This is a genomic window from Novosphingobium aerophilum (genome assembly GCF_014230305.1).
Classification (GTDB): domain Bacteria; phylum Pseudomonadota; class Alphaproteobacteria; order Sphingomonadales; family Sphingomonadaceae; genus Novosphingobium; species Novosphingobium aerophilum.
The window spans coordinates 55,564-157,008 of record NZ_JACLAU010000007.1; the positions used below are offsets into that span (position 1 = coordinate 55,564).

101 protein-coding genes (1 of these 101 only partly in view) are annotated in these 101,445 nt (G+C 67.3%); 44 read left to right on the top strand and 57 right to left on the bottom strand.

Annotation, left to right across the window (positions count from 1 at the left end):
* Together ubiG and H7F49_RS07060 are read left to right on the top strand one after the other, a co-directional pair.
* A protein-coding gene (gene ubiG, locus H7F49_RS07055; RefSeq protein WP_185682870.1) for a bifunctional 2-polyprenyl-6-hydroxyphenol methylase/3-demethylubiquinol 3-O-methyltransferase UbiG crosses the window boundary here: on the top strand, positions 1 to 444 show its 3' portion. It extends 318 nt beyond the left edge of the window; only the last 444 of its 762 coding nucleotides appear in the window; its start codon lies beyond the left edge, outside the window; the stop codon is at positions 442 to 444.
* Between the two features lie 46 nt (positions 445 to 490).
* Complete coding sequence (locus H7F49_RS07060) at positions 491 to 1,123, top strand: LysE family translocator (RefSeq protein WP_185682871.1); 633 nt, start codon at positions 491 to 493, stop codon at positions 1,121 to 1,123.
* On the opposite strand, the gene H7F49_RS07065 is transcribed toward H7F49_RS07060, so the two are convergent.
* From H7F49_RS07065 to H7F49_RS19500, 3 genes are read right to left on the bottom strand one after another with little or no spacing between them, the layout of a single operon-like run.
* A complete protein-coding gene (locus H7F49_RS07065) occupies positions 1,097 to 1,621 on the bottom strand; it encodes an AAA family ATPase (protein WP_185682968.1) in 525 nt (174 codons plus the stop codon). The two genes, H7F49_RS07060 and H7F49_RS07065, sit on opposite strands and share 27 nt — an antisense overlap.
* A 2-nt stretch (positions 1,622 to 1,623) precedes the next feature.
* Positions 1,624 to 2,190, bottom strand: coding sequence for a nicotinamide riboside transporter PnuC (gene pnuC, locus H7F49_RS07070; protein WP_185682872.1), 567 nt, complete (start codon positions 2,188 to 2,190; stop codon positions 1,624 to 1,626).
* 10 nt (positions 2,191 to 2,200) lie between these two features.
* On the bottom strand, positions 2,201 to 2,548 hold the full coding sequence (locus H7F49_RS19500) for an arsenate reductase (protein ID WP_185682873.1): 348 nt from the start codon (positions 2,546 to 2,548) through the stop codon (positions 2,201 to 2,203).
* A 257-nt stretch (positions 2,549 to 2,805) separates the two neighbouring features.
* Between H7F49_RS19500 and aroC the strand changes: the two genes are divergently transcribed.
* The 3 genes from aroC (at position 2,806) to ahpF (ending at position 6,501) form a co-directional block, all read left to right on the top strand.
* Positions 2,806 to 3,888, top strand: a complete 1,083-nt coding sequence (aroC, locus tag H7F49_RS07080) for a chorismate synthase (protein WP_185682874.1) — start codon at positions 2,806 to 2,808, stop codon at positions 3,886 to 3,888.
* Between the two features lie 350 nt (positions 3,889 to 4,238).
* Positions 4,239 to 4,802, top strand: coding sequence for an alkyl hydroperoxide reductase subunit C (gene ahpC, locus H7F49_RS07085; protein ID WP_185682875.1), 564 nt, complete (start codon positions 4,239 to 4,241; stop codon positions 4,800 to 4,802).
* A gap of 112 nt (positions 4,803 to 4,914) precedes the next feature.
* Positions 4,915 to 6,501 (top strand): alkyl hydroperoxide reductase subunit F, encoded by a 1,587-nt coding sequence (gene ahpF, locus H7F49_RS07090; RefSeq protein WP_185682876.1) that lies wholly within the window; start codon positions 4,915 to 4,917, stop codon positions 6,499 to 6,501.
* Positions 6,502 to 6,728: 227 nt separating this feature from the next.
* Here the strand turns inward: ahpF and H7F49_RS07095 are convergent, their stop codons facing one another.
* The 3 genes from H7F49_RS07095 to H7F49_RS07105 are packed head-to-tail and all read right to left on the bottom strand — an operon-like array spanning position 6,729 to position 9,239.
* Complete coding sequence (locus H7F49_RS07095) at positions 6,729 to 7,310, bottom strand: Smr/MutS family protein (RefSeq protein WP_185682877.1); 582 nt, start codon at positions 7,308 to 7,310, stop codon at positions 6,729 to 6,731.
* Positions 7,307 to 8,575 carry a murein transglycosylase A gene (gene mltA / locus H7F49_RS07100; RefSeq protein ID WP_185682878.1) on the bottom strand — a complete coding sequence of 423 codons (1,269 nt, stop codon included), beginning with the start codon at positions 8,573 to 8,575 and terminating at the stop codon, positions 7,307 to 7,309. The genes H7F49_RS07095 and mltA overlap by 4 nt, the downstream gene beginning before the upstream one ends.
* 7 nt (positions 8,576 to 8,582) lie before the next feature.
* Positions 8,583 to 9,239, bottom strand: coding sequence for a Tim44/TimA family putative adaptor protein (locus H7F49_RS07105; protein ID WP_214647710.1), 657 nt, complete (start codon positions 9,237 to 9,239; stop codon positions 8,583 to 8,585).
* A gap of 336 nt (positions 9,240 to 9,575) precedes the next feature.
* Here H7F49_RS07105 and secB point away from each other — a divergent pair, with 336 nt between their 5' ends.
* The 5 genes from secB to H7F49_RS07130 all read left to right on the top strand — a co-directional run bounded on the left by secB (position 9,576) and on the right by H7F49_RS07130 (position 14,802).
* Positions 9,576 to 10,094, top strand: a complete 519-nt coding sequence (secB, locus tag H7F49_RS07110) for a protein-export chaperone SecB (RefSeq protein ID WP_185682880.1) — start codon at positions 9,576 to 9,578, stop codon at positions 10,092 to 10,094.
* 151 nt (positions 10,095 to 10,245) lie between these two features.
* Positions 10,246 to 11,820, top strand: a complete 1,575-nt coding sequence (gene murJ / locus H7F49_RS07115; protein WP_185682881.1) for a murein biosynthesis integral membrane protein MurJ — start codon at positions 10,246 to 10,248, stop codon at positions 11,818 to 11,820.
* Positions 11,821 to 11,828: 8 nt separating this feature from the next.
* Entirely contained in the window at positions 11,829 to 12,848 is a 1,020-nt protein-coding gene (gene trpS, locus H7F49_RS07120) for a tryptophan--tRNA ligase (protein ID WP_185682882.1), read from the top strand.
* 75 nt (positions 12,849 to 12,923) lie between these two features.
* On the top strand, positions 12,924 to 13,715 hold the full coding sequence (locus H7F49_RS07125; RefSeq protein ID WP_185682883.1) for a hypothetical protein: 792 nt from the start codon (positions 12,924 to 12,926) through the stop codon (positions 13,713 to 13,715).
* Between the two features lie 382 nt (positions 13,716 to 14,097).
* Positions 14,098 to 14,802 carry a DUF4136 domain-containing protein gene (locus tag H7F49_RS07130; protein ID WP_185682884.1) on the top strand — a complete coding sequence of 235 codons (705 nt, stop codon included), beginning with the start codon at positions 14,098 to 14,100 and terminating at the stop codon, positions 14,800 to 14,802.
* Positions 14,803 to 14,890: 88 nt separating this feature from the next.
* On the opposite strand, the gene dut is transcribed toward H7F49_RS07130, so the two are convergent.
* The 6 genes from dut to H7F49_RS07160 form a co-directional block, all read right to left on the bottom strand.
* Positions 14,891 to 15,376: a dUTP diphosphatase gene (gene dut, locus H7F49_RS07135; protein WP_235981982.1), complete on the bottom strand. Its 486-nt coding sequence runs from the start codon at positions 15,374 to 15,376 to the stop codon at positions 14,891 to 14,893.
* Positions 15,363 to 16,901 carry a bifunctional phosphopantothenoylcysteine decarboxylase/phosphopantothenate synthase gene (locus H7F49_RS07140; protein WP_185682886.1) on the bottom strand — a complete coding sequence of 513 codons (1,539 nt, stop codon included), beginning with the start codon at positions 16,899 to 16,901 and terminating at the stop codon, positions 15,363 to 15,365. The genes dut and H7F49_RS07140 overlap by 14 nt, the downstream gene beginning before the upstream one ends.
* Positions 16,902 to 16,908: 7 nt before the next feature.
* Positions 16,909 to 18,057 carry a hypothetical protein gene (locus H7F49_RS07145; protein ID WP_185682887.1) on the bottom strand — a complete coding sequence of 383 codons (1,149 nt, stop codon included), beginning with the start codon at positions 18,055 to 18,057 and terminating at the stop codon, positions 16,909 to 16,911.
* Positions 18,050 to 19,120, bottom strand: a complete 1,071-nt coding sequence (locus tag H7F49_RS07150; RefSeq protein ID WP_185682888.1) for a glycosyltransferase family protein — start codon at positions 19,118 to 19,120, stop codon at positions 18,050 to 18,052. Before H7F49_RS07150 ends, H7F49_RS07145 begins: the two co-directional genes overlap by 8 nt.
* Positions 19,121 to 19,173: 53 nt before the next feature.
* A complete protein-coding gene (gene ubiB, locus H7F49_RS07155) occupies positions 19,174 to 20,742 on the bottom strand; it encodes a 2-polyprenylphenol 6-hydroxylase (RefSeq protein WP_185682889.1) in 1,569 nt (522 codons plus the stop codon).
* Positions 20,743 to 20,875: 133 nt separating this feature from the next.
* Positions 20,876 to 21,634, bottom strand: a complete 759-nt coding sequence (locus H7F49_RS07160; protein WP_185682890.1) for a class I SAM-dependent methyltransferase — start codon at positions 21,632 to 21,634, stop codon at positions 20,876 to 20,878.
* Positions 21,635 to 21,688: 54 nt separating this feature from the next.
* Here H7F49_RS07160 and mutM point away from each other — a divergent pair, with 54 nt between their 5' ends.
* The 3 genes from mutM to dnaA all read left to right on the top strand — a co-directional run bounded on the left by mutM (position 21,689) and on the right by dnaA (position 24,978).
* Entirely contained in the window at positions 21,689 to 22,504 is an 816-nt protein-coding gene (mutM, locus tag H7F49_RS07165) for a bifunctional DNA-formamidopyrimidine glycosylase/DNA-(apurinic or apyrimidinic site) lyase (protein WP_185682891.1), read from the top strand.
* Between the two features lie 166 nt (positions 22,505 to 22,670).
* Positions 22,671 to 22,931, top strand: coding sequence for a 30S ribosomal protein S20 (rpsT, locus tag H7F49_RS07170; RefSeq protein WP_185682892.1), 261 nt, complete (start codon positions 22,671 to 22,673; stop codon positions 22,929 to 22,931).
* Between the two features lie 601 nt (positions 22,932 to 23,532).
* The gene (gene dnaA / locus H7F49_RS07175) at positions 23,533 to 24,978 is read left to right on the top strand and encodes a chromosomal replication initiator protein DnaA (protein WP_185682969.1); all 1,446 of its coding nucleotides are present in this window, start codon (positions 23,533 to 23,535) and stop codon (positions 24,976 to 24,978) included.
* Between the two features lie 70 nt (positions 24,979 to 25,048).
* On the opposite strand, the gene H7F49_RS07180 is transcribed toward dnaA, so the two are convergent.
* Both H7F49_RS07180 and H7F49_RS07185 read right to left on the bottom strand, forming a co-directional pair.
* Positions 25,049 to 26,572, bottom strand: coding sequence for a methyl-accepting chemotaxis protein (locus H7F49_RS07180; protein ID WP_185682893.1), 1,524 nt, complete (start codon positions 26,570 to 26,572; stop codon positions 25,049 to 25,051).
* Complete coding sequence (locus H7F49_RS07185) at positions 26,560 to 26,958, bottom strand: hypothetical protein (RefSeq protein WP_185682894.1); 399 nt, start codon at positions 26,956 to 26,958, stop codon at positions 26,560 to 26,562. The genes H7F49_RS07180 and H7F49_RS07185 overlap by 13 nt, the downstream gene beginning before the upstream one ends.
* Before the next feature lie 246 nt (positions 26,959 to 27,204).
* Here H7F49_RS07185 and H7F49_RS07190 point away from each other — a divergent pair, with 246 nt between their 5' ends.
* Complete coding sequence (locus H7F49_RS07190) at positions 27,205 to 27,981, top strand: HesA/MoeB/ThiF family protein (RefSeq protein ID WP_185682895.1); 777 nt, start codon at positions 27,205 to 27,207, stop codon at positions 27,979 to 27,981.
* Entirely contained in the window at positions 27,978 to 29,594 is a 1,617-nt protein-coding gene (locus tag H7F49_RS07195) for a GMC family oxidoreductase (RefSeq protein WP_185682896.1), read from the top strand. The genes H7F49_RS07190 and H7F49_RS07195 overlap by 4 nt, the downstream gene beginning before the upstream one ends.
* Here the strand turns inward: H7F49_RS07195 and H7F49_RS07200 are convergent.
* On the bottom strand, positions 29,591 to 30,295 hold the full coding sequence (locus H7F49_RS07200) for an NAD-dependent deacylase (protein WP_185682897.1): 705 nt from the start codon (positions 30,293 to 30,295) through the stop codon (positions 29,591 to 29,593). The two genes, H7F49_RS07195 and H7F49_RS07200, sit on opposite strands and share 4 nt — an antisense overlap.
* Positions 30,296 to 30,423: 128 nt before the next feature.
* Here H7F49_RS07200 and dapB point away from each other — a divergent pair, with 128 nt between their 5' ends.
* From dapB to H7F49_RS07220, 4 genes are all read left to right on the top strand, one after another.
* A complete protein-coding gene (gene dapB / locus H7F49_RS07205; protein ID WP_185682898.1) occupies positions 30,424 to 31,152 on the top strand; it encodes a 4-hydroxy-tetrahydrodipicolinate reductase in 729 nt (242 codons plus the stop codon).
* 62 nt (positions 31,153 to 31,214) lie between these two features.
* A complete protein-coding gene (locus H7F49_RS07210) occupies positions 31,215 to 32,432 on the top strand; it encodes a M48 family metallopeptidase (protein ID WP_185682899.1) in 1,218 nt (405 codons plus the stop codon).
* On the top strand, positions 32,429 to 33,187 hold the full coding sequence (gene nth / locus H7F49_RS07215; protein ID WP_185682900.1) for an endonuclease III: 759 nt from the start codon (positions 32,429 to 32,431) through the stop codon (positions 33,185 to 33,187). The genes H7F49_RS07210 and nth overlap by 4 nt, the downstream gene beginning before the upstream one ends.
* A gap of 23 nt (positions 33,188 to 33,210) precedes the next feature.
* Positions 33,211 to 33,630: a hypothetical protein gene (locus H7F49_RS07220; RefSeq protein WP_185682901.1), complete on the top strand. Its 420-nt coding sequence runs from the start codon at positions 33,211 to 33,213 to the stop codon at positions 33,628 to 33,630.
* Positions 33,631 to 33,867: 237 nt separating this feature from the next.
* On the opposite strand, the gene H7F49_RS07225 is transcribed toward H7F49_RS07220, so the two are convergent.
* From H7F49_RS07225 to H7F49_RS07270, 10 genes are all read right to left on the bottom strand, one after another.
* A complete protein-coding gene (locus H7F49_RS07225) occupies positions 33,868 to 35,178 on the bottom strand; it encodes a dicarboxylate/amino acid:cation symporter (protein WP_185682902.1) in 1,311 nt (436 codons plus the stop codon).
* A 186-nt stretch (positions 35,179 to 35,364) separates the two neighbouring features.
* Positions 35,365 to 36,537, bottom strand: a complete 1,173-nt coding sequence (dapE, locus tag H7F49_RS07230; protein ID WP_185682903.1) for a succinyl-diaminopimelate desuccinylase — start codon at positions 36,535 to 36,537, stop codon at positions 35,365 to 35,367.
* Positions 36,534 to 37,478 carry a S1/P1 nuclease gene (locus H7F49_RS07235; RefSeq protein WP_185682904.1) on the bottom strand — a complete coding sequence of 315 codons (945 nt, stop codon included), beginning with the start codon at positions 37,476 to 37,478 and terminating at the stop codon, positions 36,534 to 36,536. The genes dapE and H7F49_RS07235 overlap by 4 nt, the downstream gene beginning before the upstream one ends.
* 2 nt (positions 37,479 to 37,480) lie before the next feature.
* Positions 37,481 to 38,140, bottom strand: a complete 660-nt coding sequence (locus H7F49_RS07240; RefSeq protein ID WP_185682905.1) for a glutathione S-transferase family protein — start codon at positions 38,138 to 38,140, stop codon at positions 37,481 to 37,483.
* Between the two features lie 613 nt (positions 38,141 to 38,753).
* On the bottom strand, positions 38,754 to 39,404 hold the full coding sequence (yihA, locus tag H7F49_RS07245) for a ribosome biogenesis GTP-binding protein YihA/YsxC (RefSeq protein ID WP_185682906.1): 651 nt from the start codon (positions 39,402 to 39,404) through the stop codon (positions 38,754 to 38,756).
* Positions 39,401 to 41,191, bottom strand: a complete 1,791-nt coding sequence (gene yidC, locus H7F49_RS07250; protein WP_185682907.1) for a membrane protein insertase YidC — start codon at positions 41,189 to 41,191, stop codon at positions 39,401 to 39,403. Before yidC ends, yihA begins: the two co-directional genes overlap by 4 nt.
* Before the next feature lie 35 nt (positions 41,192 to 41,226).
* Positions 41,227 to 41,427, bottom strand: coding sequence for a membrane protein insertion efficiency factor YidD (gene yidD, locus H7F49_RS07255; protein WP_214647713.1), 201 nt, complete (start codon positions 41,425 to 41,427; stop codon positions 41,227 to 41,229).
* A gap of 5 nt (positions 41,428 to 41,432) precedes the next feature.
* Positions 41,433 to 41,831: a ribonuclease P protein component gene (gene rnpA / locus H7F49_RS07260; RefSeq protein ID WP_328806585.1), complete on the bottom strand. Its 399-nt coding sequence runs from the start codon at positions 41,829 to 41,831 to the stop codon at positions 41,433 to 41,435.
* 16 nt (positions 41,832 to 41,847) lie between these two features.
* Positions 41,848 to 41,982 carry a 50S ribosomal protein L34 gene (gene rpmH, locus H7F49_RS07265; RefSeq protein WP_039388288.1) on the bottom strand — a complete coding sequence of 45 codons (135 nt, stop codon included), beginning with the start codon at positions 41,980 to 41,982 and terminating at the stop codon, positions 41,848 to 41,850.
* A 142-nt stretch (positions 41,983 to 42,124) separates the two neighbouring features.
* Positions 42,125 to 42,955 (bottom strand): alpha/beta hydrolase, encoded by an 831-nt coding sequence (locus H7F49_RS07270; RefSeq protein WP_185682909.1) that lies wholly within the window; start codon positions 42,953 to 42,955, stop codon positions 42,125 to 42,127.
* Between the two features lie 266 nt (positions 42,956 to 43,221).
* Here H7F49_RS07270 and H7F49_RS07275 point away from each other — a divergent pair, with 266 nt between their 5' ends.
* Positions 43,222 to 44,730 (top strand): YifB family Mg chelatase-like AAA ATPase, encoded by a 1,509-nt coding sequence (locus H7F49_RS07275; protein WP_185682910.1) that lies wholly within the window; start codon positions 43,222 to 43,224, stop codon positions 44,728 to 44,730.
* A gap of 36 nt (positions 44,731 to 44,766) precedes the next feature.
* Here the strand turns inward: H7F49_RS07275 and H7F49_RS07280 are convergent, their stop codons facing one another.
* From H7F49_RS07280 to H7F49_RS07290, 3 genes are read right to left on the bottom strand one after another with little or no spacing between them, the layout of a single operon-like run.
* Positions 44,767 to 45,174, bottom strand: coding sequence for a barstar family protein (locus H7F49_RS07280; RefSeq protein ID WP_214647701.1), 408 nt, complete (start codon positions 45,172 to 45,174; stop codon positions 44,767 to 44,769).
* 7 nt (positions 45,175 to 45,181) lie between these two features.
* Positions 45,182 to 45,841, bottom strand: coding sequence for a peptidylprolyl isomerase (locus tag H7F49_RS07285; protein WP_185682911.1), 660 nt, complete (start codon positions 45,839 to 45,841; stop codon positions 45,182 to 45,184).
* Between the two features lie 46 nt (positions 45,842 to 45,887).
* Positions 45,888 to 46,376: a winged helix-turn-helix transcriptional regulator gene (locus tag H7F49_RS07290; protein ID WP_185682912.1), complete on the bottom strand. Its 489-nt coding sequence runs from the start codon at positions 46,374 to 46,376 to the stop codon at positions 45,888 to 45,890.
* Positions 46,377 to 46,507: 131 nt separating this feature from the next.
* Here H7F49_RS07290 and H7F49_RS07295 point away from each other — a divergent pair, with 131 nt between their 5' ends.
* Positions 46,508 to 46,816, top strand: a complete 309-nt coding sequence (locus tag H7F49_RS07295; protein ID WP_185682913.1) for a CC_3452 family protein — start codon at positions 46,508 to 46,510, stop codon at positions 46,814 to 46,816.
* Between the two features lie 394 nt (positions 46,817 to 47,210).
* On the opposite strand, the gene H7F49_RS07300 is transcribed toward H7F49_RS07295, so the two are convergent.
* The 3 genes from H7F49_RS07300 to galE all read right to left on the bottom strand — a co-directional run bounded on the left by H7F49_RS07300 (position 47,211) and on the right by galE (position 49,206).
* On the bottom strand, positions 47,211 to 47,828 hold the full coding sequence (locus H7F49_RS07300) for an HAD-IA family hydrolase (protein ID WP_185682914.1): 618 nt from the start codon (positions 47,826 to 47,828) through the stop codon (positions 47,211 to 47,213).
* Positions 47,829 to 47,970: 142 nt separating this feature from the next.
* Positions 47,971 to 48,096, bottom strand: a complete 126-nt coding sequence (gene ykgO / locus H7F49_RS07305; protein WP_003046794.1) for a type B 50S ribosomal protein L36 — start codon at positions 48,094 to 48,096, stop codon at positions 47,971 to 47,973.
* 90 nt (positions 48,097 to 48,186) lie between these two features.
* On the bottom strand, positions 48,187 to 49,206 hold the full coding sequence (gene galE, locus H7F49_RS07310; RefSeq protein WP_185682915.1) for a UDP-glucose 4-epimerase GalE: 1,020 nt from the start codon (positions 49,204 to 49,206) through the stop codon (positions 48,187 to 48,189).
* A 245-nt stretch (positions 49,207 to 49,451) separates the two neighbouring features.
* Between galE and H7F49_RS07315 the strand changes: the two genes are divergently transcribed.
* The 4 genes from H7F49_RS07315 (at position 49,452) to H7F49_RS07330 (ending at position 53,322) form a co-directional block, all read left to right on the top strand.
* Positions 49,452 to 50,165: a hypothetical protein gene (locus tag H7F49_RS07315; RefSeq protein WP_235981983.1), complete on the top strand. Its 714-nt coding sequence runs from the start codon at positions 49,452 to 49,454 to the stop codon at positions 50,163 to 50,165.
* 344 nt (positions 50,166 to 50,509) lie between these two features.
* Positions 50,510 to 51,364 carry a M48 family metalloprotease gene (locus tag H7F49_RS07320; protein ID WP_185682916.1) on the top strand — a complete coding sequence of 285 codons (855 nt, stop codon included), beginning with the start codon at positions 50,510 to 50,512 and terminating at the stop codon, positions 51,362 to 51,364.
* A gap of 169 nt (positions 51,365 to 51,533) precedes the next feature.
* Positions 51,534 to 52,157, top strand: coding sequence for a DUF4136 domain-containing protein (locus H7F49_RS07325; protein ID WP_185682917.1), 624 nt, complete (start codon positions 51,534 to 51,536; stop codon positions 52,155 to 52,157).
* A gap of 16 nt (positions 52,158 to 52,173) precedes the next feature.
* Complete coding sequence (locus tag H7F49_RS07330) at positions 52,174 to 53,322, top strand: M14 family metallopeptidase (RefSeq protein WP_185682918.1); 1,149 nt, start codon at positions 52,174 to 52,176, stop codon at positions 53,320 to 53,322.
* A 66-nt stretch (positions 53,323 to 53,388) separates the two neighbouring features.
* On the opposite strand, the gene H7F49_RS07335 is transcribed toward H7F49_RS07330, so the two are convergent.
* The 5 genes from H7F49_RS07335 to H7F49_RS07355 form a co-directional block, all read right to left on the bottom strand.
* Positions 53,389 to 55,554 carry a S9 family peptidase gene (locus H7F49_RS07335; RefSeq protein ID WP_235981984.1) on the bottom strand — a complete coding sequence of 722 codons (2,166 nt, stop codon included), beginning with the start codon at positions 55,552 to 55,554 and terminating at the stop codon, positions 53,389 to 53,391.
* 104 nt (positions 55,555 to 55,658) lie between these two features.
* Complete coding sequence (locus H7F49_RS07340; protein WP_185682919.1) at positions 55,659 to 55,889, bottom strand: hypothetical protein; 231 nt, start codon at positions 55,887 to 55,889, stop codon at positions 55,659 to 55,661.
* A 40-nt stretch (positions 55,890 to 55,929) separates the two neighbouring features.
* Entirely contained in the window at positions 55,930 to 56,370 is a 441-nt protein-coding gene (locus H7F49_RS07345; RefSeq protein ID WP_185682920.1) for a cytidine deaminase, read from the bottom strand.
* Between the two features lie 7 nt (positions 56,371 to 56,377).
* Complete coding sequence (locus H7F49_RS07350) at positions 56,378 to 57,091, bottom strand: glycoside hydrolase family 25 protein (RefSeq protein ID WP_185682921.1); 714 nt, start codon at positions 57,089 to 57,091, stop codon at positions 56,378 to 56,380.
* A 62-nt stretch (positions 57,092 to 57,153) separates the two neighbouring features.
* A complete protein-coding gene (locus H7F49_RS07355; protein WP_185682974.1) occupies positions 57,154 to 57,636 on the bottom strand; it encodes a UPF0262 family protein in 483 nt (160 codons plus the stop codon).
* A gap of 127 nt (positions 57,637 to 57,763) precedes the next feature.
* On the opposite strand from H7F49_RS07355, the gene H7F49_RS07360 reads away from it, so the two are divergent.
* Entirely contained in the window at positions 57,764 to 59,308 is a 1,545-nt protein-coding gene (locus H7F49_RS07360; protein WP_185682922.1) for a replicative DNA helicase, read from the top strand.
* Between the two features lie 31 nt (positions 59,309 to 59,339).
* Here H7F49_RS07360 and H7F49_RS07365 read toward each other — a convergent pair whose 3' ends face one another.
* Together H7F49_RS07365 and H7F49_RS07370 are read right to left on the bottom strand one after the other, a co-directional pair.
* Positions 59,340 to 59,726, bottom strand: a complete 387-nt coding sequence (locus H7F49_RS07365; protein WP_185682923.1) for a type II toxin-antitoxin system VapC family toxin — start codon at positions 59,724 to 59,726, stop codon at positions 59,340 to 59,342.
* A complete protein-coding gene (locus H7F49_RS07370; RefSeq protein WP_185682924.1) occupies positions 59,723 to 59,956 on the bottom strand; it encodes a type II toxin-antitoxin system Phd/YefM family antitoxin in 234 nt (77 codons plus the stop codon). The genes H7F49_RS07365 and H7F49_RS07370 overlap by 4 nt, the downstream gene beginning before the upstream one ends.
* A gap of 138 nt (positions 59,957 to 60,094) precedes the next feature.
* Between H7F49_RS07370 and rpoZ the strand changes: the two genes are divergently transcribed.
* Entirely contained in the window at positions 60,095 to 60,439 is a 345-nt protein-coding gene (gene rpoZ, locus H7F49_RS07375; RefSeq protein ID WP_185682925.1) for a DNA-directed RNA polymerase subunit omega, read from the top strand.
* A 109-nt stretch (positions 60,440 to 60,548) separates the two neighbouring features.
* Positions 60,549 to 61,709 (top strand): DUF3667 domain-containing protein, encoded by a 1,161-nt coding sequence (locus H7F49_RS07380; protein WP_185682926.1) that lies wholly within the window; start codon positions 60,549 to 60,551, stop codon positions 61,707 to 61,709.
* A gap of 71 nt (positions 61,710 to 61,780) precedes the next feature.
* On the opposite strand, the gene H7F49_RS07385 is transcribed toward H7F49_RS07380, so the two are convergent.
* The 3 genes from H7F49_RS07385 to H7F49_RS07395 form a co-directional block, all read right to left on the bottom strand.
* Positions 61,781 to 62,173, bottom strand: a complete 393-nt coding sequence (locus H7F49_RS07385; RefSeq protein WP_185682927.1) for a hypothetical protein — start codon at positions 62,171 to 62,173, stop codon at positions 61,781 to 61,783.
* 5 nt (positions 62,174 to 62,178) lie between these two features.
* Positions 62,179 to 64,110: an ATP-dependent zinc metalloprotease FtsH gene (gene ftsH / locus H7F49_RS07390; RefSeq protein WP_185682928.1), complete on the bottom strand. Its 1,932-nt coding sequence runs from the start codon at positions 64,108 to 64,110 to the stop codon at positions 62,179 to 62,181.
* A 138-nt stretch (positions 64,111 to 64,248) separates the two neighbouring features.
* Positions 64,249 to 65,412: a glycosyltransferase family 4 protein gene (locus H7F49_RS07395; RefSeq protein ID WP_214647703.1), complete on the bottom strand. Its 1,164-nt coding sequence runs from the start codon at positions 65,410 to 65,412 to the stop codon at positions 64,249 to 64,251.
* Between the two features lie 208 nt (positions 65,413 to 65,620).
* On the opposite strand from H7F49_RS07395, the gene H7F49_RS07400 reads away from it, so the two are divergent.
* Positions 65,621 to 66,331, top strand: coding sequence for a fatty acid desaturase family protein (locus H7F49_RS07400; RefSeq protein WP_235981985.1), 711 nt, complete (start codon positions 65,621 to 65,623; stop codon positions 66,329 to 66,331).
* On the opposite strand, the gene H7F49_RS07405 is transcribed toward H7F49_RS07400, so the two are convergent.
* The 8 genes from H7F49_RS07405 to H7F49_RS07440 all read right to left on the bottom strand — a co-directional run bounded on the left by H7F49_RS07405 (position 66,295) and on the right by H7F49_RS07440 (position 75,251).
* The gene (locus H7F49_RS07405; RefSeq protein ID WP_185682929.1) at positions 66,295 to 67,584 is read right to left on the bottom strand and encodes a capsule biosynthesis protein; all 1,290 of its coding nucleotides are present in this window, start codon (positions 67,582 to 67,584) and stop codon (positions 66,295 to 66,297) included. The genes H7F49_RS07400 and H7F49_RS07405 overlap by 37 nt on opposite strands.
* Complete coding sequence (locus H7F49_RS07410) at positions 67,581 to 69,260, bottom strand: capsular polysaccharide export protein, LipB/KpsS family (RefSeq protein ID WP_235981986.1); 1,680 nt, start codon at positions 69,258 to 69,260, stop codon at positions 67,581 to 67,583. The genes H7F49_RS07405 and H7F49_RS07410 overlap by 4 nt, the downstream gene beginning before the upstream one ends.
* A gap of 7 nt (positions 69,261 to 69,267) precedes the next feature.
* Entirely contained in the window at positions 69,268 to 70,125 is an 858-nt protein-coding gene (kdsA, locus tag H7F49_RS07415) for a 3-deoxy-8-phosphooctulonate synthase (RefSeq protein WP_185682930.1), read from the bottom strand.
* Between the two features lie 43 nt (positions 70,126 to 70,168).
* Complete coding sequence (locus tag H7F49_RS07420; protein ID WP_235981987.1) at positions 70,169 to 71,077, bottom strand: GDP-mannose 4,6-dehydratase; 909 nt, start codon at positions 71,075 to 71,077, stop codon at positions 70,169 to 70,171.
* Between the two features lie 22 nt (positions 71,078 to 71,099).
* On the bottom strand, positions 71,100 to 72,137 hold the full coding sequence (gmd, locus tag H7F49_RS07425) for a GDP-mannose 4,6-dehydratase (protein ID WP_185682932.1): 1,038 nt from the start codon (positions 72,135 to 72,137) through the stop codon (positions 71,100 to 71,102).
* A 264-nt stretch (positions 72,138 to 72,401) separates the two neighbouring features.
* Positions 72,402 to 73,217, bottom strand: a complete 816-nt coding sequence (locus H7F49_RS07430) for an inositol monophosphatase family protein (RefSeq protein WP_328806588.1) — start codon at positions 73,215 to 73,217, stop codon at positions 72,402 to 72,404.
* Positions 73,218 to 73,221: 4 nt separating this feature from the next.
* Positions 73,222 to 74,277, bottom strand: a complete 1,056-nt coding sequence (locus tag H7F49_RS07435; protein ID WP_235981988.1) for a polysaccharide biosynthesis/export family protein — start codon at positions 74,275 to 74,277, stop codon at positions 73,222 to 73,224.
* Between the two features lie 254 nt (positions 74,278 to 74,531).
* A complete protein-coding gene (locus tag H7F49_RS07440) occupies positions 74,532 to 75,251 on the bottom strand; it encodes a glycosyltransferase (RefSeq protein ID WP_185682935.1) in 720 nt (239 codons plus the stop codon).
* 493 nt (positions 75,252 to 75,744) lie between these two features.
* Here H7F49_RS07440 and H7F49_RS07445 point away from each other — a divergent pair, with 493 nt between their 5' ends.
* The 11 genes from H7F49_RS07445 (at position 75,745) to H7F49_RS19505 (ending at position 90,157) form a co-directional block, all read left to right on the top strand.
* A complete protein-coding gene (locus H7F49_RS07445) occupies positions 75,745 to 76,653 on the top strand; it encodes a hypothetical protein (protein WP_185682936.1) in 909 nt (302 codons plus the stop codon).
* Positions 76,654 to 76,667: 14 nt separating this feature from the next.
* Positions 76,668 to 77,234, top strand: coding sequence for a class I SAM-dependent methyltransferase (locus H7F49_RS07450; protein ID WP_185682937.1), 567 nt, complete (start codon positions 76,668 to 76,670; stop codon positions 77,232 to 77,234).
* A gap of 594 nt (positions 77,235 to 77,828) precedes the next feature.
* A complete protein-coding gene (locus tag H7F49_RS07455; RefSeq protein ID WP_185682938.1) occupies positions 77,829 to 80,429 on the top strand; it encodes a hypothetical protein in 2,601 nt (866 codons plus the stop codon).
* The gene (locus tag H7F49_RS07460; RefSeq protein WP_185682939.1) at positions 80,426 to 81,919 is read left to right on the top strand and encodes a hypothetical protein; all 1,494 of its coding nucleotides are present in this window, start codon (positions 80,426 to 80,428) and stop codon (positions 81,917 to 81,919) included. Before H7F49_RS07455 ends, H7F49_RS07460 begins: the two co-directional genes overlap by 4 nt.
* On the top strand, positions 81,916 to 84,138 hold the full coding sequence (locus H7F49_RS07465; RefSeq protein WP_185682940.1) for a glycosyltransferase family protein: 2,223 nt from the start codon (positions 81,916 to 81,918) through the stop codon (positions 84,136 to 84,138). The genes H7F49_RS07460 and H7F49_RS07465 overlap by 4 nt, the downstream gene beginning before the upstream one ends.
* A complete protein-coding gene (gene kdsA, locus H7F49_RS07470) occupies positions 84,131 to 84,970 on the top strand; it encodes a 3-deoxy-8-phosphooctulonate synthase (protein ID WP_185682941.1) in 840 nt (279 codons plus the stop codon). Before H7F49_RS07465 ends, kdsA (H7F49_RS07470) begins: the two co-directional genes overlap by 8 nt.
* A 14-nt stretch (positions 84,971 to 84,984) precedes the next feature.
* Entirely contained in the window at positions 84,985 to 85,776 is a 792-nt protein-coding gene (locus H7F49_RS07475) for a hypothetical protein (RefSeq protein WP_185682942.1), read from the top strand.
* On the top strand, positions 85,773 to 86,843 hold the full coding sequence (locus H7F49_RS07480; RefSeq protein ID WP_185682943.1) for a GSCFA domain-containing protein: 1,071 nt from the start codon (positions 85,773 to 85,775) through the stop codon (positions 86,841 to 86,843). The genes H7F49_RS07475 and H7F49_RS07480 overlap by 4 nt, the downstream gene beginning before the upstream one ends.
* Before the next feature lie 48 nt (positions 86,844 to 86,891).
* Positions 86,892 to 87,938, top strand: coding sequence for a class I SAM-dependent methyltransferase (locus H7F49_RS07485; protein WP_185682944.1), 1,047 nt, complete (start codon positions 86,892 to 86,894; stop codon positions 87,936 to 87,938).
* 20 nt (positions 87,939 to 87,958) lie between these two features.
* Positions 87,959 to 89,089: an NAD-dependent epimerase/dehydratase family protein gene (locus H7F49_RS07490; RefSeq protein ID WP_185682945.1), complete on the top strand. Its 1,131-nt coding sequence runs from the start codon at positions 87,959 to 87,961 to the stop codon at positions 89,087 to 89,089.
* Positions 89,090 to 90,157, top strand: coding sequence for an FkbM family methyltransferase (locus tag H7F49_RS19505; protein ID WP_185682946.1), 1,068 nt, complete (start codon positions 89,090 to 89,092; stop codon positions 90,155 to 90,157). It begins immediately after the preceding gene.
* Between the two features lie 379 nt (positions 90,158 to 90,536).
* Here H7F49_RS19505 and H7F49_RS07500 read toward each other — a convergent pair whose 3' ends face one another.
* The 8 genes from H7F49_RS07500 to H7F49_RS07535 all read right to left on the bottom strand — a co-directional run bounded on the left by H7F49_RS07500 (position 90,537) and on the right by H7F49_RS07535 (position 97,752).
* A complete protein-coding gene (locus H7F49_RS07500) occupies positions 90,537 to 91,205 on the bottom strand; it encodes an ABC transporter ATP-binding protein (protein ID WP_185682947.1) in 669 nt (222 codons plus the stop codon).
* Positions 91,202 to 92,014, bottom strand: a complete 813-nt coding sequence (locus H7F49_RS07505) for an ABC transporter permease (RefSeq protein ID WP_185682948.1) — start codon at positions 92,012 to 92,014, stop codon at positions 91,202 to 91,204. Before H7F49_RS07505 ends, H7F49_RS07500 begins: the two co-directional genes overlap by 4 nt.
* Positions 92,004 to 93,113: a hypothetical protein gene (locus H7F49_RS07510; protein ID WP_185682949.1), complete on the bottom strand. Its 1,110-nt coding sequence runs from the start codon at positions 93,111 to 93,113 to the stop codon at positions 92,004 to 92,006. The genes H7F49_RS07505 and H7F49_RS07510 overlap by 11 nt, the downstream gene beginning before the upstream one ends.
* A 159-nt stretch (positions 93,114 to 93,272) precedes the next feature.
* The gene (locus H7F49_RS07515; RefSeq protein ID WP_235981989.1) at positions 93,273 to 94,025 is read right to left on the bottom strand and encodes a DUF5672 family protein; all 753 of its coding nucleotides are present in this window, start codon (positions 94,023 to 94,025) and stop codon (positions 93,273 to 93,275) included.
* 18 nt (positions 94,026 to 94,043) lie between these two features.
* Entirely contained in the window at positions 94,044 to 95,420 is a 1,377-nt protein-coding gene (locus H7F49_RS07520) for a glycosyltransferase family 2 protein (RefSeq protein WP_328806590.1), read from the bottom strand.
* Between the two features lie 253 nt (positions 95,421 to 95,673).
* On the bottom strand, positions 95,674 to 96,480 hold the full coding sequence (kdsB, locus tag H7F49_RS07525; RefSeq protein ID WP_185682951.1) for a 3-deoxy-manno-octulosonate cytidylyltransferase: 807 nt from the start codon (positions 96,478 to 96,480) through the stop codon (positions 95,674 to 95,676).
* A gap of 18 nt (positions 96,481 to 96,498) precedes the next feature.
* The gene (locus H7F49_RS07530; RefSeq protein ID WP_235981990.1) at positions 96,499 to 97,428 is read right to left on the bottom strand and encodes a KpsF/GutQ family sugar-phosphate isomerase; all 930 of its coding nucleotides are present in this window, start codon (positions 97,426 to 97,428) and stop codon (positions 96,499 to 96,501) included.
* A gap of 117 nt (positions 97,429 to 97,545) precedes the next feature.
* Complete coding sequence (locus H7F49_RS07535) at positions 97,546 to 97,752, bottom strand: hypothetical protein (protein WP_185682953.1); 207 nt, start codon at positions 97,750 to 97,752, stop codon at positions 97,546 to 97,548.
* Between H7F49_RS07535 and rfbC the strand changes: the two genes are divergently transcribed.
* From rfbC to rfbA, 4 genes are read left to right on the top strand one after another with little or no spacing between them, the layout of a single operon-like run.
* Positions 97,751 to 98,317, top strand: coding sequence for a dTDP-4-dehydrorhamnose 3,5-epimerase (rfbC, locus tag H7F49_RS07540; protein ID WP_185682954.1), 567 nt, complete (start codon positions 97,751 to 97,753; stop codon positions 98,315 to 98,317). The two genes, H7F49_RS07535 and rfbC, sit on opposite strands and share 2 nt — an antisense overlap.
* Before the next feature lie 15 nt (positions 98,318 to 98,332).
* Positions 98,333 to 99,391 (top strand): dTDP-glucose 4,6-dehydratase, encoded by a 1,059-nt coding sequence (rfbB, locus tag H7F49_RS07545; RefSeq protein WP_185682955.1) that lies wholly within the window; start codon positions 98,333 to 98,335, stop codon positions 99,389 to 99,391.
* Between the two features lie 8 nt (positions 99,392 to 99,399).
* Entirely contained in the window at positions 99,400 to 100,293 is an 894-nt protein-coding gene (gene rfbD, locus H7F49_RS07550; protein ID WP_185682956.1) for a dTDP-4-dehydrorhamnose reductase, read from the top strand.
* Between the two features lie 17 nt (positions 100,294 to 100,310).
* On the top strand, positions 100,311 to 101,183 hold the full coding sequence (gene rfbA, locus H7F49_RS07555) for a glucose-1-phosphate thymidylyltransferase RfbA (protein WP_185682957.1): 873 nt from the start codon (positions 100,311 to 100,313) through the stop codon (positions 101,181 to 101,183).
* Positions 101,184 to 101,445 lie beyond the last annotated feature (262 nt).

The window sequence follows — 101,445 nt, forward strand, 5'->3', positions numbered from 1 at the left end:
AACGTGGCCGCAGCACGGGCCCATGCCGAAGCAGCCGGACTGGCGATCAGCTACCACGCGGGCGACATCGCCACGCTCGAGCTCGGCCGGTTTGACCTCGTCACCGCGATGGAGGTGATCGAACATGTGGCCGACAAGCAGGCCTTCGTGAATGCCCTGGCCCACCGGCTCGGCCCCGGCGGGCTGATGGTGCTGTCCACCCCGAACCGCACGCTCGCCGCGCGCCTGCTGCTGATCGAGGCCGCCGAGCGGCTCGGACGGATCCCGCGTGGCACCCATCACTGGGACGATTTCATCACCCCGGACGACCTGCGCGATCTGCTGGGCGCCGCCGGACTGACCATGGGAGAGCCGCGCGGGATCGCCTGGTCGCCGCTACAGGGCCTGCACCTGTCCGACGACCTGTCGCTGAACTACATCGTCACCGCCACGGCGACGCTCTAGGCCCGCGCCCGCGCCTTACCCCCGCGCCTTCCTCGAGGTCCCCGTCATGTCGTTCCAGCTCTGGCTGCTGTACTGCGCCACCGTGTTCGTGGTCAGCGCCACCCCGGGGCCGAACATGCTGCATATCCTGCAGCGCAGCGTGACCCTGGGGCTGGGCCGGTCGCTCCCGGCCATGCTGGGCTGCATGACCGGGCTGCTGCTGTTGATGGCGGCCAGCGTGATGGGGCTGACCGCGCTGCTGCTGGCCCTGCCCGGCGCCTTCGACCTGCTGCGCTATGTCGGGACCGCCTATCTGGTCTGGCTGGGAATCAAGGCCTGGCGCGCCCCGATCGAGGCGGCGGGGGATGAGGACCTGTCCGCCCCGTTCGCCGCCCTGTCGCCGCTGGCCGTGTTCCGTGGCGGGTTCCTGATCGCGATCTCCAACCCCAAGGCCCTGCTGTTCGTGGCGGCCTTCCTGCCGCAGTTCATCGACCCGGCCCGCCCCAGGGGCCCGCAGTTCGCCATCCTGGTCGCCAGCTTCGCCGTGATCGAGACGCTCTGGTACTTCACCTATGCCCTGGGCGGTCGCGGCCTGTCGCGCTGGCTGCAGCGGCCGGCCGCCCAGCGCGCCTTCAACCGGGTGACCGGGACGGTCTTCGTCGGCTTCGGGGCCCTACTCCTGCGCTCGCACCGGGCCTGAGACCGCGGCGATCGCGGCCAGCACCTGGCTCTCGCGCGCGGCCCAGTCCCCGTCGATCCGCTGCCAGCGCACCCCGGCCCGGACCAGCACCGCCTCGGCGGCGGCGGCGAAGCGGGCGCGGGCAGCCGGCGTGCCGAACAGGCGCGTGCCGTCGCCGACCCAGGGCGTGTCCGCCGCGAACAGCAGGTAGAGATCCGCCCGGGGATAGCCCATCAGCTCGGCCGGAACCTCGCCGAACAGCATCTCGGCCCAGACCGCGGTCATCAGCGGATCGGTGTCGAGCAGCAGCACGGCCGGCGCGGCCGCGAGCGCGGCGCGCATCGCGGCATCCTGCCCGCGGGCGATCGCCAGCAGATCGGCCATCTTGAATGCGGTCCCGTGCGCCTCGGCATAGGCGCGGCCGAATTCGGGAACCCAGGGCCAGCCCCGCTCCCGCGCGAGTTTCTCGGCCAGAACCGACTTGCCGGTGCTCTCGGCCCCGTGGAAGCAGACCGTCATCGTCACCGGGTGGGCCTCCCGGCTGCCTGGACCCATTCGCGCAGCCCCATCACCGACAGCGCCAGGAACAGGACATAGAGCCCGGCGGTGGGGTGCAAACCCTTGGTCAGATAGACCGCGATCGAGGCCAGATCGATCAGGATCCACAGGATCCAGTTCTCCACCCGGCGCAGCCCGAGCAGGATTTGCGCCGCGATGCTCGCCCCGGTGATCGCGGAATCGGCGTAGGGCAGCGCGGCATCGGTGAAGCGGTGCATGACCCAGCCCAGGTTCAGGCTGAGCGCCGCCGTCGCCACGATCCACACCATGCGGCTCAGCGGCGAGAGCCAGCGCACCGGCACCCGGCTCTCCTCCCCGCCGGCCCGGACCCAAAGCCACCAGCCCCAGCCTTGCGCGGCAAAGAAGAACACCTGCAGGCCAGCCTCGCCATAGAGCCGCGCCTCCCAGAACACGACGAGATAGAGCGCGACCATCGCCATGCCGAAGGCGAAGTTCCATACCGACCGCCGCACCAGCAGCGCGATGTTGGCCACGCCCAGCGCGGCGGCAAGCCATTCGATCGGGTTCACCTGTGCAGCCTCAGGCCAAGGCGGCGGCCCATTCGGGCTCCTTGAACCCCACCAGCAGGCCGCCGGGATGCTCCACGATGGGCCGCTTGATCACCGAGGGGTTGGCCGCGAGCACCTCCGGCGCGCCTTCGCCCTCGAGCGCGGCCTGATCCTCGGGCGAGAGCTTGCGGAAGGTCGTGCCGGCCTTGTTGACCACCTTGCCCACCCCGGCCTGCGCGATCCACCCTGCAATGCGCGCGGGATCGGCGCCCTGCTTCTTGTAGTCATGGAAGGCGTAGGCGATCCCTCGCGTGTCCAGCCAGGTGCGGGCTTTTTTGACTGTGTCGCAGTTGGGGATGCCGTAGAGGGTGATGGTCACGCGCTGGGTCCGATCTTGAGATTTGCCATGATCTAGCGAGGATCGCCGATCGAGCAAGCAATCCGAACGCCCCTCCCACAACCCGTCGCCCCTGCGGAGGCAGGGGCCCATCCCTGCCTGGCCGTCCATGATGTGTCTGCCTGTTCGGGCAAAGCTGGGTTGGGCCCCTGCCTCCGCAGGGGCGACGACGGCCAGTGTGCCATGAAGTCCCCCCCGCCGGTGGACTTTTCCCCCAAACCGCGCAAAAGCGCTGGCCCATGTCGTTCAACACCTTCGGCCGCCTGTTCCGTTTCACCACCTGGGGCGAAAGCCACGGGCCGGCGCTGGGCGCCGTGGTCGACGGGTGTCCGCCGGGGCTGGCGCTGGACGAGGCGGCGATCCAGCCGTTCCTCGACAAGCGGCGCCCGGGGCAGAGCAAGTTCACCACCCAGCGTCAGGAACCGGACCAGGTCCGCATCCTGTCGGGCGTGTTCGCCGGCCCCGATGGCATCCAGCGCACCACCGGCACCCCGATCAGCCTCATGATCGAGAACACCGACCAGCGCTCCAAGGACTACAGCGAGGTCGCCAAGGCCTATCGTCCCGGCCATGCCGACTATGCCTATGACGCCAAGTACGGCTTCCGCGACTATCGCGGCGGCGGGCGATCCTCCGCGCGCGAAACGGCGGCGCGGGTGGCGGCGGGCGCGGTGGCGCGGCTGGCGATCCCCGAAGTGACGATCCGCGCCTGGGTGAGCGAGATCGGCGGCGACGCGATCGATCCGGCGAACTTCGACGCGGCCGAGATCGACAACAACCCGTTCTTCTGCCCCGACGCGGCGGCCGCCGAACGCTGGGCCCGGATCGTGGACGAGGCCCGGCTGGCCGGCAGTTCGGTGGGCGCGGTGGTGACCTGCGAGGCCACCGGCGTCCCCGCCGGCTGGGGTGCGCCGCTCTATGGCAAGCTCGACGCCGATCTGGCCGCGGCGATGATGGGGATCAACGCGGTCAAGGGCGTGGAGATCGGCGACGGCTTCGCCGCGGCGCGCCTGTCGGGCGAACAGAACGCCGATCCGATGCGCCCGGGCGAGACCGCGCCCGAGTTCCTGGCGAACCACGCTGGGGGGATCGCCGGGGGCATCTCCACCGGCCAGCCGGTAACCGTGCGGGTGGCGTTCAAGCCGACCAGCTCGATCCTCACCCCGCAGCAGACCATCACCCGCGACGGCGAGGCGACCGAGATGTTCACCAAGGGCCGCCACGATCCCTGCGTCGGCATCCGCGGCGTGCCGGTGGTCGAAGCGATGATGGCGCTGGTCCTGGCCGACCACAAGCTGCTCCACCGGGGGCAGTGCGGGTAGAGCCCGGCTGGGCAGGAGCCACTCACCAATCGTCATGCTGAACGTGTTTCAGCATCCATCCTGCCCTGGGGTGCAGGTCGCGAGATGATGGGCCAAGGCTGCTTGGTCCTGTCCCCCAATAGCTCCGTGCCCACCCAGACATGGATGCTGAAACACGTTCAGCATGACGAGGTTTGCGAGGGCGCGGGTTTCGCCCCGCAGCCACGTCGCATTTGATCGACAAAACCGATCATTCCACCGGTAATCGGCCGGGCAAATCGAATTAATCGGGAATCCGCATTTCCCGACTCGGCCCGGCGCGCCTATCTCCGGCTGCGTTGAAGCTTCATTCTCAACCGGAGACAAAACCCATGGGTATCATTGGCAGCCAGATCCAGCCGTTCACGGCGACCTCGTTCAAGGACGGGCAGTTCGTCGAGATCAGCGAGAAGGACGTGCTCGGCAAGTGGGCCGTGTTCTTCTTCTACCCGGCCGACTTCACCTTCGTCTGCCCGACCGAGCTGGAAGACCTGGCCGACAAGTATGCCGAGCTGCAGGCGATGGGCGTGGAAGTGTTCGGCGTTTCGACCGACACGCACTTCAGCCACAAGGCCTGGCACGACACCTCGCCGGCGATCGGCAAGATCAAGTACCACCTGGTCGGTGACCAGAACCACACCCTGACCCACATGTTCAACAACATGCGCGAAGGCGTGGGCCTGGCCGACCGCGGCACCTTCGTCACCGACCCCAGCGGCACGCTGCAACTGGTCGAAGTCACCCCCGAGGGCGTCGGCCGCAATGCCGCCGAACTCGTCCGCAAGATCAAGGCCGCCAAGTACTGGCAGGAGCACCCCGGCCAGGTCTGCCCGGCCAAGTGGGAAGAAGGCGGCGAGACGCTGGCTCCCTCGATCGATCTCGTCGGCAAGATCTGATCCGCTGACCCCTAGCGGATCGGGCCGACGGGTCTGAACGGAAGCCCGGGGCGCCGCCCCCCATCGCGCCCCGGGCCTCCACCCTCCCCGTTTCACACCAAGGACCAAGACCATGCTCGATGCCGCCACCACCCAGCAGCTCACCCAGTATCTCGGCATGCTGCGCCGTCCGATCGCGCTGGTCGCGACGCTGGGCGATGACGCCAAGTCGGCCGAGACCCGCAACCTCCTGACCCAGATCGCCGGCCTGAGCGACAAGGTCTCCGTCACCTTCGACGGGGCCGACGCCCGCGTGCCGAGCTTCACCATCGCCAGCGTCGAGCAGCCCGAAGCCCAGGTGCGCTTCGCCGGCGTTCCGCTGGGCCACGAATTCACCTCGCTGGTGCTCGCCCTGCTGTGGGCCGGCGGGCATCCCCCGAAGGTCTCGGACGAAACGCTCGCCCAGATCCGCGCCCTGCCCGGCCGCCACAGCTTCGAGATGTACTTCTCGCTGTCGTGCCACAACTGCCCGGACGTGGTGCAGGCGCTGACCCTGATCGCGCTGATGAACCCCAATGTGTCGGCCACCCTGATCGAGGGCGGCGCCTTCCAGGGCGAGGTCGAGGCGCGCGGCGTGATGGCCGTGCCCGCCACCTTCCTGGACGGGGCGATGTGGGGTTCGGGCAAGATGACGCTCGAGGAAATCCTCGCCAAGCTCGACACCGGCGCGGCCGACCGCGCGGCCGCCGAGATCGCGGCCAGGGCCCCTTACGAGGTGCTGATCGTCGGCGGCGGCCCGGCCGGAGCCGCGGCGGCGATCTACACCGCGCGCAAGGGCATCCGCACCGGCGTGGCGGCCGAACGCTTCGGCGGCCAGGTGATGGACACCATGGGGATTGAGAACTTCATCTCCGTCTCGCAGACCGACGGGCCCAAGCTCGCCGCCGCGCTGGAAAGCCATGTCCGCGACTATGAGGTGGACATCATGAACCTGCAGCGCGCCGAACGGCTGATCCCGGCGGCGCAGCCCGGCGGCCTGCACGAGATCGTGCTGGCCAATGGCGCCAGCCTGAAGGCCCGCTCGGTGATCCTTTCCACCGGGGCGCGCTGGCGCAACATGAACGTGCCAGGCGAGACCGAATACGCCAACAAGGGCGTGGCCTATTGCCCGCACTGCGATGGCCCGCTGTTCAAGGGCAAGCGCGTGGCGGTGATCGGCGGCGGCAATTCGGGCGTCGAGGCGGCGATCGACCTGGCGGGCATCGTCGCCCATGTCACCCTGATCGAGTTCGACAGCCAGCTCCGCGCCGATGCGGTGCTGCAGGCCAAGCTGCACTCGCTGCCCAACGTCAAGGTCATCACCTCGGCGCTGACCACCGAGGTGCTGGGCGATGGCAGCAAGGTGACCGGGCTGGTCTACCAGGACCGCACCACCGAGACTGCGCACACCGTCGAGCTGGAAGGCATCTTCGTCCAGATCGGGCTGGTGCCGAACACCGAATGGCTGAAGGGCACGGTCGCCCTCACCCCGCGCGGCGAGATCGAGATCGACGCACGCGGCGAAACCTCGATCCCCGGCGTGTTCGCGGCGGGCGACGCCACCACGGTGCCCTACAAGCAGATCATCATCGCCACCGGCGCCGGGGCGACGGCTGCGCTGTCGGCCTTCGACTACCTGATCCGCCTGCCGGCCGAGGAACCGGTGGCCGAGGCGGCGTGACCGAAACGGGGGCTTGCAACGATATCCTCCCGGGCCCGCCCAGCGGGACGGGGAGGAGCGCCACAGCTCAACAAGCCGAGACCCTGACCTGATTTTCGTCGCCCCTGCGGAGGCAGGGGCCCAACCCGGCCTCACCCAACCAAACTCCGCTATCCGGGACAGACTGGGATGGGCCCCTGCCTCCGCAGGGGCGACGGGTCAGAACTGGTGCATTTTAGGGCCTGGATTCACCGCAGCCGCTTCAGAACGATGTAGAGCGCCCCCGCCCCGCCATGGCGCGGGTGGGCCTGGCGCACGGCGGCGATGCGGTGGGCATAGGGGCCCGCCGCCAGCCAATCGAGCACCTTGGCCCGGATGGCCCCCCGGCGCTCACCCCGTCCCGCGTGATCGTCCGAGGGGCGCGGCCGCCCGGTCACCAGCAAGAGCACGCGCGCGCCCTGGGCCATCGCCTGGGCCAGGCCGTGTTCCATCCGGCTGTGCGCCGCGTCGAGCGAGTGGCCGTGCAGGTCCAGCGTGAAGTCGGGCGCGATCGCCGCCTTGGCCAGCTTGCGCTCCCAACTGGCGTCGAGCCCGTGACGGTCGAGCGGCCGGGTCGGCGGAGCGGGCGTGGGACGCGGTTCGGGCAGCGGCGGGATGCGTCCCCGCACCCGCGGCGGCGGCACCGGAGCGGGCGCTGCGGCGGTGGCGGGCATGGCCGGAGGGCTCAGTGACGGCGGGGTCGGGGCGCTGCGCAGCGGCTTGACCGTAGCGGCGACACGGGCCCAGAGTTCGGCCTCTTCCGGGGTCAGCCCGCGCGGCGGGCGTCTCATTTGCGGCGCGGCGCGGGCACTGCGGGCGCCGTTCCAGCCAACCGGGCGAGTGTCCCCTTCGGCAGGAAAATCAGCGCATTGCCGCGCGCCGCCATGCCCCCGGCGATCACCCTTGCCGTGGGACCGGCCCCCCAGAACGAATCGAACCGGTTGGCGCCCTTGATCGCGCCGCCGGTGTCCTGCGCCACCCACAGCCCGTTGATCTCCGGACGATCCCCCTCGCTGAGCAGGACCGGCGCGCCGAGCGGGACCATCAGCGGATCGGCGGCGAGGCTGGTCTGGGCCCGGATCGGCACGTTCAGCGCGCCCACCGGACCGTCGCCGGTCACCTCGCGGAAGAACACATAGCTGCGGTTGAGCCGCATCAGCGCCTTGCCGTCTTCGGGGTGCTCGCGGATGTAGGCCATGATCCCCTGCATCGAACCGGGATACTGCCCCGGACCGGTGCCGATCAGCCCGCGATCGCGCAGGACTGCGCCGATCCCGGTATAGGGGTGTCCGTTCTGGCCGGCGAAGCCGATGCGGATCACCGTGCCGTCCGGCCCGATCAGCCGGCCGGAGCCCTGCACCTGCAGGAAGAACAGCTCGGCCGGATCGGCCGCCCAGCCGATCTCCAGCCCCTGCCCGGCCAGGGCCCCATCCTCGATCTGGCCGCGGTCGTAATAGGGAACGAACCGCCCGGTGGGATCGAAGCGGCCCAGCGGGGGCTGGCCGACGCGCTGTTCGAAGGGGGTTTCGAACGGCCAGGCGCGGACCAGGTCGGGCGGCAGGCGATAGACGGGTACGGCGAACCCCGGCTGGGCGGTGCGGGTCCCGGCGATCTCGGGCTCGTAGTAACCGGTGACGTAGCTGCGCCCGTCGCTGACCCGGGCCGCTTCGAACCACGTCACGAAGAAGCCCGCCGCATCAGCAGCCGGCCAGGTGGCAGCGGCGCTGCATGCCGGGCGCCAGTCGTCGGGCCGGGTCAGGCCGCTCTGGTCGGTGCGCACCAGCAGCGCGCGGCAGCTTTCCTGGAAGGTCCGCAGTGCGGCGGCCGGACGGAGGCCGGCCAGCGGCAGGGTGGCCAGGTCCGGCCCGGGCGCCACGCCCAGGGCCACCGCATTCGGCGGTGGGGGTGGGGTCACGGCGGGCGGGGCAACGGCTGGCCCACCCGGTCGGGCGGGAGGCAGCGGGCGCGGACCGGAGGCCGGGGGGATGACCGTGCAGGCCGCGAGCAGCAGCGGCGCCAAAAGCCCCGCGCAGCGCTTCACCCGGCCCTGCGGCATGCGGTGATCAGGCCTCGTCGGTCTCGTCGAGCAGCCAGTCGGGCCCGGCGGCGTTGACGTCGCGGCTGAAGGTCCACAGATCGCGCGCCTCGATGGCGTCATCCAGCGATCCGGCAATGACCGCGCCCGCGGCATCCCGGGTCACTGCCGCGATATCGGCGGTGAAGCGAACGGTCACCCGCGCCATGGTTCCATCAAGCACGGCATCGACCACCGTGGCGTCCTCGATCCGGACCAGCCGGTTGTCGAGCGTTTCGCCCGCCGCCTCACGCGCGGCGATGGCGGCGGTGAAACCTTCGTAGACATCGCGGTCGCACAGTTGCGCCAGTTGTTCGCGATCACCGCGCCAGAACGCCTCCAGCGTCATGCGGTAGGCCCCGCGGGCGCCCTGAAGGAAGGTCAGCGCGTCAAACCGGCGATCGGCCGCGGCGATATCGCGCAGGCCGCGTTCCGCCACCGGCAGCACGCCGGGCGTCTCGCGCGGGCGGGGCTGGACCGCAGGCTGGCCGTTCCGCTCGGGCAGGCGCGGCGCGGCGGCGCGCGGCGCGATCGGCGCACCGGCGTCACCATTGGCGTCGAAGCGGCCCTGGATCGTCTCTTCCTCGTGCTCGGCGCGCCGGCCCAGGACAGCGTAGAGGCGCAGGCCCAGGAAGGCTGCGATCATGGCGAGGATCACGACTTCGGTCACGTCACACAACTTTCGTTCGGCCGCGTCACCCGGCGCAGCGCATCAGGGGATAGTGCCCGAGATAGGTACGCTTGACAAATGAACAACGCATGAGGATCGCCCGGAGGTAAATTTCCCGGGACGGAATGACCAGATGGCCACGCGGCCATGGCCGATCGGTCCGGCCATCCGGCCCCACCGCCCGACTCCGCCGCCGGTCGTCATCACCGGTCCTCGTCGCCGGGCGGGGCCGCTGCGCGGGGAGATTGCCGCCCGCGACGCAGGATGCTAGGCGCCCCGGCGATATCACTCCTGATCGAGAGACCTGATCCCATGGCCGACGAAGGCAACATCATTTCCGACCTCAACCTTGATGGCCCCGCCCCCAATGGCGAGGACACCGGACCGGCCGCGGGCATCATCTCGCAGTACGTCAAGGACCTGTCGGTCGAGAATCCGAATGCGCCGCATTCCTACCAGTGGCAGGACGCGCCCCAGCTCGACGTGCAGTTCAACATCCAGTCGACCCCGCTCGACGGCGAGGTTCACGAGGTCGAGCTGAAGATCAACATGACCGCCAAGTCGCAGGCCGGCACTGCTTACATCATCGAGCTGAGCTATTGCGGCCTGATCGGCATGCGCGGCCTGCCGCCCGAGCAGATGCACGCCTTCACCTATGCCGAAGCGCCGCGCATCCTGTTCCCCTTCGCCCGCCGCATCGTCGCCGATGCCGTGCGCGATGCCGGCTACCCGCCGATCATGCTCGAGCCGATCGACTTCAACGGGCTTTATCTGCAGCAGCTCGCCCAGGCCGCGCAGACCGCCGAGGCCGAGCCGGCTGGCAACGCCTGAGTCGCCTCGGGGTGCGTAGTCTGCGCGTCCTCCTCCCCTCTCCTTCAGGGGAGGGGCCGGGGGTGGGGCTCTCCCCCAGACGCCGTGCCAGAAGGCACGCCCCCACCCCAACCCCTCCCCTGAAGGGGAGGGGCTTGGTCAGCCACAAGCCATGAACCTGCTCAAGGCCACCGGCACGATCGGCGGGCTGACCCTGCTCAGCCGGGTGCTGGGACTGGTCCGTGACAGCCTGTTCGCCCGCTATGTCGGCGCCGGCTTCGCGTCCGACGCCTTCCTGGTGGCCTTCCGCCTGCCCAACATGTTCCGCGCGCTGTTCGCGGAAGGGGCCTTCGCCTCGGCCTTCATCCCGCTGTTCAACCAGAAGGTGGCCGATCCGGAAGGTCGGGGCCTGCCCGACGGGCTGACCTTCGCCGAACAGGCCCTGGCCGTGCTGCTGCCGGTGCTGCTGGCGATGACCGTGCTGCTCGAGGTGTTCGCCTGGCCGGTGACCCTGATCCTCTCGGGCCGGTTCAACGGGGTGAGCGAGGCGCAATTCGCCTTCGCGGTGGAGCTGTCGCGCTACACCATCCCCTACCTGATGCTGATCAGCATCGTGTCGCTGTTCGGCGGCATCCTCAATTCGCTGCACAAGTTCTGGGTCAACGCCGCCGCGCCGATCCTGCTCAACCTGACGCTGATCGTCGCGCTGCTGGCCTTCCACTCCAGCGATCCGCTCGAGACCGCGCGCATCCAGGCGATCGCCGTGTCGGTTTCCGGCCTGCTGCAACTGATTTGGCTGGCCTGGTCCTGCCGCCGCAACGGGGTGAGCCTGACCCTGCGCCGTCCGCGTTTCACGCCCGAGGTCAAGCGCCTGATGGCCCTGATCTGGCCCGCCGCCGCCGGTGCAGGCGCGGTGCAGATCAACCTGCTGATCTCGACCGCGCTGGCCGCCTCGCTGCTGGCCCATGGTTCGGTGACCTATATCTACATGGCCGACCGGCTGAACCAGCTTCCGCTGGGCCTGATCGGCATCGGGCTGGGCACGGTGCTGCTGCCCACGATCTCGCGCCAGCTTGGCGGGGGCGAGGAGGCCGCCGCGCTGGACACGCAGAACCGGGGGATGGAGCTGGCGCTGTTCCTCACCCTGCCCGCCACGGTCGCGCTGGTGGTCTGCGGCGAGCCGATCGCCGCCGCGCTGTTCGGCTATGGCAAGTTCACCCCGCAGGACGCGCACTTCACCGCCCAGGCCCTCGCGGCCTTCTCGGTGGGCCTGCCCAGTTATGTGCTGGTCAAGGTGCTGACCCCGGGCTTCTACGCCCGCCAGGACACGAAGACCCCGGTCCGCTATGCCACGATCTCGATGCTGGTGAACCTCGTTGGCAACCTGGCGCTGATCCTGCCCCTGCAGCATATGGGACCGCCGCTGGCGACCGCGCTCGCCTCGACCGTGAACGTCGCCCTGCTGTATCGCATGCTGGTGAAACGCGGGCACTTCGCCGCCGATGCCCGCCTGCGCCGCCGGGCGCCCCGCCTCGCCCTCGCCGCCCTGGCCATGGGCGTCGTGCTCTGGGCGACCCAGGGGCTGCTGACGCCCTATATCCACAGCACCTGGCTGGTCCGCTTCGGGGCCCTGGCGGTGCTGGTCTCGGCCGGGATGCTGGTCTATGGCCTCGCCACGGTGGTCTCGGGAGCCTTCTCCCGCGACGACCTTTCGCTTCTCCTGCGGCGCCGCCGTCCTTCCACCTGAGAGTTCCCATGCGCATCGTCTCCGGCATCCAGCCCACCGGCAACCTTCATCTCGGCAATTACCTGGGGGCGATCCGGAACTGGGTGCGGATGCAGGACGAGTTCACCGCGCAGGGGCATGAGTGCCTGTACTTCCTGGCCGATCTCCACGCGATCTCGATGCCGCACACCCCGGCGGATCTCGCCGCCAACACGCGCGAGATGGTCGCCGCGCTGGTCGCCTGCGGGATCGATCCGGACAAGTCGATCCTGTTCAACCAGGCCCAGGTGCCCCAGCATGCCGAACTGCAGTGGCTGCTCAACGGCACCGCGCGGATGGGCTGGCTCAACCGCATGACGCAGTGGAAAGACAAGGCCGGCAAGAACCGCGAGGGCGCCAGCGTGGCCCTGTTCACCTATCCGGTGCTGCAGGCCGCCGACGTCCTGCTCTACCAGGCCACCCACGTGCCGGTGGGCGAGGACCAGAAGCAGCACCTGGAGCTGGCCCGCGACATCGCCCAGAAGTTCAACAACGATTTCGCCACGGAGGCGGCACCGGTCTTCACCCTGCCCGATCCGATCATCCCGCCCGAAGCGGCGCGGATCATGAGCCTGCGCGATGGGTCGGGGAAGATGAGCAAGTCCGATCCCTCGGACATGAGCCGCATCAACCTGACCGACGATGCCGACACGATCATGACCAAGATCAAGAAGGCCAAGACCGATCCCGAGCCGCTGCCGAGCGAAAAGGCCGGACTGGAAGGCCGGCCCGAGGCGGCCAACCTGGTGGGCATCTATGCCGCCATGGCCGGCACCTCGATCGAGGCGGTGCTGGGCGAGTTCGGCGGATCGGGCTTCGGCCGGTTCAAGCCGGCGCTGGGCGAGCTGCTGGTCGACCGGCTCGCCCCGATCAACGCCCGCTTCGTGGACCTGCGCCAGGACCGCGCCGCGCTCGACACGATCCTGGCCAAGGGCGCGTCCCGGGCGCGGGCCCTGGCCGTGCCGACGCTGGAGCGGGCCTATGCGGCGCTGGGCCTGGTCCGCGGCTGACATCGGGGAGCTCGGCCGCAAACCCATTCACTCCCAGACCCCGTTCGGGCCGAGCGGGACGAAGGTTGGGTCAACGTGCTGCTGACCGGTTTGCTGTCACCATCGCCCGCCGACCGCTTCGGCCCCACCCCGCGCGAGCGGGCGATCTCGGCCGCGCTCTCGCTGCTGGTCTGCCTGCTGCTCGGCTGGGCGCTGGTGCGGATGGGCGCATTCTCCGCCAGCGAGCCGGGCAACGGATCGCGGCTGGTCGCGATCGACGTCAGCGACGCGCAGCAGGAAACCCCTCGCCAGCGACAGAAGTCCGCCCCGCACCAGGTGACAGCCCCCTCCGCGACCTCGCCGGTGATCGCCCCGCCCGTTCCCCAGCCCACCGAATCGCCGCTGCCCGCGCTGAACCTGATCCCGCTGACCCGCGACCAGATGGCCGCTGCCGACATCGGCCGCATGGCCCGGCGCGGCCCGGCGGCGGGACCGCCGGCCCCGATGGGTGGCAGCGACGAGGCGGCAGGCGGTGGTGACGGTCCTGGCGGGGCGCGGCTCTATCCCGCCGAATGGGTGCGCGAGCCGACCCGCGCCGAAATGGTCACCTACATCCCGCGCGGGGCCAACACACCGGGTAGCTGGGCGATGATCGCCTGCCGCACGATCGACCATTTCCACGTCGAGGACTGCCGCGAGATGGCCGAGTACCCACCCGGGTCGGGCCTGGCCCGCGGCGTGCGGCAGGCCGCCTGGCAGTTCCTGGTGCGCCCCCCGCGCTCCAGCGGCAAGCCGCTGATCGGCACCTGGGTGCGAATCCGCTTCGAGTTCACCCGGGCGCCCGAGCGGGACAGGGATGCGGACGCCGATCCAGGCAACGGGGAATAGGCGGGGCGCGAGCGCGATCCTCCGCCGACGAATGGCCATGTGGAGTGGGAAGTTGCCATAGCACCCCCATCGTCGTCCCGGGCTCGACCCGGGACCGCTGGCCCGCTTCGACGCCCACTTCGGCGATAGGCCGGTTCGATCCGGGCACCGGTCCCGGGTCGAGCCCGGGACGACGGGAATCAGGCGAAACCGCCCCTCCGCGCCGGCCCCCGACCCCGCGCCGGTCCCCGCCCCGAGTGGCCGTTCGGGCGCAATGCATTCAACCGCTGTTCAGCGCGCGCGCGTTAGGGCAAACAGCGCAGGCGCTTCGTGGTTCCGGGTGGGGCTGCCCCGGTGGCGCATGCCAGTACTGAGTATCCAGGCCAGTTCGGAGTACCAAGGGATGTCTCGCAAGTTCATCGAGTTTACCGCGCTTCGCCGCAGCCTTCGGCTTGCCGCGATCCCGCTGGTGGTTGCCAGCCTCACCGCCTGCACCCCCAGCCTCACCGCCAATGTCAATCGCTTCCAAGCCCAACTGCCCGCCCCCGCCGGTCAGACCTTCGCCGTGGTCGCCGACGATCCTGCGCTGGCCGGGGGTCTGGAGTTTGCCCAGTACGCCCGCCTGGTCGAGGCGCAATTGACCCGCCTGGGCTACACGCCCGCCAGTCCGGAAACCGCAACCTTGCTGGTCCGCTTCGACTATGGGGTCGACAAGGGCCGCGAGCGGATCCGGACCACCGGAGTCGGCTTCCGTGATCCCTTCTGGGGTGGATGGGGCGGCTGGGGCGGCTGGGGTGGCTGGGGTGGCTGGGGTGGCTGGGGCCATCCGCGCTTCGGCCCCTGGGGCGGCTGGGGCTTCGGCTGGAACGACCCGTGGCTGGGCGGCGGCGTGGACAGCTACACCATCTACACCAGCGGCATCGAGATGAAGATCGAACGCCGCGCCGACAATGCGCGCCTGTTCGAAGGCCGCGCCGAAGCGGTGTCGACCTCCAATCGCCTGGGTTATCTGGTGCCCAACCTGGTCCAGGCAATGTTCACCAACTTCCCCGGCCAGTCGGGGGAAACCGTTCGCATCACGGTCGCTCCGGAAAAGAAGCGGTCGTGACGGATGCTCTCGTCCTCTCCCCATGACGGGGAGAGGATCGGGAGAGCGCTGCCCCGCCTCGGGGCCGCAGACCGGACTTCGGCGCGTCTCAGTTGCCCAGCGCGACGACGCCGCCGGTCGATCCGAACCCGCCTTCGCCGCGCGCGGTGGCATCCAGCTCGTCGACTTCCACCCAGGCGCCGCGCGTGACCGGGGCCAGCACCAGTTGGGCCACCCGGTCACCCCGACGGATCGCGAAGTCTTCGGCGCCGTGGTTGATGAGGATCACCTTGAGCTCGCCGCGATAGTCCGAATCGATCGTGCCCGGGGTGTTCGGCACGGTGATGCCGTGTTTCAGCGCCAAGCCCGAGCGGGGCCGGACCTGGATCTCGAACCCGGGCGGAATCGCCAGCGCCAGCCCGGTGGCCACCGCGTGCCGGGCGCCCGGCGCGATGGTGACATCCTCGGCGGAGACCACGTCCATGCCCGCCGCGCCAGCCGTGGCATAGGCGGGGAGTGCCAGCCCCTCGCCATGCGGCAGGCGCTTGAGCAGAACCGGAACGGCTGCGGCGGATGGGTGATCAGCGGAGGGCAAGTGCGATCCTTTCGACGATGGCATCGGCCACCTGGTCCTTGGGCAGGGTCGGCAGATGCTCGACCCCATCGGCCGTGACGATGTGCACGGTGTTCTCCGCCCCGCCCATCACGCTGCCGCCATCCGCACCGAACGAGACGTCGTTGGCGACGATCCAGTCGGCGCCCTTGCGACGGCGCTTGTCGGTGGCATAGCGCAGGACATCGTCGGTTTCGGCGGCGAACCCGATCAGCAGCCCCGGCCGCAGCGCCGGATCGGCGCCGATCCCGGCCAGGATATCGGGGTTCTCGGTGAGGACCAGGACCGGCGGTGCCGAACCGCGTTTCTTGAGCTTGGTCTCGACGAAATCCTTGGGCCGCCAGTCCGCCACCGCAGCGACCATCACCGCCACATCGGCCGGCAGGGCGGCGCGCACGGCATCGTTCATCTCGCGCGCCGATTCGACGTCGATCCGCTCGACCCCGGGCGGGGTGGGCAGATGGACCGGGCCGCTGACCAGCGTCACCCGCGCGCCCTGCCGCGCCGCCGCCGCCGCGATGGCGAAGCCCTGCATGCCCGACGAGCGGTTGGCGATATAGCGGACCGGATCGATCGGCTCGTGCGTGGGCCCGGCGGTGACGAGCACGTGGCGCCCGGCCAGAGGTCCGTCGAGCGGGGGATCGAAGGCGCCGAGAGCGGGCTCCTCCGGCAGGCCCCCGAGGGGATCGCCCAGGCCCAGCGCCGCAGGATCGGTCGGCGGGGCACCGCGCGCGCCGCCCTTGCGCACCAGCAGGCCGTCCCCGGCGGCGGCGGCGATCGCCGCAGGGTCCGCGCGCTTGACCAGTCCGGCCGAGAGCCCGCCAAGCCCGCCCTGGTCGGCATCGGTCCCGGCCTCGGTCCCGGCTTCGGCCTCGGCGTCCTCGGTCAGGGCGGCGTTACCATACATGGGGGTCGACGGCGCGGGGGGCAGCCAGCCCGCCCCATCCTGCATCGGCAGGGCATCGGGACCGGTGAACCAACTGGCCATCAGGGCCCAGATCACCTCGGGCTCGGGCAGGCGCCCGGGGCCGTACTCCCCACAGGCCATGGCCCCGCTGTCGGGATCCATCACGAAGACCCCGGCCTCGCGCAGGATCGCGGCGTTGCGCTGGGTCGCCTCGTGCTGCCACATCCGCACGTTCATCGCCGGAACCGCCATCACCGGCTTGTCGGTGGCCAGGAGCAGCGTGGTCGCCAGGTCGTCGGCGATGCCGTGCGCCATCTTGGCCAGCATGTTCGCGGTGGCCGGGCAGACCACCACCAGATCGGCCTGGCGGGAGAGCTGGATGTGTCCCATCTCGACCTCGTTCTTGAGGTCCCACAGGGTGGTGTGGACGGGATTCTCGGAGAGCGCGGCCAGCGCCATCGGGGTGACGAACTTCGCCCCGCCATCGGTCAGGACGCAGGTGACCGAGCCGCCACCGCGACGAATCAGGCGCACCAGCTCGCACGACTTGTAGGCGGCGATGCCACCGCCGACGATCAGGAGGATGCGTGGACCGGCCATGGCCGCCTCACTGCCCTGCAACGTTTCCCGAGACAATCGGATTTGTGGAGGAATCAAGCGGGAACGCCGCGCGCCACAGTCCGCCCAGGCCCGTCGGGACAAAGGCCAGGCCCATCGGCAGGGCCGCGCCGACCATCATCCCCCAGTAGAAGTTGTCGCCCCGCCCCGCGATCATGAACAGCACCGCATAGCCCGCGAACAGCAGGCTGCCGAACAGCCCGGCGGCGCTGCGCCAGGCGGACCAGCCGAACAGGGCCAGGACCACGATCGGCCCCGCCACGGCATGGGGCAGCCAGCGCAGGTTGCCTGACAGCACGATCATCGACAGCCAACCGCTCAGCCCGCGCACCGTGATCCACGAGGCCGATGGCGGATCGGTCGGCCGCAGCAGGCCCGCAACGGTATGCAGGTGCCAGGCCAGCGCGGCGCAGAACAGCGCGGCGAGCAACGCCCAGGCCGCAGCCTCGCGCCAGCGCCGGTGCCAGGCGGCGAAGGCGGCCATCAGCAGGACAAAGGGCAAGGCATGCTCGCGGATCGCCAGCGCCGCCGCCGCCGCGCACCAGGCGGCGAACCAGCGGCCGGTCCGGCCTGGTTGCTGCCCCGGCCTGTGCAGCGCGAAGGACAGGGCCAGCAATTGCCCGGCCCACAGCTCGTGCAGCACGAAGAAGTAGCGGATCGTGCCGATCGAGGCGCCGAAGAACAGGGCGGCCATGGCCAAGGTGCGCAGGGGCAGGCCGTCGGGCTCCTCGGCCAGACGCCGCCACCAGGCCAGCAGCACCGCACCCAGCAGCGCGACCGACAGCGGGATCAGGGCCCCATGGGGCAGAATCGCCTCGGCATGGGCCAGGGTCGGCAGGCGCACCGCGAAGCCGGGTCGCAGCGGATAGTTGTGGCGACGATGCTCCTCGGCGATGACCGCGTAATAGCTTTCGCCGTGACGAAGCCGGGCGATGACGTGATCGTACAGCACCAGATCGGCATCGCGCTCGCGCGGGGCGGCGGCGCTGGTACCGCCGGCCGGCGCGACATCGCCCTCGCCCGCGCGGATCGGCACCAGCGCGGCCGCGACCAGCAATGCCAGCAGGGCGGCCAGCAGCGCCCGGGCGGCGCCCGCCGGCCAGCCCGCATAGCGTCCGGTCAGGCTGGGGTCAGGCACGAATCGCCAACCGCCCGGGCACGCCCAGCCCGGCCGCCCGCCACAGCGAGGGCAGCGAGATCGGCAGGAAGGCCGCGCCCATCAGCAGCATCGGGCTGACCAGCAGGCCCCAGTAGAAGTTGTTGTCACGCCCGGCGATCATGAACATCACGGCGTACCCGGCGCTCAGCAGGAACCCGAGCGTACCGAGCGGCGTGCGCCAGCCGGCCCAGCCCAGCAGGGCGGCGACCAGGATCGGACCCGACAGCCACACCGGCAGCAGGTAGAGCAGCGTCGAATTGTTGATCTTGTAGAGCCAGCCCGAAACGCCCTTCAGCACCAGCCATGACGGCGAGACCGGATCGCCGGGCTGAACCTGCGCGGCGGCGAAATGGAGGTGGAGCGCCAACGCCCCGGCAAAGAGGACCACCAGCAGCAGCCAGGCTCCGGCCTCGGCCATACGGCGCCGCCACAGCGCGATGGTGCCCATCAGCAGGACATAGGGCAGGACCAGCTCGCGCACGGCGAGGCCGGCGGCGGCGGCGAGCCAGGACCAGCCCCAGCGGCCCTCGCGCGGGCGGTGCAGCGCGACCGACAGCACGATCAGCTTGGCCGCCCAGATCTCGTGCAGCACGTCGAACCGGACATTGAGCCCGCTGGCCAGGCCGACCAGCGCCAGGCTGACCGCCATCGGCATGCGCTCGGCTCCGCCCGCCTCGCCGTTCACCCGCCGCCAGAGCGCGATCAGCATCGCGGCCAGCAGCACCATGCCCAGCCCGATCATCGCCTGGTCCCCCAGGGTCGCGGCCAGCACCGCCATGGTGGGCAGGCGCACGGTGAAGCCCGGGATCACCGGATAGTTGTTGCTGCGCTGCTCGCTGACGGCGGCGTGGTAATAGTTCTCGCCCGCCCGGACCCGCGCGATGATCCGGCGATAGAGCCGCAGGTCGTTGTCATCCTCCTGCCGCACCACGGTGTGGCCGGCCGCGTCGCGCACCGTGACCTTGGGCACAGGCGGGGGCGGCGGGGCATAGCCCGGGGCCACGGCGGCCAGGGCAGCAAGCAGCAGGAACAGGGCGAGCACCGCGCGGGCAGCAGACTGGGGCCAGCGGGCAAACCGATCGTGTCGCGGCGCGCCTAGCCCACCCAACCCTGTGCGATCATCCACCACGTCAGCAGTCCCCCGCATCCTCCGGCAAGGAGGTATCCGGGCCAGCTAGCGCCTTTGTGGTTACCAGCCCGTTGACGACGCGCCCAGACCAGCTCGATCTCGGGCAGCGGCGGCGGCTCGGGGGCGCCGCCCTTGGCCGGGTAGCGATCTTCGATGCGGCGCACCAGGTCGGGCAGGCCCAGCAGGGTGCGAACGCCCTCACGCAGCTTGTCGGCGATCGCGGCCTCGGGGCCCAGCTCGTCGCGGATCCACCCGCGCACGAAGGGCGCCGCCACGTCCCACATGTTGATCTCGGGATCGAGCGCGGTGGCCAGCCCTTCGACCATGACCATGGTCTTCTGCAGCAGCAGCAGGTGGGGCTGGGTCTGCATGTCGAAATCGCGGGTGATCGCGAAGAGCCCGTCCAGCATCTGCCCGACCGACAGCTCGCTGACCGGCTTCCCGCGCATCGGCTCGCCCACGGCGCGCAGGGCGGTGGCGAATTCGTCGACCGAATGGAAGCTGGGGACGTACTGCGCCTCGAAATGGATCTCGGCCACCCGACGGTAATTGCCCGTGGTCAGGCCATAGAGGATCTCGGCCAGCCAGACCCGCGCCTGCCGGTCGATCCGGCCCATGATGCCGAAGTCGATCGCCACGATCGTCCCGTCCGGGCGCACGAACAGGTTGCCCTGGTGCATGTCGGCATGGAAGAATCCGGCATCGATCGCCTGGTTGAGGAAAGCCAGGACCAGCCGCCGCGCCATGGCCTTCAGATCATGCCCGCTGGCGCGCAGCGCGGCGATGTCGCTCATCTTGATGCCGTCGACCCACTCGATGGTCATCACCCGACCATTGGTCCGGTCCCAGTCGATCGCGGGCACGTGATAGCCGGCGAAGCTGTGCATCGCCTCGGCCAGTTCCGAGGCGCTCGCCGCTTCGCGCCGCAGGTCCAGCTCGCGCGCGGTCCAGCGCTTGAGGTTGGCGATCACCAGTCGCGGCCGCAGCCGCGTGGCCTCGCCGCCAAACGCCTCGAGGTGGGCCGCGGCCCATTCGTAGGTCTGGATGTCGCGGCCGAATTTCTCGCGGATGCCGGGTCGCAGCACCTTGACCGCCACGGTCCGGCCATCGGTGGTCACCGCCTTGTGGACCTGCGCGATCGAGGCCGCCCCGACCGGGTCAGGCTCGATCGAGGCGAACAGCGTTTCGAGCGGGGCCTGGAAGCTCGCCTCGATCTCGGCGCGGATCGCCGCGAAGGACACCGGAGGCAGGCTGTCCTGCAAGGTCAGGAGATTGCGCACGGCCTCCTCGCCGACCAGGTCGGGCCGGGTGGCGAGGGTCTGGCCCAGCTTGATCGCCGCCGGACCGATCGCCTGGAAGGCCCGGGCATAGTCGGGTTCGCGGGGCTGGAGCGTGCCGAAGCGGGCGAGCCTGCACAGCCGGCGCACCGGCGCGGGCGTGCTGGCGCCCTCCTCGATGATCCGCAGCGCGCCGTGCCGGGCCAGCGTGCGCCCCCAACGAAGCAAACGCAGGATATGGGTGGTGGCAGTGGTCATGCGCGAACAGGGCACGCACTATCGTCGTCCCGGGCCTGACCCGGGACCGCTGGCCTCATCGATGCGACGCCGGTCCGATCCGGCCAGCGGTCCCGGGACGAGCCCGGGACGACGCCCGTCAGGCTGCCAGCCCTCACACCTTCCACCCCGAATGGATCGCCACGGCGCCGCCCAGGATCGGTTCGACCTTGGTCCGCACGAAGCCGGCATCGCGGATCATGCGCTCGAACTCGGACATGCGGGGAAAGCGGCGGATCGATTCGATCAGGTAGCGGTAGGAATCGGCATCCCCGGCGATCGCCTGGCCGATGCGGGGCACCAGCTGGTGCGAATAGACGTCGTAGATTTCCTTGAACCCGGGCCATTCGGTGGTCGAGAATTCCAGGCAGAAGAACCGACCGCCATGCTTGAGCACGCGGTGCGCCTCGGCCAGGGCCAGGTCGATGCGGGTGACGTTGCGGATGCCGAAGGCGATCGTATAGGCATCGAAGAAGCGATCCCCGAAGGTCAGCGCCTCGGCGTTCTGGCGCGACCAGACCAGCCCGTCGATCCCGCGCTGCATCGCGCGGTCGATCCCCACGTCGAGCATGTCCTGGTTGATGTCCGACACTGTCACGCTCGCGCCATGGGCGGCCAGACGGAACGCGATGTCGCCGGTGCCGCCCGCCATGTCGAGGATCTGCTCGCCCGCGCGCGGCTTGACCCGGCGCACGAACCGATCCTTCCACAGCCGGTGCATGCCGACGCTCATCGCGTCGTTCATGATGTCGTACTTGCGCGCAACGCTGGAAAAGACCTCGCCGACCCGGCGGGTTTTTTCCTCGGGCGTGACCTCCTCGTAGCCGAAGGAGACCGGGTCGCTACCTGCCGCTGGCTGTGCCTGTTCGCTCATTCCCGTGCCCTTAGGACGGTTTGCGTTGAGCGGAAAGGCTGATAGCGCTCCGACATGCCCGAATTGCCCGAAGTCGAGACGACGGTCCGGGGCCTCGCCCGGTTTCTGGACGGCGAGATCCTGGCCCGCGTCACCCTGAACCGCGCGGACCTGCGCCGCCCCTTCCCCCCCGGCCTGGTCCAGGCCCTGACCGGCGCCCGGGTCACCGGGCTCGGCCGCCGGGCCAAGTACGGGCTGATCCAGACCGACCGGGACCGGACCATGGTGTTCCACCTGGGCATGTCGGGCCGCTGGCGGATCGAACCCGAGGCTCTGGGCAAGCACGATCATCTGGTGATCGAGACCGGATCGGGCCACCGCCTGTCGCTGTGCGATCCACGCCGGTTCGGCTCGGTCGATCTGGTCGACACGGCCGGGCTCGCAGCCTGGCCGCCCTTTGCCGCAATGGGGCCTGAGCCGCTCTCGCCAGGGCTGACCGCGGGGCATCTGGCGACAGCCCTGGCGGGGCGCAGCGCGGCGATCAAGCTGATGCTGCTCGACCAGCGGATCGTGGCCGGACTGGGCAACATCTATGTCTGCGAGGCGCTCTATCGCGCCCGGATCCATCCGGAGAAGCCGGCGGGCCAGGTCTCCCGCGCGGCACTGACCAGGCTGGTCCCGGCGATCCGCGCGGTGCTGGACGAGGCGATCGCCGCCGGCGGCAGCACGCTGCGCGACTATGCCCAGCCCGATGGCCAGCTGGGCTACTTCGCCAAGGCCTTCGACGTCTATGACCGCGAGGCTCAGGACTGCCGGAGCTGCGGACGGCCCATCGGCCGGATCGTCCAGGGCGGCCGCAGCACCTGGTTCTGCCAGCGCTGCCAGCGCTAGGGCCGCAATCCTGCGCCAATGCGGAGGCCAGGCCCCTGCAAACAGCCGTTGACGATTCGGCGGGGCAAGGCTAAGGGCCGCGCTTCCTGCGGGACGGCTTCGGCCGGGTCCCCCGCTTTTGCACGCAATTCAGGACAAGGCCGCCAAGGCCGAACGAAGGACAGACATGGCCAATACGCCGCAAGCCCGCAAGCGCATCCGCCGGAACGAACGGCGCGCCGAAATCAACGGTGCCCGTCTGAGCCGCATCCGCACCTTCGTGAAGAAGGTCGAATCGGCGATCGCCGGGGGCGACAAGTCGGCAGCGGCAGAGGCCCTGAAGGCCGCTCAGCCGGAACTGGCTCGCGGCGTGGCCCGCGGCGTGCTTCACAAGAACACCGCTTCGCGCAAGCTGTCGCGCCTGACCAAGGCTGTCGCCGGCCTCTGATCGAGCCGGATGATTCGGCTTCGCCCTGGGACGAGTACCTAGGCGCCGAGCACGAAAACGGAACAGGGCCGGGGGCTTTGCCTCCGGCCTTTTTCGTTGCCCGGCGCCGGGGCTGGTGCTGGCCGCCCAAGTCCCGGATCGGGAATCGCATCGAAACCAACGGCTTAGCACGATTCGGTTGAATTCATTTCGGAAAATGCATGTTTTTCAGTTGTTTGAACGACAACCGCCGGAATGCGTAGGGTCCGTCGAAGTCAATAACCATTATTTCATTTTTTTTGCAGCGAGGCGCTTGCCCTCCTCCGAAACCCGACCATAAATCGGACCTGCGCCGGGTTCGCCCGTCGTATCACGGACCAGATTCGCACCCGCTGCCCGGAGGCCCTCGCTTTCCGGCACAGGGTTTGTCTGCGCCGCGATTTCGGGGACCCGCCTGCCAGGGGCGAGGCGATGTTTGGGGACGGGTTGATGTCGGCAAGAGGGGGGACTGATCGGGTGAACGGCAAGTCTGTGACGCGAGCGGAAGCATTGTCCCCATGCCGGGCAGCGCGAGTGCTGGAGGGCCGGCATGTCGCATAAGGGCAAGGTCAACGAAGTACGCATGATGGAAGATCAGGAAGCCCTCGACCTCGCCGCAGACTGGGCGGACATCAGCCAGGGTCTGCGCAAGGACCTGGGCCAGCAGTTGCACAGCCAGTGGATCAAGCCGATCCAGTTGGGCAGCTTCTGCAAGGACACCGGGACGCTCGACCTGTTCCTGCCGACCGAGTTCTCGGCGAACTGGGTGGCTGACCGCTTTGCCGACCGCCTGAGCCTGGCGTGGAAGATCGCCCGGTCGGAAGTGCGCCATGTCCGCATCTCGGTTCACCCGACCCGCCGTCAGGCCCCTGACCTGCGCCTGGCCGGTGCCAGCCGCCGTCCGGCCAATGACGGCGCGCCGAACGCGCCCATCCCGCAGCCGCCGGCCCTCACCCTGGGCGGGACCGAGCTGGGGGGCGGCGAATTCAGCGTGCTGGGCCAGCCCTCGATCGGGCTCGATCCTTCGCTGACCTTCGCCAGCTTCGTCACCGGATCGGCCAACGTGCTGGCGTGCAATGCCGCCCAGCGCATCGCCGCGGCCGAAAAGCCGCAGTTCTCGCCGCTCTACCTCAAGGCGGCGACCGGCCAGGGCAAGACCCACCTGCTCCACGCGATCGGCCATGCCTTCCTGCAGAACCATCCGCGTGGACGGATCTTCTACTGCTCGGCCGAACGCTTCATGGTCGAATTCGTCCAGGCGCTGCGCCAGAACCAGATGATCGAGTTCAAGGCGCGGCTGCGCGGCTTCGATCTGCTGATGGTGGACGACATCCAGTTCATCATCGGCAAGGCCAGCGCGCAGGAAGAGCTGCTTTACACAATCGATGCGCTACTGGGCGAAGGCAAGCGGCTGGTCTTCGCCGCCGACCGCGCGCCCCAGGCGCTGGACGGCGTGGAGCAGCGGCTGCTGTCGCGCCTGTCGATGGGCCTGGTCGCGGATATCCAGCCCGCCGACATCGAGCTGCGCCGCAAGATCCTGGAACACCGCCTGGCCCGCTTCGCGCCGACCGCGGTGCCCGATGACGTGATCGAGTTCCTGGCCCGCACCATCAACCGCAACGTGCGCGAACTGGTGGGCGGCCTGAACAAGCTGATCGCCTATGCCCAGCTCACCGGGCAGAGCGTCAGCCTGCAACTGGCCGAGGAACAGTTGACCGACATCCTCTCGGCCAACCGCCGCCGGATCACCATCGACGAGATCCAGCGCACGGTGTGCCAGTTCTACCGGGTCGACCGGACCGAAATGGCCTCCAAGCGCCGGGCCCGCGCCGTGGTGCGGCCGCGCCAGGTGGCGATGTATCTGGCCAAGGTGCTGACTCCGCGGTCCTACCCGGAGATCGGCCGCAAGTTCGGCGGCCGCGACCATTCCACCGTGATCCATGCGGTGCGGCTGATCGAGGACCTGCGCACCCGAGATGCCGACATGGACGGCGACGTGCGCACGCTGCTCCGCCAGCTCGAGGACTAAGGACGCCCCTGCGTCCGGCACAACCGGTTCCGGCGCGCGGCGCCGGAACCGGTCGGGATGCCACGCCGGTTCAGGCTGCGACAGCCAGGCGGGCTGTTGCCCGGCCGTGCTCGCGCTTGAACCGCGCCATTTCCGCCATCAGACTGTCGGCCTCGGCCACCAGCGAGCGAAGCGCGGCATTGCTCTGTTCGACCATGGCCGCGTTCTGCTGGGTGGTGCGATCGATCCCGCGGAAGGCATCGCTGATCCCGCCGAGATCGCCGGCATTGTGCTTCACCCGCTCGGTGATTTCGCTGACGATCGAGGCAATGCGGGTCACCTCGTCCAGCATGCTCTCCAGCACCTTGCCGGTTTCCGTGACCAGCTCGACACCCTGCGACACGTGAGTGTTCGAAGCCTCGATCAGGCGCTTGATGTCCTGGGCCGCGTCGGCGCTGCGCTGGGCCAGCGCGCGCACCTCGGTGGCGACCACGGCAAAGCCCTTGCCGCTCTCCCCCGCCCGCGCCGCCTCGACCCCGGCATTGAGGGCCAGGAGGTTGGTCTGGAAGGCGATCCCGTCAATCATGCTGACGATCTGGCCGATCTCCCCGGCCGACTGTTCGATCAGGCCCATGGTCGCGACCGCCCGGGTGACCACGGCATGGCCCTCGACCGCGCGTTCCTGCGACTGCGCCAGGCTTTCCCGCGCCTCGTCGGCCCGCTCGGCCGTGTTGCGCGCCGAATCCACCAGCGCGGCAATGGTCTGGGTCGTCCGGTCGACCGAGGCGGCCTGGGCTTCGGTGCGGGTCGCCAGATCATCGGCCGCGATACGGATCTCGTTCGCCCCGTTGTGAATCTGGCTCGACGCCTGGGCCGCGCGCCCGACCATGCCGTTGAGATCATCCAGCGCGGCATTGAAATCCAGACGCAGCGCATCGAAGCCGCCCGGGAAGGGACGATCGATGCGGCGGCGCAGGTCTCCGGCGGCCAGGGCCTTCAGCCCCTGCGCGATGGCATCGACCACCACCTGCTGCTCCGCCTCGCGCTCGGTGCGCTGCGCCAGCGCATCGCGCTCGAGCTGTGCCTTGGCCTCTTGCGCGGCAACCTGGGCCAGCATCATGCGCTCCAGCGTGTTGGTCAGCACGATCAGCACGCCGGTCTCGACGATCACGATCACCGCATGCAGCACCACCCGGCCCAGCGCGCCATCGCCGAACACCAGCGATGGCGCGACGAAGTTCAGCACCAGATGGTGGACGGCCGTGATCCCCGCGCCGGCCAGGATCGGGCGCCAGTCCGCCATGATGGCGAGGACCGCGATCAGGGCAAAGAACGTCATGTGCAGATCGATGAACCAGGCCGCCTGTTCCCACTGGAACAGGAGCAGCGCGCCATAGAGCGGCAAGGTCAGCCCCAGCATCGTCCGCGTGGTCACGTCGTCGCGGCCTTGTCCGGCCGCAAGGGTGGGATAGATCGCCAGCCCCGCTGCCAGCACCAGCGGCAAGACCCCGCTGTCGGCGAAGAGGCAGCCGGCACCGATGATCAGGGTCGCCAGCCAGCACACGCCAGCCACGACCCGCACACCGGCACGACGCAGTTGAGTCAGTTCATCCATGAGGACCTCTTGTCGGGAGAGGGATTGGGACCTGCGCCCGGGCGGTTGGCGCCGTCACGCCCGCAGACGGCCAAGGGCACCGCGATCGGCACCACGCCGTGGCGCAGGAGCGCCAGCAGCGGCACCGGACCGGCCGGCCGCACCAGCAGGCTGCCCGACAGCGGGCCCCGGCCGAGCAGCGCCAGGCCGTTCCAGCCGATGTCCCGGGGCAGGACCGTGGCTGGCCGGGGCGCGAGGGACACCAGCAACACCCCCTGGCCATTGCGGGGCAGGACCAGGCAGACCAGCAGCGTGGCCAGCAGCACCCCGGCATGCAGAACCCCGCCCAGGCGGGCGGGCCGCGCAGGCTGCAGGATCGCGTGAACCGGATTGGCGCGCAGGGTCATGCGCGGATGATTAACCCGCCCGCGCTGTATTTTCGTTAGCGCGCATTAGGTAATTCCGCGTCGTACAGGGCTGTATCACAACACTTTTCCTGCCCCTTGTGACAGGTCGGAGAGCCCCCGCGCCACTCTGGCAGGGTCCGCCCGGGCCCTGGGCGCGCGCTCCCGGCCAATCGTCCCGGCGCTCCCCGGGGCAGCGGGGCACGGAGACTCTTTTCTCCCGGTCAGCGCTCGCCTAGACCACCGCGCATGGCCCTTACCCCCGACCGCCTGGAGCGCTTTGCCCGCCATATCGTCCTGCCGGAGATCGGCGGCGCCGGGCAGGTTGCGCTGGCGGCGGCCCATGTGGTGGTGGTGGGCTGCGGAGGGATCGGTTCTCCAGCCTTGCAGTACCTCGCCGCCGCCGGGATCGGCCGACTGACCCTGATCGATGACGACGCGGTCGAGGCGAGCAACCTGCAACGCCAGACCATCTTCCGTGAAACGGACCTTGGCCGTGGCAAGGCCGATGCCGCGGCCGACTGGGTGCGCCATTTCGACCTGGCGATCGCGGTCCATGCCCGCAGCCTGCGGGTTGACCGGAGCAATGCGGCCGATCTGGTGGCGGGGGCCACGGTGGTGCTCGACGGGTGCGACAACTTCGCCACCCGCCTGGCCGTGTCGGATGCCTGCGTGGCCGCGGGCGTGCCGCTGACCAGCGCCGCGCTCGGCCGCTTCCAGGGCCAGGTCGGCAACTTCGCCGGACATCTGCCGGGGCAGGCCTGCTATCGCTGCTGGGTCGGCGATGCCTTCGATGCCGAGGATTGCGACACCTGCGCCGCCGATGGCGTGCTGGGCGCAATGGCCGGGATCGTCGGCAGCCTGGGAGCGATGCAGGCGATCCGGGTGGCCCTGACCGGTCAGGCCGCACTGGGCGATCCGCAATGGGGCCAGTTGCAGCTCTACGAAGGTCTGGTCCCCAGCCTCCGCACGATCCGCGTCCCCAAGGACCGGGACTGCGCAGCCTGCGGAACACCCGCCGGATGAGCCCGAACCGCGCCGCCGAACCACCCGCGCTCGGCGAGTTCGACTTCATCGTGGTGGGGGCAGGATCGGCCGGCTGCGTGCTGGCCAACCGCCTCTCCGCCGATCCGCGCCACCGCGTGCTGCTGCTCGAGGCCGGCGGTCCCGACAGCTATCTGTGGATCAAGGTCCCGGTCGGATACCTGTATTGCATCGGCAACCCGCGGACCGACTGGTGCTGGCAGACCCAGGCCGAACCGGCGCTACAGGGCCGCAGCCTGCGCTATCCGCGCGGACGGGTCCTGGGCGGCAGTTCGTCGATCAACGGCATGATCTACATGCGCGGCCAGGCGGCGGACTATGACGGCTGGGCTCAGGCCGGAGCCCGGGGCTGGAGCTGGGACGAGGTCCTGCCCTATTTCCTGCGCGCCGAGGACCACCACGCCGGGCCGGGCGAATGGCACGGGGCGGGCGGCGAGATCCGGGTCGAGCGGCAACGCCTGCGGTGGGACATCCTCGACGCATTCCAGCGCGCCGCCGAACAGTACGGTGTGGCGCCGACGCCCGACTTCAACCGCGGCGACAATTCCGGTTCGGGCCTGTTCGAGGTGACCCAGCGCCGGGGCTGGCGCTGGAGCGCCGCCGATGCCTTCCTCAAGCCGGTGCGGCGGCGGCCGAACCTCCGGATCGAAACCGGGGTGACGGTCGACCGCGTGCTGATCGCGCAGGACCGCGCGGTCGGCATCGTGCTGCGCCGCGGTGGGGAGCAATGGACCGCCACCGCGCGCGGCGAGGTGCTCCTGGCCGCCGGGGCGATCGGCTCTCCCGCGATCCTCGAGCGCAGCGGGCTTGGCGCGGCCGATCACCTTGCCGCACTGGGCATCAACCCCGTGCGCGATCTGCCCGCGGTTGGCGCCAACCTGCAGGATCACCTGCAACTGCGCTGTGCCTACCGGATCGAGGGCGCCAGCACGCTCAACCGGCGCGCCGCCTCATGGCTGGGCAAGGGCCTGATCGGGGCGGAGTACCTGCTGCGACGCACCGGCCCCATGGCCATGGCCCCCAGCCAGCTCGGCCTGTTCGTCAAGAGTGATCCGGCGCTGGCCAGGCCGGACCTGCAGTATCACGTCCAGCCGCTCTCGCTCGAGGCCTTCGGCGGCGCGCTCGATCCCTTCCCCGCCTTCACCGCCAGCGTCTGCCAACTCCGCCCGGACAGTCGCGGGACAACGCGCATCACCAGCGCCGATCCCGCCACGCCCCCGGCGATCCGGCCCAACTACCTGTCGACCGAGACCGACCTGGCCCGCGCCGCCGCGGCGATCCGGGTGACCCGCGCCATCGTGGGCCAGGCGGCCCTCGCCCCTTACCGTCCGCAGGAGATCCGCCCGGGTGCGGACCATGCCAGCGAGGCCGAGCTGCGGGCGGCAGCCGGACAGGTCGGCACGACGATCTTCCATCCGGTCGGCACGGCGGCGATCGGCCGCGTGGTCGATTCCCGGCTGCGGGTCGACGGGATCGCCGGCTTGCGGGTGATCGATGCCTCGGTCATGCCCACCATCACTTCGGGCAACACCGCCGCGCCGACCATGATGATCGCCGAAAAGGGCGCCGAGATGGTGCTGGCCGACGCCCGTTAACTGTCCCCCAGCACCTCATCGACCCAGGCCGGGACCAGTTCGGTGGCCGGGCCGAGCCGGGTCTGGTCGAACCAGGCAGAGCCCTGGCTGCGTTCCAGGTTGAGCTCGAGCGTGGGAATCCCCAGGTCCCGCGCGCCGCGCACGAAGCCTGCCGCCGGATAGACCGCACCCGATGTCCCGATCGAGACGAACAGGTCGGCCTCGCGCAGGGCGGCGTAGATTTCGTCCATGCGGTACGGCATCTCGCCGAACCAGACCACGTCGGGCCGCAACGCACTGGTCCCGCAGGCCGGGCACGGCGGGCGGTCGATCAACGGGGCGGTCCAGGGCGAACGGGCGTCGCAGGCGGTGCACCAGGCCTTCAGGTGCTCGCCATGCATGTGCAGCACCCGCTGCGCCCCGGCCCGCTCGTGCAGGTCGTCGACGTTCTGGGTGACGATCAGCAGCTCGCCCGGCCAGACCGCATCCAGCCGCGCCAGGGCGTGGTGCGCGGCATTGGGAGCCTTGGTCTGGATCGCCGCGCGGCGCATGTCATAGAAGCGCAGCACCAGCTCGGGATCGCGCGCGAAGCCCTCGGGCGTGGCCACGTCCTCCACCCGGTGCTGCTCCCACAGGCCGCCCGCGCTGCGGAAGGTGTCGATCCCGCTCTCGGCGCTCACCCCTGCGCCGGTCAGGATCACGATGTTCTTGATGATAGGCAAGACTTGCTCCAACCGGCGTCACCCTGACCTTGTTTCAGGGTCCAATGTGCCCCAAGGACGAAGCCGAGTGTGGGGCACGATGGATGCTGAAACAAGTTCAGCATGACGGCTCTGGCGGGAGTTTGGCAGTGGCACGGATCGGGATCATCGGTAGCGCGGGGCGGATGGGCAAGGCGCTGATCGAGGCGATTGCCGCGGCCGGCGAGGATCTGGCCGGCGGGATCGACAAGGGCGGCGATCCGCTCGCCCTGGCCCGGAGCAGCGACGTCCTGATCGATTTCTCCAGTCCGCACGCGCTCGAAGCCAACCTGGATGCCGCCGTGGCCGCCGGCGTGCCGATCCTGGTCGGCACCACGGGGCTGGAAGAGCGCCACCATTTCCTCTGCGATGACGCCGCCGAGCGGATTGCCGTGCTGCAGACCGGGAACACCTCGCTGGGGGTCAACATGCTGGCCCACCTGGTGCGCGAGGCGGCCAGCCGGCTGGGCGAGGACTGGGACATCGAGATTGTCGAGACGCACCACCGGATGAAGGTGGATGCTCCGTCCGGCACGGCCCTGCTGCTGGGCGAGGCCGCGGCCGAGGGCCGGATGATTGCCCTGGCCGACCATTCCGAGCGGGGTCGCGATGGGATCACCGGCGCGCGCGAACGGGGCACGATCGGCTTTGCCAGCCTGCGCGGCGGCAGCGTGGCCGGGGACCACACCGTCCACTTCCTGGCCGACAACGAACGGATCGCCCTGTCGCACCTCGCCGAGAACCGGGCGATCTTCGCCCGCGGCGCGGTGCGCGCGGCGCAGTGGCTGATCGGACGCGGGGCGGGACGCTATCGCATGCCCGAAGTGCTGGGCCTCTGAACCCCGATTGCCTTGCCGGACCTTCGCTGTATTGTGCCGTCAATACAGTTCGGGAGAACAGCATGACGATCGATCCGGCGGCCGAAACGGCGCGACTGGTGGATGCCCTGGGGCCCGAGCGCCTCGCCATGGCGGCCAGCTACACCCGCGGCAACGAGGCGCTGCTGGTGATCGGCCTGCCGGTCACTCTGGTCCTGCTGTGGCTGATCGTGCGCAGCCGCTTGCTCGACCGGATTGCGGCGCGACTGGCCGGCCGCGGCTGGGCCCTGCGGACCCTGGCCGTCTGTTTCGCGTTCCTGATCGCCGACACGGTGATCAGCCTGCCGTGGACGATCTGGACCGACTGGGCGCGCGAGCGGTCCTACGGGATGACCCGCCAGCCGCTGGGTGACTATCTGGGCCAGATGGCCCTGTCCTCGCTGATCAGCGGAATCCTGGGCGCGCTGTTCCTGCTGGGCGTCTATGCCCTGGTGCGGCGCACCGGGCGGCGCTGGTGGGTGTGGGGCGGGCTGTTCGCCACGACGGCCACGGCGGTGATGCTGCTGGCCGGCCCGGCGGTGATCGAGCCGCTGTTCAACCGTTACCAGCCGGTCCCGCCCGGACCAGTGCGAGTGGCGCTGGAGCAGATCGCCGATGATGTCGGCATCCCGCATGATCGCATCTTCATGTACGATGGCTCGCGCCAGTCCGACCGCTTCACCGCCAATGTCTCTGGCATCGGCCCGACCGCGCGCATCGCCATTTCCGACGTGGCGCTGAAGCAGGCCTCGCTGGCCGAGGTCCGCGCCGTGACCGGGCACGAGGCGGGGCATTACCAGTTGGGCCATGTCTGGCGGCAGTTGGGTGTCATCGCCGCCCTGGCCATCCTGGCCCTGTTCGTGATCGACCGCCTGTTCGCCCGCACCGCGGCGGTGATGGGCAGCCGGGCGACGCTCGACGATCCGGTCGGCCTGCCGGTCATGGCCGCGCTCGGCGCGATCATCGGCCTGCTGTTCACCCCGGTGATCAACGCGATGATCCGCAGCGGAGAGACCGCGGCCGACGCCTATTCGCTGCAGCACGTCAACGAGCCCGATGCCCTGGCCACCGCGCTGGTGAAGACCGCCGAGTATCGCTACCCCCGGCCGCATCCGGTGGAAGAGATGCTATTCTACACCCATCCGTCGGTCGAGAAGCGGGTGCGCCGGGCGATGGAATGGAAGGCCGGCCACCCAACCACTCCGCCCGTCGCGGCTTCCGGTTCGGCTCCACCGGCCTCTCCTCCCCCGCACCGGCCATGACCCGCGACCAGATCTTCGAATTCTTCCGCCGCCTGGCCGAGGGCAATCCGTCGCCCGAGACCGAGCTGGAGTACGGCAACGTCTACCAGTTGCTGGTGGCGGTGGTCCTCTCCGCCCAGGCGACCGACGTCGGGGTCAACAAGGCGACCCGGGCGCTGTTCCGCGACGTCAAGACCCCGCAACAGATGCTCGATCTGGGAGAGGAGGGGCTGAAGGCGCACATCAAGACGATCGGCCTGTTCAACGCCAAGGCGAAGAACACGATCCTCCTGTCCGAAATCCTCGTGCGCGACCACGGCGGCGAGGTCCCGGCGGACCGCGATGCCCTGACCGCCCTGCCCGGGGTGGGCCGCAAGACCGCCAACGTGGTGATGAACTGCGCCTTCGGGGCCGAGACCTTCGCGGTCGACACGCACATCTTCCGCGTGGGCAACCGCACCGGTCTGGCCAAGGGCAAGACCCCCCTCGCCGTCGAGAAGCAGCTCGAGAAGAAGGTGCCGCAGCCGTTCCGCCTCGGCGCGCATCACTGGCTGATCCTGCATGGCCGCTATGTCTGCAAGGCGCGGCGCCCGGAATGCTGGCGCTGCCCGGTGGCCGACCTGTGCGGGTTCAAGGCCAAGGTGCTCGATCCCACGGCCAAGAGCCCGCCCAAAGCCAAGACCAAGGCCAAGCCCAAGGCCCGCAAACCGGAACGCACCTCGGGCCAGCCCGTTGCCGCTCCGCAAGAGGCCTCTGCCCAGACCCACACCAGCTGATTCGCCAACCCCGGGAGATCACGATGCCGCTTCGTCCGCCCGCTTCCGTCCTCCTCTCACTCGGCCTCCCGCTGGCCCTGGCCGGCTGCAGCGGCACCCAGCCCGGCACGACACCCTACCGTGCCGACCGCGTCCCCCCGGCCAGGGTCACCGGCCCCGCCGAGTCCTGCATTCCGCTGATGCAGTTCCGCGAGACGCAGGTGCGCGACAGCCGCACGATCGATTTCCTGGCCCCCGGCGGCCGTCGCGGGTGGCGCAGCACCCTGCCCAATTCCTGCCCCGGCCTGACGCTGGAGCGGGCCTTCAGCTTCAACACCTCGATCAGCCAGCTTTGCCAGCAGGACATCATCACCGTCCTGCAGCGCCTGGGCCCCGGCCTGATGCCGGGCGCGGCCTGCGGTCTGGGGCCCTTCACCCCGATCGAGCTGGAGCGCCGGCGCTAGGCTTGTTGTCCGTTTGGCGAAATCGATGTCCCCAGCGCCGACCCCCCTCCCCCAGCCCCTCCCCATTGGGGAGGGGAGCGAGACTGACCGAACCGGAAGGTTCGGCTAGTCGCAGCGGGAGGGGTTCAGACCTTGGTGGATCGCGCCAGCAACCCGGCAGCCTGAACCGTCAGCGAAAACGCGTCAGGTGCAAGGAGCCCGACCACCCCATGCTCCGTTCCTGTCGGAGGGGGCGGATTATTGCCCCGCGTCCAGATTGAGGCCCTTGCGGCCGTGCTCGGGCGTGTCGTGCGGGGGGACGGGCGGTTCGGCATCGGGCTCGCGCTCGGGCTGGAACATGCCTTCCCACTTGGTCACGACCGAGGTCGCGACCGCATTGCCCACCACGTTCGTGGCCGAACGCCCCATGTCCATGAAGTGATCGACCCCCAGCACCAGCGCGATCCCCTCGACCGGCAGGCCGAACTGGTTGAGCGCAGCGGCGATCACCACCAGGCTGGCGCGCGGCACCCCGGCGATGCCCTTGGACGTGACCATCAGCGTCAGCAGCATGACGATCTGGCTCGAGACCGGCAGGTGGATGCCATAGGCCTGGGCGATGAACATCGCGGCGAAGCTGGTGTACATCATCGAACCGTCGAGGTTGAAGCTGTAGCCCAGCGGCAGGACGAAGCCCGAGACGCGCCGCGGCACCCCGAACCGGTCCATCTGCTCGAACAGCTTGGGCAGCGCGGCTTCCGAGGTCGCGGTCGAATAGGCCAGCAGCAGCGGTTCGCGGATGTAGCGCATCAGCGTGAAGATGCGCCCGCCCAGGAACACCGATCCGGCCAGCAGGATCACGGCCCAGAGCACCAGCATCGAGACGTAGAACGATCCGACCAGCTTGCCGTAAGTGATCACGATCGCCAGCCCCCGCACCGCCACGACCGACGCGATGGCGCCGAACACGGCGAAGGGCGCGAACTTCATCACATAGCCGGTCACGGTCAGCATGGCCTGAGCCAGGGCCTCGGCCCCGCGCACCAGCGGCGCGCCGCGCTCGCCGATGGCCGAGAGGGCGATCCCGACGAAGACCGAGAAGACCAGCACCTGGAGGATATCGTTCTTGGCCATCGCGTCGATCGGACTGGCCGGGAAGACCGACAGGACGAAGTGGCGGAAGGTGAAATCGCCGGTGGCCAGCTCACCCAGTTCACCGGTCGGGGTCAGCGCTAGCCCGACCCCGGGCTGGAGCAGGTTGACCATGACCAGCCCGAGCGCGATCGAGATGAAGCTGAAGGTCACGAACCAGGCCAGCGCGCGCCCGCCGATCCGGCCGAGCGCGGTGCTGTCGCCCATCGAGGCGATCCCGGTGACGATCGTCGCCATCACCAGCGGCGCGACGATCATCTTGATCAGGCGCAGGAACACGTCGGGCAGCAGCTTCAGCAGGTCGGCGATCTCGGCCAGGGCCGGGTCCTTGGCGGCATAGCTCTGGTTGAGCACGGCCCCGAGCGCGAGGCCCAGGATCATGCCGATCACGATGAAGAGGGTCAGCCGCCGCGCCATGGTGTTCCTTCCAACGCCGGGGTGCGGGCGGACCCCGCCTCCCCCGATCCTTATACAAAGCCCGTTCGTGTCGAGCGCAGTCGAGACACCCAGCGCGGCGTGTCTCGACTGCGCTCGACACGAACGGGACCGGTCTGTTCGTTCAGCGGGGCAGGCTAACCGCTCCGCGCTGACTAGGCAAATACGTCAGGCTGCGGCCTCCCCGCCCGATCCGTCTGCGGCAAGGGCCGCCAGGGCCACCCGCGCATAGATCCGCGCCAGGGTGTCCAGATCCTCGATCGCCACGGCCTCGTCGCGCTTGTGCATGGTCGCGTTGCACAGGCCGAATTCGATCACCGGGCAGACCGCCTTGAGGAAGCGCGCGTCCGATGTGCCGCCGGTGGTGGACAGTTCCGGGGTGATCCCGGTCTCCGCCTCGACCGCGGCGACCAGCAGGGCCGAAAAGGCGCCGGGCTCGGTCAGGAAGGCCTCGCCCGAAACGACCGGCCGGGTCGTGCCGCCATGGCGGCGGGCGATCTCGTCGACCAGCGCGGACAGGCTGGCCCCGGTGTGGCGATCGTTGAAGCGGATCGACAGGCGCGCGCTGGCCTTGGACGGGATGACGTTGGTGGCGGGATTGCCCACCACGATCTCGGTGATTTCCAGGTTCGATGGCTGGAACCAGTCGGTCCCCTCGTCCAGGACCAGCGCGTCCAGCTCGGCCAGCAGCGCGACCAGGCGGGGCACCGGGTTGTCGGCCAGGTGCGGATAGGCGACGTGGCCCTCCTTGCCGGCCACCTCGATCCACACGTTGACCGAGCCGCGCCGGCCGATCTTGGCCATGTCGCCCAGCCGCTGGACCGAGGTCGGCTCGCCCACCAGGCACAGGTCGGGCTGATCGCCCACCGCGCGCAGATGATCGATCAGCGCCAGGGTGCCGTGGACCGCCGGGCCTTCCTCGTCCCCGGTGATCAGGAAGCTGAGCGTCCCGGCCTCGGCCGGGACCTGTGCCGCGGCTGCGACCATCGCCGCGATCGATCCCTTCATGTCGACCGCGCCGCGCCCGTACAGCAGGTTGCCGCGCCGCTCGGGCAGGAACGGGCCGCTCGACCAGCCCTCGCCGGGGGGTACCACGTCGAGGTGCCCGGCAAAGGCGAAGTGGCGCGATCCTGGCGGGCCGCGCCGGACGGCATAGAGGTTTTCGACCGGGCCATCGGGGGCCGCGCCGCTGAGCGCGCGGTGCACCGTGAAGCCCAGCGGCTTGAGCTGGGCCTCCAGGCAATCGAACACCAGCCCCGTGGCCGGGGTGACACTGGGGCAGGCGATCAGCGCTTCGGCCAGATCAAGCGCGGTGGGCAGGGTGGTGGCGGTGCGGGTCATGGTTGCCGCCCGGCATATGGGCTGGACCGGCCCGGCACAACCCGGCCCGGCACATCCCGGCCCGGCACATCCCGGCCCGGCACATCCCGGCTTGTCGGCCCCAGCGCCTCGTCGAGCAGCCCGGCCAGGCGCAGGCCGCCCTGGACGATCCGGCGGCGGGCATCGGGCAGGCTCTGTTCGATCGCCCTGTCGGTCCAGACCACGCGGGCCGGAGCCGGGCCACCCGCGCAGGGATCGTCGCGGCCGAAGGCGCGGCCATAGATCGTGCGGGCCAACTGCCACGATTCGCGGCCCCAGTCGGCCACCGTGCCGCCGGCCAGAGCGGCGCGCTCGGCGGCCGGGTAGCGGCGGACCAGCGGGGCCTCGACCGAGGAGATCGCGCGTTCGGTTTCGAGCCCGTCCCAGATCGCGTGGAGGTTGGTCCCGCCGGCGATGCCATAGGCCGCCTTGACCCCGTTGCCCCCGGCGTCCTCGTTGTCGCCCGAATGGAGCGGCATATGGATGTCGCCGACGAAGTGGGCGAGGAACGCCAGGGCCTCGAGCCGCTGGGCATCGGGCAGCGATCGGTCTGCCAGGATGCGCCGGTTGCGCTCGATCTGGGCCGAGACGCAATTGCCGTTGGCGCAGTTCGCCTTGGGGTCGAACGGCTTGCAGATCGGCATGGTCTGGAAGTGCCAGGGGAAGGTGTAGGCCCAGCGCCAGGTCTCCTTGCGCAGGCAATCCGGCCAATAGGCCGCCTCTTCCAGCGAGCGGACCGGGCAGTCCGGCGTGCCAAGCTGGCGCTGCGCGCGCAGCAGGCGGGCAATCTCGGCGCGGGTGGCGGGACGGACATTGGCCAGGGCGACCGAGCCGATGGTGTGGTGGCCATACTCCCACCAGGCTGCTGCCGGACCGGACCAGAGCATGATCAGGGCGAGCACGGCTGCGACCAGGCTGCGCATCGTCAATCCTTCCGTTCGAACGCGGGGATGATCCAGGGCTCGGCAGCAGCGGCCTCGACCCATTGCTGCAGCCAGGGATGTTCCCAGACCGCATCCATGTAGGCGCGGGCGAAGCCGGGCACGGTGAAGCCATAGGTGAGGAAGCGGCTGACCACCGGGGCATAAAAGATATCGGCCGCGCTGAAGCTGCCGAACAGGAAGGGACCACCGCCGCCGAACCGCGCCCGCGCCTCGGCCCAGAGCGACAGGATGCGCATCACATCGGCCTGGACCGCGGCATCGGGCTGGAAGCCGGTCCGGTGCAGGCGCAGGTTCATCGGGCATTGCCCGCGCAGCGCCATGAAGCCTGCATGCATCTCTGCCACCATGGCATGGGCCAGCGCGCGGGCCGCCGGCGGCTTGGGCCAGAACCGGTCGGTCCCGACCTTGTCGGCCAGGTAGTTCAGGATCGCCAGGCTGTCCCAGACCACGGCCTCGCCATCCCACAGCAGCGGCACGCGCCCGTGCGACGGGGCCAGGACCCCAAGCGTCTTGGACTCGTCCCACCCCTCGCCATACAGCGGCACCACCTCTTCGGTGAAGGCCAGCCCCGATTGCTTGCAGGCCAGCCAGCCGCGCAGCGACCAACTGGAGTAGACCCGGTTCCCGATGATCAGCTTCATGCCGCAGCGCGATAGATGTTCAGGCTCAAGGTGTCGAGGCTGAACAGGTTGACACGGTTGACAGGGTCCATGGAGCAAGGCCGGAGACCCCTGCCGCGCCAGCGCGGCGAGCGTGCGGGCAAGGACGGCAGCGGCCTGTTCGCGGGTCATCATGGGCGGAAGGATAAGGCGCGGCCGGGGGTGTAGGACAGCGGATCGGCCGGGCGCCGCGCGTGGCCTTCGACAGGCTCAGCCTGAGCGGGGTGGGTGTGGGTTTGGGTGCTTGTTGGAATGGCCGGAGCAGCACAGAAGGCCACCGCACGGCCCACCCCTGCTCCGCTTGCCGAAAACCCAAGACCCGCTCAGGCTGAGCCTGTCGAAGGCCACGCGCGGCATCCGTCCCACTCTCCCGCGACCTCGGCTGATCAGGACGTGTTGCGGGACCAGGCCCAACCGACGGGCGTGGGCTTCGACAGGCTCAGCCTGAGCGGGGTTGGGTGTGGGTGTGGGTGCTCGTTGGATTGGCCTGGGCTGCACAGAATGCCATCGCACGGCCCACCCCCGTTCCGCTAACCGAACATCCAGGACCCGCTCAACCTGAGCCTGTCGAAGGCCCAGCGCCGCCCCTTGCCCCTCAGACCGCCGCGTCCTCCAGCACCGCAGCGCGCAGGGCCTCGATGCCGAGTTTCACTTCGGACGAGGTGACCAGGACCTCGGGATGGGCGGCGATGTGCTTGCGGGCTTCGGCGCGGGTGCGGTCGATCACGGCGTCGAGTTCGCTGGCCTTGAGCTTGTCGGCCTTGGTCAGGACCACGCGGTAGCCCACGGCGGCCTCGTCGAGCATTTTCATCATCTCCGCATCGACCGGCTTCACCCCGTGGCGCGCGTCGACCAGCAGGAGGGTGCGCTTCAGCACCACCCGGCCGCGCAGGAAATCGCGGACCAGCCGGCGCCATTTCTCGACCACGGCGGGCGGCGCCTTGGCGAAGCCGTAGCCGGGCATGTCGACCAGGCGGAACAGCGTGGGTTCCCCCACCTCGAAGAAGTTCAGCTCCTGCGTGCGCCCCGGCGTGACCGAGGTGCGCGCGATTGCGCGGCGCCCGGTGAGCGCGTTGAGCAGCGAGGACTTGCCGACGTTCGACCGGCCACAGAAGGCGATCTCGGGCACGGTCGGCTCGGGCAGGAACTTCAGCGCCGGGGCCGAGAGCTGGAACTCGACACGGCCGGAGAAGAGCCTGGCCGCGCGCTCCGCCAGCTCCGCGCGGAGCGCCTCCGCTTCGCTCACTTCCGCTTCGCCGCCGCGGCGACGTCGGCGCGCTCCTTGGCGACCATCGCCTTCATCTGCGGGTGGCGCGAATAGAGGTACTTCTGCTGGGCGATGGTCAGCACGTTGCTGGTGATCCAGTAGATCAGCAGGCCCGCGGCGAAGGGCGCCATGACGAACATCATCATCCACGGCATGATCGCGAAGACCTGCTGCTGGACCGGATCGGGGGCCGAGGGCTGCAGCTTGAACTGGGCCCACATGGTGATCCCCAGCAGGATCGCGAGCAGCCCGATGCCGAGGAAGGCCGGCGGGGTGAACGGCAGCAGCCCGAACAGGTTGAGCACATGCAGCGGATCGGGCGCCGAAAGATCGTGGATCCACAGCGCAAAGGGCTGGTGGCGCATCTCGACCGCCAGGGTCAGCACCTTGTAGAGCGCGAAGAACACCGGGATCTGCAGGAAGATGGGCAGGCACCCGGCCAGCGGGTTCACCCCTTCCTCCTTGTAGAGCTTCATGGTTTCTTCCTGAAGCTTCGGCTTGTCGTCCTTGTAGCGTTCCTGCAGCGCCTTCAGCTTGGGCTGGATCGCGCGCATCGAGGCCATCGAGGCAAACTGGCGCTGGGCGATGGGGAACATGATCCCGCGCACGATCAGCGTCAGCAGGATGATCGCCACGCCGAAGTTGGTGGCCATCTTGAACAGGGCCTTGAGCAGCCAGAAGATCGGCTTTTCGAACCAGAAGAACCAGCCCCAGTCGATCGCCTTGCCGAAGTTGGTCACGCCCGCGCTCTCATAGCGGTCGAGCACGTCGCTTTCCTTGGCCCCGGCGAAGAGCTGGGTGGTGTGCGACAGTTGCTTGCCCGGGCCGACCACGGCATCGGCGTACAGCAGGTCGGCGCGGTAGACGCCGTTGCCCAGGGCGCGGAAGTCCGACCGCTGGGCCCCGGCATCGGGGATCAGCGCGCTCATCCAGTAGATGTCGGTGAAGCCCAGCCAGTTGGGCTTGCCGTCGTTGGCGACGGTGCCGGTCTTGAGCACGTCGGCATAGTTAGGGCCGAAGCTGACCGAACCGTCGAAGGCGCCGAAGGGGCCGGAATGGAGCGTCCAGGTGTCGACGCTGGCGGTCTTGTCGGTGCGGTTGATCAGCGCGAAGGGCTGGACCCGCAGCGCCGCGGGGGCGGTGTTGGCCACCACCTGCCTGGCGGTGATCATGTAGTCCGCATCGATGCTGTAAGTGATCGTGAAGGTCTGGCCCTGCCCGTTGGCCCAGGTCAGGGTGACCGGGGTCGTGGGGGTCAGCTTGGCCCCGGCGGGCGCGGTCCACACGGTCTGCGCGGTGGGCAATGCCGCACCGCTGCCGACCCAGCCGAACTGGGCGAAGTGCTGCGCCGGCGTGCCGGCGGGCGAGAACACGCGGGCGGGCTCGCTGCCCTTGTCCGCCGTGGCGGTGTGGCGGTTGGTGACGAGGTCATCGACCAGCGCGCCGGTCAGGTTGATCGAGCCCGACAGGCCCGGCGCGGCGATCGGCACGCGGCCAGCAGGGTTGAGCGCGGTCTTCAGGTCACGCGCCTCCAGGGCGACGTCGGCCGGGTTGCTCAGCCCGCCCTCGCGGGTCGGCTTGTCGGTCCGGGCGGGATCGGCCGCCGGAGCGCCGCCGCTGACGGCCGCTCCGCCCACAGCCGCCGCACTGGCCACCGGCCGGGGCTTGTTCATGTCGGGATAGAAGTGGCGCATGCCGGCTTCCCAGCCGAAGATGAGCACGATCGTCAGCAGGACGGCCAGGATAAGGTTGCGCTGGTTTTCCACGGAAGTTCCCGAATTCTCTGTCGTCTGGCGGGTCTTCAGGGCACCGGATCGTAGCCGTGCCCACCCCACGGGTGGCAGCGCAATAGACGCTTCAGCGCCAGCCAGCCACCCTTAATCGCACCGTGCTTTTCGAGCGCCTCGATCGCGTATTGCGAGCAGGACGGGGCATAGCGGCAGGTCGGCGGGAGCACGCGCGAGGGGCCGAGCTGCCAGCCGCGGGCGACCAGGATGAGCATGCGCTTCACCGCGGTTTGGGTCCGCGCCCGGTCGTCTTGCGCGGCGGATCGCCCTTGCCCGCCGCGGCGCGGCTCAGGGCGGCGCGAAGTTCATCGCGCAACAGGCTGAAATCGCGCTCGATCCCGCCTTCGCGGCCGATCAGGACGTGATCGGTGCCGGCCAGCCCGACGATGGGCAGCAGCTCACGCAACAAGGCGCGGAAGCGGCGCTTCATGCGGTTGCGCACCACCGCATTGCCGATCTTCTTGGTGACGGTGATGCCGAAACGCATTTGCCCGCCCCCATTGGGACGGGCAAGCAGGACAAATCCGGGACGTGCCACGCGGAGGCCGCGGTTGGCCGCCAGGAAATCGGCGCGCCGGGTCAGGACCGCGAGCGCGGGGCCCGCTCCCGAATCGGTCACGCCGTGATCCGGACGATCAGGCCGACAGCTTCTTGCGGCCACGGGCGCGGCGCGCGCGCAGGACCTTGCGGCCACCGACAGTCGCCGTGCGGGCGCGGAAGCCGTGACGGCGGGCGCGGACGAGCCGGCTGGGCTGGAAAGTGCGCTTCATTGGTCAAACCTCAATCAATCATACGGACGGGCCGCCCGCGAGAGCGGCCGGAAACAGAGGCGGCCCGATAAGCGAGGCGGCCAGGCGAGTCAAGGCGAAGTGGGGGGATTCGAACGGATCCGGACCCTGCGACAAGCAGGCCTCAGCCCGGCTGCACCCAGGCCGCCATCTGTTCGGCCGTGAGCCACAGCGCCGAGGCGTTGGGGACCGAATTGGTCATGTCGTAGAAGGCGCGGGCCTGCTGCGGGGTCATGCCCATTTCGCGGTAATAGAGGATGTAGGCGCGGTTCTGCGGAGCGTTGCGTGGAAAGTCCTGCGGCTCCCGCCCGGCATCGTCGGCCCAGGCGTGGACCGCGAACTCGGCGCCGGGATCGGCCCGGCGGCGCACCCCGGCGAGGTACAGCTCGACCCCGCCCGACCGCACCGAACCGCCGGGCGGAACATAGGTTTCCAGCCCGCGCGCCCGGATCATCCGGCCCAGCCGCAGGTTGGCCCGGTCCTCCTCGGTGCCGGGGCACTCGATCAGTTCGAGCGTGCGGATCCCGGGGAACCGCGCAAGCATGGCCTGGAAGGCGGCCGGGCTGCGTTCGTCGGTCGCGTCGACCAGGGCGGCGCGCTGCCCGTCGAGCACACGGAACGGCCCGAACCGGGCGATCCCCTGGGGAATCGGCAGCGGTGGCAGGACCTCGCGTCCGGCGGCGACGGGCAAAGGGTGGGCGGCAACGAATCGGCCCGACCCGGCCGCCGCATCGTCACCACCCACCCGCGCCACTTCGCGGCGCTGTCCGGCCCCATCCGCCATGACGGCATCCGACCTGCCGAGATCCACTCTGACGGCATCCGCCGCAGCCGGCGGCAGGCCAAGCTCCTCCCGGGCCACCGGCGCGGCGACCAGCATCGGCTGCGCCGCCAGGGGTCCGGTCAGCAGGGACAGGGCCAGAACGGCGAAGGCATGGCGAAGGAGACGGAACATGGTCCGGCAGTCCTGCCGCAGCGTCACTTGCCGCTTGCCTGCGGAACGGGGTTAAGATCGCAGTGACGACGTTTTGCGTAGGACCCCGCGAACCGGCCCCTTCCCGGGCGGAACGGGCCGCGACCGCCGCCGGCCACCCGGCAACCGGGTCAGTCAACTAACTGAATAGAGTACATTTTCAGCGATTGGAGTAGATCGGGCGCTCTCGACACCGGGCTCCGCCTTGGGCAGAACAAGATCGGGTGCGCGCGGGAAAGCTGGTCTCCTTGGTCACCCGGGTTGAAACCGTCGCCTATCTGGGGCTCGAGGCCCGCACCGTCGAAGTGCAGTGCCAGATCGCCCCGGGTCTGCCGGGGTTCCATCTGGTCGGCCTGCCCGACAAGGCCGTGAACGAAAGCCGCCAGCGGGTCCAGGCGACCCTCGCCTCGCTCGGCCTGGCCCTGCCGCCCAAGCGGATCACGATCAACCTGTCGCCCGCCGATCTGCCCAAGGAAGGTTCGCATTACGATCTGCCGATCGCCCTGGCCTTGCTGGCCGCAATGGGGGTCACCGATGCCGAACAGCTGGGCGAACATGTCGCTGTGGGGGAACTGGCGCTGGATGGCCGGATCGTCGCCTCGCCGGGCGTCCTGCTCGCCGCGATGCATGCGGTCGGGATGGGGCGCGGACTGATCTGCCCCGGGTCGCAGGGCGCCGAGGCGAGCTGGGCGGGCGAGCTGAGCGTGATCGCCGCGCCCGATCTGATCGCCCTGCTCAATCACCTGCGCGGCATCCAGCAATTGCCCCCGCCGGTGCGGGGCACGATCGACATGGTGCCGCCGGGACCGGACCTGTCCGCGGTCAAGGGGCAGGAGACCGCCAAGCGCGCGCTCGAGATCGCCGCGGCCGGCGGGCACAACCTGCTGCTGTGCGGGCCTCCGGGCGCGGGCAAGTCGCTGCTGGCGGCCTGTCTGCCGGGCATCCTGCCCCGGCTCGAACCGGCCGAGGCGCTGGAGGTGTCGATGGTCGCCTCGGTGGCGGGAACGCTGGAGGGTGGTCGGATCAGCCGCGCCCGGCCGTTCCGCAGCCCCCACCATTCGGCCTCGATGGCGGCGCTGACCGGGGGCGGGCTCAAGGTGCGCCCCGGCGAGGTCAGCCTGGCGCACCTGGGCGTGCTGTTCCTGGATGAGCTGCCCGAGTTCCAGCGCGGCGTGCTCGATTCGCTGCGCCAGCCGCTCGAGGCGGGGGTGGTCACCGTTGCCCGGGCCAACGCCCATGTCACCTTCCCCGCCCGCTTCCAGCTCATCGCGGCGATGAACCCCTGCCGCTGCGGCCACCTGGGCGATCCGGCGCTGGGCTGCAGCCGCGCCCCGCGCTGCGCGGCCGATTATCAGGCCAAGCTGTCCGGCCCCCTGCTCGACCGGATCGACCTGCATGTCGAGGTCGAGGCGGTCAGTGCGGCCGACCTCGCCCTGCCCCCGCCGGCCGAGGGCAGCGCCGAGGTCGCCGCGCGGGTCGCCCGGGCGCGGGCCGTACAGACCGCCCGGCAGGCGGCCAGCGGAGCGCGGACCAATGCCGAACTGGACGGCAAGGCGCTGGAGGCCCACGCCAGTCCGGACGAGCCCGGCAGCCGGCTGCTGCGCCAGGCGGCGGAGACGCTGCGCCTCTCGGCGCGCGGCTATACCCGGGTGCTGCGGGTGGCGCGGACCATCGCCGACCTCGCGGGGCAGGAGACGATCGGCCGGGTCCACGTGGCCGAGGCGCTCAGCTATCGGCGGCGGGCCGTGGTGGCCTAGTCCATTGCAGGGTCCGCCGCTCGCCGACGCACGATGTTAGGCGAGGATCAGGTGCACATTGTCCCGGGCCTCGGTTCCCCCCGGACCGTGATCCCGGATAATGTCGACCAGCCAGTCAAACACGGTAAGGCCCTCGCCGCGCTCCGCCCGTTCGAGATCGGCCGTCAGGGCGGCGACGAAGCTAGGGTCGCAGCGTTTGAGCTGCCCTTGCAGCTGCCGGACTGTTTCCGGATAGCCGAGCGCTTCGCGCGACCGTCCGGAAGCCGTCCATTGCAGGACGAAACCCTCATCGGGGGTCCCGAAACCACCTCGAAGGAGATCGTTGAACGCATTCAGGTTGCGCCCCCACGGGATGTCCGGAACCAGACAGACGCTCACTGCGTCATAAAATGCTTCGAGCGAGGTGATGGCCTCGCCGTCGAGCACATAGGTCCGCAAGGCCAAGCGAGGCTTATCCCGCCCGCCGCACGGTCAGGACCTTGACCGGCGGGTCGAGCAACTGGCCCTTCATCACCCCTTCGCCCTTGGTCTCGGACCGGGGCGCGTCCCAGATCTTGCGCGCCACGTCCATGCCGCTGACCACCCGGCCGAAGACGGCATAGCCGGCCTGAAGCTCGGGATTGTCGGACTTGGGATCGGCGTCGAGCCCGGTCAGGTCGGACAGCATGATGGAGAAGTCTGCGGTGGCCGTGCCGGGCGCGAGCCGCGCCATCGAGAGCGCGCCGGCCTTGTGCGACAGCCCGGTCTGGGTGGTCGGCTCGTGCGCGACCGGCTTGAACAGCTTGCGCGGATCGCCCTGCAGCCCGGCCTGGACCAGTCCGTTCGGCTGTTCGCCCCAGGCCAGCCGCATGGCGCGGTAGAAGGTCATCCCGTCGAACCGGCGGGCATCGACGTAACGCACGAAGTTTTCGACCGTCAGCGGGGCATGGGCATGATCGAGCTCAAGCTCGATCGGACCGAGTTCGGTCACCATGGTCACCCGCACCAGATCGCCCAGCGGAGCGGCGGGAACCGGTGGCGGCGGCGCGCGGCGGGGGACCGGCTTGCGCGCGGCACCGGTCAGGGCGAGCAGGATCAGCGGGACGGCGGCAAGGACGAATCGGCGTTTCATCGCGCAATCATGCCGCACAAGGCCGGGGTCTGTCAGGCCCTGGGGATCAGGCGGGCTCTTCGGCCGGGCGGGTCGCCTCGTCGCGCGCCAAATCGGCCCAGTCGGCCCAGGCCAGATCCTCGTAAGCGAGCACCCGGCCATCCTGGGCACGAATGGTCACCGGGGCGATCGGGCGCCGGTCGCGCTTGTCGATCAGCACCGGATTGGACGGCACGCCCAGCCCGTGCTTTTCCCCCCATTCGCGCAGGGCGATCATCGCGGGGAGCAGTTCGATCCCCTTTTCCGTCAGCCGGTAGATCACCTTGCGGCGATCATCCTCCTGCGGCTGGCGCAGCAGGATGCCGTGTTCGACCAGCTTGGTCAGGCGGTTGGCCAGGATGTTGCGGGCGATCCCGATCCCGACGAACTGTTCGAAATGGGTGAGGCCGTTGAAGGCGGCGCGGAGCAGCAGGAACGACCAGCGCTCACCCATGACCTCGAGCGCCATAGGCAGCCCGCAGTTCTCGGCATCAAGGGGTTCGTGGAGCGATTCCATAATTGTAAGCTTACGCTTTTTACTTAGGGTGTCGAGCGTACAGAGGGACATGCCTACTAGTTGCAAAGCGAGACGGATTAATCTAGTCCCGATTCGCAACTGACATGAATGTCAGCAAAGGAGATTCCCTCATGGCCCGCATGCTCCCTGTCGCAACCCTTGCCGCTCTTGTCCTGTCGCTGCCGACCCTGGCCCTGCCCGCCCAGGCGGCCCCGAGCGGCTGGTCGGCGACACTGCGCGAACCCCTGGCCCAGCCGCGGCATGAGATCGTCAACGGCGTGGTCTGGACCTGCATCGGCACGCAGTGCACCGCGCCGGCCCAGGATTCGCGCCCGGCAATCGTCTGCCGCAAGGTGGTGCAGAAGTTCGGCCCCCTCACCCGCTTCACCTCGCCCGCCGGTGAACTGGAGGCGGAGGCGCTGGCCAAGTGCAACGGGTGAGCAACGCCTGACCGGACGCCCGCCGCTCCCGCATCTCCAGCGTCAAGCCCGCGCGGGCATGAAGGAACGGCTGGCCGGTCCGCTAACAAGAGGCGATGGGATTGCTTGCCAACAGATGCGCCGAACCCCCACCCCCATCCCCTTCCCAACGGGGAGGGGAGCGAGGCTGGCCCATCCCCTCCCCAACGGGGAGGGGAGCGAGACTGGCCCTGCCGCAGGCGGGGCTAGTCGCAGCGGGGAGGGGGCTCGACCGTCGCGTTGGCAAACGTCCCCATCACCCGGAAAAAGACGATAGGGTTGCTTGCCAACACCAGCGCCGAATCCCCTCCCCGGCTCGTCCTGAACCTGTCGAAGGACGGGGAGGGATGCGGGACTCGCCCGGACAAGACGCCTCCTAAAGCAGCCCGCGCTCCGTCAGGTCCCGCTCCAGCCCGGCCGGATCGGTGAACAGGTGGCCATGCCAGCCCGCCGCGCGCACGGCGGCGATGTTGGCGGCGCTGTCATCGATGAACAGCATGGCCGGTCCGGCCCGGCCGAAGCGTCGCTCGGCGAGCGCGTAGATCGCCGGATCGGGCTTGGCGATCCGTTCCACGCCCGACACCACGATGTCGCGGAACCGCTCCAGCACCGGCAGGGTCGGGCGGAAGCGCGGCCACAGGTCCGCACCGAAATTGGTGATCGCATAAAGCGGCACGCCGCGCGCGTGGAGCGCTTCGACCAGGGCGATGGTGCCCTCGATCGGGCCGGGGATGGTCTCGTTGAACCGGGTGGCATAGGCGTCGATCAGGGCCGCCTGCGCCGGGAACTCCGCCTTGCGCTCGGCCACCATCTCGGCCAGCGGACGCCCGGCGTCGTGCTGGTAGTGCCAGGCTTCGGTCACCACGGTGGAGCAGAACCATTCCAGCTCGGCCGGATCGGCGATCAGCTTGCGGAACAGCACGCGCATGTCCCAGTGGACCAGCACGCGGCCGACATCGAACACCACCGCCTCGATCGCTGCGCTTGCGCTCATGCCCTGTTTCCCCGGTGCCCTGTCAGGCGGAGCACGGTGCCCAACCTCAAACGGCGCCCAAAAACGGTCGCGGCCCGCGCTCCGGAGCGGAGGCGGGCCGTGCGACGTGCAGCCGGCCCTCAGGCCCGGCCGGCCAGGACGATCAGCCCTGGCGCGCCTTGAAGCGGCGGTTGGTCTTGTTGATCACATAGGTCCGGCCACGACGGCGGATCACGCGGTTGTCCCGGTGGCGGTCCTTGAGCGACTTCAGGCTGTTGCGAATCTTCATGATAGACCTCGTGCGGGAAAGCCCCGCGGAAAACTGGAAGGCGCCCGTTAGTGGGCGGCGGGTGCCGAGTCAACCGCGAAGGCGGCCCAGTCAGCCCTCGCCGCGGATTTCCGACAGACGCCGCTCCCATGCCAGGGCGTGCCGGACGATGGTATCGAGATCGGCATAGCGCGGCTGCCACGGCAGGGTCGCCTTGATCCGCCGATTGTCCGAGACCAGCGCCGCCGGATCGCCCGCACGGCGCCCCTCGATTGTCCGGTTGATCTTGAGGTTGGTCACCCGATCCACGGCATCGAGCACTTCGAGCACCGAGAACCCGCGGCCATAGCCGCAGTTCATCGTCAGCGAGATCGCCGGATCGGCGATCAGCGCCTCAAGGGCCAGGACGTGGGCCTCGGCGAGGTCGGCCACGTGAATGTAATCGCGCACGCCGGTCCCGTCGGGCGTGTCGTAATCGGTGCCGAACACCCCGACATGGCCGCGCTTGCCCAGCGCCGCCTCGACCGCGACCTTGATCAGGTGAGTGGCCCCGGCGGTCGACTGGCCCGAGCGCGCCTGCGGATCGGCCCCGGCCACATTGAAATAGCGCAGCGCGCAGTAGTTGAGCGGATGGGCCCGGGCGGTGTCGGCCAGCATGAACTCGGTCATCAGCTTGGACATGCCATAGGGATTGATCGGCCGCTTCGGGCTGTCCTCGGTCACGGGTGAGACCTCGGGCTCGCCGTAGGTCGCGGCGGTCGAGCTGAAGATGAAGTGCGGCACCCCGGCCGCGACCGCCGCGGCGATCAGCGCGCGGGTCTTGGCGGTGTTGTTGTGGTAATACTTCAGCGGGTTTTCCACCGACTCCGGCACGACGATCGAGCCGGCGAAATGCATGATCGCGCGGGTGCCCTGCTCGGCGAAGATGCGGGCGAGCAGCGCGCCATCCTCGATATCGCCTTCGTAAAGCGGCACGCCTTCGGGGACGGCGAAGCGGAAGCCGGTGGTCAGGTTGTCGATCACGGCGACCGGCCAGCCCGCGTCCTTGAGCGCCAGCACGGCATGGCTGCCGATGTATCCGGCGCCCCCGGTGACAAGGACAGGGACGCGCGGGGAGGAAGCAGCAGCCATCGGTCGAATCGCTCCGGTCGGTCAAGGGTCGTTCGCCGCGGGGTTAGCACGGCGAATCTGGCAAGGGGGTTAACCCTGCCCCGACGTTTGGCAGAGCGTTCCGTTCATCCCCGGGCAAGCTCCGGGCCCATAGGCCGTGCCCCAGGGGCGACGAAAGGAAATCCGTGTCCATCCAGCAACCAGGCAGCCGGTCCGGCCGCCCAACCTTACGGCCCCTCTCCTCGCGCTTCGGCCGGCATGCGGCGATGTCCGCCTGCGCTCTCGGGCTGGCCCTCGCGATGCCGACCCTGGCTGAAGCCCGCCCCGGCTGGGGCGGGCCCGGATGGGGGGGATCAGGCTGGAACGGGCCGGGCTGGAACGGGCCAGGTTGGGGTGGCGGCATGATGCGCGGTGGCGGGCCGGATCGCAGCCGCAACGGCCCGCCCGAGGACAAGGTCACGGTATCGACCTTCGTCACCGACGAGCAACCCGCCGCCGCCACCCTGCGCACCGGGACGATCTCGGTCACCGGCGCGCCGACCGGATCGGGCGTCGATAGCGGCGAACTGGCGGTCTATGCCGCCGCCGTGGTTGATCAGCTCACCCAGGTGGGCTACCGCACCGACGTGCCCGACAGCACCTCCGGACAGGTCACCGAACTGCACATCAGCCACGAGACGCTGCAGCCGGAAGAGGTGAAGAGGCCGGTCAGCGGCGCCATGGCCGTGGGAGTGTCCAACCTTGGCACGTCCACCGCGCTGGCGCTTAACATCGACCTTTCCAAGCCCAGATCGGCGCTGATTTCGACCACTCTGGAGGCCCGCATCCGCGACAAGGCTTCGGGCAAGGTGCTATGGGAAGGGTGCGCCGACATGGCCACGCGCGCCGGGGACGATCGCTGGTCGTCCGGGGCGATCGCGAACCGGTTGGCCGCCGCCCTGTTCGACCGCTTCCCCACCGGGAACGGCCCGCCGACCTGAAGGAGCCTGCCGTCCCATGCCCGACTGCCTTCCTGGACCACAGGCGCAGTCGGATCGGACCGGCCGTCTCGGCTTCGTCCCCCGGGCAACCTACGCCATTGGGGTAGATTGCCACTCATTGAGAGTGGTTAATTCGACTTTCAGCGCGTTGTGACACTCCTCCGGCCTTGGCATCTCAAGGGCATCGCTGCGGTCGCGGCGGGAGGACCCGACTGATGTCCAGCAAGGCCAGACAATGGTTTCACAGCATCGCGCATGGCTGTGCCCTCGTTGTCCTGCTGGGCGCCAGCGGAGTCGGGGCATCGGATCTGTCTCCCACCGATCGTCCCGCTCCCGCATCCCCGATGGCGACGGCGGCCGGTCTCACTCCTCTCCTCGGACCGGCCGCCACCCCACCACCGCCCCGTCCCACCGGGGCGCTGCGGGTCACCGCGATCGCCCGGCGCCTGCTGCTGGCCAATGCCGATGGCTGCGCCGAGCAGCGCCACGACTTCGGGCTGGAGACCGCGGCACCGTCCGGGCGATCCTGGGGCGCGCCGGTGACCGTGGTCTGGCCCGACGGTCCGGCCCGGGCCGCCGGATTGCAGCCGGGCGACCTGATCCGCACCATCAACGGCGTGCCCTGGTCGGCCGACGCGCGGGAGCGCGAGCGGTTCATGGCGACCCTGGCCGACGCCGGGCGGACGCCGCGCATGGCTCTGGTGGTCGAGCGTGATGGCCAGCCCCGGACCCTGACCCTGGCGGGGCAGCCCCGCTGTCACGCCGAGGTGCGCTTGTCCGACCAGCCGTTCATCAACGCCACGGCCGAGGGATCGCAGATCGTCATCGGTGGCGGGCTGGAACGGCTGCTGGCGGACGATGCCGAACTGGCCTTCGCCGTGGCGCACGAGGCCGCTCACCTGATCCTGGGCCACACCGCGCCGGAGCAGGCCCGGGCGATCGTCACCCGTGCCGATCGCGTGGCGCTGGAACAGGAAGCCGATGCCCTGGCCATCGTGATGATGGCACAGGCGGGCTATCGCCCCGATGCGGCGGCCGGCGCCTGGCTGAAGGTCGCCGATGCCAGCCGGACGCCGCTGCTGCGGCTGATGGACATTAGCGGCCCCTACCCCGCCACGCAGGAACGCGCCGCGTTCCTCGCCGCCGCCGCCAGCCGCCTCATCCCGCCCGCCCGGCTTCCGGTCAGCCACGCCCGCTAGGGCCTGCCGCACCCTGGCGGCCCGATCAGGTGCCGAAGACCGGCCGCGCCCGAACATCGCGCTTTGCTCGCTCCCAGGCAGAGGACACATAGGGAGGCTGGCCATGCCGGCTTGCAATTCGCCCGCGCCGCCCACAGGTTGGTCCGACGCGGGGGCAAGAGGATCGACCATGGCGCAACGGACATTCCCACCCCTTCGCGCGGCGCTGGCGCTGCCGCTCCTGCTGGCGCCCGGCCTGTCCGGTTGCGTCGCGCCAACGGGTCCGGTCGAGGTCACGCGCTTCCATCTGCCGGACACCGCCATGCTGGCGCGCGGGACCGTGGCCGTGGTCGCGGCGCCGGGGCTCGATCCCTCCTCGCTCGAGCTGCGCGCCTTTTCCGCCGCGGTGGCGCGCGAGCTGCAGCGCCAGGGCTATCAGGAAGTGGCCGCCGCTGCCGGCGCGCAACTGGCCGAAGTGCGGATCGAGCGGCACACCAGCCAGCCCGAGCGGCGCCGTGGGCCGGTCAGCGTCGGGGTGGGCGGCAGCACCGGGTCCTATGGCTCGGGTCTGGGCGTGGGGATCGGCTTCGACCTGTCGGGCCGCCCCCCGGCGATGACCGAAACGCGGCTGGGCGTGGTCCTGCGCGACAAGGCCAGCGGCCGCGTGGTCTGGGAAGGCCGTGCCAGCTTCACCGTCCGCGCCGATTCGCCGCTCGCCACGACCGAACTGGGCGCCGCGCAGTTGGCCGCTGCGCTGTTCAAGGATTTCCCGGGCAAGTCGGGCGAGACGGTACTGGTCAAGCCGACGCCCTGACCGCATGAAGCGGCGCATGAACGACATCACGATCCATGCTCAGTTCGATTCGGGCAATATCGAGGTCCTGGCGATCACCGGGACCGAGGCCCGGCTGACCATCCGCCGCGACCACCAGTCCGAATTCTTCCAGTGGTTCCACTTCCGCGTCAGCGGCGCGGCCGGGCGCGAGGTGACGCTGCGGCTGACCGGCCTCAATGCCAGCGCCTATCCCGGCGGCTGGCCCGGCTATCGCGCCGCCGTATCCGAGGATCGCGAACACTGGGGCCGCGCCGCGACGGACTGGGACAAGCAGGCCGACGGCGGCACCCTGACGATCCGCCACCAGCCCGCGGGCGACCTGGCCTGGTTCGCCTATTTCGCGCCCTATTCGCTGGAGCGCCACGACGATCTGATCGCCGCCACCGCCCAGGCCGAGGGCGTGACCTATCGCTGCCTGGGCACCACGCTCGACGGCCGCGCGATCGACTGCCTGGAACTCGGCGAAGGCGACACCCAGGTCTGGCTCTATGCCCGCCAGCACCCGGGTGAATCGATGGCCGAATGGTGGATGGAGGGCGCGCTCGACCGCCTGACCGACCCCGCCGATCCCTGGGCAAGGCTGCTGCGCCAGCGGTGCCGCTTCCACATCGTGCCGAACATGAACCCGGATGGTTCATTCCGTGGGCATCTGCGAACCAATGCGGTCGGCGTGAACCTCAACCGCGAATGGCACGCCCCTTCCCCGGACCGTTCACCCGAAGTCCTGGCCGTGCTGCGCGCGATGGACGAAAGCGGGGTCCATTTCGCCATGGATGTCCACGGTGACGAGGCGATTCCCGCGGCCTTCATCGCCGGCTTCCACGGCATCCCCGCCTGGACCGAGGGCCAGGGCGCCGGCTATGACCGCTATCGCGCGATCCTGGAGCGCCGCTCACCCGACTTCCAGACCCGCCTCGGCTATCCCACCGCCCGCCCCGGCAGCGCCAATCTGACGATGAGCACCAACCAGCTCGCCCAGCGCTTCGGCCCCAGCCACGGCTGCGTCGCCTTCACGCTGGAAATGCCGTTCAAGGACAACGACGACCTGCCCGACCCCGCCCAGGGCTGGAGCCCGGAACGCTCGATCCAACTGGGCCGCGACTGCATCGCGGCGCTGGGGGAATGGCTGACGGGGCGGGAGTGACGGGGCGGGAGTGACGGGCTGGGGCCCCAACCCCCTTCGACACCCCGCCGGACGAACGGACCGCGATCACGGCTTCACCGGACCACCCTTCGGTTGCGGGCCGTCCTTCAGGTAATGCGCCAGCCAGGCGTGGACCTCGCGGTAGAACTGGCGGCTGTCCTCGGGCTTGGTGATCCAGTGCCACGCGTCGGGGAACACCAGCAGGCGGCTGGGCACCTTCATCCGTTGCAGCGCGGTCCACATGATCAGCGTGTTGCCCAGCGGCACGCGGTAATCGCGTTCGCCGATGGTCATCAGCATCGGCGTGGACCACTTGGCCGCATGGAGCACCGGGCTCTGATCGCGCCAGACCGGGCTATCGCCCCAGGGCACGCCGCCGCTGCTCAGTTCGCGGCCATAGTTGAAGTCGCTTTCGCCCCACTGGGTCAGGAGGTCGGCCTCACCCGCGTGGCTGACCAGGCACTTGTAGCGCTTGGTCGCCCCCTCCATCCAGTTGGCCAGGTGCCCGCCATAGCTGGCGCCGCCGGCGCAGGCGTTGCTGGCATCGATGTACGGGAAACGGCGCACCGCCTCGTCGACGGCCTGGTTGATCTCGTTGGCCGGGGTTCGCAGCGGATCGCCCTTGATCGCGCGGGCAAAGGCTTCGCCATAGCCGGTCGACCCGGTGTAGTCGGACATCAGCACGACATAGCCTGCCGCCGCCAGCAGGTGATAGTTCCAGCGCAGCCCGATCTGGTCGGGGTTGGACGAGGCCGGACCGCCGTGCATCATCACGAACAGCGGATACTTCTTGGCGGGATCGAACGCGGGCGGCTTGACGATCAGGTTGTGGATCGGCCGCCCGCCCGCGCTGGTGAAGACAAAGCGTTCGGGCGGCCCCCAGTCGATCGTCGCGGCCTGCGCCACGTTGACCTGGGTGAGCAGCCGGTGCGACCGCTTCACCGGGTCGATCCGCACCACCTCAACCGGATTGACCGCACTGCCGTAGAGACCGACGAGCACCGTTCCGTTGGCCTTGGCCGCCAGGTCCAGGGCGGTATATCCCCCCACGTCCGGGGCGATCACCTTCTGCGGCAGGCCGCCCGCCAGGGGAACGCGATAGAGGTTCTCGCCAGCGCCCTCGGGCACCAGCATGAAGATCGACTTGCTGTCGGGCGTCACGGCGAACTGCGCCGGTTCCCGATCGAACCCGGGGGTGACGTCCTCGGCGGCGGTGCCACCGTTCCAGACCAGCCGCTTCAGCCGTGGCAGGGAATAGACTTCCTCGACCCGGTCGGTCTTGTTGAACAGGAGGTGGCGGCCATCGGGAGTGAAGGCCAGATCGGAAAAGCCGCCCGCGCCGGCCGGCAATTCGCGCGCCTCGCCCCCTGCGACCGGCAGGGCCCACAACCGGTAGCCGACATTGGCAAAGGCCGCGTTCCACCGTTCGGTGGTGGCGACGAAGACCACGTCCTTGCCATCGGGGCTCCAGCGGGGCGACAGCGACACGCCGCCATCGCCATTGGCCACGCCGAAGAAGCCATCCTCCTTCGCCAGCGCGGTGCCGCTCAGGATATCGCGCGCGGGCTGGCCATCGTCGAGCGACTGGAGCCACAGGCTGGGGCGCCGGTCATCGTACCATTCATTCCAGTAGCGCACCGGCGAATGGTCATAGGTCCGCATGTTGAACTTGCGGTCCTTGCGCTCGGCCCTGGCCTTGCGCTGGCTGTCGATATCGCTCGCCCCGGGCCAGACGCTGGCTTCGAACAGGATGGCGCGACCATCGGGGCGCCACTGCGGCTTGCGCGCCGCGAAGGGGACGGTGGTGACGCGCTGGGCCTCGCCGCCGGCCACATCCAGCACATAGATCTGGGCGTCCTCGTCGCCTTCGCGCTTGGCCGAAAACGCCAGCCGATGGCTGTCGGGCGCCCAGGCCACGTCGTCCTCGCCGCCTCTGGTGTTGGTGATCCGGCGCGGCGGGGCCGAGCCATCGGCCGGAACCAGCCACAGATCGGAGACCGCCTTGTCGGCCTCATAGGCCGGCTCGTTCATGGCATAGACCACCCAGCGCCCGTCCGGGCTGATCGAGGGCGCGCCGACGCGCTTCATCATCCACAGCGTCTCGTGAGTCAGCACCTGGCGCCCCTGCGCCATGAGCGGCGCGGGCGTCACGGCCGGGACCAGGCCCATGGCCCCAATGACCGCCACCCCGATTGCCAGACCCCGCGCCACCGCCCGCGTTTTCGCCATCATGTCCTGCCGATGCTCCCCTTCCGGCGCGCGCCGGGGCGCCGATCCCGCTGCGTGGGCTATCACCTCGCGCCGCGATCGCCAACGGGGTGCGGGCTGGGCCCCGGTCAGCCCGCGACCACGATCGAGTGCTGCAACCGCACCTCGTCGAGCAGCGTCTCGATCGCGGCGTGCTGGGCATCCGTTCCGGCGGGTCGGACGTCCCAGTTGCAATGGGCATGCGTCCTCGGGTCCCGCACGATGATCCGGCCGAGCGCACGCCGCCAGGTCTGCGACGTGCCGCCCTGGTCGCGGACAAGCCGGGCGATGATCAACTGCTCAAGGTCCGCGGCGGTCATGCCTTTGCTTAGCCGCTGGCGGGGATGAGGCAAGACGGGCTTAGCCCAGGTTCGCCGGACCGAAGGCGTGGGGCAGCAGCTCGGACAGGCGCAGTTCCAGCACGCTTTCGGCCCCGACGCACCAGATCACCGGATCGGTGCCGCCCAGCTGGGCCAGTTCGTTCAGCACCTGGCGGCAGCGGCCGCAGGGCGTGACGGGCGCGGCACCGGGGCGGGCCGCGCCGTGTTCGTCGGGGGCACCGCCGATCACCGCCACGGCCACCAGCCCGCCGCGCACCCCGGCATTCATCACCTGGGCGACCGCGCTGGTCTCCGCGCAGAGCGCCAGACCGTAGCTGGCATTCTCGACATTGGCGCCGACCGCCACCGAACCATCGGCGAAGGCCAGCGCCGCGCCGACGTGGAAACCCGAATAGGGGGCATAGGCCCGGGTCGACGCCTCACGGGCGGCGGCGATCAGGGCGGACTGGTCGATGGCCATCAGGTCCTCACTTCGGCATCACCACCCAGCGCAGCGGCTCTTCCCCCGCGTCGGTGACAAGATGGGTGTTGGCGGTCCACATCGCCCAGGGGCGGGCGGTATATTCAGGCTCGAACCGTTCACCCGTCACCCACAGGCTGCGGTCGATCGCCATCGCGACGTGATAGCGGGCCTCGAACCGGCGCGACAGCTTGAGGATCACCGCCTTGCCAGTGTGAGTCTCGATCTGGTTGAGGAAGGTCATCAGCTCGCTTTCCACCTTGGCGTCGCTGACCTTGACCGGGCAATCGTCGGCCAGCCGGTCAAGGTCGACCGCGGGGGGAAGCATCTTGGCGTCGCGCGGGATCACGGTGACGAAGTTCGCCGCCTGGCGCTCGGCCGGCTGGCAGGGGTCGTAGAGATGGACCGCCCCCACCTTGAGCCCGGCGGCGCGCGCGTCCTCCAGGTTCTTCACGAAGGCGGGATCGCGCGCGAAGGCGCTGGCGCTGGCATCGACATAGGCGAAATCGGCCCCCACGGCCTTGACCGCGGCCCAGTCGATCGCGCCCTCGGTCGTCCCGACCTCGATCCCCTGGACCGGATAGAGAACGCGCTCCGGGGTCCAGTGGCGCAGGTGCCACCATCCCCAGACCCCGCCGATCAGCGCGACCAGCAGCAGCAGCGCCGCCAGGCGCAAGCGCCAGCGGCCCGTGGCGGCGGCGTACCCTCTCCTCCTCGCCATGGTGCGGTGTCGATCCTGTGTCGTGTCCGGACGGGAATGGCGCCGCTCAGGCCGCCTGCCCCTCAGCCCCTGATATGCAGCACGCTGATCAGGGTAAAGAGGCGGCGTGCCGTGGCAAAGTCAGTTTCGATCTTACCTTCGAGCCGCTCCAGCAGCAGTTCGGCCGCCTCGTTGTGGATGCCGCGGCGGGCCATGTCGATCGTCTCGATCTCGGCCGCGGTCGCCTTGCGCACCGCCTGGTAATAGGAATCGCAGATCGCGAAGTAATCGCGGATGGACCGGCGGAAGCGGCCCATGCCCAGGATCAGGGTTTCCAGGAGCTGGCCGGAATCGTCCGCCACCTCCATCTGCAGGCGGCCGTCATGCACCGCCAACCGCACCCGATAAGGCCCCTCGTGCCCGGCGGCGAAGGCGCGGGCCGGCTTGAAGGTGTTGTCCTCGATCAGGTCGAACATGGCGACCCGCCGCTCCTGCTCGATATCGGCATTGCGGCTGAGGATCGTGGCCTCGTCGAGTTCAATGTGCGAGATGCGTGCGTCCGCCATGGGGGCAGCAGCCATTGCAAATGCTGCGCCGCACCGCAAGGCGGTTTGAAATCCACATGCTGTGGAATAATTCCCCCGCACCGCCACCTTGCGAGGCCGCGCGGGACGGCGCATCAGTCTGCGCTTCATGGCCGAGAATCTGCTTATCACCCCGCTTGACGCGCCCCATCCCGCCGGGGACCAGCCCGCATCGGCCCCAGCCGGCCGCACCCTGCCCGCCAATATCGAAGCCGAGGCCGCCTTCCTTGGCGCGGTGCTGATCGACAACCGGGTGATCGAGGAGCTCAACACCCCGCTCAAGCCGGCGCACTTCTTCGAGCCGGTCCACGCCCGCATCTACGAGCGGATCGTGCAACTGCTCGATCGCAAGGCGGTGGTCACCCCGGTCACGCTGAAGCCCTATTTCGAGGCGGACGAATCGCTGCGCGCGCTGGGCGGGGTGACCTACCTCGCCCGCCTCACCGCCGATGGCCAGGGCCTGCTCGCCCCGCGCGAGCTGGCCGAGCAGATCTATGACCTGGCCCTGCTGCGCGAGCTGGTCAGCGTGGGGCGCAACCTGGTGGAAGCCGCGCTCGACACGTCGGAAAGCGTCGAGCCGCTGCAGCAGATCGAGCTGGCCGAGGCCGCGCTCTACAAGGTGGCCGAGGGCGCCTCGACCGGCAGCGAGGCCAAGGAATTCGCCACGGCGACCAAGACCGCGCTGGGCATGATCGAGCAGGCGCTGCTGTCGGGCGGGCATGTCTCGGGCAAGACCACGGGCCTCACCTCGATCAACGAGAAGGTCGGCGGCCTGCACGATTCGGACCTGATCATCCTCGCCGGGCGCCCGGGCATGGGCAAGACCTCGCTGGCCACCAACATCGCCTTCAATGCCGCCGACCGCCTGCGCCGCGACCGGCTGGACGGCATTCCGGACGAGAAGTCGGTCGGCGCGGCGACCGCCTTCTTCAGCCTGGAAATGAGCGCCGACCAGTTGGCCACCCGCATCCTGGCCGAACAATCGGGCATCAGTTCCGAAGCGCTGCGCATGGGCAAGATCAGCCGCGACGATTTCCAGGCCCTGTCCTTCGCCAGCCAGCGCCTGGCCGAGCTGCCGCTCTACATCGACGACACCCCGGCCCTCACGATCGCCGCCCTGCGCGCCCGCGCGCGCCGGCTCAAGCGGCGCCACGGGCTGGGGCTGATCGTGGTCGACTACCTGCAGCTGCTGCAGGGCACCGGCCGCGCCAACGACAACCGCGTGAACGAGATTTCGGAAATTTCGCGCGGGCTGAAGACCCTGGCCAAGGAGCTTTCGGTTCCCGTGATCGCGCTGTCGCAGCTCAGCCGCGCGGTCGAACAGCGCGAGGACAAGCGCCCGCAGCTGTCGGACCTGCGCGAATCGGGCTCGATCGAGCAGGACGCCGACATGGTCTGGTTCGTCTATCGCGAGGACTATTACGTCGCCGCCAAGGAGCCCAAGCGCCCGGTCGAGGGCGACGACGGCAAGATCCACGATGCCCACGCGGCCTGGGCTGCCGAGATGGAGCGGGTCTATGGCCTGGCCGAACTGATCGTTGCCAAGCAGCGCCATGGCGCCACCGGCAAGGTCCGCATGCGCTTCGAACCGCGCATCACGCGGTTCAGCGACCTCGCCGAGGATGCGCTGGGCGGACACAGCTACGACGATTGAGGGCGGCGCTTTCGCCAGAGGTCGGTGCCGTTCACCACAGACGATTGACGGCAAAGTCATCGAACAAGGCCTCGTTCGAAACCAGCACCAGATTTTCCGCCTGGGCCTGTGCAATCAGCAGCCGGTCGAAAGGATCCTTGTGCGGGATCGCCATGGCCCCCGCCAGTCGGGCGTGGCGCGGCGTAATTGCCAGCTCGTCAAAGCCCTGGCTCGCCAGAACGCTCTCGAAATCACGCGCCAGCAAGGCCGCGCCCGGCAGCTTGCCGATACGGAACTTGGTCGCCACCTCCATTGCTGAGGCCGCGCTGACCAGCACCAGGTTGGCTTCATCGGCGATGGCTTCACGGGCCCTTTGGCTGAGCGCCATATCGCCAGCCAACCACCAGATCAGCGCGTGAGTGTCGAGCAAAAGCCTCAATCGAGACTCCAGCCCGCCAGCTCCTCATCGGGCAAGGGTTCGCCGAACCGCTCGTCGGCAGAGATCTGGCCACGCAGGGCACCAAAGCTCCGCTTGCCTGAAGGCTCCACGGGAACCAGCTTGACCACGGGAACCTTGCCCCGCGCGATCACGACCTCGACGCCGGCCAGGGCATCAGCGATCAGCTTGGACAGGTTCGTCTTGGCATCGTGAACTGAGAACTGCGCCACAACCATCTCCTTAGCTAAGACTTTAGCTAACTTTATCGTCGTCCGCAACAGCCATGACCGCCCGATTTCCTTGACTTTCCGCCCACCCCGGCCTAGGCGCCGGGGTTTCCAGCAGTGTCTGCCTTATCGGAGTGCCCCATGGCGCGCGTTACCGTTGAAGATTGCGTCGACAAGGTCCCCAACCGCTTCGACCTCGTCCTGCTTGCCGCGCAGCGCGCGCGCGAGATTTCGGGCGGCGCCGAGCTGACGATCGAGCGCGATCGCGACAAGAACCCCGTGGTTGCCCTGCGCGAGATCGCGGAAGAGACCGTGCGTCCGACCGTGCTGAAGGAAAGCGTGATCTCTTCGCTGCAGCGCGTCCTGCCCGAAGACGACGATGAGGTCGATGAGATCGGCTCGCTCAGCCAGCAGGCCGAAGCCCTGCGCATCACGGCCGCCGCGCCGGTGCGCAACACCTCGCTGGGTGGCGACTACGACGGCTGAGCCACTCCGGCCCCTGGCCAATTGCAGAAAAGGCCCCGGTGCTCGCTGCACCGGGGCCTTTTGCTTTCCGGCCGCTCCCCCTAGAATACACCGGCAAGCGGGGGACATCATGACCGAGTGGCAACAAGCGGTGGGAGATCTGGCGCAGACATCGCTGACAGCGGCGGCGATCGAACGCGAACGGGGAGCGAGCGGCGGCCAGCCCGGCCATGACGGCCATACCCACGAGGGCGCCTGCCTCAATTGCGGCACCACGCTGATCGGCACCCATTGCCACCAGTGCGGGCAGCACGCCCATGTCCACCGCACCCTCGGCGCGTTCTTCCACGATCTGCTGCACGGGGTGTTCCATTTCGAGGGCAAGATCTGGCGCACGCTGCCGCTGCTGGTGTTCCGCCCCGGGCAATTGACCCGCCGCTATATCGACGGGCAGCGGGCCCGCTTCATTTCGCCGCTGGCGCTGTTCCTGTTCTGCGTCTTCGTGATGTTCACCAGCTTCCACATGGTCGGGGGCGAGATGGCGGTGGATCCGCGCCAGCTGGTCCAGAACAGCTCGCCCGCCGACCGCGCGAAGGCCCTGCGCGAGGCGGAGACGAAGCTGGCCCAGCTTGAGGCCCGCCGCGCCGTGCTCGTGGCCCAGGGCAAGCCGACCGACCCGGTCGACGGCGAACTGAACGGGGCGCGGCTGGCCGTGGAGATCATCCGGGGCATACCAGACGACAAGCCGAAGGCCGCCGGACAGACCGGCGTCACCGCGACCCGATCCCCGACGAAAACGGCCCCTGCGGACGAAGGCCCGACCGGCCTGGTCTTCGGCGACAACGGCAAGGGCTTGCACAGCGATGTGCCCCAGATCCAGCACGCGATCGAGGCATTCAAGACCAACCCGACGCTGGTGCTCTACAAGATGCAGAGCAACGCCTACAAATACAGTTGGGCCCTGATCCCGCTTTCGGTGCCGTTCCTGTGGCTGCTGTTTCCGTTCAGCCGGCGCTTCCACCTTTATGACCACACGGTGTTCGTCACCTATTCGCTGTGCATGATGACGCTGCTGTCGGTGGTGATCCTGCTGGTCAGCCAGGTGCAGTCCGAACCCTGGGTGCCGCTGCTGCTGCTGGTTCCGCCGGTGCACATGTTCGCCCAGCTCAAGGGCACCTACGGCGGGTCCTGGCTGATGACCGGGGTGCGCACCTTTGCCCTGTCGATCTTTGCGATTTTCAGCCTGACCCTGTTCGCCATGCTGATCCTGGCCCAGACCGGCGCGGGCTGATCGTCCGACGGACGGGCCCGGTGGATGGCGCCGGTCGGAAATCCTGGGACCCCCGATTCAGCGGCCCATACTCAGCGGCAGGGCCACTTGCGCGCGAACAGGTCGCCGATCGCAGTGGTCAGGGTGGTCCGATCGCGTGCCGCGGCGGGATAGGTCTCCAGATGCGCGAGGAACTGGTCGTTCCCGATCTCGACCTTGGGTGGCGGACAGGAGCTGGGCCGCCCTGCGGCCCGTTCCTGCGCCAGCCGGGCGCGATACTCGGCCCCTGCCGCCTGGCCGATGCCGCGCAGGGTCTTCAGCTCGGATGAGAACAGCGCCGCGATACCCTTGGCCTTCAGGGCATTGGCCCGGGCAAGGAAGCTGCCGACGGTGATCTGCCCCTCGGCGGCCGAAGCCGGGACCGCGCCCACCAGGGTGAGCGAGACCACGGCAGCGATCGCGATCCTTCCGATCTTTCGCTGCATTCTTGTCAGGCTCCCTGCGCCGCAGCGCCGTTGAAGCGACGACCGGCCTTGGGGATGGCCGAGCCCTGCACCGCCACCGGACGAGCCGGACCGCTCGGACGGTCGGGACGATCGATCTTGCCGTCCTTCATGAGCTGCTCGATCTCCTCACCGGTCAGGGTCTCGTACTCGAGCAGGGCCTGGGCCAGCAGGTGGAGCTTGTCCTCGTTGGTCTTGAGAATCTCGGTCGCGCGGGCATGGGCGCCGTCGACCAGCATGCGGATTTCGCTATCGATCAGCTTGTTGGTCTCGTCAGAGGCGAACAGCCGGGCCGAGCCGCCCATGCCGAGGTAGCCTTCCTGCTGATCCTCGTACTGCAGCGGCCCGAGCTTGTCGGACATGCCCCACTTGGTCACCATGTTGCGGGCAAGGCCGGTGGCGTACTGGATATCGGACGACGCGCCCGAGCTGACCTTGTCGTAACCGAAGATCAGCTCCTCGGCGACGCGGCCGCCCATCGCGACCGACAGGTTCGCGTGCATCTTGTCGCGGTGATAGGAATAGCTGTCGCGTTCCGGCAGCCGCATCACCATGCCCAGCGCGCGGCCGCGCGGGATGATTGTGGCCTTGTGGATCGGATCGGATGCCGACTCGTTCACCGAGACGATGGCGTGACCGGCCTCGTGATAGGCGGTCATCTTCTTCTCGTCGTCGGTCATCACCATGGACCGCCGTTCGGCGCCCATCATGACCTTGTCCTTGGCGTCCTCGAACTCCTGCATGGCAACCAGGCGCTTGTTGCGCCGGGCGGCGAGCAGCGCGGCCTCGTTCACCAGGTTGGCCAGGTCCGCGCCGGAGAAGCCCGGGGTGCCGCGCGCGATCGTGCGCGGATTCACGTCCGGCGCGAGCGGGACCTTCTTCATGTGGACCGACAGGATCTTCTCGCGGCCTTCGATGTCGGGGATCGGCACGACCACCTGACGGTCAAAGCGGCCCGGGCGCAGCAGCGCCGGATCGAGCACATCGGGGCGGTTGGTCGCCGCGATGATGATGATGCCCTCGTTCGCCTCGAACCCGTCCATCTCGACCAGCAACTGGTTGAGCGTCTGTTCGCGTTCGTCGTTCGAATTGCCCAGGCCGTGGCCACGGTGGCGGCCGACCGCGTCGATCTCGTCGATGAAGACGATGCACGGCGCGTTCTTCTTGGCCTGTTCGAACATGTCGCGCACGCGGCTGGCGCCGACGCCGACGAACATCTCGACGAAGTCCGAGCCGGAAATGGTGAAGAACGGCACGCCCGCCTCGCCCGCGATCGCGCGGGCCAGCAGGGTCTTGCCGGTACCGGGCGAGCCGACCAGAAGCGCGCCCTTGGGGATCTGCCCGCCGAGCTTGGCGAAGCGGCTGGGATCGCGCAGGAACTCGACGATCTCCTCCAGCTCCTCGCGCGCTTCATCAATGCCGGCGACATCGTCGAAGGTGACGCGGCCCTGCCGTTCGGTCAGCAGCTTGGCCTTGGACTTGCCAAAGCCCATCGCGCCGGACCCGCCGCCCTTCTGGACCTGGCGCAGCGCGAAGAAGGCCACGCCCAGGATCAGGATGAACGGCAGCGAATTGATCAGGACATAGAGCAGCAGGTTGGGCTCGTCCGCCACCTTGCCGGCATAGCGCACGCCCTTCTGCTGCAGCAGTTCGGGCAGGCTGGTGTCGTTGGGGATCGGCACGGTGCTGAACGCGTCGCCGTTGCGGTAGCGCCCGGTGATCCGTTCGGCCCCGACGGCCACCTCGGCCACGCTGCCGTCGGCCACCTTGGCCCGGAAATCGCTGTAGGCGATGGGGGTGCCGCTGCTTTCCGTGCGGGTCCCGAACATCGAGACGACCAGGATCAGGGCAACGAAGATGCCCCCCCAGACCAGCAGGCTCTTGAGCCAGGGATTCCCGTTGGGCTGTTCTTCATTCATCGCGGGCGAAGTCCTTTCCCCGTGCAATGTAGGAGAGAAGGTCTGAATGGCAAGCTAACCAACGGTGCAGCCGGTCGATTTAGCCGCCATCGCCGGTGCCTTGGCCCGGCCCGCAGCCCCGCCGGAGAGCATGCCCTGTCACAAGGTGCTCAGCCAGGGCTCAACCACGGCGAAATGGGAGGGCCAGTCCGGCCCGCGATAGCCGCGCAGTTGGCGGATCTGGCGCATGCGGTCGGGGCAGTCCTCGAGAAAGGAGAGGATCGCCGATTCCCAACCAAGCCCGTCGAGCGGATCGAGATAGTGCGGAATGTCCCCGGCAATTTCGCGGAAGGCCGGCAGATCGGTGCAGATCACCGGCGTGCCCAATTGCATCGCCTCGACCACGGGCAGGCCGAAGCCTTCGGCGAATGACGGCATCAGCAGGGCCCGCGCCCCGGCCATCAGACGAGCGGCTTCGAGGTCGCTGGCGCTGCCCAGTTCCCGGATATGCCCGCGCAGCAGCGGATTGCGATCCAGCACCGCCAGGGCATGCTCCGCCTCCCAGCCGCGCTGGCCGATCACCACCAGCCGGGGCGCGCGATGACCGAGCCGTTCCACCAGCTTCCGCCAGATCTGGAACAGCAGGATGTGGTTCTTGCGGCCCTCGATCGTGCCCACCACGATGAAGTGCGGGCGATCCATCGCCGCCGGCGGCGCGCTGTCCGGGATTTCGTGACCGGAAATCCAGGCCGGGACGAAGGGCGGTACGGCCAGTTGCTCCAGCTCGGCAAAGGCCTGCAGTTCGTCGAGCGTGCTTTGCGAATTGCCGATGATCCCGGCCGCGCAGGTCAAGACGTTGCGCATCCGGGCGCGGTGCTTCTCGGCCTCGCCGCTGCGGCAGAACTCGGGATGGGTGATCGGAATCAGATCGTGGACGAGAAACACGGCCCGCAGGCCGTTGCGCCGGACCCAGCCCGGCAGCGAAGGCTCGTCCAGTCCGGTGTGGCCGATGTTCAGATAGATCGGCCCGCGGCCTGCCCGGCCCTTGGCCACCCCCCCGCCCGAGCTGAGCGCGAAGGGCAGCAATCGCAGCAGCCGGGTGCGGAACCCCGGCCCGCCCGCGCGGATCGCGGCAAAGAGCCGATCCGACGCCGCGGGCGAGAACACGCGCTGCATGCCGCCACGCTGGACGACCGCCTGGGCGCGATCACCGAAATGATCCAGATAGGCCAGACACACCCGATCGATCCCGGTCGGCAGGCGCCCCGACCATGCCCGCCAGACCAGCCTGGTCACATCGATCAGATAGTCGCGTTCGATCAACGATCGGTGCCTTCCCGGCTGACCACAAGCGTATTGGCGAGGTTGGATTGCCCTTGCAGGAGCCCCGGAAACAGCCGTTTTGGCAGATAACGGGCATGAGTATTTGTCATCACCCCTCCGTGCCTATACGGAAGGGCTGGAGGGCGACAAGCCAATTCCGCAAGTCTTTGACTCGCCAGAACAAGATGGCGTTCGAGGGAAAGAACTGTTGAATCGTTCGCATGGGATTCTCTTGGCCTTCGCGCTGTCTCTACTGGCCAATCTGGGCTTCGGGGTGATGGCGCGGCTGGACTGGCTGGTGCTGCCGGCACTGTTGGTCGGCTGGTATCTGGCCGATTTTCTGTCCGGTCTGGTGCACATGTACATGGACTACCGCCCCTGCCCGCCGGGCAAGCGGCTGAACGACCTGTTCTTCTATGCCGGCTCCCGCGAGTCTGCCGAGTACCAGGCCATGCTGCGCGAGCGGATGGCCGCGATCACCCCGCTCGAGCGGCTCGTCTACGATTTCAAGAACCATCACCCCCGCCCGCTGGCGCTGGGCCGACGGTCGTTGTGGCGGCTGATCGGATCGAGCGTGATCATCGCGGCCCTGCCCATCTCGTTGGCCCTGAACGCAGCGCTGCTGGTGTGGCCGGTGCCGGGCTGGTTCGCCGCCGGGGTCTTCGCATTCCTGGTCGGCGGGGCCTTCGCCCAACTGTTCCATGCTTCGCTGCACCGGGACCACAATCCATGGTTCATCAATGCCGGGCGCCGCATGGGCCTGCTGATGACGCCGGCGGCCCATCAGGTCCATCATGACACGCTGCAGCGCGATTTCGCGACCAATTGCGGATGGTCCAACCCGGTGGTCAACCGCCTGTTCAACGCGCTGCGCCGTCGGGGTTATCTGGAGGATGCCGGCCTGGTCCCCAGTTCCTGACGGCCTGCCTGCAGGGCGAGCCGCGGGCCCAGGTCATCGGCCAGCAGCCGTTCCACACTGTTGGCGATCAGCGTGTGGATCGCCGATTCGCTGGCAAGCCCGCCGCGCACCAGGCAGCGCGCGTGGAGGACCTTCTTGAAAGCCTTGTACAATGCCGGATCCGGCAATTCGGGTGCCTGCCAGAAACTGTCGAGCGAAGCCTGGTGAGTCACACCCGGAACATCATAGACCGCATCCCCCAGCACGATGACCGGCGAGCCCACCTCCAGCCCGAGCGTGCCCGAGGTGCTGTTGACGCAGACCATGCCCGATGACTGCGCGCTGAGTTCGCCCAGGTTACCGCCATCGATATGGAGCACGCGGTCCGCCACGCCCAACTGGCGCGCCCGCCGGGCAATATGGCGGCGCCAGTTGAGGAAGCCGCTGTCGAGCGGGTGCTCCTTGATCAGCAGGACGACATCGGCCGGAGCATGGCGCGCGAAGCTGCGCATCACATAGTCGACCGCCATCGGCATCGAGGCGAACGGCGAATGAGCCCGGATCTGGTAATCGCCGCTGAGCTGCAGCGGGAACAGGAAGTACCGCTGCCCTTTCAGCGCGGCCATGGTCTCTTCGGCCTGCCGCGCCCTCCGCCCGGTGCGGGCGAAACGGAGCAGCCAGCCCAGCGCCTCGGCCACCAGCCGGTCCTGACGATGGGTGCGATAGAAGGGAAAGCGCCACTTCCCGATAAACACGTTGAAATAGTGCCAGAAGCTGTCCCGGGCCCGGCGCCGGAAGGTGGCCGTGATCGCAGGCAACTGGGGTACGTCGGGCAACCACCGCGCCGCGGCGAACAGCACCTCGGGATCGCGCTCGAAACTGGAGTGGCCGTTCACGCCATCGCGCTCCAGCGTCATCCAGTCAGGCCGGATGTAACCCTCTTCGAACACGTGGATATGCACGCCGCGCAGTTGGGCCAAGCGCAGCGCGCTGCGGTGCATCGGCCGACAATCCCCGAACAGGACCACGTCGGTGATCGCATGGTCCTGGACATAGGCATCGAAAAACAGCGGCCAGTCCTTGGCGCGCCCGCGATAATCGATGACGGCCTCACCCGAGTCCGGGCTCCAGTCATAGCGATCGCCGCCGCTCAGGTTGATCCGGTGGACGCCGCAGCGGCGATAGGCCAGTTCCGCCCCGAGCAGCCGGAAGAAGGGGCCAGGCGGCCCTTGCAGGAACAGGAAGTTTCGTTTTGGCCTACGTCCGGTGTTCACGCTTGCCCCCCGAAGCGCCGCCAGAGTCTGGTGGCGCGTCCTTGTAACTCGCGCAACATAACAAGCGATGAACCGACCCTGGCGCGGTCTGATTCGAGTCGGTCGACCAGAATTTCCGGGGAACAGGGCAGCCGCGTGACGGGATCAAGGTAACGCGGATAGAGAATCAGCGTGGCCGCGACCAGCTCGTCCAGGCTCCGCTGCCGTCCGCGACGATCCGGGATCGCTCCCAGATCGCGGGTCAGTCCCCAGCCGGCATAGAACGGCACGCCATGAGTGGTGACCGCCTTGCCCCGCATCAGAGCCTCGAATCCGGCCAGCGAGGTCAGCGTGTGCAGCGCGTCGACGCTGTCGATCAACGGCGCGATCGGGCTGTCGCGATCGATCTCGTCGGCCCACTGGCGGATCACCGGCTCGGCGATGTGCCCCGCCCGGTGCCCCGCTTCGACATCGGGATGCGGCCGATAGATGATCCAGGCATCGGGCTCGAGCGAGCGCGCGCGCTGCAGCAGTTCAAGATTGCCGCCCCCGGCCCCGCCGCTCAGCACCGAGCGGTCGTCGGCCACCTGGCCAGGCACCAGCACCCGGCGGCGGCCCGGTGCGGCGATCGCCACGGGCGCGCTGGCCCGGCCATACTTGCCGATCCCGGCGGCCACCAGACGCTGGCGCAGGGCGGCCGCGCGTCGCTGCAGGTCTGCGCCGATGTCTGCCTCGGCCAGCAGGTGCTCCAGATCGCTGGGCCCGGCGGGATCGAAGTAGACCCCCGCGTGATCGACGATGATCGACAGCGGAGGCACGCAATTGGCGCCGAGCCCGATCGAGCGGATGAACCCGTCCTCGATCTCTCCCACGGCGATCCCGCGGGCAGCAAGACCGGCAGGCAGATCGGGCGCGGTCCGGGATTTCCACGCGATCACGCGGCTGCCCGAGATCAGGGACCGGGTGCGACGGTCCGATGGCCGGGCGTGGCGGGGGCCGTCGCGCCCGTCCCACAGCAAGGCATCGACCGTGACGCGCTTCCAGGCGGCCACGCCATAGACCGCTGCGATCCGGCGGTTGGCATCGATCAGTCGGCGCCATTCGGCCAGGAGCGCGATGGCACCGGCCGGATCGATCGGCTCGCCGGTGAAGGGATCGCGCAGGTCCCACCCCGCGACCGCCCGCGTCGCCACCTCGGCTGCGCTCGTGGCACCCGCCCAGGGACCCTCGCCCAGCAGCTCGACCGGACGCCCCAGCAGCAGGCCGACCGCTGCCAGATCGTGGTCGGCCGCAGCGACGATCCGGTCCGCCTGCTCGGCCAGACGCCAGGGATCGCAGAGTGCGCTGATCGCCGGAATGCCATGGCGTCCGGCATAGGGACCGATCAGGCAGGCGCGATCCGCCTCGCCCGCCGCCACGGCGTTGTCCTGCATCAGCCGGGCCTGCACAGCGCTGCCCGGCGCCAGCAGGGTCCGGCGCCCGTCGGGCAACCGCGCCGCCGCCGCCCAGAACGATCCGCCGACCCGCGCCGCGCGCAAGGCCGCGGCGATCCCGGCGGGATCGATCCAGTGATCCGCACCCGAACCGCTTGGGGAAACCTGGCCGGAGCCCGGAGCAGCCGGACTCGCCAGAGGCCCCGCCCGATGCCCGGGAAACGGTGGAATACGCAGGAAGGGCGGGTGCGGCCGGCTCGCCATGGCGGGATCAGGCCGCGACCACCGGACCGGTCTTCACCACGCGATCGATCGCCAGCAAGGGCCGCAGGAACGATTCCAGATCGGCCAGCGGCAGGGCCGAGGGACCGTCGCACCGGGCCTTGGCGGGATCGGGATGGGCCTCCAGGAACAGCCCGGCGATGCCCAGCGCCACGCCCGAGCGGGGCAGGGCCGCCGCCTGCTCGCCGCGCCCGTCGGCGCTGTCGGCACGGCCGCCGGGCCGCTGCAGGCTGTGGGTGACGTCGAAGATCACCGGGGCCATGGGCTTCATGAGGTCCATGCCGAGCATGTCGACCACCAGGTTGTTGTAACCGAAGCTGGTCCCCCGTTCGCACAGGAGGACGCGGTCATTCCCGGCTTCGGCGCACTTGGCGAGGATGTGGCGCATCTCCAGCGGGGCCAGGAACTGCGGCTTCTTGACGTTGATCACCGCCCCGGTGCGCGCCATGGCCACGACCAGATCGGTCTGCCGGGCGAGGAAGGCGGGCAACTGGATGATATCGGCCACTTCGGCCGCCGCCGCGGCCTGGTGCGGCTCGTGCACGTCGGTGATGACCGGCACGCCGAACCGGGCCTTGACTTCGGCCAGCAGGGCCAGCCCGGCCTCCAGCCCCGGCCCCCGGAACGAGGCGATCGAGGACCGGTTGGCCTTGTCGAAGCTGGCCTTGAACACATAGGGCAGGCCCAGCCGCGCGGTCACCGCGACCATGTGCGCGGCGACCTCGAACAGGGTGTCGCGATCCTCGATCACGTTCATCCCGGCGATCAGCACCAGCGGGGCCTCGTTCGCGAAGACGATGCCGGAGGGGAGCGTGACGGTGGCGGGGGGATCAGAGGCTGCGGTCATGCGCGCGCCTTAATCGGCTTGGTGCCCCGGTGCCAGCAGCCGATCACGCGCTTTCCAGCATCCAGCGCAGTGTCTCGGCGATCGGTGGCGGCGCGAGAGGCCCGATCACCCCGGCCAGCCGGCCATGATCGCCCCACAGCCGGGGAATCTCGTTGGCCCGGGCGAACTGGGGATTGAAGCGGATCTCCATGGTCCGTCCGGCCGCGGCGCAGGCCTGGGCGATCACCTCGCGCAGGCTGACGGCCACGCCAGAGCAGATGTTGAACGTGCCTCCGACGGCCGCCGGGCAATCGACCAGGCGGGCATAGCAGTCACTGACGAAGCGGACATCCGACCAATCGCGGTAGACGTCGATATTGCCGAGCTCGACCGAATCCGCCCCGGCCCGCAAGGCCGCGATGATCTTGGGGATGACGAACCGGGTCGATTGCCCGACTCCGGTGTAGTTGAATGGGCGCGTCACCACGATCGGCAGGCGGGCGGCAAAGACTCCACGGAGGCTCTCCATCGCCAGCTTGGACACGCCATAATCGTTGACCGGCGCGACCGGGGCATCCTCGGCGATCAGCCCGCTGAGCCCGGCGTCGTAGACATTGGCGCTGCTGGCCAGGATGGTGCGGGGCGCCGATCCGAGTTCGGCCAGGGCGGCCAGGAGGTGGCGGGTGCCGATCAGGTTGGTCGCGTAGATCTCCTCGACGCTGCCGTGCACGGGCGAGGAGATGCCCGCGAGGTGGATCACCGCATCGGGGCGGATCGACGCCACGGCCTCCGCCGTCGCCGCGCTGTCGCGCAGGTCGACGGGGACGCATGCCATGTCCCCCCCGACACGGGCAAGGTCGGTCCCCGGCCGGACGAAGCCGTGCGCTTGCCAGCCCCGTTCGGCCAGACTCTGCGCAAGGTAGCGCCCGGTGAAGCCCTCGGCCCCGGTCAGCAGGATGCGGCGCTCAGTCAACGGCCCCAGTCCCTCGGGCAGGTCAGCAAGACCGGCCAGCGGCATTGCGGCGCAGGTCGGCCTCGACCATCATGCGGCACAGCTCCTCGAGAGTGGTCTGCGGCTGCCACCCGAGCGTGGTCCGGGCCTTCTCGGCGCTGCCGATCAGCAGGTCGACCTCGGCCGGGCGATGGAACCGCGGATTGATCCGCATCAGCACCTTGCCGGTGGCGACATCGACCGCGTGTTCGTCGACATCGGAGCCATGGAAGGCGATCTCATAGCCGGCGGCGCGGAACGCGAGCTCGACAAAGCTGCGCACGGTCTCGGTGCGGCCCGTGGCGAGCACGAAGGTATCGGATTCGTCCGCCTGAAGCATGGCGTACATGCCCTGGACGTATTCCTTGGCAAAGCCCCAGTCCCGCTTGGCGTCGATGTTGCCCAGCTCCAGGCAGTCAAGCTGGCCCAGCTTGATCTTGGCAACCGCGTCGGTGATCTTGCGGGTCACGAATTCGAGACCGCGCAGCGGGCTTTCGTGGTTGAACAGGATGCCGCTGCTGGCAAACATGCCATAGCTTTCGCGGTAGTTCACCGTTGCCCAGTGACCGAACAGCTTGGCCACGCCATAGGGGCTGCGCGGCCAGAACGGCGTGTCCTCGGTCTGCGGCACGGCCTGAACCTTGCCGAACATCTCCGATGTGCTGGCCTGGTAGAAGCGGATGGTCGGATCGACCACGCGGATGGCCTCCAGCACGTTGAGCACTCCGACCCCGGTGATCTGCGCAGTGGCCAGCGGCTGGTCGAACGAGACACCGACGAAGCTCTGCGCCGCGAGGTTGTAGAATTCGCGGGGACGGGCCTTTTCGAGCAGCCGGATCGTGGCCGACAGGTCGGTCAGATCGTACTCGACCAGATTCAGCCGCGGGTGATTGCGGATGCCCAGTTCCTCGATTCGCCAGAAGTTCTCCGAACTGGCACGGCGGAACGTGCCATGGACCTCATAGCCCTGGTCCAGCAGGAATTCGGCAAGATAGGCTCCGTCCTGTCCGGTGATCCCGGATATCACTGCAATCTTCGTCACAGAATCACCTTGGTTTGGTCACGTGAGATACCGCACTTGTCGTTCTGACCCTGGACTATTTGGCAGCCTCATCCAACCCGGCCAAGCCTTTTCCGATTGGGACATTCATCGATGCCGCAGGGGGATCTTGGTTACTCCGGATTGCGCAGTGCCCCCGAGGTCAATTCATCGCCAATCTGCGCAGTTGACAGATACATAACTATCCACGTCTTCCCATTAACACGTTTGCCCAATGAATGATCCTCGAGCAGGCAGGACCAATTGTCAGATGGCGGCCGCCACGCTCTTCGCCACGGATTCCCATAGTGCTGGTTGCGTAGCTACCAGCAGACCCGGGCGAGGTCGGTCGACTCGATATGCAGTGCCATCTGGATGCGCTGCACGACCGCCACATTCGTTCAAGAAGACTACGCCGGCAGCGTGATCCCAGCTGATCGTTCGGTCGAAGTAAGTGAGGTCATGAATGCCAAGCGCAACACGTGGATACTGATCTGCTGCACATCGCGGGCTGTCAGTAACCTCGCAGTGCGCCAGAGCGGCTTGAACCCTCTCTCGCCGGAGCGGGTCCTCAAATAGTCGGGACACTGCTGCCACGGGACGGTCCCGCCCACTGCCAGACGCAAGGAACGGCGTCCCGTCAATCCGGGCCCCGTGTCCCAATTCTGCTCCGCACATTCGCTGCGTGACTGGGTCCAACATCCATCCACCCAGAATTTCGCCCGCGCTCGCAAGTCCAATCATGATGCCGAACGGGACTTTACCGGCGGCATAATTTGCGGTCCCATCAAGCGGATCTACGATCCAGCATAGCTTGGTTGCCAGATCATCCAAAAGACTGGGATCGACTGCAACTGCCTCCTCCCCAACAACGGTGGCTTCGGGATGGAGCGCACAAAGACGTTCAGCGATGAAAGCCTCGCTCTCTCGATCAACCCCCGTCACGACCTCACCGGGTGCTTTCAACGCGATCTCATCGTCCAGCAGCCTCCATCGGCCAGGGAGAATGATTTTCTCCGCCGCCTCCCGCAATACCAGCGAGACTCCCTCACGCAATCGAGCGGCCAGCGCTGACGTCATCATGGGTTTAGCGCACCTGGTTAGCGACGCCGACGATAGAGAAGGATGTCTGCGACAAGATGCCGATGAACTTCTGGATATCGGTGAGCGGAGCGTTGGATACGTAGACTACGTCCTTGTCACTCAGCGCGAATCCCTGGGCGACGAAGAAGGAGCCCGGGTCCGACATGTTCAGCCGGTAAATCACTGGCAACCGTCCGTCCGGGGTCAGCCGCGCATTCGTCGGAAGCAGTGGGCCGAGCGTTGCAGGATTCTCGAAGCGAAACACGAAGACGCCGCGGATGCTGGCACGGTTGTCGTCCAGGCCGCCGATCCGACCAAGCCCTTGCGCCAGCGACAGACCAGTGCCTTCGAACGGGACTTCGGCATTGTTGCGCACCGCGCCGAGGGCCGTGAAGCTGTAGGGCTGGTACAGGGCAGTAATGATGTCTCCGGCCTGCAGGGTGATGTTCTGGCGGGGGTCGAGCAGCACCCGGTCAAGCGGAAGAGACACCACTTTCGCGCCACGGGTGATCCGTAAGGTCATCTTGCCGACCGGCTGCTTCACCCCACCCGCGCTGGCCAAAGCATCAAGCAACCGTTCGCCTTTGGCGGTCAGGGGCAGACGCGTGCTCGCCGCCACATCACCCACCACGGTAACCATCGCGGTCACCGGCTGTGTCACCCGGACGATGACCTGCGGCTCATGCGCCTTGCCAACCAGCCGCGCCTCGACCTCGCGAGCCACCTGCTGGGGCGTCCGCCCCGCCACGTTGAGCGTCCCTGCGAACGGCAACGTTACCCGCCCATCCTCGGTGACCATCTGCTCGAGCAGACTGGTCGCCCGCGGTGCCAGCGCCGGCCCCTTGCTCAGCCCGGCCTCGCCGCCGAGCACCCCAAAAAGCGCTGCAGGGGGCGATTCCCAGATCGCGAAATCAAGCACATCGCCGCGTCCGATTCTGGTGCCGGCGGGCGGCACCTCACCCAGGGCGTCGGCGAAAGTTCGACCTTGCTCGGCAACGATCAGTTGCCGCGCCACTGTGTCGGTCAGTTCCACAACGTGAATGTCGGTCGAAACGCTCATACTGTTGCCGCTACGCACGGCCGATCCGCTAGGACCGCTCGAACCCAGCGAGGAACAAGCCGCCAGCCCGGCCGAAAGCAGTAGCGTGCTACAGGTCCGGATTGCTCTGCGCCAGTTGCGCGATAGTTTCTCGTCCGTGCAGGAGAAGTCGTCGGTGCATGCCATGCGGCGCCTTTAAATCGCTTTCATCGCGAACTCAACGCTGTCCTCCCGCCAGGATAGCTCGGCCCGTAGCGTGCAGTTAGGTCCCGGACTCAGGCTGCCGCCGCATCGGTAGTTGCCGAGGACAGGTACTGGTCGCGCTCGGCCAGCCACAGGCCCGCGAAGTCGACCTCCTGCCAGTTGTCGAACCACGGGCCGCCGTTGGTGTAATGGATGGCCGCCGGAACCTTGTCCGGCCGCGGGTATTCGCCCTCAAGGAAATTCCAGTGCAGCGGCAGGCTGCCGATTGCCGCCGGATCGGAAATCCATTCGAAACGGTGCAGAAACGCCGGGGTCGCCGAATTCACGACATCCGGCGTTAGGGCCTTCACATCAGGGTGAGCGCCGTTGAACAACATGAACGACGACCAGTTCTTCCGGGGATAGGCCGTCTGCTTCTTGCCATCCATCTTGACGTCGTTGACCGGAGTGTAATCATGCTGGACGCAATAGACTGCCTTGGTGCCATCGAGACCTTCGAACACCGCGTTCACGTCCTGGGTGAACAGGAAATCACAGTCGCAGAACAGGACCCAGTCATTCCTGGCAGCAAGGAACGGCGTCAGGAAGCGAGTCAGCGAAAACTCGGTCGACGAGAGGGGATCGTAGGGCCGGGTGTAGAGACCAAGCTCGCGCAGCACATCCTGGCGCAGCGGGACGATCTTGACCTCCCGGCCGGCGTGCCGCTTCATCGAAAAGCGCGCGACCTGCCACGCAATGTCCTCGCGGCTGTCATAGCCCACGAACACCTTTCGCGATTTATCCGAATTCATTTAGTATCTTCTCCGTAATCGACGCGCCGCAGCTGAACATGGGCCTGGCACAATCACCCCATCACAGCCATGCCCGCTGTAACCACAGCTTGCCGAAACCATCTTGGCGTCATAACGCCAACACGGTCCGGGCGCCAGCGCATCCGCTTGCATTCTACGCCAGATCAAGCCACATCAAAGACCTCGGCGGCAAAAGGGAAAATCGCGACGGATCCAGACCGATTCGTTTGATTGATTCGCCAGACCAATCTCTTGCGCTTGGAGGGAAAGCCATTCCTTGCTCCAGATCAAAGATATCCTGGCGGTGCACACGTAATTGCATTTGAGTCAGACCGGCACGCCCGCATGCCGAACTCTGTCGGGAAGGGAAAGGGCGGCTAACTGGCTGTCAGCGTCGAACCGACTATGCCGCCACGCATTGTCTGGATAAAGTTCGAACCGGATCGGCGTCGGACCGTCAGGATGGCCGGCAAGGATCCCCAAGGAGTTAAGAATGGCCAAGATTGAACGTCACCCGGACGTGGAAGACTACATCCATGAATTGACCCTCGCCCAGATCGAGGCGCGAGGCGGGGTGGCCGATATCTTCGAGGAAGGGCGGATGATCCTGCTCAAGGACTATCGTTTGGATTTCGATTTCGGCGCGCTCGAGGCTCTCCACAAGTCGATCGACGCGGTTGAGGATATTAGGGTTCGCAAGTCTTTGAAGAAGCTACAAGCGCCCTACTTCTTCGAAGGAGATCCCCCGACTGGCCAGGGCAATAAGTTGGTGTTTTGTGAGCCGATACGACAGGCAATATTCGACGTGTTGTGCAAGGGCGACCGTGAAATCTTCAATCGCGTGGGCCGCGCACTCAAGTCCACGCATGAAGAGATCGTGCGAATCTTCGGAACATGCTTCCCCAACTACGATCCGTTCCGCTTTATCCCAAGCGTCCGCCTGACCAGAACTCTGTTCGAGAACCTGCATTGGGACAACCACTCGATCGACGACGATTTCCACCAGGCGCGGATCTTCGCAAACCTCGATACGCGCCCACGCATTTGGCACACCAGCTTCCGATTCCCCGAGATGATGAAGCGGCTCTACCGAGAGCACAGGCTTGATCGGTTTGCCGGCAAGGACCCCAATTTGATGCTGGACTATATCAATGGCGACGTGTTGGGGGGAACCCGCAACACCTGGATGGAAAGCTTGCCCAAGCACCGCATCGCCTTCGATCCGGGCGAGGTGTGGTTAGGAGAGTCACGCCTGATCTCGCACCAAATCTTCTATGGCGAGAGCGCCATGGTCTACATGTGGTTCGTCAGGGCCGACACAATGGCCAACGGCGCAAACCGTTTCAATCACCGCATCGACGCCCTGCACCGGGCCATGGCCATTCAGCCTCAGGCCAGCTAATTGCCAAACTGCTGATGCTGATTACGCAATCCTATCGCGCGCTCAACAGAGCACTTCATGCCGGTGGCCAGTTTGGCCTCTATGGTGACAAGTGGGCGGACCAGATCAGCGGTCTGGTCGAACGGTATGGTGCCGTTTCGATCTTGGACTACGGGTGCGGCCAGGGTTCGCTGGGCCGGGCGCTGGGTCCGATCGTGCGTGAGTACGATCCCGCGATTTCGGGGAAGGACGGCGCGCCGGTGCCGGCCGATCTGGTCGTGTGCACCGACGTGCTCGAACACATTGAGCCGGAATGCCTGCCCGACGTTCTGGCCCACTTGTATGCCTTGTCCCGTACTGCGTGCTTCGTGGTCATTGCCACCCGGCCGGCGCAGAAACTGCTGGCGGACGGGCGCAATGCCCACCTGATCGTGGAAGACGATGATTTCTGGCGCGAACGCCTGCTCGAGCATTTCACCGTGCGAGAGTGGGTCCCGCTGGACCGTGAGTTTGCCGCGGTGCTTGAACCGCTGCGGGGCGTCGCAGCGCTGCGTGGGCTTGCCCGCAAGCTGCGGCGGGAATGGTTCGAACGCCGGACTTGACGTCGGCATGCGGGGTTCGTTGCGTGATTGCACGCGCCGTTTCCGCCTCCATCAACCGGCAACGGGGCGGTAGCCATCAGTTGGTCGCGCGGGCAGCCCGAGTGCCCGCACGGTGGATTGCCAGAGCGGTCAAACCCTGGAAGACAGTGCCTGGGTCATACTATTGCTGGCGCGCATTCGGGAGGCAGATTTTCATCCGGCCATTATGCCGACTGAAGGGTGGCGCTGGTGACTCGATCGCCTCATCCTGTCGCACCGTTCATTGCGCAGAACCGATACCGAAGCATCCCCTGCAAACCGACGAATTTCCTTGTCCCGCTCCGCACGAGTTGGCAAGGGTCTGTTGTAAGACACAGTTTTGGTAACGCTACATGCTTATCCGGGTAGATGCTGCTCAAAACAGGTTGATATGCTGAACAACACCCCTTTGACGGCTACCCGGCTTGGCGCATGACAGGCATCGGGTCATACTGAAGAATGTCACGAAGCATATCTCCCGGTCCGCGCAAGCGGGCAATCCCGGTCTCGCGTCAGGCGTCGGCCACAGCCTCGCGACGCACTGACACCCCCGCAAGGCTGGCGCGGCTCGAGCGCATGCTAGAAGACCTGGCGGACAGGCAGTCCGCCGAGTTCGCCAGGCTGGCCGCCGCGATCGAGCGGCGCGGGGACCCGGCTATGCCAGCAGGGCCCGCAGCGCCCGCACCAAAAGAACGCCCCGCCGCCCTATCGGATCCGGACGAAGTCAAGATCCTGAAGCGCAAGTATCGGCGCGCCCAAGCCGATGCCGTGCGTCTGAAGGAAGAGCTGGCCGAGGCGCAGCGGCAAGACGAAGTCAAGATCCTGAAGCGCAAGTATCGGCGCGCCCAAGCCGATGCCGTGCGTCTGAAGGAAGAGCTGGCCGAGGCGCAGCGGCAACTCGCACAGGCGATGGCCTCGACGGAACCCATGCGCACGCGCATCAGACACGCGGTCAAGCGCAGTCTGGAAAGTATGGCTCGGCAGATTCCGGGTGGCAAGCGCAGGCTGGACCGTAGCCGGCAACGCCGTGAGCTCGCGCTCATCACCTCGTCCGACCTGTTCGACGCGGCATGGTACCTCGATACCTATCCGGATATCGCCGAGGCCGGGCTGGATCCTGCAGCGCATTATCTGAAATCGGGTTGGCAGGAGACCCGCGATCCGGGGCCGGATTTCAGCACCAGCGGTTACCTGAAAGCCAATCGCGACGTGGCGCGAAGCGGGATCAACCCCCTGCTCCACTACATCGAACACGGCATGAGCGAGGGCCGCTCGGTCGGCGTCGGCGTGCGGCCTCAGGTCGCTCGCAGCACCGAAATCTTTGCGCCTCCTGCGCCGTGTGTCCAGTTCGCCTTTGCGCGCGCGGACACCATCCGGTGGCAGCGCAGCCACGCGCTCCTGCGGTCTTGCCCGGATCCGGTAACAGTGGACGGGTTGGCGGTGGGCCGGGCACTGTGCTCCCCCGACGTTTTGGACGCCCTCGCTCAGCGGTTGACGCAGCTGACCGGTTGCACACCGGTCATCGCCGGACCGGTGGCCGAAGCCGGGGCGCCGCCGATCGGGCACGCCACGCCAGAAATGGTCGACGCGTGGTTCTTGCGCCAGACCATGCTCCGCATGAACTGGAGCGGGGTTGGCGGCGAGGCGCGTATCGTTCGAGCGATGCAGTGGACTGCGGCTGGCGGGGTCAGTCTGGTCGGCGAAGGACTGGTGAGCGGGTCGCTGAGCTTCATCGATCTCGAGCTTCGCACGGCTCTGCACCCCCTCCTGCTGATTTTCGCAACGCCTGATGGGATCGTCGTCGGGGCCGACCTGTTGAGCTTCCCGTCGCTCTGCCGCGGCGGTCTGCACCACGCAGAACTGGGACCGCCCTGCGGCACCGAGGCAGGCGGCCATCGGTCGCTGGTCGTCCGCTCACGGGCCCTCGAAGACGCATGGGCGGCGACTGCAGGCGATGACCGTTCGCCCTTGCTGCGCAACCTCCGCATCAACCTTGCGGCGAGCGACGGTGCGGAACCTGTCCTTCAGAACGACCTGCAGTCGTGGCTGGCCGACGTCATGCAGATTGGCCTGGCGGAGCCGATAGGTCCCAGCGATGGCAACCCCAAGGTCGTCGCCTTCCTGGCTGACAAGGCTTGCGCCAGCCCCGTCCATGCCACCGGGCGACGGAGCGCTGCCACTGGCACGCTCGAACTGTCGGCAGATTGCTTTCCTACGATCGGCATCCTGGTTGCCAGCGCCACCGAACATGCTTCGGCCCCATCGGATCAAGTTGCCGTTTCGCTGATCTGCACGACCGAAGATCCGGCGCTTGGCGCTCTTGCGGCGATCCTTCCCCCATGCTGCCCCAACCTCGAGGTTGAAAAGCCCCTTGCGGCAGATCGACTGTGGCCACTCCTGCTGGGCGCCTGCCCGCCGCGCGGAGTGCCGGGAGCAATCCGATGCGACGGGATCGTGCGAGCGGATGCCCGCCTGCTCGAGCCGACAGCACAGAGCGTTGCGCTGCTTGGCGAATCGCCGCGATCAGCGGCTGTGACCCTGGTACTCGCACCAGCCCAGTGGGCAGAGGATGGCCTGGCTGCTGCGATGCTGGCTCTCGCCAGGCAATCTGGCGCAGAGATCGCGGAAGTATGCTGTCTCGGCCAGGCTGAGGCGGGGTCGATGCGACTGATCGAGCTTGCGCTCAACGTGCCGGTACGGTCCGTCTTCGACACGCCCGGAGTCCTGCGCGAACTGCGCACGGAACTGGTTCTCTACCTTGGCACCGGCGTTGTGCTCCACGATCATCGAACGCTTGCGGTCCTGTCGGATCTCGTTCTGCGCAATGGCATCGTCGGAGCCGCTTGTCCGCTGCTAGCCCACTCTCGACAAGGCCGAGACTGGTCGCTAGCGGTAGCAGACGCGGGCACCGCCATCTGCGGGTCTGCCTCGATCGAACTGGCCTCGGAGATTACGCGTCTCTGGGACTCGATCATGCCGGTGGCAACGCTTCCGGACGACCTCTGGCTGGCTCGACGGCAGGCCCTCTCAGGATCGGATCCAGTGCACGGCATGCAGATTCTGACCACGCAATTGACGGCAAGCTACCACGGTTCACGCAATCCGGCCGAGGCGAAGATCGACATCATGCTGCCACCAGCCAGTCAGGCACTCGAGCTGGCGAGGTGGCTGGCGTGAAGCTGGTCGTCCTGATCCCGTCGTCGGACTATCTCGGCAATGCCGGTGCCCGCATTCGCTACGCCCGGATCCGGGAGGAGTGTACCGCGCTGGGAAGCAGTGTGACGCTCATGCCGATCGACGAGTTCGAGGCCGGCGTGACCCCGTGCACCGCCATCCTGATCAGCAAGTGCCATGATGCCCGGGCGGTGGTCAGTGCGATTCGGGCGCGGGAGCACGGCATCCTGGTGGGCGTGGACCTGTTTGACGACTACTTCAGCCAGACGCGCGACAGCCGGATGGCGCGGTACCGCAACTGGCTGGCCCAGCTGGCCCCGCACCTGTCCTTCGCACTCGCCTCCACGGAAACCATGGCTAACGTGGTCCGCTCCTATCGGGCGGACTTACCCGTCCACGTCATGAACGACCCCTCGCCGCCGGTCGACCCCGCCCGAATGGCAGAGATCCTTCACGACAAGCAGCAAGCCTTCCGCGATCGCCAGACCCTGGAGATCTGCTGGTTCGGCATGGGCACCAATCCACACTTCCCGGTGGGAATCCATGATCTGGCGGCGTTTGGCGGCGCGCTGGAAGGCATCGTGCGGCATGGCATTTCTCCACGGGTCACGATCCTGACCAATGCCCATGGCCTGCGCGCCAACGATCTGGCGGCACTGCAGCAATTGCCTGCGCCGGTTAAGGTGGAACCTTGGTCCGAGGCGCGCGAGGCCGAGGTGCTCGAGCGCGCCCACGTAGCCTTCATCCCGGTGAACGCGCAAAGTTTCAGCGTCGCCAAATCGCTGAACCGCGCCTGGACTGCGCTTGTGGCCGGCTGTCAGGTGCTGTCGGCCGGCTTTCCGCTCTACGAAGCGCTCATGCCGATGATCTATCGCAACGTCGATGCCTTGCTGACCGACCTTGCGGAGGACCAGGCCAAGCTGCGGCCGCAGACCATTGCGCAGTTGGCGGCCCTCAACGATGCGGTCGGTTCGGCTGCGCAAGAGGCGGCAAGGCTGCGTGACTTTCTTGTGAGCCTCGCTGCAGACCGGAGCCTGACTTCGGGCGGATTGCTGGCGCTGGTGCACGGCGCCTCAACCAGCGGAGCGGTTCACAAGTTCGCTCAGCGCCACGCCGCGCTGACGATCCGCAGTCCGTTCTGTCCCGCTGAGCTGGGTTACGACATCGTGTTCTGGGGCCGGCATCCTGGGGCCCCGCTGCACATCCTGGTCGGGGAGCGTGCCCGCACCCTGGCAGAACAGCGCGGCTGTTACGTGCTTGTCCCGGCGGGCCGTATTGCGGGCCGCCCGGTCTGGTCGCTCCCGGATTGCCCTCCCGTCGAGGAACTGCCCGGAAACTGGTCCGGAGTCCCGGTAGCCGCCCAGATCGTTGCCTATCCGTCGGTGCTCCGGGCTATCCAGCAGACACTGGCAGCGCTGTTCGGATCGATCGAACTGGTAACGGCCGAGAACTCGGCCTGGCCCTTTGCCCTTCACGCCAGAGCCCAGACATGAACCTGCGCGCCGTTTTTCTGCTTAATCTGGTTCAGGATGTGAACATTCTGCGCCCGCTCGTCCACATGGCACGGGAGTCGCATGGCTACACGCCGGTCCTGCTGATTTCGGCCCAGTTCTTCGGCCGGGATCGGCTGGGCATCTGGCGTAACGAAATCGACGAGATCTGCGCCGCCACGGGGGCGAGCCAGCACGTCTACAACAATGAGTTCGAGGCTTTCGAACACCTTGGCGGGAGCGGGATTATCTTTGCGGGGAGCGAATCCCATCTCCCTGCACACATCACCACGCATAATGTTTTCCGTTACGCGCCAGCGACGTATCTGAGGGTGACGCTGCAGCATGGCTACGAGTGCGTAGGCTTCCGCCATAGTGCAGACCACACGCTTGCGCATGGCCCCACAGCAACCTTTGGCGCCGATCTGATATGCGCATGGTTTGACCGCGAACACCTGACCGCACTGGATCTGAGCCAGGCGGGAAAGGTGGTGGTGACCGGTCCTTCGGCGCTCTTGCAAATGCCGACAGACAGTGTAACGCGCGCGCCTCAGGCGCCTGGGATTGTCTGCGAGAACCTGCATTCCGTGCGCTTACGCATGGCTGGCAACTTCAAGCTGGAGTTCGTCGATGCCTTCGCCACGTTCTGCAATCAGTTGGCCCAGCGCGACCAGCGGGTGGTGCTCCGGCCGCATCCCGGTGGGCAGTATGTGCTGAAGAACAAGGTGCCGCTGCCGCGCAACGCGCTGATCAACAATGCGCCGATGTACAGGCTGGACATGCGGCAGTTCGCCTACGGGATTTCGGCGCCATCGTCGGTGCTGGTCGACATGGTCCTTGCGGGGATCCCGACTGCCGTCTGGACCGACCGCGATGGCGCCATGGATGCCTCCTCTTATGCCGGGCTCCACACGGTCTCAGGGCCTGGCGACTGGCTAGACTTTGCGACTTCGGCACAAGCGGATCCCGCCCCCTACCTCGAGCGGCAGCAACTGTTCCTGAAGCGGAGCGGCATGCCGCTTGATCCGGCGGACGTCTTCGCGCGCTACTCGGAGATCTTCACGGCCGCCAACCGGCTGCGACTTGCCAATCCGGGGGCTGCGCGGGAGCGAGAACGGATCCTGTTTGTTGCCAACGGCAATGTACCGACCCTGCAACTCAGTTTCGAAAAGCCGCTCGCCGCAGCCGTTGCACGCGGCGAACTCGTAACGTGCCTGATTACCGAGCCCGAACTCCGCGCCAACATGGAAACCGGGACACTCGACGCCTGGCTGTCGACCACACTGGCCAGCTTCGATCCCACGCAAATCGTTTTCTGCCGCTACAGTGGCCCAGGCGGCGCGCAGATCATCGACTGGGCGCGGGCTGAACAGGTCCCGGTTCTGTACCATATCGACGACGACCTGCTGGCCATCCCCAAAGATATCGGCGAGCGCAAACACGCCCTGCATAATGCGCCGGAGAGACTTGAGGCGGTCCGCCTTTTGCTCGGTGCAGCCGACCTGGTCTATGTTTCGACCGAAGCGCTGAAAATGCGCCTTGCCGAACAGGTCCCCGACGCTCAGTTGCAGGCTGGAGCGATCTACTGTTCGGGGAACGTGATTCGTCGACCGGTACCGGGGCCGGCGCGAAAGGTCGGGTACATGGCGAGTGCGGATCACGCACACAACCTGACCATGATCATGCCGGCCATCGTATCCCTGCTTGATCGCAACCCGGAAGTGGTCTTCGAGTTGTTTGGCTCGATACCCTGCCCGCCCGAGCTCGAGCGGTTCGGGAAGCGCATCTCCACTGCACCGCCGATCGCCAACTACGAACACTTTCTCCAGGAGTTCGCCCGGCTGGAGTGGGATATCGGAATCTGCCCGCTGACGCCGATCCCGTTCAACCTGATGAAGGCCAACACCAAATGGGTGGAATACACCTCCGCCGGAGCTGCCGTTGTCGCCAGCCGGGGCGGAGTGTACGATGAATGCTGCGCTGACGGCGCAGGGCGACTGGCGGGTACGACGGAAGAATGGCTTGAAGCCCTTGAACTGCTCGTTCGCGACGAAGGCGCCCGCCTGGCGCAGGTCAAGCACGCGCAGCAGAAACTCGAGGAGAGCTACAGCCTGTCGCAATTGCGCGAACAGGTCCTAGCAATCCTTGGCGATTGTCGAAATCGGGCTGCGTTGAGGGCCCCAAGCGCACACCAGCAGGGGATGGTAACCACTGATGCATGAAGTAGCTGTCACCGACCGAATCGTCTTTGCGAACCAGCGGCCGTTCGTCCTGATTGGCGGCATGAACGTGATCGAGGACGACGAGATCGTGATGGAAGTCGCCTCGACCTTTGTCGAGGTCACAACCCACCTACGCATTCCCTATGTTTTCAAGGCGTCGTTCGACAAGGCCAATCGGTCGTCAATAGACTCGTTTCGCGGACCCGGGCTTGAACGGGGTCTGCGCACGCTGGCAGATGTGAAGTCCCGCTTCGGCGTTCCTGTGCTGACTGACGTCCACGAACCACATCAGGCCGCCCCCGCTGCCGAAGTGGCCGACATCATTCAGTTGCCGGCGTTTCTCGCCCGCCAGACCGATCTGGTCGTGGCAATGGGCCGGACGAAGGCCGCGATCAATGTTAAGAAGCCACAGTTCCTCGCGCCGCAGGAAATGGGTCATATCATTCGCAAACTGGCTGAGGCCGGGAACGAGAAGGTGATCCTGTGCGAGCGGGGCAGTTGCTTCGGCTATAACAATCTGGTGGTCGACATGCTCGGCATGGATCAGATGCGCACCATGGCCCCGGTTGTCTTCGATGCCACGCATGCATTGCAGAAGCCGGGCGGCAGGGCCGACGGCGCAGACGGGCGGCGCGGGCAAGCGAGCGCGCTTGCCCGATCAGGTATCGCGCTTGGGATTGCCGGCCTGTTCCTCGAAGCGCACCCGGATCCGGCCAAGGCTTTGTGTGATGGTCCTTGCGCCCTGCCCCTAGCGGCGCTCAACGATTATCTGGTCCAGATTCAGGCAATTGACCGGCTCGTAAAATCCTTCGCCCCTCTGGCAACGGATTGACTGTGAATGCAAACGTGCTGAAGTCATTTTTTCGACACCTCGCCCAACGGAATCCCGACGTGCCCAAGCCTCGCATTCTCCTGTTCGGCGACAGCCACACCTATGCCATTCAGCGCGCCATCGAGCGCCGTAACGCCAAAGGAATTGTCAGTCCGCTTGAAGCGCACCGCTTGCTCAAGACCAAGAACAACCTGGTCATGGGCGATACCTCGTTCGAGGACTTCCTCACCCTGACCGGTGCGCTGCGCGAGAGCGACGTCGTGGTTTCAATGATCGGCGGTAACCAGCACGCGGTGTTCAGCACGATCCAGCACCCCCAGCGGTTCACCTTCATGCTACCAGGCGACGTCTCTGCCGAGCCGGGAGCCGAGCTCATTCCGTATCGGGCCCTGGCCCAGCACTTCAATTCGGGCATCAGGGGCCGCGACGGCCAGTCTCTCGCAGCCTTGCGCGAGGCGACGCGGGCGAGGGTCGTGCATCTTCAGCCGCCGCCGCCGAAGCGCGACAACGACCACATCCTAAAGCACCATGAAAGCAAGTTTGCCCAGGACAACATTGCCGACCTGGGGGTTTCAGCCCCGGAGCTGCGCATGGCATTCTGGCGCTTGCAATCCCGGCTGCTGGAGGAGCTTTGCGTCGAGCTAAACATCGAGGTCCTTCCGCCGCCGCCTGCGGCCTTGGATAGGCACGGATACCTGGCCCCGGAATTCTATGCGAGCGACGCCACCCACGCGAACCCATCCTATGGCGAACTGGTGCTCCAGCAGATCGAGACTAGCTTCGGCCCGGCGGAGGCTACGCGATGAGCCAGCATCCCTACAAATCGCTCCCGGACGAGGCATTCTGGCGCCGTTCAGTAGCCGCACCCGCGCCGGCCGACGTTGATCCAGTCGGCGAGTTCGAACTTCGGATCACGCCGGACACCCGCGTTGCCACCGCAGGGAGCTGCTTCGCGCAACATATCGCGCGTTATCTGAGCAGATCCGGCTACAACTACTACGTGACCGAACTGGGCCACCCGGTGCTGCCGGAAGCGGTCCGCAAGGCCCACAACTATGGGCTTTTCTCGGCGCGCTACGGCAACATCTACACGGCCCGGCAGTTGCTTCAGCTGTGGCAACGCGCGTTCGGGCTTATGTCGCCGACCGAGGACTGCTGGCAGGAAGGCGAAGAATGCTTTCTTGATCCATTCCGCCCCACCACACAGCCGGGCGGCTACGTCTCGCGCGCGGAGCTTGAAGCCGACCGGTCGCAGCACCTCGCTGCGGTGCGCCGGATGTTTGAAACACTCGACGTTTTCGTGTTCACTCTCGGGCTGACCGAAGCGTGGCGATCGATCCAGGACGGTGCGGTCTTTCCCCTGTGCCCCGGCACCGAAGGCGGGACGTTCGATCCGGCACGCCATGAGTTCTATAACCAGACCGTTGATGACGTGATCGCCGACATGGACCAATTCATTACAGCGCTGTTGGCCGTGAACCCGACGGCGCAAGTGATCCTGACAGTGTCCCCGGTGCCGCTGATGGCGACCGCCGAGCCCGGCGCACATGTCCTTGCTTCGACAACCTATTCCAAGTCGGTCCTGCGCGTCGCAGCCGAAACGCTGCGCAAGCGTTTCGCAGCCGTTCATTACTTCCCCTCATATGAGATCATCACCGGAGCATTCAATCGGGGCGCCTACTATGCGGATGATCTGCGCAATGTGCTCGAATCCGGGGTCAACCACGTTATGCGACTGTTCATGACCCATGCGACGGGCGGTGTCGTTGCCCCTGTCCGGCAGTCGGGCGAGGATGTGATTGCCCGCCAACAGCGATTGAGCCAGGAGCTGGTGGACGTCGAATGTGACGAGATCGCGCTCGACCCCGATTGATCCACGCCGCCACCCATCACCGACCGCGCACAATCGAAGGACGCTGGTTTGAATCTGTTCGACATGCTCCGCCGCAAGGACCGCAACCTGGAAGTGTCCGGGCCGGTGGCGATGGCCAAGCACACCTGCGCTGGACAACTTTGGCGCGGTCTAAGCCTAGCGCCCAGCGCAGCCCTCCGAATCCCCGACGTGCGGCGCTTTGCCAGTCTGCGGACCTGGCCAGCCGACTGCGGCTGGATGATCCAGGCTCCGGTCGAAACCGTGGTTGAAGTGTCGTTCCGCGCGCCCGAGCACGACGACCGGGTTGTTGAGCTCACCACTTTCCACGGAGGCTTCCAGCCGCTGGTGCTGCCCTGGCCGAAAGCTCGCGCGGGCAAGCTCGACCTGCATATCAAGGTCATCGGGCAGAGCCCGGAGGCCGCTTTCCTGGCAGTGCATCGGGCGCTGTCTCGCCAGTGGCTGTTCGACAGTTCAACCGGACGTGGAGTCGAGATCGGGCCGGGCGCGCAACCGCAGATCCTGCCCCGAGAAGGGGTCGAGGTCTCCTATCTCGAACAGATGCCGCCCGACGTCTGGAACGCGCTCTACAATGGCGGGGGCAAGTATGTCAGTCGCCCCGAGCTCTGGGACAATTACATCGTCGGCAATGCTCAGGATCTGCCGGTGCCGGATGGTTCGCTTGATTTTCTGTTCGGCAGCCACGTGTTCGAACACCTGGCAAACCCCATCGGACACCTGCGCAACTGGAAGGCCAAAATGCGCCCGGGGGGCAAGGTGATCTGCGTGGTGCCCGACCTTAACGGCACCAAGGATGCGATCCAGCAGCGCAGCTCACTGGCCGAATGGCTGGAGGAGGACGCCGCCTGCACCTGGGCCCCGGTGCTACACCACTATATGCGGCACTTGCGCCGGCCGGCCGACGATGAAGAACTGATCGCGGCGATGAGCCGCAACGAATCGATCCACGTGCACTACTACGACAACATCAATTGCCAGGTCCTGCTGGATTATGCAGTCACAGCGCTTGGCTATTCTGACTATCTGATTGAGCATACGCCTAATCACAAAGACTTCCATTTCATGCTGTTCAATTGAATTCCGGGGTCGGAAATACCATGCAAAGAACTGTGCTGATCACCGGGGGGGCGGGCTTTATCGGCACCCATCTAGCCCGACTTGCGCTTGCGGCGGGCCATCGGGTGCGCATCCTCGACAACCTGTCACCCCAGATCCATGGTGCCGACCCGGATTACCGCCCGCCGGCAGGTGCCGAATTCATGCGGGGTGACGTGGTGTCGAGGGCGGACCTGACGGCGGCCCTGGACGGCGTGGAGGCCGTGGTCCACCTGGCGGCCGAGACTGGGACCGGTCAGTCGATGTATGAAATCGAGCGCTACTACCGAGTCAATGTCCAGGGCACCGCGGTCCTGTTCGACATTCTCGCCAACGGGCCGCACCAGGTCGGGGCGGTCGTGCTGGGCTCGAGCCGCTCGGTCTATGGTGAAGGCGCCTACATCTGTAACGTCTGTTCGCCGGAAGGGCGTCGCTGTTATCCCGAGCCGCGGACGCCGGAGCAGCTTGCCCAGAACCGCTGGTCGCCGAGCTGCCCGGTCTGCGGTGAGCCTGTTGATGCGGTGGCGACCTGCGAGGGTGACCGGCTGTCACCCGCGTCGGTCTATGCGGCCAGCAAGCTGGCGCAGGAAGACCTGGTTCGGGTTAACTGCCGCGCCCTGGGAGTTCAGCCCGTGGTGCTGCGTTTCCAGAACGTGTTTGGCGAAGGCCAGTCGCTCAAGAACCCGTACACCGGGATCCTCTCGATCTTCTCGACCCGGATCAGGCTTGGCCTGTCGCTGCCTATCTTCGAAGACGGCGAGGAGACGCGCGATTTCATCCATGTCGAAGACGTCGCGCAGGCAATCCTCGCTGGTCTGAACCCGCGGCCCGATATCAAGGACACGATCAACGTGGGCAGCGGCGAGGCCACAACCATCATGGCTGTGGCTCGACTGCTCAGCGCCACGCTCGGCGGTACGGTAGAGCCGCATGTCACGGCCCAGTACCGCGTGGGTGACATCCGGCACAACTGGGCCGATGTTGCCCGACTGCGGCAACTGACCGGTGGCGCGCGGATCTCTCTCGAGGAAGGCATTCGGCGCTTTGCCGCCTGGGTGGCGACACAACCGATCCCGCCCGATCTTCTCGAGCAGGCGAATGCGGAATTGAAAGCACGCGGGCTGATGGGCTAGGTGATCGGTGGCAAGGCAAAGCGGGACAGACGCAGGATGACGTTCGCGCACTTGCTGCGGCGCCTGCCGCAGCTTCTGTCGCGCAGGCGGCTTAAGCGGCTGCAAAGCGCATCGAGAGATAAAGGCACGGTCCGCTCCGGGCTGGCAGAGAACGTGAAAGGACATTCAGTGGACGTCACCTCGGGCAATCTCAAGACCAAGTGGCTTGACCTCGACTATGCCGAGGTCGCCTATCGGGGTGAGGTAATGCGGTATGCGACAACGGGCTCGTCGAGCGCGAAGCGGGTCCGCAGCCTGTTCACCAAGGAACCCATCACGCTGGCCTGGATCGACAGCTTCCGCGAGAACGAGGTCCTGTTCGACATTGGCGCGAATGTAGGGATGTACACTGTATATGCTGCCATGATGCGCAAGGCGCGGGTCTATTCCTTCGAGCCTGAGGCACTCAATTATGCCGAGCTCAACAAGAACATCTACCTGAACAATCTACACCACACGTGCCTTGCCTATGGCCTTGCGCTCAGCGATGTCGACAAGACCGACCGGCTGCTGCTGAGCGATTTCGGCTTGGGAATTTCCTATCACGATTTCGAGGAGAACAGCTGGACCGAGGACAAGCAGTTCGCCGAGGATTGGCACGTCAGCAAGGATCATCGGCGTCCGCAGGGGTGCATCGGCCGCCGGGTCGACACGCTGATTGCCGATGGCCTTCCCGTGCCCAACCACATCAAGATCGATGTCGACGGGCTTGAGCACCGGGTCATCGCGGGAATGCTGGAAACGCTGCGCCAGCCTGATCTGCGCACCGTACTCATCGAGATCAACTTCGACAATCCGACGAATCTTGCCATTATCGACCAGCTCGAGGCGATGGGCTGGCGCTATTCGTGGGAACAGCTGCGGATCAATCGGAAGGTCAAGTTCACGATCGACCAGATCAAGGAGTACCAGCGGCGCGGCGTTGGTGGCCTGAACTACATCTTCTTCAAGGAAGATTCGTATGCCGATCTCTTCCAGCGAGTGTTCAACACCTATACCCCCGGCGAAATCATCGACATCAGCGTCTGACCCGATGCCGGCTACCTGCGTCGCCTTCCTGCGGCGCAGATGGCCGGCCGGAAACTGATCTGATCCCGGAAAACTGGATCGCTTTGAGTTAGAGTTTTTCGCCGTAATCTCCCGGGCTGGGAGGAGCGAAGGACGATGAAGGCATCGAGTCACGCTGATGAATCCCGGTGGCGCACCCAGCCCGTCACCGTGACCCTGGCCGGGAAACTCTAACCCGGGGTGGTCCAGAGAATGGTGTCGGATCAACCGTGGCAGGTCACAAACCGGCGGACTCTCGTTATGACCGCGGGACCAGCGAGGGGCAGGTCAGCCAGAAGCCGCTCTAAATCCGAAATTCCGGCTACGCTTCAGCCTAAGTGAAAACGAGTCTAGGGGAAGGTCAGAAGGTCTGCGGCTCGGCCAGCAGCGCCTTGTACTGATCGTAGACCTCATCGAAATCGTCGTATTCCTCGATGGTGCCGTTGCGGAACAACAGGAATCGGTTGCACGTCCCCTTGAGATAACGGTGGCTGTGCGACACGATCAGCATGGCCTTGTCGGCGCGCTTTTCGAACAGCTCGACCTTGCATCGCTCGCGAAATGAGTCGTCCCCGACCGCCATAACCTCGTCGATCAGGTAGCAATCGAAGTCGATCGTCATCGAAATGGCGAAGGCAAGCCGCGCCCGCATACCCGATGAATAGACCCCCACCGGTTCGTAGAGGTATGCCCCCAGCTCAGAGAAGTCCTTCACGAAGGCCAGCCGGTCTTGGAAGTCCACCCCATAGATCCGGCAAATGAACCGCAGGTTGTCGATCCCGGTCAGCTTGGCATGGAATCCGCCGGTGAATGCCAGCGGCCACGACACGCTCATTTCACGCTCGACCGTTCCCGTGGTCGCCTGCTCGGCCCCGCCAATCACTCGCACCAAGGTGGACTTCCCAGCCCCGTTCCGGCCGAGAATGCCAACGTGCTCACCCCGGCGGATAGTTAGGTTGATCCCCTTGAGGATCGTGCGCATCCCGCTGTTGGTGGGATACTGTTTGGTCACATCGGTCAGACGGATCATTCGTAGTCCGCTTCGACGGTCTGCAACCGCACCATTGCAAGGGCAACGAGGCTGAGCACGAGATTGAATACGACAACGTATTCCATGTCGTAGTAGGCCCGCATCTTGGTCCCGAAGTAGCCTTCCCGAATGAACTCGACGCAGTTGAGCATTGGCAGGTAGAGCAGGATCTCGCGTGCCTTCTCGGGCAGGGACTCGACGATGAAGGCCGCCCCGGAAAACGGGAAGAGGAGATAGGAGAACGGGGGCCACAGCTTGTCGACCAGTTCGGACTTCTCCGACAAAGCGCCCAGCACCATGGCCAGACCGGCCCCAAACCAGCCAAGAGTTAGCCAACCACCAAGGAGTTGCAGCGCATCTTCCGGCAGTGCCACCGCATCGAACGCCCAGAAGGCCACCACCAGCAGCACGAAACTAGCGGAGCTGCCGCCGAACTCCAGCAGGATGCGCGATAGGTAGACATCAAGCGGGCGGACTTGCCGATGGAACATCAACGACTTGTTGCCCTTGATCGCATTGATGCAGCGAGCGGGCATATTCCGCCACATCAACATCGATGCGTAGCCGGTGATCGCGAAGGCGGTAATCGGCAGATCGGAACCGTGGATGGTCCGGGTCGCCGTCCACAACGCGGTAACCGCGAGTGTGAACAGCATGGGTTCCAGAAAGAGCCAGAGAAATCCGAGATTGTTCCGCCCATAGCGCGTGAGCATTTCCCGGATGAGGAGCGCGTGCAGCACACGGCCCTGCACCAGAAGCCCGTTAGACGAAGGCGTCGCCTGCGCCGGTTCGACGAGCTTACTGGGCATGCTCTTTGACGCCTGCCAGCAGCATCGACGCGATACCCCAGGCAACGAGGCCTAGTGCGAGGGTCGCCAGGATACCTCGCGCCCGCCGGGGCTCAAGTGGCGCATCGGGGAGGTTGGGCTGCGCGATGCGCTCGACATAGACCTGCTGCCGCCGCGCCTCGTTTCGAGCCTCTTGTAGCGAGGCCAGCGCACTGGTCAGCTGCTTGTTGGCGAACTCTTGCTCGATAAACAGCTTCTGGTACTGGACCGCGCTGGCGGCCAGGGAACGATCGCCCCCGGCGAGCGCGCCCATCTCCTTGCGGATTGCCGACTTCATCGTGGCAAGACGGTTCTCAAGCGAAGGGATCTGGGGGTTCTGCGGGGTGAATGCGCGGAACTGGTTGAGCATGGTCTGGGTCGAGATCACATCATCCTGCAGTTTCGAGATCATCGCCATCTGGGCCGTCGCCTGGATCTGGGGATCGACAACGCCCTCGCGGTTGCGGTAGGCGGCAAGCGCTACAGCCGCGTTCCGCGCCCGCGCCTGGGCATCGTTCACTTCGATCTGGGCAAACTTGATCATGTCCTGCCGGCCACGCTGGTTCATCCGGTTGATCGTCTGTTCGGAAATCTCCAGCAGGCGGACGTTGAAACGATAGGCATCCTGCGGCGAGTAGGCCCGCACCGTGAGCGTGGAGATCGAGGTCGTGGGATCGCTCTCGACCCGCACGCGATTGAGATAATACTTGTAGAGGTCCTCGAACGAGCCCGCGATGCCCAGCGGATCGAAGCGATCGAAGATCGAGATCCGCGACGCGGTAAAGGCGTTGGTAAACTCTCCGCGGCGATTGATGTCCTGCAGCGCGCCGCGAGACTCCACGAACGATTTCGCCGCGAATGCTTCCTCGTTGGCGTTGGAGAAGCCGGCCGAAGCCAAAACAAGCCCTAGTCCGGTGGCGGCTGGCTTCTCCGGACTACGAACAACGTAACGCGACTCCGAAATGTACACGTCCGAAGCGACAAGACCGAAATAAACAATTGCAGCCAGCGTGGGGAAAACGACGAGGAACAAAAACAGTCCGTCAAAGCGCCGAAATCGTGTAGAGAGCCGGAATACCATGTCGCTCTTGGTCTTTACCAATTGATCCAGAGGGCCACCGCAGCAGCGGGTGCCCTCATTGGCCGCTAGCCGTCCGTTTGGCAATGCCAAACGGACCGCAACGCCTCCGCAACCAAGCCGAAACGAAAGAACTCGGGTTCCATGCCACCTCGCTCCCGCTCAGCCGAGACGCAGCCGGTACGCAATGTAGTCCGCTGCAAATCGCGCTGCCCGGGCCAGCCCGCCCGGCTGCCGTGTCAGCTGGCCCAGCAAGGGCCAGAAATCATGGAACGCCGGTCCCTTGTGATCCAGCGTCGTGTACACGTCCCAGAACGCGTCGACGCCGATCGCGGCGGGCATGTTGAACACACCGTGGAAACCGAAGCTTGGCTGGACGTCATGCTCCCGCTCGTATGAGAACCGGGCAGCCGTAGTCGGATCGGCGAAGCGGATGTCATGGAGTTGCTCGAGCTGGTCCCGATTGTCCCGGCAGATTGCCAGGTCCTCGGGATGGACCTCGTCGATGGCAAGATTAGCCAAGACTAACAGAAGCCGGCGGCTACGCAAAGAGAACCCGCCATTGCCCACGCGATGGTCGTGGAACTGGGGCCAGACCGCGCCGATGTAATCATGCTCAAGAAAACGCGGGGTCCATGCCTCGGGGTCAAGGATGAAGCCATCCCACTGCACGACCAGACAGTGACTGGTGTGGATCTCCCGCCCGAGGCCCTTGAGCATGAACCGCGAATAGTCAGCAGCATCGCGCATTGGAGCAACCTGGACGTGCCGCAAGCGGGAATCGAGCTCGCGCGGCTCGCTGTCGGAGAACAGGATCGCATCGCCAAACGTTGCCAGGTCGAGGCAGCGGACAAGCGCCCGGAGGGTTGCCTCGCGATTTATCGACGTGGCTGCGCACAGGGTGATCTCAGGCAAGGCCAAGCGCGGCACGGCTTATACCGCTAGCACGAACTGATCGGAAAATCGGCTGAGCCGAGGGTGATGGAACCGATCGATTATCGTATCGGTATGCCACTTCCGTTTCAAGGCCGCCAACTCTCCCGCGAACCTAGCGCGGCTCACCGGATCACGATCCAGTCCGCGCGATTTCGATTCGTGATGGATCAGTCGGGCGCGCGGTTCGTAGTAACTGGCCCAGCCCTTGGCATTCAGCTTAAGGCACAGGTCAACGTCGTTGAAGGCAACCGGGAAGTCCCGTTCATCCAGCCCGCCGACCGCCAGGAACTTCGATCGTTCCACGACCAGGCAGGCACCCGTGACGGCACTCACGAACTGCGGATAGCAGTGACGGCCGAAATAGCCGGAGGCGGCAGACGGCAGCCCACGGTGCGCATGCGCCGCTCCGCCGCCGACCCCCAAGACTACGCCGGCATGCTGGATTGTGCCATCGGCGTAAAGCAACTGTGCGCCCGCAGCGCCAACGTCAGCGCGCTGCGCCGCCGCAACCAGCCACGCCAGCCAGTCAGCATCCGGCATCTCGACATCGTTGTTGAGCAGGCACAGCAGATCCCCGCTCGCATGCTCGACAGCGCGATTGTTGAGACGGGAGAAGTTGAAGGGCCCGGTATCACGCAACACGATAGCGCCATCCGCCGCAGCGCGATCCAGCCGGTCCAGGGCCGTGCGTTCGCTGGACCCATTGTCGACGATGATAAGTTCGACATCGGGCCAGGCGACACGCTCCACCCCGGCCAAACACCCCGACAGCAGCGCCGCCTGGTCGCGGGTCGGGATAATGATCGACACTCGGACGGGGTCCATCCGCGGCAGTTGCGTCGACAAGGGCTGCGGCTCCGGTCGGGCGCGCCGGTGATGCAGCACCACCGGAACATGCACGGGCTCGGCTGTCCCGCGCTGGATGGCACCGCGCAGGGCGCAGTTCAGCCCCTGCGGCAACAGATCAGCAACCGGCTCCCAGCGCCACGCCGCGGCGCCCGAGACATAATCGACATAGCGGAAGAGTTCGCTGTTCCATTGCGGCTTGAAATGAGGGGCAACGCATTCGCCCGTCGGATCGACAAGATCATCGTCGGCATAGACCACCGCGGCACCCGACTGCGCCGCGACGGCCCCATAGTGCAGGGCCGCACCCGGAGCAAAGCGATCGCCGCAAGCGATCGGACAGATCCAGCCGATCCCCCGCGACGCCAGGGCACCGGATAGCTGCGCAAGGCTGGGGATGTTGCCCATCCCGTGACCAGCTGCCGATGGTGGCGCCTGACCCACGACGATGGCATCGGCAAAGCCCGCCGCCCCCAGGGACTCCACTGTGGCAAACCAGCCGTCACGTCCGGCAGAGCAATCGATCACCGCGCATATGGGAATTGCGGGGCCCTGCGGCATTGCAGCTGAGGGACCGAACGCCGTTGCCAACCGGTACGCATGCAGAGAGGAACCGATCAGGGGCTCGATCCGGCTGCGAGCCCGGACATGTCGTCCAGTCAGATGCCACCACATGCCGGCGAGCCACTGACGAGGGTTTGACGCCAGTGCGTGGCGATGCACGCGCAGGGTCAGCCCAGCACGAACGAGCTTCGGCCAACCACCACACTGCGGCGCTGGCTCAGGCAATGCCGCGTTCGGCAAGAATGCGCTCGATATGAGGCACATCCGAAGGATTGTTGAGCTCGATCGCGTCCCATGCCAGAGGATCAAGCCGCACCACCGACACGGCTAGGCCCATGTCGAGGAAGCGCAGCTGTTCAAGTCCTTCGAGCAGCTCGAGCTTGGCTGCGGGGGCAGCGCGATACCGGGCCAGAGCACTTGGGCGATAGGCGTACATCCCCAGGTGGAGATGCACCTCAGCATACGCTTCCTCCGCTGCCGCTGCAGGAATGTAAGGTAGAACCCGTTTCGAAAAGTAGAGTGCGCGGTCGCGGCTGTCGATCACGGCTGTGGTCCCACCCACCCGACCAGCCAACTGATCGGTGATAAGGTGCTGATAGACCGACCGCGAGGCCCGGACGGCAGGGGTAGCCATAGCCGCCTCGGGATCTTCGGCCAGCCGGGAAACCAGCTCAGCCACGATTCCCGCAGGCGAGAGCGGCGCATCGCCCTGTAAATTGACAATCACGTCCGCGGGGGCTCCGATCCGCTCGATCACATCGGCACAGCGCTCGGTTCCATTGGCACAATCCGGCGCGGTCATGACGACTTCGCCTCCGAACCGCCGGACTTCCTCGGCAATTCGCTCGTCGTCGGTCGCAACGAGCACGGCGGTTGCCCCAGCAGTCGACGTTGCGCACTCCCAACTGCGCTGGATCAAAGACTTGGTCTCGCCGGTCGCCCCCCGCAACGGAACCAGAGGCTTGCCCGGGTAGCGGGCCGACGCATAACGGGCCGGGATGACGACGGCGAACGAAAGATCCACGCTGGTCTCCGCCAATAACTAGCCGAGGCCAAGCCGGAGAAAGTCGTGCAAGTGCACGATTCCAACCGGTTTACGATGATCGCTTTGCGCGGCCTCGTCGAGAACAAACGCACAGGTGATCTTCATTTCGTTGAAGAAATGCAGTGCATCCTCCGCGATGTGCCCCGCATCGATGGTTTTGGGATGCGCCGTCATGACCTCTGCCGCCGCGGCATTGGCCAGCCCATGGAAATGCCGGCGCAGGTCGCCATCGGTGATCACTCCGATCAACACGCCGTCACCATCCACCACGCCGGCAATGCCGAAGCCCATCGACGTCATGATAGTAAGAACTTCGCTCATCGGAGTGGCTTCAGTCACCAGCGGCAGCCGTTCCGGCGGATGCATGATCTCGCGCACCTCGGCTAGCCGCAGTCCGATCGAGCCGCCGGGATGCAAGACCTTCATGCCGTCCCTGGTAAAGCCACGCAGATCCATCACGGCCATGGCAATGGCATCACAAAAGGCCAGCTGCATTGTCGTTGAGGTGGTGGGGGCGATATTGGCCGGGCAGGCCTCGCGCACGCTGGGCAGGCATAGCCGTACGTCGGCCTGGTCGAGCAGATAGGACGTCGAGTTCGAGGCGATGCCGATCACCGGGATGCCAAGCTTGCGCGAATAAGTCAGGATTGCGCGCAGTTCCGCCGTGTTGCCAGAATTCGAGATCACTACGGCCACATCACCCGGCACAAGCATGCCCAGATCGCCATGTGCCGCCTCTGCCGGGTGGATGTAGGTGGCTGGTGTTCCTGTTGCAGCGAGCGTCGCAGCGAACTTGCGTCCTATCTGGCCCGACTTGCCCATGCCGCTGACCACAGTGCGCCCCTTGGCACGATATACCAGCTGGCACGCTGCCTCGAACGACCCATCCAGGCAATCTGCGAGGGTGGCGAGCGCCTCGGCCTCCATGCGGATAACTTCGCTACCACGGCCCACGAGGTCGATCGCGGGCCCGACAGGGGACATATAACTTAGAACCATCGAAAAACACTGCCTCGGGCGAAAACCAGCTGCCCCGTAGCGATGTTAGTACAGCAAGACCATATCCGCAATGATCGCTTTCGACAGCTGGATATGGTCCGCTTGCGAACAATTGCGGGCTGCCAAAACCGCAGGCGCGAGCACGCAGCGATGTTCGAGGGACGCTACAGAGCCCTTGCGGATGTGCAAGCGCAAAAATATAGGCATGTGAGCAAAGGCGAACGTCAGCCCGAAATCGAGGTCTTCTTTCATGCTTTTCAAGACGTTCGACATCCCGAACCTGATCGAGATAACTTGCCGGAGGCACGGCGACGAACGCGGCTACTTCGCCGAGGTTTTCCGTCAGCGCGATTTCGAGACACATGCCGGCCCTATCGTGTTCGTCCAAGAAAACGAATCGCTCAGCGCCAAGGTCGGCACGGTCCGTGGACTGCACTTCCAGACCGATCCGCATGCCCAAGGAAAACTGGTGCGCTGCACGGCCGGGGCGATCTTCGATGCCGCGGTCGATCTGCGGCGCGGCTCGCCGACCTACGGCCAGTGGGCCGCGGTCGAGCTCAGCCCGGCCAAAGGCAACCTGTTCTGGATTCCCGCCGGTTTCGCCCACGGTTTTTGCACGCTCGAACCCGACACGGTGGTGAACTACAAGGTAACCTCCTACTATGCCCCGGAATGCGACAAGGGAGTCCGATGGGACGATCCGGCCATCGCGATCGACTGGCCATCCGTGGCAGACCCGGATACGCTCTCGGCCAAGGACCGGATCCAGCCGCTGCTGGCCGAGCTGCCGGTCTGCTTTTCGATGACGGATTCCTGAACTAGGGTTCAATTCATGCGTGTGATTGTTACCGGCGGTGCCGGCTTCATCGGCTCGGCGCTTGTCCGCCACCTCGTGCTCGACAAGGGCTACGAGGTCCTCAACATCGACAAGCTGACCTACGCGGGCAACCTCGCCTCGCTGTCAGCCGTCGAGGGGCGCAACGGATACTCCTTCCTCCAGGCGGACATCTGCGACCGCGCCGCGATGGAGCAGGCCGTTGCCCAGTTCCGGCCGGACCGCATCATGCACCTGGCGGCCGAGAGCCATGTCGACCGTTCGATCACGGGGGCAGCCGAATTCATCCAGACCAACGTGATCGGTACCTTCACCCTGCTCGAGGTGGCGCGCGGGTACTGGTCGGGGCTCGAGGGTGCGGCGAAGGAAGCGTTCCGCTTCCTCCATGTCTCGACCGACGAGGTCTATGGCTCGCTCGGCGAGGACGGCCTGTTCACCGAGACCACCCCCTACGACCCTTCCTCGCCCTATTCCGCCTCCAAGGCCTCGTCCGACCACCTGGCCAAGGCGTGGCACCGCACCTACGGCCTGCCGGTGGTCGTCTCGAACTGCTCGAACAATTACGGCCCGTTCCACTTCCCCGAGAAGCTCATCCCGCTGACCATCCTGAATGCCCTCGCGGGACGGCCGCTGCCGGTCTATGGCAAAGGTGAGAACGTGCGCGACTGGCTCTATGTCGAAGACCACGCCCGCGCCCTGGACTTGATCGTGGCGACGGGCCAGCCCGGCGAGACCTACAACGTGGGCGGACGCAACGAACGGCGCAATATCGATGTGGTCCGGCGGATCTGCACGGTGCTGGACCAGCTGGTCCCGGCGGAGCGGCCGCGCGAAGAGCTGATCGCCTTCGTCACCGATCGCCCCGGGCACGATGCCCGCTACGCGATCGACGCGACGCGGCTCGAGACCGAGCTGGGCTGGCGCGCTCAGGAGGACTTCGACAGCGGCATCGAAAAGACTGTGCGCTGGTATCTGGACAATGAATGGTGGTGGCGTCCGCTGCGTGAGCGCTACGACGGCGAGCGGCTCGGTCTGGCCGAGCCGGCCAAGGGCTGACATCCGGCATGCGGATCGCGGTAACGGGAAACGTCGGCCAGGTGGTGCAGAGCCTGGTCGAGCGCGGCATGGCCGCGGGCCATGTGGTGCTGCCGGTTGGACGGCCACAGCTCGATCTCGCGCAGGGTGATCCAGAGGCCGTGCTGCGCGCACTGGACCTGGCCCAGCCCGACGCGATCGTATCGGCGGCCGCTTACACCGCGGTCGATAAGGCGGAGTCCGAGCCCGACCTGGCCCATGCGATCAACGCCACCGGTGCGGGCCATGTCGCCCGGGCTGCAGCCCGGCTGGGCGTGCCGCTGGTGCACCTGTCGACCGACTATGTCTTTGCCGGCGACGGCGCGCGCGCCTATCGGGAAGACGATCCGACCGGCCCGACCGGAGTCTACGGTGCCTCCAAACTCGCCGGCGAGCAGGCCGTGCTGGCCGCCTGCCCCAACAGTGCTGTCCTGCGCACCGCCTGGGTCTACAGCCCGTTCGGGGCCAATTTCGTCAAGACCATGCTCCGGCTGGCAGACAGCCGTGAGGAGCTGGGCGTGGTGGCCGACCAGTGGGGCAATCCGACCTGCGCGCTGGACATCGCCGATGGCGTGCTGACCGTGCTCGCCAACCTCGCCAGTTCATCCACGCCGGAGCAGCGAGGCGTGTTCCACATGACCGGGGCCGGTGAAACCAACTGGGCCCACTTCGCCGCAGCCATCTTCGCCGCATCGGCTGAACGCGGAGGACCCACCGCCCGGGTCAACCCGATCACCACCGCCGATTACCCAACGCCCGCTCGCCGCCCGGCCAATTCCCGGCTTGACGGCACCAAGCTGGCCCAGATCCACGGGGTGCGCCTGCCAGACTGGCAGGTCTCCACAGCACAGGTCGTCGCCCGGCTGCTGACGCCCCCCTCTTGAAGCAGGAAGACCATCCGATGAAGGGCATCATTCTCGCCGGCGGCAGCGGCACCCGGCTCTACCCCATGACCATGGCGGCGTCGAAGCAGCTAATGCCGGTCTATGACAAGCCGATGATCTACTACCCGCTGTCCACCCTGATGCTGGCAGGCATTCGCGAGGTGCTGATCATCACCACACCGCATGATGCCCCGGCCTTCCACAACCTGCTGGGCGATGGCAGGCAATGGGGCATGCAGTTGCACTATGCCGTGCAGCCCGAACCCAAGGGCCTGGCCCAGGCCTACACCATAGGTGCGGACTTCGTTGCCGGTGGCCCGAGCTGCCTGGTGCTGGGCGATAACATATTCTTCGGCCACGGCATGCCCGAAGTGCTCGCCTCCGCTGCGGCGCGGCCCAGCGGCGCCAGCGTTTTCGCCTATCGCGTCGCCGATCCGGAACGCTACGGCGTGGTGGAATTCGACAGGGAAATGCGGGCACTCTCGATCGAGGAAAAGCCGGTCCAGCCACGCTCGCACTGGGCCGTGACCGGACTGTACTTCTACGATGCGCAGGTCGTCGACATCGCCGCCAATCTCCAGCCCTCAGCCCGCGGCGAGCTGGAGATCACCGACGTCAATCGCGTCTACCTGGAACGTGGCCAACTCAATGTCGAGGTGATGGGCCGCGGCTATGCCTGGCTCGACACCGGCACGCCCGACAGCCTGCTCGAGGCCGCCGAGTTCGTCTCCACCCTGGAACGGCGCCAGGGCATGAAGATCGCCTGTCCGGAAGAGATCGCCTTCAAGCGGGGGTTCATCGACAACGCGGGGCTGGAACGCTGCATCGCGCGACATGGCAAGAGCGACTATGCCGGCTACCTGAGGCAACTGATGAACGAAGGCAGCTAGGCGGCGAGGACAGGCTCAGAGGTGCGATGAACGACCTGGAGGGATGGGAGGCCGACGTTAGTCTCAAACGCGCAAAGGCCGCCCACAACTCTTTCGCACACCCGCAAAATGGCACATCGTTAGAGCTATCGTCGTCCCGGGCTTGTGTGGACGAGATGTGCTTTATTGGTTGCATCGGCCGGGATGCGCATCCCGGCCGATGCGGGCAGGAGGCCGATGTATCGGACTGGTTGCACAGCCGAGGTCAAGCAAGGCCCTGTCC

Excerpts from the sequence above, each read along its gene's own strand:
- H7F49_RS07095 (WP_185682877.1), bottom strand. The coding sequence starts at position 7,310 with ATGAGACGCCCGCCGCGCGGGCTGACCCCGGAAGAGGCCGAACTCTGG.
- H7F49_RS07480 (WP_185682943.1), top strand. The coding sequence starts at position 85,773 with ATGAGCCAGCATCCCTACAAATCGCTCCCGGACGAGGCATTCTGGCGC.
- ykgO (WP_003046794.1), bottom strand. The coding sequence starts at position 48,096 with ATGAAGATTCGCAACAGCCTGAAGTCGCTCAAGGACCGCCACCGGGAC.
- H7F49_RS07385 (WP_185682927.1), bottom strand. The coding sequence starts at position 62,173 with ATGCAGCGAAAGATCGGAAGGATCGCGATCGCTGCCGTGGTCTCGCTC.
- H7F49_RS07210 (WP_185682899.1), top strand. The coding sequence starts at position 31,215 with ATGACGATCGATCCGGCGGCCGAAACGGCGCGACTGGTGGATGCCCTG.
- nth (WP_185682900.1), top strand. The coding sequence starts at position 32,429 with ATGACCCGCGACCAGATCTTCGAATTCTTCCGCCGCCTGGCCGAGGGC.
- H7F49_RS07130 (WP_185682884.1), top strand. The coding sequence starts at position 14,098 with ATGTCTCGCAAGTTCATCGAGTTTACCGCGCTTCGCCGCAGCCTTCGG.
- H7F49_RS07360 (WP_185682922.1), top strand. The coding sequence starts at position 57,764 with ATGGCCGAGAATCTGCTTATCACCCCGCTTGACGCGCCCCATCCCGCC.
- trpS (WP_185682882.1), top strand. The coding sequence starts at position 11,829 with ATGCGCATCGTCTCCGGCATCCAGCCCACCGGCAACCTTCATCTCGGC.
- rfbA (WP_185682957.1), top strand. The coding sequence starts at position 100,311 with ATGAAGGGCATCATTCTCGCCGGCGGCAGCGGCACCCGGCTCTACCCC.
- H7F49_RS07335 (WP_235981984.1), bottom strand. The coding sequence starts at position 55,554 with ATGATGGCGAAAACGCGGGCGGTGGCGCGGGGTCTGGCAATCGGGGTG.
- H7F49_RS07060 (WP_185682871.1), top strand. The coding sequence starts at position 491 with ATGTCGTTCCAGCTCTGGCTGCTGTACTGCGCCACCGTGTTCGTGGTC.
- H7F49_RS07350 (WP_185682921.1), bottom strand. The coding sequence starts at position 57,091 with ATGGCGAGGAGGAGAGGGTACGCCGCCGCCACGGGCCGCTGGCGCTTG.
- H7F49_RS07105 (WP_214647710.1), bottom strand. The coding sequence starts at position 9,239 with ATGATCGCAGCCTTCCTGGGCCTGCGCCTCTACGCTGTCCTGGGCCGG.
- H7F49_RS07355 (WP_185682974.1), bottom strand. The coding sequence starts at position 57,636 with ATGGCGGACGCACGCATCTCGCACATTGAACTCGACGAGGCCACGATC.
- H7F49_RS07465 (WP_185682940.1), top strand. The coding sequence starts at position 81,916 with ATGAACCTGCGCGCCGTTTTTCTGCTTAATCTGGTTCAGGATGTGAAC.
- H7F49_RS07220 (WP_185682901.1), top strand. The coding sequence starts at position 33,211 with ATGCCGCTTCGTCCGCCCGCTTCCGTCCTCCTCTCACTCGGCCTCCCG.
- H7F49_RS07270 (WP_185682909.1), bottom strand. The coding sequence starts at position 42,955 with ATGTTCCGTCTCCTTCGCCATGCCTTCGCCGTTCTGGCCCTGTCCCTG.
- H7F49_RS07285 (WP_185682911.1), bottom strand. The coding sequence starts at position 45,841 with ATGAAACGCCGATTCGTCCTTGCCGCCGTCCCGCTGATCCTGCTCGCC.
- H7F49_RS07330 (WP_185682918.1), top strand. The coding sequence starts at position 52,174 with ATGAACGACATCACGATCCATGCTCAGTTCGATTCGGGCAATATCGAG.
- H7F49_RS07315 (WP_235981983.1), top strand. The coding sequence starts at position 49,452 with ATGTCCGCCTGCGCTCTCGGGCTGGCCCTCGCGATGCCGACCCTGGCT.
- H7F49_RS07295 (WP_185682913.1), top strand. The coding sequence starts at position 46,508 with ATGGCCCGCATGCTCCCTGTCGCAACCCTTGCCGCTCTTGTCCTGTCG.
- H7F49_RS07180 (WP_185682893.1), bottom strand. The coding sequence starts at position 26,572 with ATGGATGAACTGACTCAACTGCGTCGTGCCGGTGTGCGGGTCGTGGCT.
- rpoZ (WP_185682925.1), top strand. The coding sequence starts at position 60,095 with ATGGCGCGCGTTACCGTTGAAGATTGCGTCGACAAGGTCCCCAACCGC.
- kdsA (WP_185682941.1), top strand. The coding sequence starts at position 84,131 with ATGCATGAAGTAGCTGTCACCGACCGAATCGTCTTTGCGAACCAGCGG.
- aroC (WP_185682874.1), top strand. The coding sequence starts at position 2,806 with ATGTCGTTCAACACCTTCGGCCGCCTGTTCCGTTTCACCACCTGGGGC.
- H7F49_RS07190 (WP_185682895.1), top strand. The coding sequence starts at position 27,205 with ATGGCCCTTACCCCCGACCGCCTGGAGCGCTTTGCCCGCCATATCGTC.
- H7F49_RS07235 (WP_185682904.1), bottom strand. The coding sequence starts at position 37,478 with ATGCGCAGCCTGGTCGCAGCCGTGCTCGCCCTGATCATGCTCTGGTCC.
- H7F49_RS07530 (WP_235981990.1), bottom strand. The coding sequence starts at position 97,428 with ATGGAGGCCGAGGCGCTCGCCACCCTCGCAGATTGCCTGGATGGGTCG.
- rfbB (WP_185682955.1), top strand. The coding sequence starts at position 98,333 with ATGCGTGTGATTGTTACCGGCGGTGCCGGCTTCATCGGCTCGGCGCTT.
- H7F49_RS07185 (WP_185682894.1), bottom strand. The coding sequence starts at position 26,958 with ATGACCCTGCGCGCCAATCCGGTTCACGCGATCCTGCAGCCTGCGCGG.
- dnaA (WP_185682969.1), top strand. The coding sequence starts at position 23,533 with ATGATGGAAGATCAGGAAGCCCTCGACCTCGCCGCAGACTGGGCGGAC.
- H7F49_RS07510 (WP_185682949.1), bottom strand. The coding sequence starts at position 93,113 with ATGGTATTCCGGCTCTCTACACGATTTCGGCGCTTTGACGGACTGTTT.
- H7F49_RS07440 (WP_185682935.1), bottom strand. The coding sequence starts at position 75,251 with ATGAATTCGGATAAATCGCGAAAGGTGTTCGTGGGCTATGACAGCCGC.
- H7F49_RS07160 (WP_185682890.1), bottom strand. The coding sequence starts at position 21,634 with ATGAGCGAACAGGCACAGCCAGCGGCAGGTAGCGACCCGGTCTCCTTC.
- yidD (WP_214647713.1), bottom strand. The coding sequence starts at position 41,427 with ATGCTCATCCTGGTCGCCCGCGGCTGGCAGCTCGGCCCCTCGCGCGTG.
- H7F49_RS07195 (WP_185682896.1), top strand. The coding sequence starts at position 27,978 with ATGAGCCCGAACCGCGCCGCCGAACCACCCGCGCTCGGCGAGTTCGAC.
- H7F49_RS07430 (WP_328806588.1), bottom strand. The coding sequence starts at position 73,217 with ATGATGACGTCAGCGCTGGCCGCTCGATTGCGTGAGGGAGTCTCGCTG.
- rfbC (WP_185682954.1), top strand. The coding sequence starts at position 97,751 with ATGCTTTTCAAGACGTTCGACATCCCGAACCTGATCGAGATAACTTGC.
- H7F49_RS07505 (WP_185682948.1), bottom strand. The coding sequence starts at position 92,014 with ATGCCCAGTAAGCTCGTCGAACCGGCGCAGGCGACGCCTTCGTCTAAC.
- H7F49_RS07380 (WP_185682926.1), top strand. The coding sequence starts at position 60,549 with ATGACCGAGTGGCAACAAGCGGTGGGAGATCTGGCGCAGACATCGCTG.
- rpmH (WP_039388288.1), bottom strand. The coding sequence starts at position 41,982 with ATGAAGCGCACTTTCCAGCCCAGCCGGCTCGTCCGCGCCCGCCGTCAC.
- H7F49_RS07435 (WP_235981988.1), bottom strand. The coding sequence starts at position 74,277 with ATGAGCGTTTCGACCGACATTCACGTTGTGGAACTGACCGACACAGTG.
- kdsA (WP_185682930.1), bottom strand. The coding sequence starts at position 70,125 with ATGACCGCAGCCTCTGATCCCCCCGCCACCGTCACGCTCCCCTCCGGC.
- H7F49_RS07345 (WP_185682920.1), bottom strand. The coding sequence starts at position 56,370 with ATGGCCATCGACCAGTCCGCCCTGATCGCCGCCGCCCGTGAGGCGTCG.
- H7F49_RS07455 (WP_185682938.1), top strand. The coding sequence starts at position 77,829 with ATGCTAGAAGACCTGGCGGACAGGCAGTCCGCCGAGTTCGCCAGGCTG.
- H7F49_RS07300 (WP_185682914.1), bottom strand. The coding sequence starts at position 47,828 with ATGAGCGCAAGCGCAGCGATCGAGGCGGTGGTGTTCGATGTCGGCCGC.
- H7F49_RS07535 (WP_185682953.1), bottom strand. The coding sequence starts at position 97,752 with ATGAAAGAAGACCTCGATTTCGGGCTGACGTTCGCCTTTGCTCACATG.
- ahpC (WP_185682875.1), top strand. The coding sequence starts at position 4,239 with ATGGGTATCATTGGCAGCCAGATCCAGCCGTTCACGGCGACCTCGTTC.
- H7F49_RS07410 (WP_235981986.1), bottom strand. The coding sequence starts at position 69,260 with ATGGCGAGCCGGCCGCACCCGCCCTTCCTGCGTATTCCACCGTTTCCC.
- H7F49_RS07225 (WP_185682902.1), bottom strand. The coding sequence starts at position 35,178 with ATGGCGCGGCGGCTGACCCTCTTCATCGTGATCGGCATGATCCTGGGC.
- H7F49_RS07340 (WP_185682919.1), bottom strand. The coding sequence starts at position 55,889 with ATGACCGCCGCGGACCTTGAGCAGTTGATCATCGCCCGGCTTGTCCGC.
- H7F49_RS07445 (WP_185682936.1), top strand. The coding sequence starts at position 75,745 with ATGGCCAAGATTGAACGTCACCCGGACGTGGAAGACTACATCCATGAA.
- H7F49_RS07500 (WP_185682947.1), bottom strand. The coding sequence starts at position 91,205 with ATGATCCGTCTGACCGATGTGACCAAACAGTATCCCACCAACAGCGGG.
- ahpF (WP_185682876.1), top strand. The coding sequence starts at position 4,915 with ATGCTCGATGCCGCCACCACCCAGCAGCTCACCCAGTATCTCGGCATG.
- H7F49_RS07320 (WP_185682916.1), top strand. The coding sequence starts at position 50,510 with ATGGCGACGGCGGCCGGTCTCACTCCTCTCCTCGGACCGGCCGCCACC.
- murJ (WP_185682881.1), top strand. The coding sequence starts at position 10,246 with ATGAACCTGCTCAAGGCCACCGGCACGATCGGCGGGCTGACCCTGCTC.
- H7F49_RS07490 (WP_185682945.1), top strand. The coding sequence starts at position 87,959 with ATGCAAAGAACTGTGCTGATCACCGGGGGGGCGGGCTTTATCGGCACC.
- H7F49_RS07065 (WP_185682968.1), bottom strand. The coding sequence starts at position 1,621 with ATGACGGTCTGCTTCCACGGGGCCGAGAGCACCGGCAAGTCGGTTCTG.
- H7F49_RS07450 (WP_185682937.1), top strand. The coding sequence starts at position 76,668 with ATGCTGATTACGCAATCCTATCGCGCGCTCAACAGAGCACTTCATGCC.
- ubiB (WP_185682889.1), bottom strand. The coding sequence starts at position 20,742 with ATGACCACTGCCACCACCCATATCCTGCGTTTGCTTCGTTGGGGGCGC.
- dapE (WP_185682903.1), bottom strand. The coding sequence starts at position 36,537 with ATGACCCGCACCGCCACCACCCTGCCCACCGCGCTTGATCTGGCCGAA.
- secB (WP_185682880.1), top strand. The coding sequence starts at position 9,576 with ATGGCCGACGAAGGCAACATCATTTCCGACCTCAACCTTGATGGCCCC.
- H7F49_RS07325 (WP_185682917.1), top strand. The coding sequence starts at position 51,534 with ATGGCGCAACGGACATTCCCACCCCTTCGCGCGGCGCTGGCGCTGCCG.
- H7F49_RS07290 (WP_185682912.1), bottom strand. The coding sequence starts at position 46,376 with ATGGAATCGCTCCACGAACCCCTTGATGCCGAGAACTGCGGGCTGCCT.
- ftsH (WP_185682928.1), bottom strand. The coding sequence starts at position 64,110 with ATGAATGAAGAACAGCCCAACGGGAATCCCTGGCTCAAGAGCCTGCTG.
- H7F49_RS07140 (WP_185682886.1), bottom strand. The coding sequence starts at position 16,901 with ATGGCCGGTCCACGCATCCTCCTGATCGTCGGCGGTGGCATCGCCGCC.
- rfbD (WP_185682956.1), top strand. The coding sequence starts at position 99,400 with ATGCGGATCGCGGTAACGGGAAACGTCGGCCAGGTGGTGCAGAGCCTG.
- mltA (WP_185682878.1), bottom strand. The coding sequence starts at position 8,575 with ATGCCGCAGGGCCGGGTGAAGCGCTGCGCGGGGCTTTTGGCGCCGCTG.
- mutM (WP_185682891.1), top strand. The coding sequence starts at position 21,689 with ATGCCCGAATTGCCCGAAGTCGAGACGACGGTCCGGGGCCTCGCCCGG.
- rpsT (WP_185682892.1), top strand. The coding sequence starts at position 22,671 with ATGGCCAATACGCCGCAAGCCCGCAAGCGCATCCGCCGGAACGAACGG.
- H7F49_RS07240 (WP_185682905.1), bottom strand. The coding sequence starts at position 38,140 with ATGAAGCTGATCATCGGGAACCGGGTCTACTCCAGTTGGTCGCTGCGC.
- galE (WP_185682915.1), bottom strand. The coding sequence starts at position 49,206 with ATGGCTGCTGCTTCCTCCCCGCGCGTCCCTGTCCTTGTCACCGGGGGC.